Origin of the sequence: Castellaniella defragrans (genome assembly GCF_014203015.1) — a bacterium.
GTDB lineage: Bacteria > Pseudomonadota > Gammaproteobacteria > Burkholderiales > Burkholderiaceae_B > Castellaniella > Castellaniella defragrans.
This window is the reverse complement of record NZ_JACHIB010000019.1, coordinates 1-109,845: the sequence shown is the minus strand read 5'-3', so window position 1 is coordinate 109,845 and position 109,845 is coordinate 1. Positions and strand designations below refer to the sequence as shown.

Genomic DNA, 109,845 nt, shown 5'->3' with positions numbered 1-109,845 from the left:
TATCGGCACATCTTTCCCCAAAATCTTGTTCGCACCTTGATTTTATGCGGGTTTCAGGGATGTGCCGATTCCTTTTGGTGAAAAATCCAGGCTAGTCATCGGATCCTGGAAGATCATCGAGACCTCGGAGCCGATCAGCGAGCGGCGCTGCTTTTCCGGCATGCGCAGCAGGTCGCGGCCGTCGAAGCGCAGGGCGTCGGCGTGCACCCGGCCGGGGAAGTCGATCAGCCCCATCAGGGCCAGCGAGCTGACGGATTTCCCCGAGCCGGATTCCCCCACCAGGCCGACCACCTCGCCCGCCTCGACGCGGTAGCTGATGCGGTCCACGGCCTTGAAGGGCGCGGCTTCGTCGCCGAAATGGACGGACAGGTTCTGGATTTCGAGCATGGTCCGTCTTCCTACACTTTCAGGCGCGGGTCGAGGGCGTCGCGCAGGCCGTCGCCCATCAGGTTGAAGGCCAGCACGGCCAGCAGGATGGCCAGGCCCGGGAAGGTCACGACCCACCAGGCGCTCTGCGCGAACTGCAGCACGTTGGCCAGCATGGTGCCCCATTCGGGGGTGGGCGGCTGCGCGCCCATGCCCAGGAAGCCCAGCGCGGCCATGTCCAGGATGGCGTTGGAAAAGCCCAGCGACGCCTGCACGATGAGCGGCGCCAGGCAGTTGGGCAGGATGTTGACGAACATCTGCCGCCAGGGGCCCGCCCCCACCACGCGCGAGGCGGTCACGTAGTCGCAGGTCATCTCGCGCAGCACCGCCGCGCGCGTCAGGCGCACGTAGTGCGGCAGCGCCACGAAGCTGAGCGCGAGCGAGGCGTTGACGATGGACGGCCCGAAGATGGCCACCAGCACCAGCGCCATCAGCAGGCTGGGCAGGGCCAGCATGATGTCCACCACGCGCATGATGGCGATGTCCACGATCCCGCCCGCGTAGCCGGCGATGACGCCGAAGAAGATCCCCAGCACCAGCGACACGCTGACCACCAGGAAGCCGACCAGCAGCGACAGGCGCGCGCCGTGCATCAGGCGCGAGAGGATGTCGCGGCCCACGTCGTCGGTGCCCAGCACGAAGCGCCAGGAGCCGCCGTCGAGCCAGGCGGGCGGCTGCAGCAGGGCGTCGCGGTATTGCATGGACGGGTCGTGCGGCGCGATCAGCCCCGCGAAGACCGCGATGAGCAGCATGGCGACGATGTAGTACAGGCCGGTCAGCGCTCCGCGGTTGCGGCTGAAGTCCTGCCAGAATGACTTGAACGGCCCCGGCGGCGCCGGGACGGCCGTGGCGGCGGCCGAGGTTGCCGCCGGATTTGGCGCCGGCGTCGCGTTGGAGCTTGCGGTCGCGGACATGTCAGTTCCTCCCCCGGCGATGGCGGATGCGCGGATCGGCCAGCCCGTACAGGATGTCCACGCACATGTTGACGATGATGATGAGGGTGGCGACCATCAGTACGCCGCCCTGGACGATCGGATAGTCGCGCTGCTCCAGGCCGTGGATCAGCCAGCGCCCGACGCCCGGCCAGGAAAAGATGGTTTCGGTCAGGATCGCCCCGACCATCAGCACGCCGACCTGCAGCCCGATCACCGTCAGCACCGGCAGCAGCGCGTTGCGCAGGGCGTGCACCACGACCACCCGCAGGCGCGACAGGCCCTTGGCCCGCGCGGTGCGGATGTAGTCCTCGTTCAGCACCTCCAGCATCGAGGAGCGCGTCATGCGCACGATCACCGCCAGCGGAATCGTCGCCAGCACGAAGGCCGGCAGCAGGATGTGGTGCAGGGCGTCGAGGAAATTGCCCTCTTCGCCGAACAGCAGCGTGTCGATCAGCATGAAACCGGTCAGCGGCTGGTCGGGGTCCAGGAACACCGCGGCGCCGATGCGGCCGGACACCGGCATCAGGTCCAGCTGCACGGACACCAGCATGATCAGCATCAGGCCCCACCAGAACACCGGCATGGAATAGCCGGTCAGGGCGGCGGTGATGGCGGCGTGGTCGAAGAAGGAGCCGCGCTTGACGGCGGCCAGCACGCCCACCGGGATGCCGATCAGCAGCGCGATCACCATGGCGACGGCGCTCAGTTCCAGCGTCGCCTGGAAGCGCGGCACGAACTCGGACCAGATCGGCTCGCGGGTGGTCAGCGAGGTGCCCAGGTCGCCGTGCAGCACGTTCCAGACGTAATGGCCGTACTGCACCCACAGCGGCTGGTCCAGGCCCAGCTGGGCCATCATGGCCGCATGGCGTTCGGGAGACAGGCCGCGTTCGCCCGCCATGATCATCACCGGGTCGCCGGGGATCAGATGGATGAACGCAAAGGTCAGCAGCGTGATACCGATGAACGTCGGGATGGCCAGGCCGACGCGTTTGAGGATGAAGGAAAGCATGGCGCGCAAGTGTCCCCGCGGGAGGGACCCGGTTGAGGAATGGCGATCCGCGCCCCTGCGGGACCTGTCAGGCAGGCGCAGGGGCGCGGATCGCGGGTCGGCGAAGAGGCTTACTTGCCGAGGCTGACGTGGTCGAAGATGTGGCGGCCCACCGGCGACACGGTATAGCCCTGGACGTCCTTGCGCAGCGGCTCGAACACCGTGGAGTGCGCGATCATGACGGCCGGGGCCTGCTCATGCATCATGACCTGGGCCTGCTTGTAGAGCTCGACGCGCTTGGCGTGGTCGGACGTGGTGCGGGCCGGCTGGATCAGCTCCTCGAAGGGCTGGTAGCACCAGCGGGAGTAGTTGGAGCCGTCCTTGGCCGCCGCGCAGCTGAACAGCGTCGCCAGGAAGTTGTCCGGGTCGCCGTTGTCGCCCGTCCAGCCGATCAGCATGGTCTGGTGCTCGCCGGCCTTGGTGCGCTTCAGGTATTCGCCCCATTCGTAGGTGACGATCTTGGCCTTGACGCCGATCTTGGCCCAGTCGGACTGGATCATCTCGGCCATGCGGCGCGCATTGGGGTTGTAGGGACGCTGCACCGGCATGGCCCACAGGTCGGTCTCGAAGCCGTCCGGATAGCCGGCCTCGGCCAGCAGGGCCTTGGCCTTGGCCACGTCGTGCGGCCAGTCCTGGACCGCGTCGTTGTAGCCCCACATCGTCGGCGGCAGCAGGTTCTTGGCCGGCTGGCCGGCGCCCTGGAAGACGGCAGCGATGATGGCGGGCTTGTCGATGGCCATGGACAGGGCCTGGCGCACGCGCACGTCGGTGTAGGGCTTCTTTTCGGTGTTGAAGGACAGGTAGCCGACGTTCAGGCCGGCCTGCTCCAGCAGCTGGATGTCCTTGTTCTTGCGCATCGCGTCCAGGTCGGCCGGGTTGGGGTACGGCATGGACTGGCATTCGTTCTTCTGCAGCTTGGCGTAGCGCACGGAAGCGTCGGGCGTGATGGCGAACACCAGGCGGCCGATCTTGGGCTGGTCGCCCCAGTAGGACTTGAACGCCTTATACAGGATGCGCGCGTCCTTCTGGTAGGTGACGAATTCAAAGGGGCCGGTGCCGATGGGATCGGTATCGACCTTCGAGGGCGTGCCGGCCTTCATCATGGCGTCGGCGTATTCGGCCGACTGGATGGAGGCGAAGTCCATGCCGAGGTTGGCGATGAACGGGGCTTCGGGACGGTTCAGGACGAAGCGGACGGTGTGGTCGTCCACCTTTTCGATGCGGTCGATGAGCTTGCCCATGCCCATGCCGTCGAAGTACTGGTAGGAGCCGTTCGAGACCTTGTGGAAGGGATGGTCGGCGTCCTTCTGGCGCAGGAACGAGAACAGCACGTCGTCGGCGTTGAAATCGCGGCTGGGCTTGAAGAGCTTGCTGGAATGGAACTTCACGCCCTTGCGCAGGTGGAAGGTGTAGACCTTGCCGTCTTCGCTGACGTCCCAGGATTCGGCCAGGCCCGGCACGATCTCGGTGGTGCCGGCCTTGAATTCGACCAGGCGGTCGAAGATGGGGTGGGTCGCGTCGTTGGTCGTGCCCGAGGTGAAGAACGCGGCGTTGAAGCCTTCGGGGGAGCCTTCGGAACAGTAGACGTAGCTCGTGTCGGCGGCCTGCGCGGTCGCCATGGCCATGGACACGAGGGCCAGGCCCAGGGTCCGCTTGAAGATCTTGTTCATCGTTACCTCTTTGAGTGTGACCACGAGTGGCGGAAAGACTCGACGGCGGGGTCGGATTGCGTCCCTGCTGTAAATTTTTTGAAACATAGCACAGAACGCCACGCACACTCCAGCACTCGGGCATCAAGGATTACCCGAGTGTCGATTCGCGCAATTTTGTGAAATGTCTTCCGCGCCGCGCGGCCCGCGGCCGTCCGCCATCCGCCGCACGGCCCGCAAGCCGCCCGGAGGAGCCCCGTCCGTCCCGGGGCGGGCCGGGCGGGCTTACTGGCCCAGACCCGCCAGGTCGCCGAACTGCGCGGCGAACTCGGCCGGCGACATCGCGCGGCCGTTGGCCGTGACCTGGCCGTCGGCATAGCGGTAGTCGGCCTCGATGGCGTCGCCCTGGCGCTGCACCAGGCCCTGGCGCTCCAGCCGGCCGACGTACTGGTCGAACAGCATGCTCGTCAGCGCCACGGCCATGTCGGCGCCCTCGCCGTGCTGCGTCTGGCGCACCACCTGCAGCAGCATGGGCTTGGACAGGCTCAGGTGCGCGGAGAGCTGGCGGATGGCGCTTTCGATCAGCCCGCCCAGGTCCGGCGGGGCGTCCTCCGGCGCCGGGCGGAATTCGGCCTGGGCCTTGAGCTCGCTCGTTCCCTGGGGGGTTTCCCAGCGCAGCGCGTCGAGCGTCAGGCGCGGGCCGGCGGCGAGCACGGGCACTGCCAGCGCGCGCAGGCGCTGGCGGTCCTGCTCCGACAGTTCCGCGTCCGGATCCTCGCGGCGATTGAGCTGCCCCAGCGCGTCGGCCAGGGCCTGCAGTCCGGCCACGTCCAGGTGCTCGGCGGACAGCGCCAGCGTGATCCGGCCCAGGTCCCGGCGATCGAGCTGCAGCTGGCCCAGGTCGTAGGCCAGGCGGCTGTCCAGCAGGCCGCCGGTGCGGACGGTGTCCGAGCTCAGCGACGGCCCGATGAACGCCAGGGCAGGCGCATCGGGGACGTCGACGTGGACCTCTCCGAACCGGGCGTGCTGCCGCGACTGCAGGTCGGCCTCGCCGCTGCGCGTCGTGCGGCCGTCGAGATCCAGGCCCTCGAACCGCACCCGGACGCCGGAATCCGCGTCCACCGCGGCCAGCCGGTCGATGCGCCCGGACACGGCCGCCTCGCGCGTGCCCGGATCGTAGTCGATGCGCACCAGGCCGCCGCTGAAGTCCAGCCGGTTGTCGGCCAGCCGGGTGGGCTCCAGGCGCCATTGCGAGGCCACCCGGCCGTCGAATCCGATCCGGGACCGCAGCGTCCAGGGCGCCGTGCCGGCCGGCTGTGCGTCGAACCAGGGCTGCCACAGGCCGCCCGGCAGAGGCTCGATCAGGCTCAGGGCCGCCGCGGGCCGCCATTCGCCCTGGCGCACGGCCGCCCAGGGCCAGGGGCCGTGCGCCAGGGCGTCATGCAGGCCCAGGGTCTGGTCGCGGCCCTCGTCGTCGCGGAACTGGAAGCCGTAGCGCACGTCCGAGGAAAACACGCCGCGCCGGTATGCCTGGATCGTCAGGACGGGGCGCGGATCGGCGGACGCCCACTGCGCGGCGATTTCCTGGTTGGCCTGATCGACCCAGGCCTCCACGCGCTCCTGGGCCAGGCGGCCGGCATACCAGGAGGCGCCCGTGTAGGCGAGGGCCAGGGCGGCCGCGACGGCGGCGGCGGTCTTCAGGGAGCGGTGGCTCATCGGGGATCTTCTCCATCGGGGCGCCCGGGGGCGCGGTCGTACAGCCGGATCAGTTGCGAGGCGTCCTGCGCCCCCAGGCCCTGGCGGCTGGCCAGGCGGTAGCTTTGCCCGGCGGCCGCGGCCACCGGCATGGCGGAGCCCTGGGCGCGCGCCAGCGCCGCCACGGTGTCCAGGTCCTTCAGCATGGTGTCCAGGGTAGCCTGGGCGGGCCCGGGCGCCTGGGTCATGCGCGGCACGAAAATGCGCAGCAGGGTGGAATCGGCCCAGCCGCCCGCCAGGGCCTCGTCCAGGCGCGCCGCATCCACCCCGGCGTCCCGCGCCAGGGCGACGGATTCGGCGATGGCGGCGATCGTGGCGGTCACGATGGTCTGGTTGCAGAGCTTGGCCACCTGGCCGCTGCCCACCGGGCCCATGTGGGTCACCCGGCTGGCGTAGGCCATCAGCAGCGGGGTCGCGCGGGCGCAGGCGTCGACCGGGCCGCCCGCCATGATGGCCAGGGTGCCGGCCGCCGCGCCGCCCGTGCCGCCGGACACGGGCGCGTCCAGCCAGACGGCGCCGTTGGCCTGCGCCAGCCGTCCGGCGAATTCGCGCGTCTCGGCCGGCGGAATGGAGGAATGGTCGATCAGCAGTTCCAGCGCGCCGGCCCGCGCCAGCCCGTCCGCGCCGAACACCACGTCGCGCACCGCCTCCGCATCGAACAGGCACAGGGCGACCCAGGCGCATCGTTCGCCCAGCTCGCGCAGGCTCGCGCAGGCGCGGGCGCCGGCCGCCTGGACGCCGCGCAGCGGGCCGGGGGAGCGGTTCCAGACGTGGACCTCGTGCCCGGCCTGCAGCAGGCGATGCACCATGGGCACGCCCATGCGGCCCAGTCCGCAGAATCCGATCTTCATGGCCGTCGGGTCCGTTTTGGGGTCTGTCGAGAGTCCGTTCGAGGGTCCGTTTGAGGGTCCGATCCGGGGATCCGTTCAGGGGTCCGGCCGGGAATCATTCGGGCCGCTTGCGGGACAGTTCGCGCGGCAGGGGGAAGGCGACCTGCTCGCGCACGCCGTCCAGGGGGCGCACGGAGCGCGCGCCCAGTTCCTTCAGCCGGCCGATCACCTGCTGCACCAGGACTTCGGGCGCGGAGGCCCCGGCGGTCACGCCGACCCGCCGGGCATTGCGCAGCCACTCGGGATCGATCATGTCGGGATGGTCGAGCAGGTAGGCGGTCACGCCCTTGCGCTCGGCGACTTCGCGCAGGCGGTTGGAGTTGGAGCTGTTGGGGCTGCCGACCACCAGCACCAGGTCGCATTGCGGCGCCATGACGCGCACCGCGTCCTGGCGGTTCTGCGTGGCGTAGCAGATGTCGCTTTTCTTGGGCTCGGCGATGCCGGGGAAGCGCCGGCGCAGGGCGTCGGCCACCTGGGCGGCGTCGTCGATGGACAGCGTGGTCTGGGTGACGAAGGCGAGACGGTCCGGATGGCGCACCTGGAGGGCCTGGACGTCTTCCACCGATTCGACCAGGTACATGCCATCGTCGGCCTGGCCCAGGGTGCCCTCGACTTCGGGGTGGCCGCGGTGGCCGATCATGATGACCTCGCGGCCTTCCTTGCGCATGCGGGCGACTTCGACGTGGACCTTGGTCACCAGCGGGCAGGTGGCGTCGAAGATGCGCTGGCCGCGCCGGGCGGCCTCGTCGCGCACGGCGCGCGAGACGCCGTGCGCCGAGAAGATGACGATCGCGCCCGAGGGCGCGTCCTCGAGCTCGTCGATGAAGACGGCGCCCTTGGCGCGCAGGTCCTCGACCACGTAGCGGTTGTGCACGATCTCGTGGCGCACGTAGATCGGCGCCCCGTGGATTTCGAGGGCGCGCTCGACGATCTCGATGGCCCGGTCCACCCCCGCACAGAAGCCGCGCGGCTGGGCCAGGACGATCTCGGCGCCGGGGGCGGCGGCCTCGCCGGCCGCGGCCGCGCCCATCGCGTCCGTGCTCAGGGGGGCCGCGCCGCTCACAGCACCCCCAGGATCTTGATCTCGACCTGCAGGTCGATGCCGGCCAGGGGATGGTTGAAGTCGAACAGGGCGGCGTCGTCCCGCAGGGTCTTGAGCACGCCGGAATAGCGGCCGCCGTTGGGCGCCACGAACTCGACCATGTCGCCCGCCTCGAATTCGGTGTCCGGCGGGGCGTTGCGCGTCATTTCGTCACGCGCGACCCAGCGCAGCAATTCGGGGTTGCGTTCGCCGTAGGCCTGGGCGGCCGGCACGTCCGCGGTGAAGTGCTCGCCCTCCGGGCGGTCGAGCAGCAGGGATTCGATGCCCGGCGCCCACTGGCCGATGCCCATCTGCAGCGTGGCGGGCCGATCCAGGAAGGTATCGACGAAGACGGTGCCGGCGCCGGGGCCCGTCAGCAGTTCGATGCGGTAGTGCAGCGTGACATAAGAGTCCGGTCGGACGTGCTGCGCGGCTTGGGTTGAAGTCAAAATGCCACCGTAAAGGGATTCAATGCAAACCTGATCATTTTAGGGCCTATCATGCCACAAGACACCCGATCTCCCTGTTCCGAACGTCCCCGGGAGCGCCTGCTGCGCCACGGCGCCCAGGCGCTGACGTCCGCCGAGCTGCTGGCGGTGCTGCTGCGCACCGGCACGCGCGGCAGCGACGCCGTGGACATGGGGCGCCGGATGATCGAGCATTTCGGCGGGCTGCGCCGCCTGCTGGCGGCGGAATCGTCGGCACTGCTGGCCTTCCCCGGCATGGGCGCGGCCAAGACCTGCGAACTGCTCGCGGTCCAGGAACTCAGCCGGCGCGCGGTCGAGGAGCCGCTGCGCAACGGCCGTGCCCTGAGCCAGCCCGAGCAGGTGAAGCGGTTCTGCGCGCTGCGCCTGGCGCACCTGCGGGTGGAGCACTGCATCGCCCTGTTCCTGGACAGCCAGCTGCAGCTCATCGAATGCGCGGAGGTCGCGCGCGGCACGCTGTCGCACGCCTCGATCTACCCCCGCGAGGTCGTGAAGGCCGCCCTGGGGCACCACGCCGCCGCCCTGATCCTGGCCCACAACCACCCTTCCGGCCTGGCCGAGCCCAGCCCGGCCGACGTCGCCCTGACGCGCCAGCTGAAGCAGGCCCTGGCCCTGGTGGACGTGCGGCTGCTGGACCACCTGATCGTCGGCGCCACCGAGGTCACGTCGCTGGCGGAGCGAGGGCAGGTGTGAACGGATTCTCCGTCGCGCTACGCCTTGACCGAAAAGCCGCTTGTACGGCGGGACCGTCTCGTGATGCGCGGCCAGCCGGGGCCGCCGGCAGACCCGCGTCTCTGGACCTTCCCTCGCCCGCGTAGTAGAATGGTGGGCTTATCTTGGATACGTTGCCAGGGTTCTGATGCGGATCGCATCCCTTTTGCAGGGAGTCCCCGCGTCCATCCGGCTGGCGGTCCCCCATCATCCACCCACGGATTTCATCATGAAAGAAGGCATTCATCCCGAATACCGCGAGGTCGTGTTCCTCGACCTGCAGACCGGCAACAAGTTCATCTCGCGCTCCTCGCTGAATACGCGCGAAACGACCGAGATCGACGGCAAGACCTACCCGCTCTTCAAGTGCGACGTGACCTCGGAATCGCATCCCTTCTACACCGGCGCCCAGACCCGCATCGTCGAGACCGGCCGCGTGGAAAAGTTCCGCGCCCGTTTTGCCCGCACCGCCGGCACCGTCAAGAAGTAAGTGCCCCCACGCTGCGCAAGTTCCAGCAGCAAGCAAGGGTTCCAGAAGGCAGCCGTCAGGCTGCCTTTTTCATTTAACATGGGCGCCATCCGCCCCCTTTTCCCTGGTGCTTCCCCGGTGCTGTCCCAAGACCTGCGATCGACGCCCGCCCGGCTGACGGCCACGGCCGCCGCCAAACTGCCCCGGCTGTTCCTGCTGGGCTTCGGGCTGGTCTACATCCTGGCCGGCCTGTTCTACCGCGACCCCTGGAAGACCGACGACGTCACCGGCCTGGCGACCATGCTCACGGCCCTGTCGGGCCGGGACCACGCCTGGCTGCTGCCCCAGGTGGGCCACCTGGCCCAGGCGCAGGACGGGCCGCTCGTCACCTGGGTGGGCGCCTTCTCCATCTGGGCGCTGCGCCCCCTGCTGGAACTGTTCGCCAGCCCCCTGGACGCGGCCATCATCGCTTCGCGCGTGCCCAATCTGCTGTGGTTCGCGCTGCTCACGGGCTCGATCTGGTACGGCACCTACCTGCTGGGCCGGCGCCCGGAGGCCCAGCCGCTGGCCCTGCCCTTCGGCGGCGAGCCCAATCCGCGCGACTACGGCCGCATGCTGGCCGACGCCGCCCTGCTGCTGATCGTGGCCACGGTCGGCATCGTCTGGCGCATGCACGAGACCGCCGAGATCCCGGCGCTGATCGCCTGCCAGGCGCTGGCCTTCTACGCCGTGGCCCGCATGCTGGACCATCCGGTGTCGGGCGCCGTCACCCTGGGACTCGCCGTGGGCCTGTCCTTCCTGGCGCGCGGCTGGCTGGGCTGCCTGCCGCTGATCCTGGCCGTGCCCGTCGCCTTCCTGCCGGGCGGCGCCCTGGCGGCCGAACGCAAATGGCTGGCGGCCAGCGCCCTGATCGCCGCCGCGCTGATCCTGCTGTGGTGGATACCCGCCCGGACGTTCGGTCCCTACTGGACCGACAGCTGGCTGCGCTGGACGCGCAACGCCTTCGACTGGCCCGACGCGCGATCCTGGGGCAGCATCCTGCGCGACCTGCCCTGGTTCCTCTGGCCGACCTGGCCGCTGGCCCTGCTGGCGCTGTGGCGCTGGCGCGGCTGGTTCGGCGCGCCGCACATCGGCATCCCGCTGGGCTTCGCCGCGGGGGCGCTGCTGACGCTGCTGGCCAGCGCCGACCCCTTCGAGCCCGAATACAGCACGCTCGCCGTGCCCTGCGCCGTCCTCGCCGCCTTCGCCCTGCCGACCCTGCGGCGCGGCGTGGTCAACACCCTGGACTGGTTCGCGGTGATGTGCTTTTCGCTGACGGCCGCCACGGTGTGGCTGGGCTGGGTGGCGCTGCAGGCCGGCTGGCCGGCCCAGATCGCCGCCAACATCACCCGCCAGACGCGCGGCTTCGAGCCCCACGTCGCCTGGCCCGCCGCGGCCTTCGCCGCGCTGGGCACCCTCGCCTGGATCGCCCTGGTGCGCTGGCGCCTGCGCAGCCACCCGGCCGGCCTGTGGCGCGGCACGGCGCTGTCGGCCGGCGGCCTGATCACCACCTGGCTGCTGCTGGCCACGCTCTGGATGCCGGCGCTCGACTACGTGCGCAGCTACCGCGCCGTCTCGGCCTCGCTGGCCGCGGCCCTGGCGCAGCACCGCCAGCCCGGCGAATGCGTCCGCACCCAGGGGCTGGGCAGCGGCCAGCGGGCGTCGTTCCTGGTCTTCGACGGCATCGAATTCAGCTTCGACGACGACTGCCCGCTGCTGCTGCAGCAGCTCAGCCCCCGCAGCCTGGAGACGGGAGAAGCCTGGCTGGCCGACCATCCCGCGCTCTGGGAAGGCCGCCGCGAGCCCGACCGCCACGAGATGTTCCGCCTGCTGCGCCTGAAACCCTAGGATCCCCGGGGCGCCCGTGCTCCGCGCCCCTTCCCCTTCCTTTCATTGCGATCCAATGAATTGCCGTCCGATGAATCCGTGCCTTCCATGACCGACGCCTCCCTCGCCGGCCGGCCCGCCGCCCCCTGGCGCACCATCCTGCGGCAGGCCTGGCCGATCCTGGTCAGCTCCTGGGCCGGGATCGTCTTCGCCGTCCTCGACACCGCCATGGTGGGCCACGCCAGCGCCGCCGACCTCCAGGCGATGTCGCTGGGCGCCTCGGTCTACATCACGGTCTTCGTCGGGCTGATGGGGGTGGTGCACGCCCTGATCCCGATCATCGCCCAGCACTTCGGCGCCGGCCGGCTGCGCGAGGCCGGCCGGGCCTGGGGCCAGGGCGTCTGGCTGGCCCTGCTCCTGTCGGCCCTGGGCGGCGCCAGCATGCTGTTTCCCGACGTCTGGCTCAGCCTGTCCGGCGACGTCGAGCCCGAAGTGCGCCGGCGGGTGGCGGGCTACCTGATCGCCCTCGCCCTGGCCCTGCCCCCGGCCCTGCTGTTCCGCACGATCTACGCCACCTCGACGGCCATCTCCCAGACCCGCGAGGTCATGGCGATCAATCTCGGCAGCATCGTCTTCAAGCTGCTGTTCAACGTCTGGTTCATCTTCGGCGGCCTGGGCCTGCCCGCGCTGGGCGTCGTCGGCGCGGGCATCGCCACCCTGGCGGTGAACTGGATGATGCTGGCCGCCGGCCTGTGGATGATCCGCCACCGGCGCGCCTTCCGCGCCCTGGCCCCGCGGCTGGAACGCCCGCGCTGGGCCGACCAGAAGGAACTGCTGCGCCTGGGGCTGCCCATGGGCGGGTCCTACCTGATCGAAGTCTGCGCCTTCAGCTTCATGGCGCTGCTGATCGCCCGCGACGGCCTGTACGTCAGCGGCGCGCAGCAGATCCTGGCCAACCTGATCGCCCTGGCCTACATGCTGCCGATGTCGCTCAGCCTGGCCACCGCCTCGCTCACGGCCCAGGCCGTGGGCGCGCTCGACCCGGCGCTGGCGCGGCGCACGGGGCTGAGCGGGATCGGCCTGGTGGCCCTGGGCGCCCTGCTCACCGGCGTGGTCCTGATCGTGGGCCAGGACGCCATCGTGCGCGCCTACACGGACGAGGTCCGGGTGGCCGCGATCGCCCTGACGCTGCTGCAGATCGCGCCGTGGTTCCATTTCTGGGACGCCATGCACTGCATCAGCGCCTACATCCTGCGCGCCTACAAGATCGCGCTGGTGCCGCTGATCCTGCAGGTCACCGCGCTGACCGGGCTGGGCCTGGTGGGCGGCTGGTGGCTGGGCTACGGGCCGGCGGCGGGGGCCCTCGCCCCGCTGGCGCGCCGGCTGATGTCGGGCGCGCCCGTGGGCGCCGCCACCATGTGGATCATGGCGATGCTCGGGCTGCTGCTGTCGGCCCTGCTGCTGTTCACCTGGTACGGCCACGTGCTGCGCCGGCAGGCGCGCGGCGCCTGAGCCGGGGCCGGCCCGGGGGCGCCGGCGGCCCCGGAGCGCGCGGCTCCGCGGGCGATCAGGCGGCCTGCCCGGATCCGGCGGCCTGCTCGGCCGGTTCCGGGTCCGGCCCCGCTTCGCCCGAACCGTTGGTGGTGGCGGCGGTCACCAGTTCCACCACCTTGCTGCGCGACAGCACGCCGATGAACTCGCCCTGCTCGCCCGTCACCGCCAGCGGCTCGGGCGTGCGCAGCAGCCGCGCCAGGACTTCGTCCAGCCCGGCCGAAGCCGGCACGGACGCCATGTCGCTCAGATGCCGGGAAATGTCGCGCGCGCCCGCCTGCGCGGCGCGCTGCGCATCGGCGCGCATCAGCACGCCCGCCAGGCGCTTGCCGTCCAGCACGGCGGCGTAGTCGTAGTCCCGGGCGGCCAGGCGCTCCAGCGCATGCGCCGGGTGCGTGCGCATGGTCAGCGTCAGGGGGCGCTCGTTGCAGGCGTGGGACGCGTTCAGGACCTTGCCCCGGTTCACGTCCTGCAGGAAGGACTCGATGTAGTCGTTGGCCGGCGACAGCAGGATGTCCTCGGGCGTGCCTTCCTGGATCAGTTCGCCGTCCTTCAGGATGGCGATCCGGTTGCCCAGGCGCAGGGCCTCGTCCAGGTCGTGGGTGATGAAGACGATGGTCTTGTTCAGCCTCGCCTGCAGGGCCAGCAGCTGGTCCTGCATCTCATGGCGGATGAGCGGATCCAGGGCGGAGAACGCCTCGTCCATCAGCAGGATCTCGGCATCCGTGGCCAGCGCCCGGGCCAGGCCCACGCGCTGCTGCATGCCGCCGGAGAGCTGGTGGGGATACTGGGCCTCGAAGCCGGACAGACCGACCTGCTCCAGCCAGTGGCGCGCACGCTCGTTGCGCGCGTCCCGGCGCACGCCCTGCACCGCCAACCCGTAGGCGGCGTTGTCCAGCACCGTGCGGTGCGGCAGCAGGCCGAAGCGCTGGAACACCATGCTCATCTTGCTCTGGCGGAAGCGTTCCAGTTCGCGCGGCTTGAGGCTGACCACGTCCACCCCGTCGACCAGGATCTGCCCGGCACTGGGCTCGATCAGGCGGTTGAAGTGCCGGATCAGCGTGGACTTGCCCGAGCCCGACAGCCCCATGATGACGTGGATGTGGCCTTCCTCGATGGACAGGCTGATGTCGCGCAGGCCCAGGGTGTGGCCGCTGCGCTCCAGCAGGGCCTCCTTGGACAGGCCCTCGCGGGCGGCGGGCAGCCAGCGCTCCGGGTGCGGGCCGAAGATCTTGTAGATGTTGCGGACTTCAATCTTGCTCATGTCAGTTCCCCCGCACCTGCCAGCGCCGGCCGAACCGCTGGGTGATGCGGTCGAAGATGATGGCCAGGATCACGATCCCCAGTCCGGCCAGCAGGCCGCGCCCGACCTGCAGGCGGTTGATGCCCTGCAGGACCTCGTAGCCCAGGCCGCGCACGCCGATCATGGAGGCGATCACCACCATGGCCAGCGCCATCATGGTGGTCTGGTTGATGCCCGCCATGATGTTGGGCAGCGCCAGCGGCAGCTGCACGCCGAAGAGCTGGCGGCTGCGGCTGGCGCCGAAGGCGCGCGAGGCCTCCAGCACCTCCGCGTCCACCAGGCGGATGCCCAGGTCGGTGAGGCGGATGACGGGCGGCACGGCGTAGATCACCGTGGCGAACAGCGCCGCCAGCTTGCCCAGGTTGAACAGCATGACCACCGGGATCAGGTAGACGAAGCTGGGCATGGTCTGCATGACGTCCAGGACCGGCAGCATCACGGCGCGCACCCAGCGGAAGCTGGCCATGGCGATCCCCAGGGGGATGCCGATGATCACCGAGAACGCCACCGCCACGATCATCAGCGACAGCGTCTGCATGGCGGCCTCCCACAGGCCGATGGCCCCCACCAGGCACAGCAGCGCCCCCATGGCCAGGCTGAAGCGCCAGGCGCGGCTGCCCAGCCAGGCCAGGCCCATGATGACGGCCACGACCGCCCACCACGGCGAATGCCGCAACAGGCCGTCGGACCAGACCAGCAGATCGAGCAGGGGCTGGGTCAGGGCGCGCAGCACGTCGGAATACTGCGTCACCAGCCCATTGACGAACTCGTCGATGGGCCGCTGCAGATCCCGCGCCGCAATCAGTTCGGGAAACATGCGGGCCTCCTTACAGGGCGGCCTTGACACGCTCCGTCACGTCGGCGGGCAGCCATGCGGACCAGACGGCCTGCTGGTTCTTCAGGAACCACATCGCCGTGGGCTGGGGCTCGGCCTCGTTCTTTTCCATGTAGGCCATGGTCTGGTTCATCACGTCCAGGGGCACCTTGACCTTGGACAGGAACCCGGTCAGCTTGGGCGCGTCCTGGGTGAATTTGGCGGTGACCGCCGTGAACACCGGGTTTTCCGGATAGTCCGAGGCCTGGGGATTCTCGCAGTTCGGATCGGTCAGGCATTTCTGCCTGGCGGCGTCGTAGGGCGGCAGCTCCAGCTTGACCAGGTCCATGGAGCCCACCAGCGGGGTCGGGAACCAGTAGTAGAAGACGACGTTTTCCTTGCGCTGGTAGGCCGCCGTCAGGGCCGCCTTCTGGGTCGCGCCGGTGCCCGGCGAAAACAGCGTGAAGGTGTCGCCCAGGCCCAGGGCCTTGAACAGGTTGGTGCTGACGACCTCGCAGCCCCAGCCGGCCGGGCAGCCGTAGAAGCGGCCCTTGGAAGGTTCCTCCGGGTCCTTGAAGGCGTCCTTGAACTTCGGCAGGTCGGCGGCCTTTTTCAGCCCGGGCAGGCGTTCGGCCGTGTACTTGGGGATGAACCAGGCTTCGCCGCCCATGTAGATGTCGCCGATGCGCTTGACGCGGCCGGTGGCCTCGGCCTTGGTCCAGGGCTCCAGGGTGCTGTTCAGCCAGATCTCGCTGTTGATGTCCAGGTCGCCGCGTTCGAGCGCCGCCAGGGCCGGCAGGGTTTCCGTCGGCAGGACCTCGGAGTCGCAGCCGTAGCCGTGCTTGGCGATGAAGCGTTCGACTTCCACCAGGACCAGGTTGGATTCCCAGTTCATGCCGCCGAAGCGCACGGCGCGGTCGAGCTCGCATTGCGGCGCGTCGGCCGCCCGGGACACGGACGGGGCCAGCGACAGGCCCGCGAGCGCGGCCGACAGGGCGAAGCCCAGCGCGGCACGGGACAGGCGGGGGGAACGGATCGCACGGGGCGACGAAAAAGCGGAGATGGACATGAATGCCTCCTTTGGGTTACGGAGACGCCGGATACGCGATGCGGGGCCGACGCCATAGCTTAGGGGAGGGTGTGCGGAAGACGGCCGCGGGCCGCCAATACATACCAGCACTGCAGGCGCGCGAGCGCCCTGGACAGACAGGGCCGGGTCGGGCGGACACGGACGCTGTCAGGATTGAAAAAAAGAACTACAGAAGAAGCGCTATTTTACACACCGGATGACGGAAAATAAACCCGGTTGACGAAAACCGGCCGGAACCGGGCGCGGAACGGGGGATGGAAACGCCGGGAACGCGGGCGGGTTTCCTTCACCGCGCGGCCCGCATGCCGCCCGGATCCGCCGGGCACGGAACGGTCCGCAGGGACTGTTCCGTGTCCGGCCTCGTTCACTGCGCGTGCCCCCCGGCGCCGGCCGGGGGATGGAGCGGATGGATTCAGCGGTCGCGGTAGATGTAGTCGCGCCGCCAGGGATAGGCCTGCCCCGGCGGGTAGTCCAGCTCGTCGGAGCGGCCCGTCGGCTGGGGCTGGGCGAGGATCTGGTGCAGGGCGATCCAGCCGTGCTCGAAGCCCATGGCGCAGCCCGCCAGGTACATCCGGTAGGCCCGCAGCGAACGCTCGCCCTGGGGGGTGTTCAGGATGGCGCGGGCCTCGTCCAGGCGGGCTTCCAGGGCGTCGCTCCAGGCCCACAGCGTGCGCGCGTAGTGCGGCCGCAGGTTCTCGACGTCGAGGTCCTCCAGGCCGGCCTCGGCCAGGGTCTGCTGCACGTAATGGATGTGGGACAGCTCGCCGCCGGGGAAGATGAACTTCTCGATGAATCCCCCCATGCCCGCGCCCAGTTCGGTGTTGTCCAGCCCGCCCGCCGTGATGCCGTGGTTCAGGATCAGGCCGCCGGAGCGCACCAGCCGGCGCAGCTTGGAAAAATAGCCGGTCAGCTGGGCCCGCCCCACGTGCTCGAACATGCCCACCGAGGCGATCTTGTCGTAGGGCCGGGATTCGTCGAGCTTGCGGTAGTCCAGCAGTTCCATGCGCACGCGCCCGGCCAGGCCTTTTTCCTGGATCAGGCGGTTGACGTAGGCATGCTGGTTGTTCGACAGGGTGATGCCGGTGACATCGACGTCGTAGTTTTCCGCCGCCCACAGCATCAGGCCGCCCCAGCCGCCGCCCACGTCCAGGAAGCGCTCGCCCGGCTTGAGGGCGAGCTTGCGGCAGATGTGGTCGAGCTTGGCTTCCTGGGCCTGGGCGACGGTGAAGCCGGGCTCGCGGTAGTAGGCGCAGGAATACACCCGGCGCGGGTCCAGCCACAGGGCGTAAAAGTCGTCCGACAGGTCGTAGTGGAATTCGATCTGCCGCGCGTCGCGCTCGATCGAATGGCGCCAGACCGACACCAGCCGCTTCACCAGGCTGGTGAGCCAGCCCGAGCGGGCCAGATCGACGGGCGACCCGGGCAGGATGCTGGCCGCCATGCGCATCAGGTCCCGCATGGAGCCGTCGAACTCGAACTTGCCCTCGACGTAGTCCTCGCCCAGGACGCCGACCTCGCCCGCCGCGAAATGCGCCAGCACGGCCGCGTCGCGCACGCGCAGGCGGACCGCGGCGTCGGCGGGGCCGATCTTCTGTCCGTCCGGCAGTTCCATGGAAACCGGCATGGGCAATGACCCAAGTTTGTTCTCGATGATCGATGCGGTTGCACTCAACGGGGCCTCCCTCAGTCATATGAAAGACCTTGTTATAGTAGCGCCAATCCCCACCGCTTCAAGCATCCGCCTCCGGCGCGTTTCCGGCCCCTCCCCGCTCCCATGGTTTTCCCTTCGGCTTCCCCCTCGTCCCCGCCGCTGCTGCCTCCCTGGCTGATCCTGATGGGCGCGCTGGCCGCTCTCGGCCCCCTGGCCATCGACATGTACCTGCCCGCCTTCGGCGCCATGGCGGCCGACCTGGGCGTCCATCCGGGGCAGGTCGAGCGCACCCTGGCCAGCTATCTGCTGGGCCTGGCCCTGGCCCAGCTGGTCTACGGCCCGCTGGCCGACCGCTACGGCCGCAAGCCGCCGCTGCTGCTGGGCCTGACGCTGTTCGCTGTGGCATCCGTCGCCTGCGCGCTGAGCCGGGACATCGACCACCTGATCCTGTGGCGCGTGGTGCAGGCCTTCGGCGGCGCCGCCGGCATGGTCGTCCCCCGCGCCGTGATCCGCGACCACCTGGACACGCGCGAGGCCGCCCAGGCCCTGTCCCTGCTGATGCTGGTGATGGGCGTGATGCCCATCCTGGCGCCGTTGCTGGGCGGCCAGGCCGTGACGCTGGGTTCCTGGCGCACCGTGTTCTACCTGATGGGCCTGGCCGGCGTCGGCCTGTGGCTGGCCGTGGCGCTGTACATGCGCGAGTCCCTGGACCCGGCGCGGCGCGCGCCGCTGGCCGTCGGCGCCATCGCCGCCAGCTTCCGCCTGCTGCTGACCCACCGCCGCTTCATGGGCTACACCCTGGCGGGCGGCTTCGGCTCGGGCGGCCTGTTCGCCTACATCTCCGGCTCGCCCCAGGTCTTCATCACGATCTACGGCATCGATCCGCGCTGGTTCGGCCTGCTGTTCGGCCTGAACGCCGCCGCGCTGATCGTGGCCTCGCAGGCCAGCGCCCGCCTGCTGAACCGCCATCCGCCGATCCGCCTGCTGGCGCGCGCCCAGGGCACGCTGGTGCTGATGACGCTGTGCGGCCTGGCGCTGACCCTGCTGGACTGGATCTCCCTGCCCCTGCTGATGCTGTGCCTGATGGGCTTCATGGCCAGCCAGGGCTTCGTCGGCCCCAACGCCGCCGCCCTGGCCCTGGCCAACCAGGGCCCGCGCCTGGGCGTGGCCTCGGCGCTGATGGGCTCGCTGCAGATGCTCTGCGGCGCCCTGGCGGGCTTCGCCGTCAGCGCCTGGCACACCGGCACTCCCCTGCCGCTGACCGCCGTGCTGGCGGCCTGCGCGGTCCTGTCGTGGCTTTCCGGCCGCATCGCCATGCGATCGCCCCGGCAACCCGCTTGATCTGCATGGCAATTTGAGTATAGAATGCAAGGCTTTCCCGATATACATATACAGAGGTGAGACCATGGCACGCGTATGCCAAGTAACCGGCAAAGGCCCGATGGTGGGCAACAACGTCTCGCACGCGAACAACAAAACCAAGCGTCGTTTCCTGCCCAACCTGCAATCGCGCCGGTTCTGGGTCGAATCCGAAAACCGCTGGGTGCGCCTGCGCGTATCCACCAAGGCCCTGCGCACCATCGACAAGAACGGCATCGACGCCGTCCTGGCCGACCTGCGTGCCCGTGGCGAACTGGCCTGATCGGCCGCCCCTAGGAGCACATCATGGCTAAAGGCATCCGCGAGAAAATCAAGCTCGAATCGACCGCCGGCACGGGTCACTTCTACACGACCACGAAAAACAAGCGCAACATGCCGGAAAAGATGCTGATCAAGAAGTTCGATCCGGTCGCGCGCAAGCACGTCGACTACAAGGAAACCAAGCTGAAATAATCCGGGGCCGCCTCTCCCGGACCGTCTCACCGGTTTTCCTCGAATCCCCGCCCGCGAGCGGGGATTTTTCTTTGTCGCGCCAAGACACTTCCAGGGGCAGGCTGGGCGGGCCTGTCCCGACCAGACACACAGACCCTCTATAATGTCGGGCTGGCCCTTTTCATTCCCCTTTCCCAGACAGATCCATGCAGGAACGCTACCTTCCGAACCAGGTCGAAACCGAAGCCCAGGCCCACTGGCGCGCAGGCGACGTCTACCGCGTCACCGAGCACGCCACCCTTGCGGACGGCTCGCCCAAGCCCAAGTTCTACGCCTGCTCGATGCTGCCCTACCCCAGCGGCAAGCTCCACATGGGTCACGTGCGCAACTACACCATCAACGACATGATGACCCGCCAGCTGCGCATGCGCGGATACAACGTCCTCATGCCCATGGGCTGGGACGCCTTCGGCATGCCGGCGGAAAACGCCGCCATGAAGTCCGGCGTCCCCCCGGCCCAGTGGACCTACGACAACATCGCCTACATGAAGAAGCAGATGCAGGCGATGGGGCTGGCGATCGACTGGTCGCGCGAGATGTGCGCCTGCGATCCGGCCTACTACAAATGGAACCAGTGGCTGTTCCTGAAGATGCTGGAAAAGGGCATCGCCTACCGCAAGACCCAGGTCGTCAACTGGGATCCGGTCGACCAGACCGTGCTCGCCAACGAACAGGTCATCGACGGCCGCGGCTGGCGCTCCGGCGCCCTGGTGGAAAAGCGCGAAATCCCCGGCTACTACCTGCGCATCACCGACTACGCCGACGAACTGCTCGACACCCTGAAGGACGGCCTGCCCGGCTGGCCGGAACGCGTGCGCCTGATGCAGGAAAACTGGATCGGCAAGAGCGAGGGCGTGCGCTTCGCCTTCCGCCACGACATCCGCGACGAGCAGGGCCGGCTGATCCAGGACGGCCTGATGCACGTCTTCACGACGCGCGCCGACACCATCATGGGCGTCACCTTCTGCGCCGTGGCGCCGGAACATCCCCTGGCCGCCCACGCCGCGCGCGGCAACGCCGGGCTGGCCGCCTTCATCGAGGCCTGCCGCCAGGGCGGCACCACCGAGGCCGAACTCGCCACGCGCGAAAAGGAAGGCCTGCCCACCGGCCTGTCCGTCATCCATCCCCTCACGGGCGAGCCCGTGCCGGTGTGGGTCGGCAACTACGTCCTCATGAGCTACGGCGACGGCGCGGTCATGGGCGTGCCCGCCCACGACGAACGCGACTTCGCCTTCGCGCGCAAGTACGGCCTGCCCATCCGCCAGGTCATCGCCGCCGAAGGCAAGACCTATTCCACCGAAGCCTGGCAGGACTGGTACGCCGACAAGCAGATCGGCCGCACCGTCCAGTCCGGCAAGTACGACGGCCTGAGCACCGCCGAAGCCATCCAGGCCGTGGCCGCCGACCTGAAGGCCCAGGGCCTGGGCGAACTGCGCATCACCTGGCGCCTGCGCGACTGGGGCATTTCGCGCCAGCGCTACTGGGGCACCCCGATCCCCATCATCCACTGTCCCGACTGCGGCCCGGTCCCGGTCCCTGAAAAGGACCTGCCCGTGGTGCTGCCCGAGCACCTCGTCCCCGACGGCACCGGCAACCCCCTGGCCAAGGACGAGGCCTTCCTGTCCTGCCACTGCCCGTCCTGCGGCAAGCCGGCGCGGCGCGAAACCGACACCATGGACACCTTCATCGATTCGTCCTGGTATTTCATGCGCTACACCTCGCCGGGCAACGACCAGGCCATGGTGGATGCCCGCAACGACTACTGGATGCCGATGGACCAGTACATCGGCGGCATCGAGCACGCCGTGCTGCACCTGCTGTACGCGCGCTTCTGGACGCGGGTGATGCGCGACCTGGGCATGGTGAAGTTCTCCGAGCCCTTCACGCGGCTGCTATGCCAGGGCATGGTGCTCAACCACATCTATTCGCGCAAGAACGCGCGCGGCGGCATCGAATACTTCTGGCCCGACCAGGTGGAGAACATCACCGACGACAAGGGCGGCATCGTCGGCGCGCGCCTGAAGTCCGACGGCTCGCCGGTGGACTACGGCGGCATCGGCACCATGTCCAAGTCCAAGAACAACGGCGTCGATCCGCAGTCCCTGATCGACGGCCTGGGCGCAGACACCGCCCGCCTGTTCGTGATGTTCGCCAGTCCCCCCGAGCAGACCCTGGAATGGTCGGACTCCGGCGTCGAGGGCGCGCACCGCTTCCTGCGCCGCCTGTGGGCCTTCTGCCATGGCCACCACGACGACATCCGCCGGCACGCGGCCGCGCCCCTCGACGGGGCCGCGCTGGACGAGGCCGCCGCCGGCCTGCGCCGCCAGATCCACGGCCTGCTGCGCCAGGCGGACTACGACTACCAGCGCATCCAGTACAACACCGTGGTCTCCACGGCCATGAAGATGCTCAACACGCTGGAATCGGCCGCCCAGGCGGGCGTGTCCGGCCCGGCCCTGGCCGAATCCGCCTCCATCCTGCTGCGCGTCCTGTACCCCGTGGTGCCGCACGTCACCTGGCAGCTGTGGCGCGAACTGGGCCTGGCCGACGCGCTGGGCGACCTGCTCGACGCCCCCTGGCCCCAGGTGGACGAAGCCGCCCTGCGCGCCGACACGGTCGAGCTGGTGCTGCAGGTCAACGGCAAGGTCCGCGGCCAGCTCGACGTGCCCCAGGAAGCCGACAGGCCCGCCATCGAGGCCCTGGCCCGGGCGCACGAAGCCGTCGCCCGCTTCCTCGAAGGCCGCGAGCCCAAGCGCGTGGTGGTCGTGCCGGGCCGGCTGGTCAACGTCGTCGGCTGAGGCCACAACATGCCCATGGTTCCCTTCGCCTTCCTGCCGCGCCTCCTGCGCCTCGCCCTGGCCGGCCTCGCCCTGCTGGTGCTGGGCGCCTGCGGCTTCCACCTGAAGGGCGCCACGCCGCTGCCCTTCCAGACGATCTACACCAACATCAACCTGGATTCCGAATTCGGCGCCCGGCTGCGCCGCGCCATCACGGCCAACTCGCCCGGCACCCGCTTCACCGACCGCCGCCAGGACGCCGACGTCTACCTGCACCAGACCTCCGAATCGCAGAACCTGCGCCAGCTGTCCCTGGACGCCGACGGCCGGGTCGAGGAATACGAGCTGAACCTGGCCTTCCAGTTCGAGCTGCTGGACCGCGGCGGCCACGTGCTGCTGCCGCCCACCACCCTGCTCAGCGTGCGCGAGCTGCCCTACAACGACCGCATCGTCCAGGCCAAGGAAGGCGAAATCGAGCGCACCTTCAGGGACATGCGCAACAGCCTGATCGACCAGATCCTGCGCCGCATGAGTTCGCCCGAGGTCCGCGCCGCCTACGCCAACGCCGCCGAGCGCCCCGTCGTGCCCATGCCCGACGACGCCGTCCTCGACGCCGCGCCGCCGGCCGGGCCGGCCCCGATCCGGCCCTAGGCCATGGCGCGCGCCTCGGCTGCGGACCGCCTGACCGAGCACTATGCCGGCGCCGGCGAGCTGCCGGCCTGCACGGTCCTGAGCGGCGACGAGATCCTGCTGCTCACCGAGGCGGCCGACGCCTACCGCGCCGCCGCCCTCCGGCTGGGCTGCGCCGAGCGCACCCACCTGGTGATGGACGCCCGCAGCGACTGGAGCACGGCGCTGGCGGCCTCGCAGAACACCTCCCTGTTCGGCGACCTGCGCCTGCTGGAAATCAGCGTGCCCACCGGCAAGCCCGGCAAGACCGGGGCCGACACCCTGCAGAAACTGGCCGCGATGGCCGGCGACGGACACCTGCCCGACGTGCGGATCCTGATCCGCCTGCCGCAGCTGGACCGGGCCACGCAGCAGGCCAAGTGGGTCCAGGTCCTGAAGGCCGGCGCCGCCTGGACCGACATCCCCTCGATCCCGCGCACGGCGCTGCCCGACTGGATCGCCGCCCGCCTGGAACGCCAGGGCCACACGGCCGACGCCGAAACGCTGGCCTGGCTGGCCGACAAGGTCGAAGGCAACCTGCTGGCCGCCCATCAGGAAATCCAGAAGCTCGCCCTGCTGCATCCCGCCGGGCCGCTCGGCCTGGAACAGGTCCAGGCCGCCGTGCTGAACGTGGCCCGCTACAATCTCTACGATCTGCGCGACGCCATGCTGCTGGGACAGGCGGACCGGGCGCTGACCGTGCTGCGCGGGCTGCAGGCCGAAGGCGAGGCCCTGCTGCTGGTGCTCTGGGCCGTCGGCGAGGAAATCCGCATCCTGGCGCGCCTGGCGCCCCACGCCCGCAGCGGCCTGGACGCCGCGCTGCGCGCCCAGCGCCTGTTCGGCGCGCGCGAAAAGCTGGCGCGCCAGGCGCTGGCCCGGGTGCCCGCGGCGGCCTGGGCCCCGGCCCTGCGCCACGCCCACGAAATCGACCGTATCATCAAGGGAATCCCGGTCGCCGGACGCCTGCAGGATCCCTGGGACGAACTGGAGCGGCTGGTGATGCGCATCGCCACCGCGGGATCGCCGCGACGATGACTTTCCGCCGCCGGGCCGCCCCCGGGCGGAAGGCGCCCCGCCCGGGACGCGCTCCGCGGGCGCGGCGCGGGGGCTTTTTGACGGACACGACATGAACGACACCACCACCGGCTTTTCCATGCAGACCCTGGGCCGCCAGGCCCGCCAGGCGGCGCGCATCCTGCGCTCGGCCTCCGGCGCCGCCAAGGCCGCCGCTCTGCGCGCCATGGCCGACGGCCTGCGCGCCCGCCGCGCCTGGCTGCAGGCCGAAAACGGACACGACCTGCGCGCCGCCGCCGAACGCGGGCTGGACGCCCCCATGATGGACCGCCTGCGCCTGTCCGACCGGGCGCTGGACCTGATGATCGAGGGCCTGCTCCAGATCGCCGCCATGCCCGACCCCGTCGGCAGCCTCAGCGAAACCACCACCCGGCCCAACGGCATGCGCGTGGCGCGCATGCGCGTGCCGCTGGGCGTGATCGGCATCATCTACGAATCCCGCCCCAACGTGACCATCGACGCCGCCGCCCTGTGCCTCAAATCGGGCAACGCCACCATCCTGCGCGGCGGCAGCGAGGCCTTCCATTCCAACCGCGCCCTGGGCGCGATCATCCAGGCGGGCCTGGAAGCCGCCGGCCTGCCGCCGCACGCGGTGCAGGTCGTGGACACCACCGACCGCGCCGCCGTGGGCGAGATGATCACCCACCCGGAATGGATCGACGTCATCATCCCGCGCGGCGGCAAGGGCCTGATCGCCCGCCTGGCCGACGAATCGCGCGTGCCCCTGATCAAGCACCTGGAAGGCAACTGCCACGTCTACGTGGACAAGGCCGCCGACCTGGACCGCGCCCTGGACATCGCCATCAACGCCAAGACCTACCGGACCGGCATCTGCGGCGCCATGGAAACCCTGCTGGTGCACGCGGACGTGGCCGACGCCTGGCTGCCGCGCGCCGGCGCCCGCTTCGCCGAACTGGGAGTCGAACTGCGCGCCTGTCCGCGCGCCGCCGCCCTGCTGCCCGGCTCGATCCCGGCCACGGAGGCCGACTGGGCCACGGAATTCCACGCCCCCATCCTGGCCGTGCGGGTGGTGGACTCCCTGGACGAGGCCATGGACCACATCGCGCGCTACAGCTCCGAGCACACCGAGTCCATCGTCACCGAGGACCTCTCCGCCGCCCAGCGATTCCAGCGCGAGGTCGATTCCAGCTCGGTCTACGTCAACCTGCCCACCTGCTTCGCCGACGGCTACGAATACGGCCTGGGCGCGGAGATCGGCATTTCCACCAACCGCCTGCACGCCCGCGGCCCGGTCGGGCTCGAAGGCCTGACCATCCAGAAATGGGTGCTGACCGGAGAAGGCCAGCTGCGGGAATGAGCATCCCATCGTCATAGCAAGGATTCTCATGCTCTGGGTCAAGGCCTTCCACATCCTGTTCGTCACGTCCTGGTTCGCCGGGCTGTTCTACCTGCCGCGCATCTACGTCAACCTGGCCCAGGCGGGCGACCCGGCCGTGCGCGCCACGCTGCTGGGCATGGCGCGGCGCCTGTACCGCTTCATGACGCCGCTGGCCGCGCTGGCGCTGGCGCTGGGCCTGTGGCTGTGGCTGGGCTACGGCATCGGCCGGGGCCAGGGCTGGATGCACGCCAAGCTGCTGGCCGTGGCCGGCCTGCTGGTCTTCCACCTGGCCTGCCGCCACCACCTGCGCGCCCTCACCGCCGGCACCAGCCGGCATTCCCACCGCTACTTCCGCTGGTTCAACGAAATTCCGGTCCTGCTGCTGCTGCTGGTCCTGATCCTGGTGGTCGTCAAACCCTTCTGATCGCCGATGAACGATTCCACGACACGCAAGACCCTCAACCTGAAGAAAAAGGCGCCCGGCGCCCCCACCGCCCGCGCCGGAGCGGACGAGGAGCCCCGCAAGCGCTCGGGTGCCCGCGCGCGCCAGGCGGCCCTGCGCGAACACGCCCAGCAGGCCCGGCCGCAGGCCGAAGCGGAAGCCGGCGCCGGGGCGCAGGCTCCGGCCGGGACGACACGCCCAACCAGGACCGAGGCCCCCGCCGGTACCGGATCCGCCCCCCGGCGGCCGGCCCGGGAAGCGGCGGCCGACCGCCCCGCCCGCTCCGGTACGGCCGGCCGTTCCGCCCCGCGCCCGAAATCCGGCGCGCCGGCACGGGACCGGGCGGACAGGCCCGCCGCCGGCCGCCCGCGTCCGGACGGCCCGCGCAAACCGCGCGCCGACCAGCCCGACGCCCGGCCGCCCCGGCGACCCGTGCCCGATGCGCCGCCTTCCACGTCCCACGGCGCGGACGGCGCCCCCGGGCCGGACGCCTCCAGCGCGGACGGGCCGCGCATCCAGCGCCTGCCGCGCACGCCGCGCCAGCCGCGCCGCGCCGAGACCTTCGAGATCTTCGCGCCCTGCCCGCACGGCCTGGAAGAAGCCCTCGCGCTGGAACTCCAGGCGCTGGGCTACGAAGCCGTGCGCGCCGGGCGCGCCGGCTGCCACTTCCAGGCGGACTGGTCCGGCGTGCTGCGCGCCAACCTGTATTCGCGCCTGGCCACCCGGATCCTGGTCCAGGTGGCGCACGCCGAAGTCCGCGACGAGGACGACATCCTGGCCCTGGCGCGCGATACCGAATGGGAGCGCTGGTTCGGTCCGGATCAGTCCCTGCGCGTGGACACCTCGGCCGTCCGCAGCCCCATGCGCAGCCTGCAATACTGCAACCTGCGCGCCAAGGACGGCATCTGCGACCGCCTGCGCGAGCGCGAGGGCGCGCGGCCCGACATCGACACGGTCCGCCCGGACGCCCGCGTCCACCTGTTCCTCGACGAGCGCCACGCCACCCTGTACCTGGACGTCTCGGGAGAATCCCTGTTCAAGCGCGGCTGGCGGCTCGACAAGGGCGAGGCGCCCTTGCGCGAGAACCTGGCGGCGGGGCTGCTGGCCCTGTCCGACTGGCCGCCCGACGCGCCCCTGCTCGACCCCTTCTGCGGCAGCGGCACCCTGCTGATCGAGGCCGCCTGGATCGCCCTGGGCGTGCCGCCGGGCATCTGGCGGCCCTTCGGCTTCGAGCGGCTGCGCGCCCACGACGCCCGCCTGTGGCGCGACCTGAAGGAAGACGCCCGCGCGCGGATCGCGCCGCGCCTGGAGCAGCCCCTGGCGGGCTGCGACATCCACCCGGGCGCCATCGAGGCGGCGCGCGCCAACGCCGAGCGCGCCCACCTGAGCCCGGACACCATCCGCTTCGAGGTCTGCGATGCGCGCCGGATGCCGCCCCCGGCGCCGGCCGGCTGGATCGTCACCAACCCGCCCTACGGCGAACGGCTGGCGGACGAGGACGGCGACCTGTGGCCCGAATGGGCGAGCTGGCTGAAGCGCCACTACGGCGGCTGGCAGCTCAACGTCATCACCAGCGACCTCGACCTGCCGTCGCGGATGCGGCTCAAGGCCCGGCGGCGCCACCCGCTGCACAACGGCGCCCTGGACTGCCGCCTGTTCCAGTTCGAGCTGGTGGCGGCGGGCTACCGGGACAAGGCGTAGGTTTTTCGCCACGGGGATCGCGGGGCCCGCCGGCGATCCTGACCAGGGACCGGACCAGGGACTTGCATAGTACCTAGGGTTTTCCCTATAATAGGGTTAACCCGAGCGAAACGCTCTTTCTCAAGCAAAGAGGCTTGCTATGAAGACCCTGCAGAACACCGACATCCGCCTGACCGACGCCCTGGAGCGCCAGCTGTTGGAAGAAGCCATCAACGCCCAACAGGAATACGCCCTGGACCACGCCATCAAGCAGATGTTCCACAAGGTCGCGAGCTTCTTCAAGGCCCCCGAAGGCCGCGTGCACCACTCGGTCCGCACCGCCCACTGATCCCCTCCGGCCGGATCCCAGGGCCGCCCCATCGGGCGGCCCTCGTCTTTTGTCCGGTACGGCTTTGCCCGGTGCGGTTTTGCCCGGCCAGGTTTCAGCCGGCGTAGGTTCGCCGGCGGGGTTGGGCTGAACGGGTCTTCCTCCGGTCATTTTCGCCCGGTGTCATTTCCGCCCGGCCATGCCCCGCGGCGAATTCAGCGATAATGAGCGGTTTTCAAGCCCATCCGCCGCACATGTCCGATCCCGCACCGGCCGTCCCCGCCGCTCCCCCGCGCCTGCGCCGCTTCGCCTGCATGATGTACGAAGGCGTGCTGCTCTTTGGCGTGGTGTTTCTCGCGGGCTACCTGTTCGACACCCTGACCCAGAGCCGCAGCGGCCTGGCGCTGCGCCATGGCCGCCAGGCGTTCCTCTTCCTGGCCATCGGCGTCTATTTCCTCGCCTGCTGGCGGCGCGGCGGCCAGACCCTGCCGATGAAGACCTGGAACATCCGCCTCACGGACCGGGGCGGCCTGCCCCTGCGGGGCTCGCGCATGCTGCTGCGCTACCTGCTGCTGTGGCCGCTGCCGCTGCTCGCCGCCCTGGCGATCGCCGGGCTGTCGCGCGTCACCGGCTGGGCCTCCTTCGACCTGCTGATCGTCTGCGCGCCGTTCTCGATCTTCCTCTGGACCTGGATCGACCCCCAGGGCCAGTTCCTGCACGACCGGCTGCTGGGCACCGAACTGCGCGACCTGCGCCCCGCCGCCTCCGCCGCCTGAATCCCGCCCGGCCGCGCGCCTCCGGAATCCCCGCATGAGCGACATCCTGAAAAAATACCTGACCGCCGACCGCGGCACCCGCATCCAGGCCCTGCGCCTGACCCAGGCCTGGCGCACCGGGCTGGCCCACCAGGACCTGCCCCCGGTCCTCGTCGGCCTGCTGGGCGAACTGGCCGCCGCCAGCGCCCTGCTGGCGGGCAACATCAAGTTCGACGGCTCGGTGGTGCTGCAGCTGCAGGGCAACGGCCCGGTGCGTCTCATCATGGTCGAATGCACCTCGACCCTGGACCTGCGTGCCACGGCGCACCTGCGCGACGACGCCGCGCCGCCCGCCGACGCCACCCTGCAGGACCTGCTCAACGCCGACGGCCAGGGCCGCTTCATGGTGATGCTCGATCCCGCGAACCGCCAGGCGGGCGCCGCCGCCTACCAGGGCATCGTGCCGCTGGAAGGCGACACGGTCGCCGCCGTCCTGGAGCACTACATGAAGCATTCGGAGCAACTGGACACCCGGCTCTGGCTCGCCGCCGACGCCCAGGTCTGCGCCGGACTGCTGCTGCAGCGCATGCCGGGCGAGGCCGGCCCCGCCGGCGCGCAGGAACGGTCCGACGCCGCCGAAGCGTCCTGGGAACACTGCGCCACCGTGGCCGATACGCTGGGCCGCGAGGAACTGCGCACGACCGACACCGACACGCTCATCCGCCGCCTCTTCTGGGAGGACGACCTGCTGGTCTTTCCGGAGCGGTCGGTACGCTGGCACTGCCCCTGCAGCCGCGAGCGCGTCGCCGCCATGCTGCGCACCCTGGGACGCGGGGAAGTCGAGGACATCCTGGCCGAGCAGGGCCACGTGCACATCGCCTGCAACTTCTGCGGCCGGCCCTACGATTTCGACGCGGTGGATTGCGCCGCCCTGTTCACCGACGCCGGCGGCTCCCTGCAGGCGCCTGGCTCGGACACGCTGCAGTAAGGCCAGGCCCGGCCCGGATTGCACCGGCAAGGCCCGGGCCGGACGGCGCCGGCAGAACCTGGAGCGGGCGGCGCCGGCAGGAGCTGGACCGGACGGCACCGGCAGGAGCGCAACCGGACGGCGCCGCGCGTGACATCCCGGTCACGGCGTAATTGTCCCACTGGCGGGGCCACCGGACGGGCCGCATACTGTCCCGCATGCCGAATCCATGCCATGCCGCTTCCGCGCCGCTCCGCCTCCCGCCCGTCCGCACGCGGCGCGCGCCGGCGCCCGTGCCCGTGCCCGTGCCCGTCTCCCGCGCCGCCGGCCACCGCCAGCGCGGCGCGGGCGCGGCCGGTTTCCTGCTGGCGTCCATCCCGATCCTGACGCTGGGGCTGGGCGGCGTCGAGGCCGCCCACTGGTCGGGCCTGCGCCAGACGCTCAGCCTGGCCCTGATGGAGGCCGCCCGGGCGGGCGCCACGCGCCAGGCGCGGCCGCAGGCCATCGCCCAGGCCTTCGAGCACGGCCTGCGCATGGCCTACCCCGATCCGCGCGCCGCCGCCCGCGCCCTGCGCGAACGCCGGGCCGCCCTGGGCGCGCCCTGGCGCATCCGCATCGCGCGGCCAAGCCCCGAGGCCTTCCTGGACCACGCCGATCCCGCCCTGCGGGGGCCACGCGACCATCCCGGCCAGCCGCTCATCCGCAACGACTACCAGGCGCTGCAGCAGGCCCGCCGGCTGGCCCAGGGCTGGCCGGAAGGACGCGGCCCCCGCTCCGGCCTCACCATCCACGAAGCCAATACGCTGGTGCTGGAACTGTGGTGGCCGCACCGCCCCCTCGTGCCGGGCACGGCGGCCATCGTACGCGCCCTGGCGCCCCTGGCCGGCGACCCCGATCAGGCCCGCCTGATGGCGGCGGGCTACCTGCCCTTCCGCCGCCGGGTGAGCGTCGCCATGCAGTCGCACCCGGCCGCCTGGACGGACCTGGCCGACGGACGGGTGACACGGGGTGCGGCCCCCGCCCCGGCCTCGGCCCCCGGCAGTGCGGTGCCGGGCGGGGATGCGGAAGACGTGGGAAACCCGCCCGCGGCGGAGACGGCTCCGGCCGACGAGGCGGCGGCGGATGGGGACGTGAACGGGGATGGGCCCGGACCCGAGGCCTGCGCGCCCGCGCCCTGAAACCCGCGCCCTGAAACCTGCGCGCCGGAAGGGGCGGCCTGGCCCGCCGGCGGCGCGGCCTGCGCACCCCGGCCGCGGCCCGCCCCCTCACTGCCGGGGCAGGATCTGGACGAAGTACTCGCCCTCGCGGATCATGTTCAATTCGCTGCGGGCGCGCTCCTCGATCGCCGAGATCCCGGTCTTGAGATCCTGGACCTCGGCCTGCAGAGCATTGTTGCGCGCGGTCAGGGCCTCGTTTTCCTCGGTCTCCGCCTGCACCTGCGCCTGCAGGTCGCGCAGGCTGAGCCAGCCGCCCTTGCCCCACCACAGCGGATACTGTGTCGCCAGGGTCAGGGCCAGCAGGACGAGGCTCAGCAGGCGCATGGGCGCGAGGCGCGGGTCAGCGCAGGTTGTAGAAGGCCGACACGCCGGGATAGGAGGCGACCTCGGCCAGCTCTTCCTCGATGCGCAGCAGCTGGTTGTACTTCGCCATGCGGTCGGAACGCGACAGGGAGCCGGTCTTGATCTGCATGGCGTTGGTGGCCACGGCGATGTCGGCGATGGTGGAGTCTTCCGTTTCGCCGGACCGGTGCGAGATCACCGCGGTGTAGCCGGCGCGCTTGGCCATTTCGATGGCGGCGAAGGTTTCCGTCAGGGTGCCGATCTGGTTGATCTTGATGAGGATCGAATTGGCGATGCCCTGCTGGATGCCCTTCTGCAGGATCTTCGTGTTGGTGACGAACAGGTCGTCGCCCACCAGCTGCACCTTGCGGCCCAGTTGTTCGGTCAGCAGCTTCCAGCCTTCCCAGTCGTCCTCGGCCATGCCGTCCTCGATGGTGACGATGGGGTACTTGTCGCACCAGGACGCCAGCAGGTTGGCGAAGTCCTGCGAGCCCAGGGCGATGCCGCCTTCGCCGGCCAGGTGGTACTTGCCGTCGCGGTAGAACTCGGAACTGGCGCAGTCCAGGCCCAGCACCACCTGGGAGCCGGCCTCGTAGCCGGCCTCGCCGATGGCCTTCAGGATCAGCTCGATCGCGGCCTCGTGGTTGGCCACGTTGGGGGCGAAGCCGCCCTCGTCGCCGACCGCCGTGGACATGCCGCTGGCGCCGATGATCTTCTTCAGGGCGTGGAAGACTTCCGCCCCCATGCGCAGGGCCTCGCGGAAGCTGGAGGCGCCCACCGGCAGGATCATGAATTCCTGCAGGTCCAGGGTGTTGTTGGCGTGCGCGCCGCCGTTGATGACGTTCATCATCGGCACCGGCATCTGCATGGGGCCGCTGCCGCCGAAATAGCGGTACAGCGACAGGCCGGCGTCGTCGGCGGCCGCGCGGGCCACCGCCATGCTGGCGGCCAGGATCGCGTTGGCGCCCAGGCGGCTCTTGTCTTCCGTGCCGTCCAGGTCGATCAGGGTGCGGTCGATGAAGGTCTGTTCCTGCGCGTCCAGGCCCATCAGGGCCTCGGAGATCTCGGTGTTGACGTGCTCGACGGCGCGCAGCACGCCCTTGCCCAGATAGCGGGACTTGTCGCCGTCGCGCAGTTCGATGGCCTCGCGCGAACCGGTGGACGCGCCGGAGGGCACCGCCGCCCGCCCCATGGCGCCCGATTCGAGCAGCACGTCGCATTCCACGGTGGGGTTGCCGCGCGAATCGAGGATTTCGCGTCCGATGATGTCTACGATTGCACTCATGGTCTGACAGTCCTGCCTGTGTAGGGGGTGGGTGAAAATGGGAATCCCGCCATTTTAACGGGATGCTCGCGCAGCCAGTCTACCCCGGGGCGCCGGCCGGCCGCACACGACGGCGTTTATAACGACTATTTCGCCCTGCCGGCGGCTTCACAGGCCGCCGTCGCGCAGCGCGCCGGACTGCTTGACGCAGCGGTCCAGCTCGGCCAGGCAGGCCAGCAGGCCGCGCATCCGGTCCAGCGGCACGGCGTTGGGGCCGTCGGACAGGGCCTGGTCGGGGTTCGGGTGGGTTTCCATGAACACCCCCGCCACGCCGGCCGCCACGGCCGCCCGCGCCAGTACCGGCACGAATTCGCGCTGGCCGCCGGAATGCGTGCCCTGTCCGCCCGGCAGCTGGACCGAGTGCGTGGCGTCGAACACCACCGGGCAGCCGGTGCCGCGCATGATGGCCAGCGAGCGCATGTCCGACACCAGATTGTGGTAGCCGAAGGACGCGCCGCGCTCGCAGACCAGGATGTTGCCGCCGTCGCCGCCCGCCTCCAGGGCCGCGGCGCGCGCCTTGGACACGACCTGGACCATGTCTTCCGGCGCCAGGAACTGGCCTTTCTTGATGTTGACGGGTTTCAGCGTCGCCGCGCAGGCCTGGATGAAGTCGGTCTGGCGGCACAGGAAGGCCGGCGTCTGCAGCACGTCGACCACGGCCGCGACCTCGCGCACCTGGCCGGTCTCGTGCACGTCGGTCAGCACCGGCACGCCGAGCTGGCGGCGCACGTCGTCCAGGATCTTCAGGCCTTCGTCCATGCCCGGGCCGCGGAACGAGGCGCCGGAGCTGCGGTTGGCCTTGTCGAAGGAGCTCTTGTAGATGAAGGGAATCCCCAGCGCCCGGGTCATTTCCTGCAGGATGCCGGCCGTCTCGAAGGCCAGCTCGCGCGACTCGATGACGCAGGGCCCGGCGATCAGGAACAGGGGATGGTCGATGCCGGCCTGGAAGTGACACAGCTGCATGGGAGGCTCCTTGAACGGTGCGGCCGGGCTCAGGCCTTCTGCGCCTGGGGCTGTTCCGAGCCGGACTTTTCCGAGCCGGACTTTTCCGCCTGGCGCCGCTGGTGGGCCAGCGCGGCCTGGATGTAGCTGGTGAACAGCGGATGCCCGTCGCGCGGGGTGGAGGTGAATTCCGGGTGGAACTGCACGCCCATGAACCACGGATGCGAGGGAATCTCCATGATTTCCGGCAGGTTTTCGGTGGGCGTGCGGGCGCTGATCACCAGGCCGGACTCTTCCAGGCGATGGACGTAGACGTTGTTGACCTCGTAGCGGTGGCGGTGGCGCTCGTTGACCTCCGGACCGTAGATCTCAAAGGCGCGGGTGCCCGGCTTGACGGGGCAGCGCTGGGCGCCCTTGCGCATCGTGCCGCCCAGGTCGGAAGAGGCGTCGCGCCGCTCGACCCGGCCCTCGCGGTCCTGCCATTCGGTGATCAGGGCCACCACCGGGTGGGCCGCCGAGGGATCGAATTCGGTGCTGTTGGCCCCGCCCAGGCCGGCGACGTGGCGGGCGAATTCCACCACGGCCAATTGCATGCCCAGGCAGATGCCCAGGTAGGGGATGCCGTGCTCGCGGGCGTAGCGGATGGCCTTGATCTTGCCTTCGGTGCCGCGCTTGCCGAAGCCGCCCGGCACCAGGATGGCGTCCAGTCCGACCAGGCAGCCGGTGCCCTGGGTCTCGATTTCCTCGGAATCCAGGTATTCGATGTTGACGCGGGCGTGCGTGTGGATGCCCGCGTGGACCAGGGCCTCGGACAGGGACTTGTAGGATTCGGTCAGGTCGACGTACTTGCCCACCATGCCGATGGTGACGGATTCGCGGGGGTTTTCCAGGTCGTGCACCAGGCGGTCCCAGACCGTCAGGTCGGCCGGCGGCGGGGTCAGGGCCAGCGCGTCGCAGACCAGGCTGTCCAGACCCTGCTGGTGCAGCATGGCGGGAATCTTGTAGATCGAGTCCGCGTCCCAGACCGAGATCACCGCGTCCAGGGGCACGTTCGAGAACAGCGAGATCTTGGCGCGCTCGTCGTCGGGCACGGGCCGGTCGGCGCGGCACAGCAGGGCGTTGGGGTAGATGCCGATTTCCCGCAGCTTCTGCACCGAGTGCTGGGTCGGCTTGGTCTTGAGTTCGCCCGCCGAGGCGATGAAGGGCACCAGCGTCAGGTGCACGAAGGCGCACTGGTTGCGGCCCAGGCGCAGGCTCATCTGGCGCGCGGCTTCCAGGAAGGGCAGCGATTCGATGTCGCCCACCGTGCCGCCGATCTCCACGATGGCCACGTCGGCCTGGCCGTCGAAGGCCGCCTTGGCGCCGCGGGCGATGAAGTCCTGGATCTCGTTGGTGATGTGGGGGATGACCTGCACGGTCTTGCCCAGATAGTCGCCCCGCCGTTCCTTGCGCAGCACCGATTCGTAGATCTGGCCGGTGGTGAAGTTGTTGACCTTGTGCATCCGGGCGGACACGAAGCGCTCGTAGTGGCCCAGGTCCAGGTCGGTTTCCGCGCCGTCCTCGGTGACGAAGACCTCGCCGTGCTGGAAGGGGCTCATGGTGCCCGGATCCACGTTGATGTAGGGATCCAGCTTCAGCATCGTGACCCGCAGCCCGCGGGATTCGAGGATCGCGGCAAGCGACGCCGCGGCAATGCCCTTGCCCAGGGAGGAGACCACTCCCCCCGTGACGAATACGTATTTGGTCATTTCATAGGTGCCCGGTGTGGACGGGCGCAGCGGGAAATTTGGATTATAACCGCTCGGTCCCGGGCGACAGCCAGTCCTTCGGGGCCGACTCGGCGCCCGATTCCGGCTTGCCAGCCCGGCTGATGCGTCGGGCTTGCGAGTCCGGCTTCCGTGGGCGGCGTCCGGGTCCGGCACCGGACGCAGGGACTGTATCCAGTCGACACTTTACCGCCACGCCGCCTCTCGCCTACCATGATTCCGTCCCCATCATGCACGCCCCGGGAGGACGCCATGTCCAGACTCACCGCCAAGGACTTCGCGCCGGAACTGCTGGAACTCTACGATTTCTACGCGCACGGCCTGATCGACCGGCGCGAATTCCTCAACCGCGCGTCCCGCTACGCCGTCGGCACCGTGGGCGCGGCCTCCATCCTGGCCGCGCTGTCGCCCGATTACGCGCTGGCCGAGCAGGTGTCCTTCACCGATCCGGACATCCACGCCGAATACCTGGCCTATTCCTCGCCCAGGGGCAACGGCACGGTGCGCGCCTACCTGGTGCGGCCGGCCAAGGCGGCGGGCGACGTGCCCGGCGTCGTGGTGGTCCACGAGAACCGCGGCCTGAACCCCTACATCGAGGACGTCGCCCGGCGCCTGGCGAAGGCCGGCTTCATGGCGCTGGCGCCCGACGGCCTCACGTCCAAGGGCGGCTATCCCGGCAACGACGACCAGGGCCGCGAGCTGCAGCAGCAGGTCGATCCGGAAAAGCTGATGAACGATTTCTTCGCCGCGATCGAATTCCTGCCCACCGTGGCCGGCTCGACCGGCAAGGTCGGCATCGTCGGCTTCTGCTATGGCGGGGGCGTGGCCAACGCGGCCGCCGTCGCCTATCCCGAGCTGGCGGCGGCCGTGCCGTTCTACGGCATGCAGCCGCGCCCCGGGGACGTGCCCCGGATCCGGGCGCCCCTGCTGCTGCACTACGCCGGCCTGGACAGCCGGGTGAACGCCGGCTGGCCGGCCTACGAGGCCGCGCTGAAGGCCAACGGCAAGACCTACGAGGCCCACATCTACCCGGACGTGAACCACGGCTTCCACAACGACTCGACCCCGCGCTACGACAAGGACGCGGCCGAACTGGCCTGGAGCCGCACCCTCGCCTGGTTCGGGCGCTGGCTGGCGTAGGGCGGACCCGCGCGCCGCGGCGCCGCCGGCCTCGGATCCCGGAGCGGTCTTCCGCGACGGCGGCGCCGCCACGGCCCGGCCGGACTACAGCGCTTCGGTGCGCGCCAGCAGCCAGTCGCGCGCCGCGCCGTCCACCAGGGGCAGCAGGCGCTCGCGCACGCGGGCGTGGTAGGCGTCCAGCCACGCGATCTCGTCGGCGGACAGCCGTTCGCGCATCACGCAGCGCGTGTCGATGGGGCACAGGGTGACGGTCTCGAATTCCAGGAAGGCGCCGAATTCGCTCCGCCCGGCCGGGACGGCCAGCACCAGGTTCTCGATGCGGATGCCCCACCGGCCGTCGCGGTACAGGCCGGGTTCGTTGGACGTCAGCATGCCGGCCTTCATGCCCTGGTGGGGGCGCGCGTGGCCGCGCACGGAAATCGTCTGCGGGCCTTCGTGAACGTTGAGGAAATAGCCCACGCCGTGGCCGGTGCCGTGGCCGTAGTCCAGGCCCCGGCGCCACAGCGGCATGCGCGCCAGGGTGTCGAGCACGGAGGACGGCGTGTCTTCCGGGAAGCGCGCCCGCGCCAGGGCGATGTGGGCCTGCAGCACGGTGGTGGTGTCGGCGCGCTGCTCGTCCGAGGGCGTGCCGATGGGCACGACCCGGGTGATGTCGGTGGTGCCGCCCAGGTACTGCCCGCCGGAATCGATCAGCAGCAGGCCGTCGCCCTGGATGACGGCGTGGGACGATTCGGTGGCGCGGTAGTGCGGCATGGCGCCGTTGGCGTTGAAGCCGGCGATGGTGGCGAAGCTGAGGCTGACGAAGCCCGGGCGCCGGGCGCGCGCCGCCGACAGATGAACATCGACGTCGATCTCGGTAATGCGCTCGCCCGCCGCCAGGGCGGCCTCGAACCAGGCGAAGAATTCGCACAGGGCGGCGCCGTCCTGGGCCATGGCGGCCCGGATGTGGTCGGCCTCGGCGGCGTTCTTGACGGATTTCAGCAGCTGGGACGGATTGATGGCCTCGATGCGCCGCGCCTGGGGCGCGTGCGACAGCGTGCCCGCCGTGACCCGCGCCGGATCCACCAGCAGCGCGGCGCCGGCTGGCAGGGCCGCCAGGTCGGCGGCCAGCGCGGCGTAGTCGCGCAGTTCCACCCCGTCGGCCGCCAGGCGGGCGGCCAGCGCGGCGTCGATCTTGCCGGGCGCCACATACAGGCGCGCCCGATCCGCGTCCAGCAGCGCGTGCGCGAGGAAGACCGGGTTGTAGTCCACGTCGGCGCCGCGCAGGTTCAGCAGCCAGGCGATGTCGTCCAGCGAGGACAGCAGGTGCCAGGCCGCGCCGTGTTCGCGCATGGCGGCCCGCACGGCGGCGAGATTGCCGGCCCGCGCGCGGCAGGCGTACGGCGGCAGGTGCTCGAAGACCGGGGCCTCGGGCAGGGCCGGGCGCTGCGCCCAGATCGCGCCGACCGGGTCCTGGTCCAGCACCAGCGCCAGGCCGGCCTCGTCCAGGGCCGCGCGCCAGCGGCTTTCCGCCGCCAGGTCCAGCACCCGGCCGTCGGCCGCCACCCGGCCGCCGCGCGCCAGATGCGCCAGGACCCAGTCCAGCGGATCCGGCACGTCGGGCGCGCCGGCCCGCATCAGGACGATGCCGGAACCCCGCAGCTGGGCTTCGGCCTGGACCCAGTAGCGGCTGTCGGTCCACAGGCCGGCGAAGTCCGCCGTGACCAGCAGGCTGCCCGCCGAACCGTCGAAGCCCGACAGCCAGGCGCGCGCGGCCCAATGGTCCGGCAGGTATTCCGACAGGTGCGGATCGGCGGTCGGCACCAGGCAGGCGCTCAGGCCCGACTGCGCCAGCCGGCCGCGCAGGGCGGCGATGCGATCGGCGGGCGTCTCCAGGGGGTGCGGCAGGGTCACGGCGATTTCCTCGGGGAAGGTCTGAATGCGTCGAGCGGAAACGTGTTCAGAACCTCCCTAGGCGACGGCGGACACGTCCAGCTTGGCGGACGTCTTGGCGCGGATCTCGTCCACCGTCACGCCCGGGGCCAGTTCGGTCAGGCGCAGGCCGTCGTCGGTGACTTCCATCACGCCCAGGTCGGTGATGATGAGATTCACCACGCCCACCCCGGTCAGCGGCAGCGTGCACGCGGGCAGCAGCTTCTGGGATTCGGTGCCGTCCTTGGCGCGGGCGACGTGCTCCATCAGCACCACGACCTTGCCCACGCCGGCCACCAGGTCCATGGCGCCGCCCATGCCCTTGATCATCTTGCCGGGAATCATCCAGTTGGCCAGGTCGCCCTTTTCGGACACCTGCATGGCCCCCAGGATGGCCAGGTTGATCTTGCCGCCGCGGATCATGGCGAACGAATCCGCCGAGGCGAAGATCGAGGAACCCGGCAGCGTCGTCACGGTCTGCTTGCCGGCGTTGATCAGGTCGGCGTCGACCTCGTCTTCCGTGGGGAAGGGGCCGATGCCCAGCAGGCCGTTTTCCGACTGCAGCCAGACTTCCATGCCCTCCGGCACGTAGTTGGCGACCTTGGTGGGCAGGCCGATGCCCAGGTTGACGTAGTAGCCGTCCCGCAGTTCCTGCGCGGCGCGCGCCGCCATCTGTTCACGATCCCAAGCCATGATCTGCCTCCTTATTGACGAATGGTGCGTTGTTCGATGCGCTTTTCGGGATGCGCGTTCAGGACGATGCGGTGCACGTAGATCCCCGGCAGATGGACTTCGTCCGGATCGAAGGTGCCGGTGGGCACGATTTCCTCGACCTCGACGATGGTGATGCGGCCGGCCATGGCGACGTTGGGGTTGAAGTTGCGCGCCGTGCGGCGGAATTTCAGGTTGCCGCTGCGGTCGGCCTTCCAGGCCTTGACCAGGGACACGTCCGGCACCAGGGAGCGTTCCATGATGTAGGTGCGGCCGTCGAATTCGCGGGTCTCCTTGCCCTCGGCCACCACGGTGCCCACGCCGGTGGCGGTGAAGAACGCCGGGATGCCGGCGCCGCCGGCGCGCAGCTTTTCGGCCAGCGTGCCCTGCGGCGTGAATTCCAGTTCCAGTTCGCCCGCCAGGTACTGGCGCTCGAATTCCTTGTTCTCGCCCACGTAGGACGCGATCATCTTGGTGATCTGGCGCGTGGACAGGAGCTGCCCCAGACCGAAGCCGTCGACCCCGGCGTTGTTGCTGATGCAGGTGAGATTGCGCACGCCCGAGTCCCGCAGGGCCGCGATCAGGGCCTCGGGGATGCCGCACAGCCCGAAGCCGCCGACGGCGATCATCTGATTGTCGGCCACGACGCCGCGCAAGGCGGCATCGGCACTCTCGTAGACTTTATCCATACAACGGTTCCTTCGTAGATGAACAGAAATCGGACAGAAATCGAATAGAAATCAAACAGAAATCAAACAGAAATCAAACAGAAATCAAACAGAAATCAAATAGAAATCAAATAGAAATCGAACGGGAATCGAAATCGAAAGCGGCAACGGTATCAGGCGGCGAAGCAGCGGTCCAGCGCCCGCCGGTCGGCGTCGGTCCAGGGCACCGGCCGGCCGGTGGCGCCATCGGTGCACACCAGCACGTTGCGGCCGCGGGCGTAGAGCGTCGCGGCATCCCCGGCATCGGCGACCCAGCAGTCCAGTTCCAGGCTGGTCCGCCCGACGCGCAGGAGCTTCATGCCGACGACGACACGGGCAGGATACAACAGCGGTCTGAGAAAATCACACGAGGCATGGGCCAGCACGCCGTAGCGGCCCGAGGCGGCGCCCAGGCCCATCGCGGCGAACAGATGCACCCGGCCCTCCTCGAAATAGGAGAAGTAGACCGCGTTGTTGACGTGGCGCAGGGCGTCCATGTCGCCCCAGCGGACGTCGATCGGGGGGGTTGTGAAGGTGCCGGAAGCGGGCGGCGTGGCGGTGGAATCCGAAGGCATGGGCGGGCTGCGCGAGTGGTGGGACCGTGAGGGGTGGGACCGGAAGACCGCGGACCCTCCAGGGCCCGCAGCCGGAATATGGTACCACCGTACCGCCACACGCCGCCCGCACCGCCGCCCGCACCGCCGCCCGCACCGCCGCCCGCGCCGCCCCTGCCGCCCCTGCCGCCCGCGCTGTCTCTGCCGCCCCTGCCGGACGCGCCGCCCGCCGCCCGCGCCAGGGCGCTCAGCCGTAGAAGGCGTGCAGGGCCCCGGGATCGAAATTGGCCCAGACGCGATCGCCCGAGGCCAGTTCCGAGACGATCCGGTTGCCGAAGGGAATCCGGATCTTGACGGGCTCCTCCCGGTCCGTGACGGAACTCACCTCGACCATGTTGCCCAGGAAGGTCAGGTCGCGGATCGTCACGGGCACGCCGCACTCCTGCGGGTCGAGCGAGATGGAGATGCGCTCGGGCCGCAGCAGCAGCGTCGGGCGGTCCGAGTCCGTCGGCCGTCCCTGGACCGGCACGCCGTCGACGACGACGCCGTCGCAGATGGACAGCTTCGCCTTGTTTTCCGCCACGGAAAGGATGTCGGCCGCGAGGAAATTGCTGTCGCCGATGAAGCCGGCCACGAAGCGGGTCGCAGGCTGCGCATAGAGTTCCTGGCCGGTGCCGATCTGCTCGATGCGGCCCTGGCTGAAGACGGAAATGCGGTCCGACAGGCGCAGGGCTTCCTCCTGGTCGTGGGTGACGTAGAGGATGGTGACGCCGGTTTCCTGGTGGATGCGCCGGATCTCGAACTGCAGGTCCTCGCGCAGCTTCTTGTCCAGCGCCGACAGCGGCTCGTCCATCAGCAGCAGCGGCGGATCGTAGACCAGGGCCCGCGCCAGGGCCACGCGCTGCTGCTGGCCGCCCGACATCAGCGCGGGCTTGCGGTCGGCGAAATCCTCCAGGTGGACGAGCTTGAGCGCCGCCCGCACCCGGTCCTCGATCTCGGATTTGGCGCAGCGCCGCACCCGCAGGGGAAAGGCCACGTTTTCCCCGACGCTCAGGTGCGGGAACAGCGTGTACCGCTGGAACACCATGCCGATGTTGCGCTTGTGGGAAGGCACCGAAAGCAGGCTCTCGCCGTCGAGCAGGATGTCGCCTTCGGTGGGATCCTGGAAACCGGCCAGGATGTACAGGGTGGTGGACTTGCCGGAGCCCGAGGGCCCCAGGAAGGTCATGAACTCGCCCCGGGCGATGTCGAGCGTCACGTCCCGGATGGCGGTGAAATCCCCGTAATCCTTGCGGATCCCCTGGATGCTCAGGAAAGGTCTAGTCATCTTTTTGCCTCTTGCGAAATACCAGCGGAGCGAAAATCAGCACGGCGGTGAGCGCCACCAGGATGGTCGATACGGCGGCGACCACGGGGGTCAGGTCCTGCCTCAGGGTGGTCCAGATCTTGACGGGCAGCGTCTGCAGGGTCGGGCTGGACATGAAGATCGCCAGGACCACCTCGTCCCAGGAGGCCAGGAAGGAGAAGACGGCGGCCGTGAACAGGCCGTGCCGGATGGACGGGATGGTGATCTTGAGCCGCGCCTCCCAGGGCGAGGCGCCGCACAGGATGGCGGCGTCCTCGATCGACTTGTCGAACCCTTCCAGCGCGCCGCTGATCGAGATGATGGAGAACGGCAGCGCGACGAGCAGGTGCGCGATGACGAAGCCGACGGTGGTCCCGGCCAGGCCCAGCTTCAGGAACAGGGCGTAGAGCGCCACGGCCAGCACGATCACGGGCAGGATCATGGGGGTCAGGAACAGCGCGCGGATGCGCTCCTTGCCGCGGAACTCGCCCCGGTCCAGGCCCAGCGAGGCGAGGAAGCCCAGCGCGACGGACAGCACCGTGACGATGACCGCGATCTTCAGGCTCGTCAGGGCGGTGTACAGCCAGCGCGGATCCGCGAACAGCTCGTAGTACCACTTCAGGGTCCACGAGGGCGGCGGAAAGATCAGCCACTGCGATGAGCCGAACGAGAGCGCGGCGATGAAGACGATGGGCAGGATCAGGAACAGCAGCACCAGTCCCGTGACGAGGATCAGGAAGTAGCGCAGGCCCCCGAGGCGATTGAAATCCAGCAGCATGGCTAACTCCTCTTGTCGACCTTCAGGTAACGCAGCTGCAGGAAATACAGCCCCAGGGTCACCACCAGCAGGACGAACGCGGCCGCGCCCCCCAGCCCCCACTTGACCAGCGACTGGACCAGCTGGGCGATGAGCTCGGCGAGCATCATGCTCGATGCGCCGCCCAGCAGCGCCGGGGTGACGAAGTAGCCCAGGGACATCACGAAGACCATCAGCGCCCCGGCGGCCACGCCCGGCAGCGACAGCGGCAGCAGCACGCGCGTGAAGCTCTGCCACTTGCCGGCCCCGCACAGCGCGGCGGCGCGCAGGATCGAGGCGTCGATCGACGAGATCACCCCCATGAGCGGCAGGATGATGAACGGCAGCATGATGTAGACCATGCCGATCGTCACGCCGGTGATGTTGTTCACCAGCGCCAGCGGGCTGTCGATGATGCCCAGATTCATGAGGGTCTTGTTGATGATGCCGGTGCGCTGCAGCAGCACCATCCAGGCGTAGGTCCGCGCCAGCAGGTTCGTCCACATCGAGAGGACGATGACCGCGAGCAGGAAGACCGCCCAGCGCCGGGGCAGGATGGCCAGCGCCCAGGCGACCGGGAAGCCGATGACGACGGAAACGATCGTCACGAGCGAGGCCACCAGGAAGGTGTTGGAGAACACCTTGAGGTAGGTGGTCGAGCCGAAGAGCGTCGCGTAGTTCTCCAGCCCCGGGACCGGTTCGAGGACGCTGCGCAGCAGCAGCATCAGGACCGGAACGATGAAGAACAGCGCGATCAGCACGAGGGCCGGCGCAATGTAGGCGATGGGGCCGGAAGGAAGCGGTCTTTTCCCCGCTCCCCGCCCGCCGGCCCCGCCCGTCGAAATCGAAGAAACCATATGGCGTATCCCTGCCCCCGGATCCGGGCCGCCGCGGCGGCCCGGATCCGCATGTCATGCCGTTGTCATGCCGTTGTCATGGCGCGTCCGTCACTGCGCCTGCCAGGCGTACCAGCGCGTGCCGATGTCGTCGCGGTGCATGGCCCAGTACCCCAGGTTGGCGTTGACCTGGGTGGCGGCCTGCTTGTCCGGCAGGGTGTCGCGGACCTCCTTGGGCATCAGCGTGGGCGAGACCAGGTTGATCGGCGCGTAGCCGGTGAGCTCGGCGAATTTCGCCTGCGACGCGGCGCTGGTGGCGAAGGCGATGTATTTCATCGCCGCCGCCTTGTTCTTGGCGCCCTTGGGCACCACCAGCATGTCGGCGGCCGTGATGTTCTGGTCCCAGGACGTCTCGACGTTGACACCGGTTTTCGTCAGCGCGGTCAGGCGGCCGTTCCAGAAAAAGCCGTAGGGCGTCTCCGCCGAGGCGAGCAGCTGCTGGGATTGCGCCCCGCTGCTCCACCAGACGATGCTGGACTTGATGGTGTCCAGCTTCTTGAAGGCCCGGTCCAGATCCAGCGGATAGAGTTTTTCGGCGGGAACGCCGTCGGCCAGCAGCGCGGCCTCGATGACGCCCGGGGCCGACCACTTGTAGAACGTCCGCTTGCCGGGGAATTTCGCCAGGTCGAACAGGTCGGCCCAGGTCTTGGGGCAGGCCTTGACGGCGTCCTTGTTGCAGCCGATGACGAAGGAATAGTAGAAGCTGCCGACCGAGTAGTCGGTGACGAAGCGCGGATCCAGGCGGCTCTTGTCGATCACGGAGAAGTCGAGCTTTTCCAGCATGCCCTCCATGCCGGCCCGGACCGCGTAGTCGCCTTCGACGTCCACCACGTCCCAGGACACGTTGCCGGATTCGACCATGGCCTTGATCTTGCCGTAGTCGGTGGGGCCGTCCTGCAGGACGGCGATGTTCTGCGCCTTGGAAAAGCCGTCGGCCCAGATGCTCTTCTGGGCGTCCTGCGTGGTGCCGCCCCAGGACGTGAACACGAGGGAAGGGTCCGCGGCGAAGCTGCTCGCGGAAAACGTCATTGCAAGGGCAAGGAATAGCGGCCTGGTTTTCATGATCTGTCTCCTGTCTATTGATAATGGAATCATGGTTCGCGCGCCGGGGCGCCGGGTCGGCGCAAGTCTTCTACACGTCTGCTACATCTGCTGCATGTCGTCCATCCGTCTTCTGCGTCACGCAGCCTGCACGTCGTCCGGCACGACGACGATCTTGCCGAAGCATGTGCGTCCCTCCAGTTCGCGCATGGCATCCTGTATCCTGCTCAGCGGGAACACGGCATGGATCACCGGATCGAATTCATGGCCGGCCATGATCCCCAGCAGCTCCCGCAGGTCCTCGGTCTTCCATCCGTCCGACCCCCGGATGTCCATCTCGCGCGTCCACAGATAGCGCAGGTCGGTGTGCGCCTCGAAGCCGGTGGTCGCGCCGCAGCACAGCAGGCGGCCGCCGTGCTTCACGGAGCGCAGGGACTGGGTCCAGGTGGCGCTGCCGGTGAAGTCGACCACCACGTCGGCCCCCTGCTTGCCGGTCAGGTTCCAGACCTGCTTGCCGAACTGCCCGTCCGGGGCGACCACGCATTCGTCGGCGCCGATCGTCCTCAGCCGCGCGGCCTTGTCCTCGCTGCTGGTGCAGGCGATGACGTGCGCGCCGGCCCGCGCGCCCAGCTGGACGCAGGCGACGCCCACGCCGCCACTGGCGCCCACCACCACCAGGGATTCGCCGGCCCGCAGCCGGCCCCGGGTGTGGAGCATGCGGTAGGCCGTGCCGTAGGCCGTGGGCAGGCAGGAATATTCGACGAAGCGCGCGGCCTGCGGCAGCGGCAGCAGGCCCTGGGCCGACACCGCGACGTATTCGGAAAACCCGCCCCAGTAGGCCTCGCCCAGCATCTCGCCGTTCCAGAACGGGTCGATCAGGACCGGCGCGCCGATTTCCACGCCGGACACCTCCGGCCCGATCTCCTCGATCCAGCCCGCCACGTCGCAGCCGCCGACGTGCGGCATCGGGATGACGCGCCCCGGCATGCCGTCGCGGATGAAGATGTCCAGCCGGCTGAGCGAGCACGCCGCCACCTTGACCAGGACCTCGCCCGCGCCGGGAACCGGCCGGGCCACCTCTTCCACCGTCAGCGCCTCGGGGCCGCCGTGCTGGCGCATGACCGCCGCCTTCATGTTCCGTGCCATCTGCTTCTCTCCATCCTCGTTCGGGGAACCGCTCGATGCCGTGCCGCGAGGCGGCTCACCGGCGCGTTTCCGGTTTGTCGATAAAACGTGCATGCGCCTGCCGGATGGCGGCCCCCCGCTGCTCGGAATCCAGCAGCTCGGCGCGCCGCCGCTGCCACTGCGCCCGGTCGGCCGTGCCCGCCTCCAGCTCGGCCAGCAGCCGCTTGGTCGCCCGCACGGCGTCCGCCTGCCGCGCATCGAGCCGCGCCAGATCCCGCAGCGCCGCGCCGAGGGCCTCGCCCCGCGGCACGACGCGGGAAAACAGGCCGGCGCGGCGGGCCTCGTGATCGTCGAACCGCTCGCCCGCCAGCAGCAGGCGCCGCACGGTGTCGCGCGGATAGGACCGCCCGATGCGCTCGAGCGCCGCCGGGTTGTACAGGATCCCCAGGCGCACGGCGGGAATCTGCACGTAGCTGCCGGCGCCCGCGATGCGGTAGTCGCAGGCCAGGGCGAGGTCGGCCGCCGCGCCCATGCACGGTCCTTCGATCGCCGCGGCGACGATCCGGTCCGATGCCAGGATCGTGGCGACGGCGGCGGACACCGCATCGTCGTAGGCCAGGTCCTCGCTCGTGCCCTTCAGTTCGCGGAAATCCCCCCCCGCGCTGAAACACTCCGCGCCGCCCGTGATCACGATGCCGAGCACGTCCTCGCCGGCCTGCCCGACAGCCTCGGACAGGGCCGACAGCAGGCCCAGGGACAGGGCGTTGCGGGCGGCGGGATCGTGCATCTCCAGCACCAGGACGGAGCCTTCGAGGGTTTGCTTGACGAGGTCTGCGCGCATGGGTTCGTTCCGGGGGTGTCAGGGCCGCATCCGCGGGGTCAGGTCCACATCGAATCCAGCGGGCCGCGATCGAACCCGACCGCTTCCTCGAAATCCTGCGCGGCATCGAGCAGCAGCCGCTCCGCTCCCGCCCGGACCACGAGCTGCGCGCTCACCGGCAGGCCGCCGGCCAGGCCGCAGGGCACCGCCGCCGCGGCGACGCCGCCCACGTTGAACGGCGCGGTGAACGGAAACGCGCCCCACAGCCGGTCCACGGCGACGCCGCGGATGAACTTGGGCCGCTGCCCCAGGGGAAAGGGCGGCACGGCCGTCGCGGGCGCCAGCACGACGTCGTAGCGGTCGAAGAAGGCGTCCAGGCGGCCGCGGAAATCGGGCAGCAGCGCGCGGGCGCGCAGGACGTCGTCGGGATCCAGCGCGACGGCGGCCTCGAGGGTGGATCGCTCGTAGCGGGTGAGCCTGTCCGGACAGAGCTTCAAGAGGTGCCCCCGTTCGCGGTGTTCCTCTTCGAGGACCAGGGGTCCGAAAATATCACCCCAGCCCTGGATCGGAGGATGATCTTCCTCAAGGGAATGCCCCATCTCCTCGAAAACCCTGGCGGCGCGTTCCACCAGATCGGCCACGGCCGGATCGACCGGCCGGCCCTCGGGCGCCGGGCAGTAGCACACGCGCAGGGGCCGCGTGTCCGCGCCGCGCTCGAAGCGCGCGCCGGCCAGCACGCCCAGCAGGATCCGCGCATCGGCCACGGACCGGGCCATCGGCCCGGCGCCGACGAATTCCGACATGCCGCGAAAACCGTTTTCGTCGCCGCACAGGCCGGGCGACGGCTTGAGGCCGAAGATGCCCGAGAAGGCCGCGGGAATGCGGATCGAGCCGCCGCCGTCGGAGCCCACGGCGACCGTGGCGAGCCGGGCCGCAACCGCGGCCGCCGACCCGCCGCTCGACCCCCCGGCCGTGCGCGCGGTATCCCAGGGCGTCGCGGTGTCCGGCCCGAGCAGGTTCTCGGTCGTCGCGGACTGGCCGAATTCCGCCGTATTGGTCTTGCCCAGGAAGACGGCGCCGGCGGCGCGCAGGCGGCGCACCAGGCCGGAATCGCCCTTGGAGACCAGGCCGCGGTACACGTCCGAGCCCAGGGTGGTGGGGACGCCCGCGACGTGGAAGGCGTCCTTGATGGCGACCGGGATGCCGGCCAGCGCGGCGTCCGCCTTCCCCGACGCGTAGGCGCGCTCGGCCTCGCGCGCCTGCGCCAGCGCCAGGTCGCGGGTGGTCTCGACGTAGGCGTGCAATGCGCCGTCGTACCGTTCGATGCGCGCGAAGAACGCTTCGGCCACGTCCACCGGGCTGAGCGAGCGGTCCCGGTACGAACGCACCAGTTCCGCGATCGAGAGAAGGCTGACGTCCTTAGCCATGGGGATGGACTCCTCCGCTGATGCCGTAGACCTCGCCCGTGATGTAGCCGGCCTTGTCCGACAGCAGGAACGACACCAGCGCGGCCACGTCCTCGGGCCGTCCGATCCGGCCCACCAGGGAGCGGTTTTCCGCGTAGCCGTCGAAGAATTCGGCCGGATAGATCTTGCGCAGGAAATCGTTGTAGATCAGGCCCGGCGTGATGGCGTTGACGCGGATGCCGTGCCGGCCGTTCTCGGCCGCGGCGACGCGCGTCAGGGCCAGCACGCCCGCCTTGGCGGCGGAATAGGCGGCGCCGTGCTCGGTGGAGGTCTCGTAGGCCGCGATCGAGCTGATGTTGACGATCGCCCCGCTGCCGCGCGCGATCATGGCGGGCAGGATGTGGCGCATCGTCAGGAACGTCCCCGTCAGGTCGATGTCCAGGCAGCGCTGCCAGTCCGCCAGCGCCAGTTCCGCCACGGGCGCGATGGTGGACCAGCCGGCGTTGTTGACCAGCGCGTCGATCCGCCCTTTCTCGTCCAGCACCTGCGCGGCGCAGCGCTCGACCCCGGCGGCGTCGCTGACGTCGAGGGGGACGGCCAGGAACGGACGCCCGTATTGTTCGGACAGCTGCTGCGCGAACTCGCGGCAGCGGCGTTCGTGCGCATCCGTGATGACCACGTCGTAGCCGTCCTCGGCGAGCTGCCGGGCGATCGCGCTGCCGATGCCCGCGCCCGAGGCGGCGGTAATGAGTGCCACTTTGCCTTCAACCATTTCAACATCTCCTTGAGATCGAACCACTTCGAGATCGGACTGCCCGCATCGCGCGGCGGTCCGGGATCCCGGCCGCCATGCCCGCGGGGAAAGCGGGTAAAGGGGGGCGCCGCCGCCTCAGCCGGCCAGGGCCTGGCGCAGGGCCTGCGTCACCGCATCGGGGTTGTCCACGTTCATCAGGTGCCCGGCCTCGGGGATCGTCAGGAAGGCGGCGCCCGGCAGGGCGTCCAGCAGAATCGTCGCCGCCTTCTGGGGGCAGAACCGGTCGTGCTCGGCGCCGATCACCACCACGGGGGTCTCGATGCGCGCCAGGCGCGGCGTCAGCGGCTCGGCATTCAGGCCCATCATGGCCCGGGCGGCATTGACGTAGCCCCGGCCGTCGCCGACGGCCGCGAGGCGCGCGTCGACGATCCGCCCGAGGGACGCGTGCTGCCGGTGGAGTCCGGCCTCGGTGTCGGCCCGCAGGGCGTCCCGGAACGCGGCCGAGCCGGTGTCGGCGGCCTGGGCGATCCGGTCCTGGTAGAACTGGACGGCCGCGCGGCCGACGACCGACGAGGTCCCCAGCACCACCGACTTGCGCACCAGGTCGGGGCGTTCGGCGGCCGCCCAGAGGGCGATGGTGCCCCCCAGCGAGAACCCGACGACGCGGGCCGGCCCGGTGACCCGCTCCAGGAAGGCCAGCAGGTCGTGGCCCAGCTGCGCCAGGGTGCCGTCGGCCTGCCCCAGGGACGTCAGGCCATGCCCGCGCAGGTCGCAGGCGTAGCCGCGGTACCGGCCGCCCAGGGCCTGCTGCTGCCCGCTCCAGGTGTGGCGGTCCTCGGCCAGGCCATGGACGAACACGACCGGGTCACCCGATCCTTCCACGGTGTAGGCGACGTCGATGTCGTTGAGGGTCGCTCGATTCATTTTCATGGCCTCGCTTCAGCCGAACACGGCCTTGCCGCCGCTCAGGACCGCCATGCCGTTGGAGAGGGTGCGGAAATGGATGCCCTCGGCCGCGCGCCCGGATTCCACCGTCAGCGCCTCCCCGGGCAGCACCGGCGAGGTGAGCCGGGCCTCCAGGCTGCGCAGGTCGGCCGGGTGGGCGCCGTGCTGTCGGGCGACGACGCGCGCCGAGATCCCGAGGGTGCACAGCCCGTGCAGGATCGGGCGGGAAAATCCGTTGGTGCGGGCGACCTCGGGGTCGATGTGGACGGGATGCAGGTCGCCCGTGAGGCGGTACAGGGCCGCCAGCTCGGGGGTGGTCGCCACTTCGGTGGCCTGCGTGAAGGCGAGGTCCGCCGCGGGCGCGGCCGACGGCCCGCGGTCCCCGCCCCAGCCGCCCATGCCGGGCAGGAAGATGGTGTAGGCCGCGGTGAAGAATTCCGATTCGACCTCGATTTCGAGCAGGGCCGCCTTGCCCTTGTCGTAGACGTGGGCCACCCGGCCCCGCATCCCGATGCTGCCGGAGGCCGGCAGCGGCCGGTGGACGCGGATTTTCTGCGCCACGTGCAGGGACGACCTGGGATCGTAGGCGCCCAGCCGGCCCGCGGCCTCCACGGCCCACAGGCCCAGCGCGCAGCCGAAGGTCGGCAGCACACGCAGGTCGCGTTCGTAGACCAGGTCGAGTTCCGCGGCGGCCGCCCCCACGGCGAGCGCGTACAGGATCGCCTTGTTCGCGTCGTATGCGGCCGCATGGGCGCCGAGGTCCTTCCCGGCCAGTTGAGCAAGATCGTTGGACATGGCTGTTTCCGGTGTCGGTGCGCGGGATCGTCCGGGGCCGGACGCTACTTGACCCATTCCTGGACCTCGACGAGCACGCCATAGCAGCTCGCGGGATGGATGAACACGATGCGGACCTCGGAGAAGACTTCGCCGCGGTATTCGTAGTTCTTCAGGACGTAGGGCTCGTCGCGCGTGAGCCGCACGCCCTTGGCCTTGAAGTGCGCGATCGCTTCCTCCAGGTTGCGCGTCCTCACGCAGATCTCGTGGATGCCCTCGCCGCGCTTCTCGATCGCCTGGGCCAGCGGGCCGGTGCCGGTGGCGTCGGCGACGATGGCGATTCTTTCCTTGCCGATCCAGACGCCGCGCTGGATCAGCTCGATGCCTTCCAGGGGCTCGGAGGCCAGGCCGTCGGCGGGCGCGGCGAAGATTTCGCTCAGCCGGTCGGTCGCCTTGTCCAGGTCCTTCACGGCGATGACGATTTCCTGCATGCTGTAGAACAACGGTTCCATTGCTGTCTCCCTATTTCCTCGGGTTGAAATCCAGATAAGAAGCCGAGACCAGACCCGGTCACCGGCCGGCGCCGCGGGACTCGATGGCTTCCCAGAGCGCGATCAGTTCCTTTTTCACCACCTTGCCGAATCCGCTCCGCGGCAGCCGGTCGACGAAATACACCCGGCTGGGCGCCTTGTTGCGCGACAGCCGGTCCTGGCAGAACGCCCGGATGTCGGCTTCGGCCAGCATCTGCCCGCCCTCGGCCGCCACCACCATCGCCACCAGGTCCTGGCCCAGAATTGGATCGGGGATGGCCAGGATGGCCGCGTCGGCCAGGCCTTCGTGGCCCAGCAGCACTTCTTCGACCTCGGCGGGATAGAACTTGAAGCCGCCCCGGTTGATGCGGTCGCTCTTGCGCCCGGTGAGCCGCAGCAGGCCGTCTTCCGCGCCCACGAAGCCGATGTCCTCGGTGTGCACCCAGCCGTCCGCGTCGATGCGCTTGGCCGTCTCCGCCTCGTTCAGGTAGTAGCCCACCATCTGCCCCGGCGCCCGCAGGAGCACCTCGCCGGATTCCCCGGGCGCGCATCGCCGGCCGGCCTCGTCGACCACGGCGAGCTCGGTCGGCCAGACCGGCCGGCCGATGGCCGTGGGATCGAGCTCCATGTCCGGACCGAAATTGAGCGTCTGGCCGACCATCGTTTCGTTCAGGGCATACCAGTTGGCCACAGCGGCGCGCGGCCAGCGCTCCCGCATCGTGCGGTAGAGCGCCGCGGTCATGGGGGCGCCGCTCGCGGTCATGATCTGCACCCGGGCGCCGCGCGAGTCGTCGCTCGCCGGCCGCTGGCACATCATGGCGTAGTGGGCCGGCGCGCCCGCGTAGATGGTCGTGCCCGCCAGCGCCATTTCCCTTTCCTCGGCCTCGGGGTCGAAGCGGCGGCCCCGGTAGCTCAGGGGACATCCGGCCAGCACCGCGGCGTACAGCGTATTGACGATGCTGGTGGGCAGGTAGGCGGGCACGGGCGACTGGATCACGTCGTCCGGACCGACGGGCCGCCCCCCGCGGGGCGCGGGAAACACGCCGTTGACCATTCTTTCGGCCAGCTGCACGCAGCCGCCGTGGGTAATCATCGCGGCCTTCGGCCGCCCCGTCGTGCCCGAGGTGAAGGCGAGCAGCGCGCAATCGTCCGCCTGCGCGCGCACCCCTTCGGCCGGCGCCGCCCCGTCTCCGGGAGACGGCACGAGCCGGAAGGCCCCGTCCACGGCGGCGAAGAGCAGCAGGTCCAGCGGATCGCCTTCGGGCGGCAGGCCCTCGGGGATGAATTCCAGCAGGTCCTCGTCCTTGCGCGAGGACAGCAGCCCCCGGCTGGCGATCACGGCGCTCGCCGCGACGTCCTGGGCGAAGCGCCGGACTTCCGCCACGCTCAGGCGGTCGTCCAGCGGGGCGACGATGCAGCCGCCGTCGAGCACCCCGTGCTGCGCGATCACCACCTGGCGCGCGTCGGCCGTATCGACCCAGACCAGGACCGGGGTCCCGGGCCGGTAGGCGCCCGACGACCGCAGCCGCGCGGACACGGCGCGGGCGCCGTCCAGCCATTCGTCGAAGCGCAGGCTGCCCGCGGGCGAGCGGACGGCCACCGCCTCCGGCGTCGCCTGCACGCGCTTTTCCAGCAGATCCGGCAGGGTCAGCCGGCCCGCCCCCTCGAAATCGAGGGTCTTCAGGAATTCATGGATTTCCGTACGGTTCACGATGCGCTCCGGCACTCACTTGCGGTCCGTCAGAAGATCGACCAGAAGCGCCCATTCGGCGGGCCAGCTTTCCGGCGTCGTGTAGTCCGCTTCGCTGCGGATGCGATCGACGTGGCCCGCCACGTCCTCGACCGTCAGGGCGCCCTGGTCGATGGGATGCTTGAAGAAGCCCGGCGTGCGTCCGATGAAGATGCGCGCGACCGAGCCCGAGCCGGCGGACCAGGTCTCGCCGGTCCAGGGGCATTCGCGCGACGCGAAATAGCCCACCACGGGCGCCACCAGCTCGGGGACGACCATGTCCTCGCTGACCTGGTGGTACTGGGGCATCTCGACGTCCTCGGTGAGCTGCGTGGAGGCCATGGGAGCGACGGCGTTCACCCGGATGCCGTGGCGGGCGCCTTCGAGCTTGAGCACCTGCAGCAGCCCGAACACGCCGCCCTTGGCGGCCGCGTAGGGCGCGATGCCGCCGTTGCCGAAGAGCGCCACGCCGGACGTGGTGAAGACGATCCGGCCGTACTGCTGCCGCACCATCTGCTGGTAGCACGGCTGCGTCACGTTGAAGGCGCCCCACACGTGCACGTCGAAGATCGGCGCGGCGTCGGCGAGGTCGAGCTTGTTGAACGAAGTGAGCGAGATGTTGCCGGCGTTGTTCACCAGGATGTCGATGCGCCCGTAGGCCGACAGCGCCCGCTCGGCGATCGCCTGCCCGCCTTCGCGGGTGGCCACCGAGGAAGTGTCCGCCACGGCCTCGCCGCCCAGCGCGCGGATCTCGCGGACGGTGAGCTCCGCCGAACTGACGGGCGCGCCGTCGGGCCCCGGACGCATGCCGATGTCGTTGACCACCACGCGGGCGCCGCGGGCGGCCAGCAGCATGGCGTACGCCCGCCCCAGCCCGCTGCCCGCGCCGGTCACGATCGCGACCTGGCCCTCGTAACGGAAATCCCCAGCCGGCAAACCACTCGATTGATGTACCATGTCTCCATCCTCGCTAACCGAATTTTTTCTTGTATGCCCATACTCTAAGCGACGCTGCGCCAAAAAGCAATAGTGATGTCGCTTTTTTTAAAAAAACAGGAAATGCTGAAAAAAGCCCCGGAACCGAACCTTCCCCAGCCCACCACCCCGAAGGGGCGGGCGACCCTGGCCCGCATCCTGGCGAGCGGCAGAGAAATCTTCGGCGAAGCCGGCTACGTCTCGATGCGCATGAGCGATCTGGCGGAAAGGGCCCACCTCTCGATGGGCGCCCTGTACCGCTACTTCGACAACAAGGACGACGTCTTCCTGGCGATCATCCACGACATCCACAACGAGCTGTACGCCGCCAGCCGGCCGGGCGAGCGGCAGAGCTTCCGCGACCGCCCCGACGAGGCGATCCTCGAATCCAACCGCGGCTACCTGGGCCACTACCGCAACCACCGCAAGGTGATGCGGGCCTTCATCGAGGCGACCATGGTGGACCAGCGCTACGACGACATGTGGTGGTACATGCGCGAGCGCCACATCGTGCGGGTCGCCACGGCGCTGGAGCGCGACCACGGCATCACCGAGATCAACGGCATGCCGGCGCGGGTCTCCCTGGAAGCCCTGGCCTCGATGACGGAGCAGTCGGCCTACGTCTGGTACGCCCACCCCGACACCGCGGCGGAGATGCTGCCCGTGGACGACGCGGCGCGCATCGTCAGCGAAATCTGGTGCTGCACCCTCTTCTCCCCGCGCGGCGCGGGCCGCCAGGACCCGCCCGCGCGCAGCGAAGGGCGGCAAGGCCGCACGGACATGGAAAGAACGTGAAGAGAACATGGACAAGCCGCGGCATTTCGCCTGTCCCGATATGAACCGATCCTGGCCATGGCCGCGGCCGGGTTCTGCAATACAATGGCCCGCAACATGGCGGGGTCCGGCCTCGCCAGGATATTCTGAACAAGTCGAGCGGAAAGCGGGCGCCGCGGATCGGGATATGGGATGCAAGGCGCGAACCGCAGCCATGGCCGGCGCCATGGCAAGGACGAGCAACGCCGCAGACCGCCCGAGTCCGCAGATGCACGCGGCGCGGGGACTTGTCCAGAGTATCCTCAACGCTCATCAAGCAACGGGAATGCACCCATGACTGAACGTGAATCGATGGAATACGACGTCGTCGTCGTCGGAGGCGGGCCGGCCGGTCTTTCGGCGGCGATCCGCCTGAAACAGCTGGCCGCCGAGCGCGGCCAGGACGTCAGCGTCTGCGTCCTGGAAAAGGCCGCCGAGATCGGCGCCCACATCCTCTCGGGCGCCGTGATGGATCCCCAGGCCCTGACCGAGCTCATCCCCGACTGGAAGGAACGCGGCGCGCCGCTGGATGTGGCCGTCACCGACGACCGCTTCCTGTTCCTGACCGAATCGGGCGCGCGCGCCACGCCGGCCTGGCTGCTGCCGGACTGTTTCAAGAATCACGGCAACTACATCGTGCGCCTGGGTCACGTCACCCGCTGGCTGGGCGAGCAGGCCGAGGCCCTGGGCGTGGACGTGTTCCCCGGCTTCGCCGCCGCGCAGATCCTCTACACCGAGTCCGGCGCCGTGCGCGGCGTGCTGACCGGCGACATGGGCGTGGCGCGCGACGGCAGCCACACCGACGCCTACCAGCCCGGCATGGAACTGCTGGCGCGCTACACGATCTTCGCCGAAGGCTCGCGCGGCCACCTGGGCCGCCAGCTGATCGAGAAATACCGCCTGGACGCCGGCCGCGACCCGCAGAGCTACGCCATCGGCATCAAGGAACTCTGGGAAGTCGATCCCGCGCAGGCGCGCCCCGGCATGGTGATGCACACCGCCGGCTGGCCGCTGGATTCGGACACCTACGGCGGCTCCTTCCTCTACCACCTGAACGACAACCTGGTGGCCGTGGGCCTGGTCGTGGGTCTGGACTACGCCAATCCCTGGCTCTCGCCCTTCGAGGAATTCCAGCGCTACAAGACCCATCCGGCGATCCGCGCCACCTTCGAGGGCGGCAAGCGCATCGCCTACGGCGCGCGCTCGCTCACGGCCGGCGGGCTGCTGTCCCTGCCCAAGCTCTGCTTCCCCGGCGGCGTGCTGGTGGGCTGCGAGGCCGGCATGCTGAACGCCTCGCGCATCAAGGGCAGCCATTCGGCCATCAAGTCCGGCGCCCTGGCCGCCGAGGCCGCCTTCGACGCCCTGGCCGCGGGCCGCAGCCACGACGAACTGACCGCCTACCCGGCCGCCTTCGAGCGCTCCTGGCTGCACGCCGAGCTGAACAAGTCGCGCAACTTCAAGCAGTGGTTCAAGAAGGGCCGCACCGTCGGCACGCTGATGACCGGCATCGAGCAATGGCTGTTCAAGGGCCGGATGCCCTGGACCATCCACCGCACCAAGCCCGACCACGCCTGCCTGCAGCCGGCGGCCGAATGCGCGCGCATCGACTACCCCAAGCCCGACGGCAAGCTGACCTTCGACCGCCTCAGTTCGGTGTTCATCTCCAACACCAACCACGACGAGAACGAGCCCGTCCACCTGACGCTGAAGGACGACACGGTGCCGGTGAAGATCAACCTGGCGAAATTCGGCGGCCCGGAAGCGCGCTTCTGTCCGGCCGGAGTGTACGAGTTCGTCAAGACCGAGACCGGCGAGGACCGCCTGCAGATCAACGCCCAGAACTGCGTCCACTGCAAGACCTGCGACATCAAGGACCCGACGCAGAACATCGTCTGGGTGACGCCGCAGGGCGGCGAGGGGCCGGTCTACAACGGGATGTGATGGACATCACCTTCGCTACCAAGTTCCTGGGCGCGCTGTTCGCCATCATGAATCCGTTCATCATCCTGCCGCTGTTCCTGGCGGTCACGAGCAACAAGACCGTGGCCGAACAGCGCAGCCAGGCGGTGGCGATCCTGATCTACACCACGGCGATGTGCATCGTCATCTCGCTGGCGGGCAGCCACATCATCCGCTTCTTCGGCGTCAGCCTGGATTCCTTCCGCGTCGCCGGCGGGCTGGTGCTGAGCGGCATCGCGCTGTCCATGCTCAACGGCCAGCCGATCACCTCGCACGAGCGCGCCACCCAGGAAAAGAACGTCGGCGGCCTGGCGGCCCGCGCCGAGGTCGAGGACAACCCCGCCTTCTATCCCCTGACCTTCCCCATGATCGTGGGCCCCGGCACCATCGCCACGCTCATCATCTACGGCGCCCAGGCGCGCCATTCGGCGCAGTACCTGGGGTTCGGCATCGTGCTGGTGGCCGTGCTGGCCTCGGTCTTCGCGGTGCTGTATTTCGCCGCGTCCATCGGCAAGCTGCTCTCGACCAAGATGCGCGTCATCATGGCCCGCGTCATGGGCATGATCCTGGCGGCCATCGCCGTGGAAATGACCTTCGCGGGCACCAAGGCGCTGCTGCCGGGGCTGGCGCACTAGCAGGCCACCTGGGCAGGCGCCCGAGCCGGCCCCGGGCGCCCGGCCCGCCGCCCGCGCGGGGGCTCCGTGGACGGGAGCCCCGGAGCCAACGCGGCGTCCTCCAGGTCCAGGCCATTCGCCCTGATCTGCCGGCGCAGTTCCACGGCGTCGGTTTCGGCATGCGTCCTGTCGTCCGGGGAGATCCGGAACACCATGATGTTGCTCCCGGCCTGGTCCACCTTGGCGCTCATCCGCGTCGAGGCGCCCGTCAGCACCTCCACCATCGAGGTATTTTCCTGCGTGATGCGGTCCAGTTGCTGGAGCGCGGCGCTGATCTCGTTCACGCCGCGCGCCTGCTCGCCGGCCGCGCCACTGATTTCTTCCAGCATCTGCTTGACGCGCTCGACGCTGGCGACCACGTCGGCCATCCGCGCCTGCGCCTGCGCCACGCTCTGGTTGCCCTGGCTCGCCCGCTCCTGGGATTGCTGGATCAGGTTGCGGATGTCCTTGGCCGCCGTCGTGGTGCGCTGGGACAGCGCCCGCACTTCGGCCGCGACCACGGCGAAACCCCGGCCGTGCTCGCCGGCCCGCGCGGCCTCGACCGCGGCGTTGAGCGCCAGGATGTTGGTCTGAAACGCGACGTCCTCGATCACCTTGGCGAAGGCGCCGACATCCAGGGAGGACTGCGCGATTTCCTTCATCACGTCCGAGACGTCGCGCGTGGTTTCCTGGCTGGCTTCCACGGCCCGGACGGCTTCCTGCGCGGCTTCCAGGCCCGCCTTGCTCACGTCCGAGGTCTGCCCCACCGTGCTGCTGATCTCGTCCATCGCGGCGGCGGTCTGGACCAGGTTCGCGGCCTGTGTTTCCGTGCGCGAGGCGAGGTCCGAGCTCTGGGAGGCGACGGCTTTCGCCATGTCGGAGAGGGTCCGCAGATCGTTACGCACGTCCACCATGACGGTGCGGGTCGCCAGGGCCAGCTGGCCGATGGGCAGCAGCAGCCTGCGCGTGGCGCCTTGCTCGGCCATCCGGACGAAGGCCGACAGATCGCAGCTCGCCAGGCGCTCGGCCACCTGCGCGACCTCGGCCACCGGCCGGATCGCGACGGACCGGATGCCGGCCAGCGCCACCCCGGCGGCCAGCAGGCCCGCCAGCCCCTCGCCCCAGGCGGGCGCGCCGAGCAATGCGGCGACCGGCGCGCCCGCGGCGGCCAGGACGACGAACAGGCCCAGCGCCGCCATCCGGCCGGGATGCAGGACGGCGCCCGCCAGGCCCGCCAGGCCCCGGCGCCTGAGCATGCCGTTCCTGAAGACGTGCTTCAGGCGCCGGCCGTTTCCGGCCGCCTTCGCGGCTTCGCCGCGCATGAGGGCGAACAGGTTCTCGGCCGTCTCGATTTCCGCGGGAGTCGGCAAGGTGCGGACCGACAGGTAGCCGACCGTTTCATGCCCTTTGCGCATGGGCGTCGCATTGGCCCTCACCCAGTAGGCATCTCCGTTCTTGCGCCGGTTCTTGATGATGGAGCTCCAGATCCCGCTCGCCTGGATGGTTTCCCAGAAGTCGCGGAAGGCCTCTTCGGGCATGTCGGGGTGCCGCAGGATGTTGTGCGGCTGCCCCAGCAATTCCTCGCGCCGATAGCCGCTGACGCTGACGAAATCGTCGTTGCAATAGGTGATCCGCCCCTTGAGGTCGGTGATGGAGATGAGCGTCTGGTGTGCCGGATACGCATGGACGTTTTGCGTGACGGGCAGGTTCTTGCGCATGGTTCCGCCTGGGTTTCGAGATGGAACTGCTTGTTTGTTAAGCGTTTTCCATCTATTTCAAACGTAATGACGGCCACCCATGTCCTTATCGCTCATGCGGATTTTGCATCGTCACCTTGATGGGAACAGCAGTGTATGGGATATTCATAAAGTAATAAATAGCGGAAATATTGATTCACCTGTCAGCTTCCAATACCAATCCATGAGCCTGATCGACGAAATCCGGGTCTTTGTCAGCGTCACCCACAGCGGCAGCTTCACCACCGCCGCGGCGCTCCTGGGCATTCCCAGGCCCACGGCTTCGCTGGCCATCCAGAAACTCGAAAGGCGGCTCGGCTCGCGCCTGTTCAACCGGACGACGCGGCACGTCAAGCTGACGCCGGACGGCGAGGAGTTCTTCGAGCGCGCCCGTCTCTTCATCGAGGATGCGGAAAGCCTGGAGCATTTCTTCCATACGCAGGAGACCGAGATGACCGGGCGCCTGCGCGTGGACGTTCCCAGCCGCATCGCCCGGCGGCTGATCGCGCCGGCGCTGCTGGAATTCCACGCGCGCCACCCCAGGCTGGAGATCCTGCTCGGCTCCAGCGACCGGCTCACCGATCTGGCGCGGGAGGGATTCGACTGCGCCTTGCGGGTCGGCTCGGCGGGGCTCGACAGCCTGATCGTCAGGCCGCTGGGCCGGTTGCGCATGGTCAACTGCGCCAGCCCCGACTACCTGGCGCGGTTCGGCATGCCCGCATCCCCGGACGACCTGCCGCGCCACCAGGCGATCCATTACCTGCCGGCGACCATCGGCGAGCAGCCCGTGCCCTGGGAATGGATGGAAGGTCCGGCCCGCCACGCCCTGAGGATGCCGGGGCCGGTGGCGGTGAACAACGTCGAGAACTACATCGCCTGCTGCCTCGCGGGACTGGGCATGATCCAGGTCCCGGCGTTCGACGTCCAGGAGCACCTGGACCGCGGCGAACTGGTCGAAGTCCTGCCCGCCTGGCCGGCGCCCGCCATGCCGATCCAGCTGGTGCACCCCTACGCCCGCTACCGGCCCCGGCGCCTGCTGATCTTCAACGACTGGCTCGACGGCCTGCTGACGCCCCTGCTGGAATGCGAATGAGGAAATGAGGGGGGCGTAAACGGGGAGGGGGCCGCTTTTTGCCTTGGGGCGGCCCCTCCAGGAGTGCGCCCATGCTGGGCGCACATAAAAAAGGGGCGGAGGATTCCCCCGCCCCTTTGCTTGTGTCCGATGCGCTGGATCACAGCGCATCGTCCGACACGCGTTACCGCACCTGGGCCAGTTGGTCCAGGATGCCGGGATTTTCCAGGGTGGACACGTCCTGGGTGATGGGTTCGCCCTTGGCGACCACGCGCAGCAGGCGGCGCATGATCTTGCCCGAGCGGGTTTTCGGCAGGTTTTCGCCGAAGCGGATCTCGCGCGGCTTGGCGATGGGGCCGATTTCCTTGGCCACCCAGTCGCGCAGCTGCTTGGCCACGACGGCGGCCTGGTCGCCCTGGGGCAGCGGACCGTTGAGCACCACGAAGGCCACCACGGCCTCGCCGGTGGTGTCGTCCGGGCGGCCGACCACGGCGGCCTCGGCCACCATCTCGTGCGCCACCAGGGCCGACTCGACTTCCATCGTGCCCAGGCGGTGGCCCGAGACGTTCAGCACGTCGTCGATGCGGCCCATGATCCAGAAGTAGCCGTCCTTGTCGCGCTGGGCGCCGTCGCCGGCCAGGTAGTAGCCCTTCAGCTCGTCGGGGAAGTAGGTCTTCTTGAAGCGTTCCGGGTCGCCCCAGATCGTGCGGATCATCGAGGGCCACGGGCGGCGGATCACCAGGAAGCCGCCCTTGCCGCGCTCGACCTCTTCGCCGGTCTCGTCGACGATGGCGGCATCGATGCCCGGCAGCGGCAGCGTGCAGGAGCCCGGCTTGAGCGGGGTGACGCCCGGCAGCGGCGTGATCATGTGCGCGCCGGTTTCCGTCTGCCACCAGGTGTCGATCACCGGGCAGCGCTGGCCGCCGACGTTGTTGTAGTACCAGACCCAGGCTTCGGGGTTGATGGGCTCGCCCACCGAACCGATGATGCGCAGCGTGCTCAGGTCGAAGGACTTGGGATGGACCTTGGGATCGGCCTCGGACAGCTTGGTCAGCGAGCGGATGGCCGTGGGCGCGGTGTAGAAGATCGTGACCTTGTGCTCCTGGATCATCTTCCAGAAGCGCCCGGCGTCCGGATAGGTGGGCACGCCCTCGAAGACCACCTGGGTCACGCCGGCGGCCAGCGGGCCGTAGGTGACGTAGGAGTGGCCCGTCACCCAGCCCACGTCGGCCGTGCACCAGAACACGTCGGTCGGCTTGGCGTCGAAGGTCCATTTCATGGTCATCAGCGACCACAGCAGGAAGCCGGCGCTGGAATGCTGCACGCCCTTGGGCTTGCCGGTGGAGCCGGAGGTGTACAGGATGAACAGCGGATGGTCGGCGTCGACGGCCACGGGCGGGCAGTCGGCGGACTGGCCCTGGACGACGTCGTGCCACCACAGGTCGCGCCCGTCGTTCCATTGGACTTCGGTGCCGGCGCGCTTGTAGGTGATGACCTTGCGCACAGCCTCGCAGCCGCCCATGGCGATGGCCTCGTCCACGGCGTCCTTCAGCGCGATGGCCTTGCCGCCGCGGAACTGCGCGTCGGCCGTGATCACCAGCGAGGCGCCGACGTCCACGGTGCGCTCGTGGATGCTCTTGGACGAGAAGCCGCCGAACACCACGGAATGGATGATGCCCAGGCGGGCGCAGGCCTGCATGGCGACCACGGCCTCGATCGACATGGGCAGGTAGATGATGGCGCGCTCGCCGGCCTGGTAGCCCAGGGACTTCAGGGCGTTGGCGAACTGCGCGACCCGCGCGTGCAGTTCCTTGTAGGTGACCTTGGTGACCTTGCCGTCGTCCGCCTCGAAGATGATGGCGGTGCGGTTCTCGGCCGGGGTGCCCAGGTGCTTGTCCAGGCAGTTGGCCGAGACGTTCATCTGGCCGTCGGCGTAGAACTTGTAGAACGGCTTGTTCGACTCGTCGATCACCTGGGTGAAGGGCTTGGACCAGACCAGGTTTTCATTGGCCAGGCGGGCCCAGAAGGCGTCGGGGTCGCGCTTGGCTTCGTCGCACAGGGCCTGGTAGCCCTCCATCCCCGACACATTGGCCTGCGCGACGAGGTCGGCAGGCGGCGGAAACACCCGGTTTTCCACCAATATGGATTCGATCTCCGTGGTCATGGCTCGCTCCTGAGTTTAGTGATGCGTTCACTTTATGTTTGAATGTTGCAACCGTACCGCACGTTGCTTACTCGATACTGACAAATGCTACCCGCCTCCGGGCGGGAAGGCGCTGCGGCGCAGGGTCGGGCGGTCTACCGCGTGACTTGCCCACGTCGCGGCTTGCAGGGACTCCCCAGCCGTGGCAGCTCTCCACGTCGCGGCTTGCAGGCCGCTCCGATTCGCCCGGCACAGGTCAGTCCGCAGGGACTCTCCAGCCGTGGCAGCTCTCCACGTCGCGGCTTGCAGGCCGCTCCGATTCGCCCGGCACAGGTCAGTCCGCAGGGACTCTCCAGCCGTGGCAGCTCTCCACGTCGCGGCTTGCAGGCCGCTCCGATTCGCCCGGCACAGGTCAGTCCGCAGGGACTGACCTGTGTCCGGGCTCATCCCGGGCGCGGATGCCGCGCGCGAAATCCAGCCGCCCCAGCAGCGCGAGGCCCGCGAGGAAGAACAGCCCGGTCGCCAGCAGCGCGGCGCGATGATTGCCCGCCGTGGCCCAGACCAGCACGCCGTAGGACAGCGGCCCGACCACGGCCGCCAGCTGCACGGCGAAGGTCCACAGGGCGAAGAATTCCGCCGGGCGGCTGGCCGGCGCCAGCACCCCCACCATGGCCCGGCCCGCGCTCTGGCTGGTCCCCATGCACAGCCCCGCCAGGGCGGCGGCCGTCCAGAACACCGGCAGCGAGCGGGCCGAGACCGCCAGCAGCACCATGGCGATCCAGCCCAGCAGGGTCAGGGCGAGGGCCTTGCGGTGGCCGATGCGGTCCTGCAGGTAGCCGAAACAGAAGGCCCCGACGGCGGCGCCGATGTTCACCAGGAACACCAGCAGCATGGTCTCGCGCATGCCGAAGCCCATGACCTCGGTGGCGTAGACGGCCGACAGCGTGATCACCACCGCGATCCCCGCCTGGTAGCAGGCAATGCACTGCAGCAGGCGGCGGAAGTCGGGAAAGTCGCGGCGGGTCTCGCGCCACGCCGCCCGCAACTGGGCCAGCATCGCCACCGGCGGGCGGCCGGCGCCGGTGCCGGGCTCGCGCAGCCACAGGAACGCCGGCAGCGCCGCCGCCGCGAACAGGACGGCCGTCAGCCCCATGATCCAGGGGACGTAGGCCTGGGCCGGCAGGCCGCCGGATTCCGCCGCGGCCGCCACCCACAGCGCCAGGCCCAGGGCCAGCATGCCGCCGAAATAGCCGAAGCTCCAGCCCCAGCCGGACACCCGCCCCATGGCCTCGGGCCGCGCCAGCCCGGGCAGGAACGACGCCACCGCCGACTCGCCGATGCAATAGCAGACATTGGACAGCGCCAGCCAGAGCAGCCCCCAGACGACGTCGCCCGGCTCCACGCTGGCCAGCATCGCCGTGGCCAGCACGCAGCCTGCGGTGCTGGAGAACAGCAGCCGGCGGTGGCCGGCGCGCGCGTCGGCCCGCGCGCCCAGGCCCGGCATCCACAGCATCACCGCCAGGTAGGACAGCGACAGCGCCGCCGTCAGCGCCAGGGTGCCCCAGCTCTTCCCGGCCGCCACCACGCCGACGAAATAGGCGTTGAACACCGTCGTCAGCACCACGGTGGTATAGCCGGAATTGGCGAAGTCGTACATCGCCCAGGACCAGACCTCGCGCCGCCTCACGCCCGGCCGCAGCGGCGAGCCGGCGCGTGCGGCGGCCCCGTCCGCGTCCGGACGGCCCGCGCCGGGTCGGCCGGCGTCCGGCTGGCCGCCCGACCCGTCCGCACCCGGCCCGGATCCGGCTGCGTCCCGCCGCCCGCTCACAGTGCCGTACGGATCTGGTCGAGCGCGCCCGGATCCTCGATCGTCGTCAGATCGCCCGGATCGCGGCCTTCGCACAGCGCCACGATGGCCCGGCGCAGGACCTTGCCCGAGCGCGTCTTGGGCAGGGTGTTGACGAACAGGATGCGCGCCGGGCGGGCCACGGCGCCGTTGCGCTGCTCGATGACGCGCTTGATCTCGGCTTCCAGGCGCTCGCGGGCGCCGGATTCTTCCAGCAGCGCGGGATTGCGCAGCACGGCGAAGGCCATGGCCTCCTGGCCCTTGAGCTGGTCCGCCACCCCCACCACCGCCGATTCGGCCACGGCCGGGTGGGTGTTGACCGATTCCTCGATCTCGCGCGTGCCCAGGCGGTGCCCGGCGACGTTGATCACGTCGTCGGTGCGGCCCAGGATGTACCAGTAGCCGTCGTCGTCCACCAGCCCCCAGTCGGAGGTCGAATAGCACAGGCGGCCGGGGAAGGACTGGAAGTAGGTGCGCACGAAGCGTTCGTCGTTGCCCCAGATCGTGCTCATCGCCCCCGGCGGCAGCGGCGGCTCGATCGCCACCACGCCCTTCTGGTTCGGGCCGCAGTCCCGCCCGGTGGTCTCGTCGACCACCCGCGCGTCGTAGCCGTAGACCGGGAAGGACGGGCTGCCGAAGCGGGTGGGGACTTCCTCGATCCCGGGCTGGGCCGAGAGGATCGGCCAGCCGGTCTCCGTCTGCCAGTAGTTGTCGATCACGGGCTTGCCCAGCGCCTCGGACAGCCACTGGCCGGTGAGCTCGTCGAGCGGCTCGCCCGCCAGGTAGATGCGCTCCAGGCTGGACAGGTCGTGGCGGCTCAGCAGGGCGGGATCGTGCTTCTTCAGCACGCGGATCGCCGTCGGCGCGGAAAACAGCACGTTGACGCGGTAGATCTCGACGATGCGCCAGAGGATGGCGGCGTCGGGGCGCACCGGCGTGCCCTCGTACATGACGGTCGCCTGGCCGTTGAGCAGCGGCCCGTAGACCACGTAGGAGTGCCCCACCACCCAGCCCACGTCGCTGCTGGAGAAATAGACGTCGCCCGGCTTGCCGCCGTAGATGTATTCCATGGACGCGCACAGCGCCACCGCGTAGCCGCCGACGTCGCGCTGGACGCCCTTGGGATTGCCGGTCGTGCCCGAGGTGTACAGGATGTAGCTGGGTTCGTTGGATTCCAGCCAGACCACCGGCACCTGGGCATCCAGGTGGCGCGCCCGCAAGGGCGCGTATTCCAGGTCGCGGCCCGGCGTCAGGTCCATGGGCGCCAGGCCCCGGTTCACCAGCACGACGCGCTCGGGCGCATGGGAGGACTGCTCGATCGCCTGGTCCAGCAGCGGCTTGTAGGCGATCGGCCGCCCGCCGCGCGAACCCGCGTCGGTGGACACGATCACCCGGGGCTGGGCGTCGTCGATGCGCTGGGCCAGATTGTGCGCGGCGAAGCCGCCGAACACCACCGAATGGATGGCGCCCAGCCGGGCGCAGGCCAGCATGAAGAAGGCCGCCTGGGGAATCATGGGCAGGTAGATCAGCACGCGGTCGCCCTGGACGACCCCGAGTTCCTGCAGCGTGGCGGCGGCGGCGTTGACCTCGCGCGCGAGATCGGCGCGGGTGTAGACGATTTCCTGGTCGACCTCGGTGGACACCCAGATCAGGGCGGGCTGGTCGCCCTGGGTGTCGAGCCAGCGGTCGACGGCGTTGTAGCAGAGGTTGGTGCGCCCGCCGACGAACCAGCGCGCGAACGGCGGCCGGGAATAATCCAGCACGCGGGTGAAGGGGGTTTCCCAGTGGATGCGCTGGGCCTCGCGCGCCCAGAAGGCCTCCCGGTCCTGGATCGACTGGCGATGGAATTCGCGGACTTTCTGCATGGGTTCGTCTCCGGTGCCGCCCTGCGGCCCGTGCGGACCGCGGGAGTTTCTATATAGAGTGGATGGAAAGGATGGCATGCTGAATGGGTGACATGCTACACCCTGGCGCCGAACATACAACGCCCGCCTGACGCGAGACTGACGCGGGCCTGATGGGAGCCTGATGGGAGCCCGATGGAAGACGCGCGGGCAGCGCAGGGAAAGGAAGGCCAAACCCCGGCCAAATCCCGGCTTTACTCGACCGGCTCGATCCACTACACTCGGAGAGTTGTCCGCAGGGCGGGCAACCCATCAGATCAACCCGGCGCCCGGTATCCGGCCAGCCCGCGACCCGTGCCGCGCTCGTTTAAGCGCCGCGGCCACGCGAGGCGGCTGCGGGCGACGACATCCGTTAGCCATCCGCCCATGCCACCGCCCCATTCCGCCTCAGATCAGCCGAATCCACCCCGCCCCCTGGCGGTCCGTTCCCTGAAACTGCTGCTGTGCGCGGGCCTCGTGGCGCTGGCCGGATGCGCGCACCAGCCCCGCAAGACGGCCGACGCCAGCCTCACCTCCAATCACCTGCTGCGCGACAGCTACCTGCTCAGCACCCAGTCCGATCCGCTGGGCGCCTGGCTCGACAACAAGCGCAGCCTCGCCATCGACACCCCCGAAGCGGAACTCTACGGCACCAGCCAGGCGCCCAAGACCCTGGCGGCCACCGCCATGAAGTTCCTGGGGGTCAAATACCGCTACGGCGGCGACGCCCCCGGCGAAGGCTTCGACTGCAGCGGCCTGGTCGCCTACGCGGCCGAAAAATCCCTCGGCCTGAAACTCCCCCGCCGGGCGCGCGAGCAGGCCCAGCAGGGCATCTCCGTGGACCGCGAGGAACTGCGGCGCGGCGACCTGGTGTTCTTCAACACCCTGGGCCAGCGCTATTCGCACGTCGGCATCTACCTGGGCGACCACAAATTCCTGCACGCGCCGCGCACCGGCGCCAGCATCCGCGTCGACAGCATGGACATGGCCTACTGGCGCAAGCGCTACAACGGCGCCCGGCGCCTGCAGGCGCAGTCCGACGCCAGCTCGCTCGCGGCCGTCGAAGCCGCCGAACCCGCGGCCGCCACGCCCGCGTCCGGCGGCAAGCACGCGAACACCCGGCATGCCAGCGCCAAGCACGCCGCCGCCAAGCCCGCGACGGCCAGGCGCACGGCCGCCAGGCCCGCAGCGGCCAAGTCCGCGGCCGCAAAGCACACGAGCACCAGGCGCGTGGCCGCCAAGCGCTGAGGCGGCCCCTTCCCTGAGACGGCTCCGTCCAAAAAAGAGAAGCCCCGGCGCCTTGCCGGGGCTTTCCACACCGGGCCCGCGCGTCTACGCCTGCAGAGCCAGCCCGCCGTGCCCGCCCCGCCGCTTGCACGAGACGCGCGCCCCCGAGCCGGCCGTGTTCTCTTCCCGCAGCGGGCATGCTTTACAGTAGCCGCACTGGTCCAGCGCCTGCTGCATGCTGCACACCGACCGCCGGCATGCCAGCACGCGGATGCCGGCGCGCTGCGCCGCCAGGCGGAAGGTCTTCATCACGTTGTGCCCCAGGAAATCCGTCAGCAGGATGACCAGGTCGGTGCCGGAAGGCAGCGCGGGCGCCTTTTTCTGATGCGCGGGATCGCGGCCGCTGATGTGATGGCGGATGGCGATGTTGTGGTCGCGCAGCAGGTCCGGGATGTTGCCCAGCCGGTCCGCGCCGACGATCAGTGCACTGACTTGGGACTGCGATTGCGGTTGCAGTTGCGATTGCGCCATGAAATCGACTCCGGGTGGTGAGCCGGTGCGGTGGATGACCGGCCTGTGATCGTGGTTTTGATAGTTAATGATAATCATTCCTATTAACAAACGCAATTCTGTTTGATGTAACAAGGCTTCGCATCGTCTCGGGATTTACCCTGACGCACTTCCCCTCTTTCCCCGGAGAATTCAGTTTCCCGTCAATTTCCGTTCAGAAAACTGTTACCGGGCGCGGCGCACAATTTCCGAAAGAAGAACCCTTCCAACGGAGACACACCATGCACACCCTGTTGCGCGACGGGCTGCCCTGCGCGGCCCTGGCCCTGGCCCTGAGCCTGGGCAGCCCCGCCAGCCAGGCGGCCGGCAACGAGATCGTCCTGGGCGCCTCGGTCCAGCTGACCGGGCCCGTGGCCAACACCGGGCGCTACTACAAGGACGCCTACCAGCTCGCGGTGGACCAGATCAACCGCAAGGGCGGCGTCCAGGTCGGCGGCAAGCAATACACCCTGGCGCTGAAGATCTACGACAACCAGTCGGACGTGAACCTGAGCGTGCGCCAGTACACGCAGCTGGTCTCCAAGGACAAGGTGAACTTCCTGCTCGGACCCTTCGCCAGCAACTTCGCCCTGGCCGACTCCGCCGTCTCGGAAAAATACCAGGTCCCCATGGTGCAGGGCGGCGGCGCCTCGGACCAGATCTTCTCGCGCGGCTTCAAGTACGTCTTCGGCACCCTGGCGCCGGCCAGCAACTACTTCGGCAGCACCATCGCCATGCTCAAGCAGCTCAAGCCGGCGCCCGCCCAGATCGCCCTGCTCTACGCGGACGACGCCTTCGACGTGTCGGTGGCCAAGGGCACCCGCCCGCTGCTGGAGCAGGCCGGCCTGAAGACCGTGATCGACGAGCGCTACAGCAGCAACGCCAGCGACTTCAACACCCTGCTGTCGCAGATCAAGTCCAAGCAGGCCGACGCCGTGCTGGTCGCGGGGCACGAGACCGAGATCCTGAACTTCATCCGCCAGGCCAAGAGCCTGGACGTCTCGCCCAAGCTCTATTCCTTCACCGTGGGCGTGCCCAGCGAGGACTTCCGCAAGGCCCTGGGCGCGGACGCCGAATATGCCTTCGGCATGTCCGCCTGGCTGCCCAGCGAGACGCTGAAGGACGACTGGTTCGGCGACGCCGCCCAGTTCGCCAAGGCCTGGGGCGCCCAGTACCGCTACGAGCCCGACTACCACGCCGCCTCGGGCGTGGCCGACGTCGAGGCCATCGTCAAGGCCATCGAGAAGGCCGGGTCGCTCGATCCCAAGGCCGTGCGCGACGCCCTGGCCGGCAGCGACTTCCAGAGCCTCTACGGGCACATCGCCTTCGCCGGCAACGGCCAGATCGACCTCGACCAGGTGGTGATCCAGGTGCAGGACGGCAAGCCCGCGGCCGTGTTCGACGGCAGCAAGTTCCTGCGCGACGCGAAATACCCGATGCCCGACTGGTCCAAGCGCTGATCCCCCTTCACGATCCCGGGAGAGCCCGCCTTGGACCTTCTGCTGCAAGTCCTCGTCAACGGCATCCTGCAGGGCGGGCTGTACGCCATCATGGCGCTCGGCCTGGCCCTGGTCTGGGGGGTGCTCAACATCGTCAACCTGGCCCACGGCGCCTTCATCATGCTGGGCGCCTACATCTCCTGGTACAGCTACACCTGGCTGGGCCTGGATCCCTTCCTCGGGCTGCCCCTCACCGCGGTCCTGATGTTCGGCATCGGCTACGCGATCCAGCGCGGCATCCTGAACCTCATCGCCCGGGCGCCCATGTTCAACACGCTGCTGATCACCTTCGGCCTGGAGGTCGTCCTGACCTACCTGGCGCAGCTGGTGTTCTCGGCCGACTTCCGCACCATCAACCCGTCCTATTCCGGGCGCAACATCGACGTCCTGGGCGTGACCGTCCCGCTGGTGCGCCTGGCGGCGTCGGGCCTGGCCATCCTGCTGACGCTGGCCATGTGGCGCTTCCTGCTGCACACGCGGCTGGGCCGGGCGATCCGCGCGACCGCCCAGAACCTGGCGGCGGCGCGCCTGCACGGCGTCGAGCCGCGCCACCTGTACGCCGTGACCTTCGGCCTGGGCCTGGCGCTGGCCGGCGCGGCCGGCGGCCTGTACGGCACCGTGTCGCAGATCAACCCCTACATTGGCGCGACCCTGACCGCCAAGTCCTTCGCGATTTCCATCATCGGCGGGCTGGACACGCCGCTGGGCGTCATCGCCGGCGGCCTGGTGCTGGGCCTGATCGAGGCGCTGACCACCCTGTACGTCGGCCCGACCTTCGCCGACGTGGCCAGCTTCGGCGTGCTGGTGCTGGTGCTGATCCTGCGCCCCAGCGGCCTGCTCGGGAGGACCGCATGACGGCCGCGCGCATCTTCCTCGCCCTGGCCGTGCTGGTCGCGCTCGCACTGCTGCCGCTGTACGGCTCGGACACGCTCGTGCAGTTCGGCATCAGCACCCTGCTGCTGGCCGTGCTGGCCCAGGGCTGGAACATCATCGGCGGCTACGCCGGCTACCCGTCCTTCGGCAATTCCGCCTTCTACGGCCTGGGCGCCTACGGCGTGGGCATCGCCATGGTGCAGTGGCAGCTGCCCTTCGCCGCGGGACTGGCCTTCGGCGTGCTGCTGGCGGTGGTCTTCGCCATCTGCCTGGGCATCCCGGTGCTGCGCCTGAAGGGCCACTATTTCGCCATCGCCACCCTGGCCCTGGCCCAGGTCATGGCGGCCATCGTCTCCAACGTCGAGCTGGCCGGCCAGAACATCGGCCTGGTGCTGCCGCCGCTGAACGACGATCCCCTGTTCTACGAACTGTCGCTGGGCCTGCTCGTCGCGGCCACCCTGACGGTCTGGTGGCTGACGCGCAGCCGCTTCGGTTTCGGCCTGATCGCCATCCGCGAGAACGAGGAAGGCGCGGTCGTGATGGGCGTGGACACCACGCGCTACAAGGTCCTGGCCTTCGCCCTGGCCGGCGTGTTCAGCGCCCTGGCCGGCGGCATCCACGCCTACTGGATCACCTTCCTCGACCCGGAAAGCGCCTTCGACATCACGCTGAACGTGAAGATGATCATCATGGCGGTCTTCGGCGGCCCGGGCACGGTCCTCGGCCCCATCGTCGGCTCGCTCATCCTGTCGGCCCTCTCCGAGTTCCTGTCCAGCGAGGTCACCAGCATCGCCGGCCTGTTCTTCGGCGCCGTCATCGTCGTCGCCGTGGTGCTGATGCCGCGCGGCCTGGCCGACGTCGCCCGGCGCTACCGCCGCACGGGCTGGCGCTACTTCATCGAAAACATCCGGATGCATCGGCTATGAGCACGCAGGACCGCTCCAGAGGCGAATTCCCTTCCGCCGGGACGGCGCGCGGCGCCGGGGAGGCCGCATGAAGCCCATCCTCGAAGCCCGCGGCCTGACGCGCCGCTTTGCCGGGCTGGTGGCCGTGCACGACGTCAGCTTCTCGCTGCTGCCCGGCGAGATCCTGGGCTTCATCGGCCCCAACGGCGCGGGCAAGACCACGCTGATCAGCCTGCTGAGCGGCACCCTGGACCCCACCGAGGGCGAGGTCTGGTTCGACGGCCGGCGCATCGACCGCCTGGCCGCCTTCCGCCGCGCGCGCCTGGGCATCGGCCGCACCTTCCAGATCATGCAGCCCTTCCCCGGCCTGTCGGTGCTGGACAACGTGGCGGTCGGCGCCCTGTTCGGCCGCGGGCGGGGCCAGGCCAAACTCGCGCTGGCGCGCGAAAGCGCCCGCGAATGCCTGGACTTCGTCGGGCTGGGCCGGCACGCCGGCCACCGCGCCGAGGACCTGGGCGGCCCCGACCGCAAGCGCCTGGAGCTGGCCAAGGCCCTGGCCATGCAGCCGCGCGTGCTGCTGTGCGACGAGGTCATGGCCGGCCTGAACCTGGTGGAGATCGACGAAGTCATCGACATCATCCGCAAGGTGCGCGGCACCGGCATCAGCATCATCGTCATCGAGCACGTCATCAAGGCGATCCGCACCCTGTCGGACCGCATCATGGTGCTGCACCACGGCGAGAAGATCGCCGACGGCGCGCCCGACAGCGTGCTCACCGACAGCCGCGTCGTCGAAGCCTATCTCGGGAAGAAGCGCTCATGAACGCCACCACGCCCGCACCCGCCCCGCGGGACGCGCTGCTGCGGATCCGCGGCCTGTCGGCCGGCTACGGCCTGGTCGGGGTGCTGCAGTCGGTCTCCCTGGACGTCCGGCCGGCCGAGTTCCTGGCGCTGGTGGGCAGCAACGGCGCGGGCAAGACCACCCTGCTGCGCACGCTCTCGGGCCTGCTGCCGGTCCAGTCGGGCACCATCGAATGGGAAGGCCGCTCCATCGGCGGACTCACGCCCGACGCGATCTTCCGCCTGGGCATCGTGCAGGTGCCCGAGGGCCGCCAGCTCTTTCCGCGCATGTCGGTGCAGGACAACCTGCTGATGGGCGCCTACCGGCGCGACGACAAGGCGGAGGTGCGCGCCGACCTGGACAAGGTCTACGGCCTGTTTCCCCGCATGGCCGAGCGGCGGCGCCAGCTGGCCGGCAGCATGTCCGGCGGCGAGCAGCAGATGTGCGCCATGGCGCGCGCCCTGATGGCGCGCCCGCGCCTGCTGATGGTCGACGAGATGAGCCTGGGGCTGGCCCCGATCATCGTGGACCAGCTGATGGACAACCTGACGGCCATCCGCGACCAGGGCGTGACCATCCTGCTGGTCGAGCAGGACATCCACCTGGCGCTGGCGGCGGCCGACCGCGCCTACGTGCTGGAGACCGGCCGGATCGTGCGCGAAGGCCCGGCCCGCGACCTGATCGAGGATCCGGAATTGAAGCGGGCCTATCTGGGGGTCTAAGCCGCGTCGCGGACCGGCGGGGCGGGCTGCGCGACGGCCTCGGACACCACGTCGCGCGTCAGTTCCGGCGCCAGCATCTCCATCAGCACGTAGACGAAATCGCGCAGGAACACGCCGCGCTTGATCGCCACGCTGGTGGTGTGCCGGCCGAACAGGTGGCCGGCGGGCAGGCCGACCAGGCCCTTGTCGCGGCGCGGGTCGAAGGCCATGCCGGCGATGATGCCGATGCCCAGGCCGATGTCGGCGTAGGTCTTGATGACGTCGGCGTCGATGGCTTCGAGCACGATGTCGGGCTCGATCCCGGCCCGCTCGAAGGCCGCGTCGATGGCGCGCCGGCCCGAGAACGCCCGGTCGTAGGTGACGATGGGGTATTTGGCCAGGTGATCCAGCGACAGGTTGCGCGCGGCGCTGGAGGTCAGTTCGGTCAGGGGATGGTCGGGCGGCACCACCAGGGTGTGCTCCCAGGCGTACACCGGCAGGGCCACCAGGCCCGGGGTCTGGGCCAGGGTCTCGGTGGCGATGGCCAGGTCCGCCTGTTCGTGCAGGACCAGCCTGGCCAGGTGCTCGGGGTTGCCTTCGGCCAGGGACACGTGGACCTTGGGGAAGCGCGCGCGGAACGCCGGGATCACGCGCGGCAGCAGGTAGCGGGCCTGGGTATGGGTGCAGGCGATGACCAGGGAGCCTTCGTCGCGCTGGGCGAATTCGTCGCTCACCTTCTTCAGGTTGTCCACCTCGCGCATGATGCGGTCGATGACCGCCGACACGGCCTGACCCGGCTTGGTCAGGCCCTTGAGGCGCTTGCCGTGCCGCTCGAAGATCCGCACACCGAGCTCGTCCTCGAATTCGATGATGGCCTTGGACACCCCCGGCTGGGACGTGTACAGCGAACGGGCGGCTTCGGTCAGGTTGAAGTTGCGCCGGATCGTTTCGCGGACAAAACGGAATTGCTGCAGGTTCATGACGATGGCCCTATAGGAAGAGCCATTATATGTAATATAGAACCTGGTTCATATGATTTTTTGTTATTAGTTTAGGTTCCGGGGGCGGGAGGGCCCCGGACGGTGTCCTGGCGGCCTGCCGGACGGCATCCCGGGCCGGGCGCCGGGGGACGCCGGGCGCCTCCGGGCCGGCGCGCGCCGAGCGCACCAAAGAAAACTCCGGCGCGAAGGCCGGAGTGCTGGCCCGCGGCGCGAGCCTACTTCATCGAGATCGTGGTGTTGACCTCGCGCGGATGGGCCTGCCAGCGGGCGGTCACAGTCTTGGTCTGGGTCCAGAAGTAGACCGACTGGCGGCCGTTGGGGCCCAGGTCGCCCAGCTTCGAGGCGCGCGAGCCGGTGAAGCTGAACCAGGCCACCGGCACCGGGATGGGGATGTTGATCCCGACCTGGCCGACGTCGATGTTGTTCTGGAAGTAGCGGGCATGGCCGCCGTCCTGCGTGAAGATCGAGGTGCCGTTGCCGTTGGGATTGGCGTTGATGAACTCCACCGCCTCTTCCAGCGTGTCCACCAGCACCACCGACAGCACCGGCCCGAAGATTTCCTCGCGGTAGATGCTCATGTCGGGCTTCACGCCGCTGAACACCGTCGGCCCGACGAAGTTGCCCTTTTCATACCCGGCCACCTGGATGCCGCGGCCGTCGAGCAGCAGCTCGGCGCCTTCGTCCACGCCCTTCTGGATCAGGCCCTCGACGCGCTGCTTGGCGGCGGGCGAGATCAGCGGGCCCAGGTCCGCCTGGCGGTCGAGGCCGATGTTGACCTTCAGCTTGCGCGCGCGCTCGACGAAGTCGGGCAGCCACTTCTGCGCCTCGCCCACCAGCACCAGCACGGAGATCGCCATGCAGCGCTCGCCGGCCGCGCCGAAGGCGGCGCCCAGCATCGAGTTCAGGGCGGCCTCGCGGTCGGCGTCGGGCATGATGACGCTGTGGTTCTTGGCGCCCATCATGGCCTGGCAGCGCTTGCCGGCGTGCGAGGAACGGCGGTAGATCTCCGTGCCGACGCGGGTCGAGCCGATGAAGGACACGGCCTTGATGTCGGGATGGTCGCACAGGGCGTTGGCCACGTCCGCGCCGCCGTGCACCACGTTCAGCACCCCGGGCGGCAGGCCAGCTTCCAGGGCCAGCTGGGCCACCATCAGCGAAGCCGTGGGATCCTGCTCGGAAGGCTTGTAGACGAAGGTGTTGCCGCAGGTGACGGCGATGGGGAACATCCAGCACGGCAGCATCACGGGGAAGTTGAAGGCCGTGATCCCAGCGCACACGCCCAGGGGCTGGATGACCGAATAGACGTCGATGCCGGTGGCGGCATTTTCGGCATAGTCGCCCAGCTGCAGGGTGTGGGCCGACGCGGCGTGGTCCACGCCTTCCAGGCCGCGCGCGACCTCGCCCTCGGCATCCGGCAGGGTCTTGCCGTGCTCGCGGGAAATGGCCTCGGCGATCTTCGGGGTGTGTTCCCGCAGCAGCTGGGCGAAATCCACCATGATCTGGCGGCGCTTGGCCTGGCTGGTGTTGCGCCAGGTCTTGAAGGCCTCCTTGGAATCGGCCACCGCCCGCTCGACTTCGGCCGGCGTGGCGAAAGGCACCCGCGCGACCACTTCCTGGGTCGCCGGATCGATGACGTCGCGCCATTCCGTGGTTTCGGACTGGACGAGTTTCCCGCCGATCAGCAGCGGGACGCGTGGGATGTCGCTCATTAAAACCTCCTGGGTAGATTCGGTGAACGTCCGGTGACGTTCGTCAAAGTGGAACAAAGCGGAACAAAGCGGAAATCGGTATCGGGCCCGGGTCCGGTCCGGTATCGGCCCCGGGGCCCGGTTCAATGCTTGACCAGCGGGCAGGTCGAGGCCGACAGGGGCTGGAAGGCGTCCTGGGCCGGGATCGTGGCCACCAGCTTGGACAGGTCCCATTCGCCCTTGGATTCGGCGGGGGTCTTGACCTCGTACAGGTACATGTCGTGGATCACCCGGCCATCGGGACGGATCGAGGCATTGTGCATGATCGGATCCTGGATCGGGATCTCGCGCATCTTCGCCGCCACCGTGTCGCCCTGGGTGGAGCCGGTGGCCGCCACGGCCTTCAGGTAATGCCGCACGCTGGAATACACGCCGGCCTGCGTCATGGTGGGCTTCTTGCCCTGGTAGGCCTGGGCGAAGCGGTCGGACCAGGCGCGCGAGGCGTCGTCGAAATCCCAGTAGAAGCCGTCCACGTAGCTCAGGCCCTGGGCGTTTTCCAGGCCCAGCGCGCGCAGATCGGACAGGAACACCAGCAGGGACGCCAGGCGCTGGCCGCCCTTGACGATGCCGAATTCGCGCGCCTGCTTGATCGCGTTGACGGTGTCCTGGCCGCCGTTGGCCAGGGCCACGACCTGGGCGCCGGAGCTCTGCGCCTGCAGCAGGTAGGAGGCGAAGTCGGGCGCGTTCAGCGGATGCGGGACGGAGCCCTTGACCGTGCCGCCCAGGGCCTTGACCATGTCGGAGGCGCCCTTTTCCAGGGAGTGGCCGAAGGCGTAGTCCACCGTGATGAAGAACCAGGACTTGCCGCCCTTGTCGAACATGGCCTTGACGCCGCCGATCGACTGCGAATACACGTCGAACATCCAGTGGAAGCCCACCGGCGAGCAGTTCTTGTTGGTCAGGTCCGTGGTGGCCGGGCCGGAGAACATCACCACCTTGTTCTTTTCGCGTGCGATGTTCTGCACCGCCAGGGCCACCGCGGAATTGGTCAGGTCGGCGATCGCCGTCACCCCGTCGCGGTCGAACCACTCGCGGGCGCGCGCCGCCCCCACGTCCGCCTTGTTCTGGTTGTCGGCCGAGACCAGCTCGATCTTCATGTCCTTGCACTCGGCCTTCAGGCAGTCGTCGATGGCCAGCTGCGCGGCCGCCACCGAGCCCATGCCGCCCATGGACGCGTAGGTGCCGGACATGTCGGTCAGCACCCCGATCTTGACGGGCGGGGTCGCCGCCTGCGAAACGGACAGGGACATCGCGGTGGCGCACAGGGCCGCCGCCAGGGTGGGGGTGAATCTCTGCATGGTCTTGTCTCCGTTGTCGTTGGGGGTCCCGTGGACACGTCCGCGCGCCGCGCGCATGCCGGGCGCGTCCGGCGGGTCCGCAGGTCCGCCGTCTGCGCGGCGGGATGAGGAATAGGAAACCTCCGGACGGGTCTCGCGCCGCGTGCCTCGGCGCATCCGGGCAAAGGTTCCCTTGCTCCCTGGCCCAGTTTAGTTGTGTAAAAAACTTATTACCATCAAAATATTTGCACATTCGTTGACGATAATTGCACAAGGAAACGTGCAGGGGGAACACCATGGCCGACTGGGACGCGATCCGCTATTTCCTGGAAGTCGCCCGCACGCAGCGGGCCAGCGCCGCCGCGCAGCGCCTGGGCGTGCGGCACAGCACCGTCACGCGGCGCATCCGCGCGCTGGAGCAGGACCTGGGCGTGACGCTGTTCGAGAAATCCCGCGCCAGCGGCTACACCCCCACCGAGGAAGGCCTGCGCTTCTTCGCCCACGCCGAGCAGGTGGAAAGCACCCTGCTGGCGGCCCGCGAATCCCTGTCCGGCGCCGCCCAGATGCCTTCCGGCCACCTGCGCATCGGCTCCACGGAAGGCTTCGGCAGCACGGTCCTGACTCCCCTGATGGTGGATTTCCAGCGCCGCCACCCGGCGATGACGCTGGACATCATGCCGGTGCCGCGCTTCATCAGCCTGTCCAAGCGCGAGGCCGATATCGCCATCGCGCTCGAACGCCCCCAGCGCGGCCCCTACCTGTGCACCAAGCTGGCCGACTACAGCCTGCGGCTGTACGGCACCCGCGACTACCTGGCGCGCCACGCGCCGATCCGGCGCCAGGCGGACCTGGGCCGGCATACCTTCATCGGCTACGTGGACGAGCTGCTGTTCAGCGACCGGCTGCGCTACCTGGACGACCTGGTGCAGCCTTCGCGCGTGGTGTTCCGCAGCACCAGCGTGCTGGCCCAGTACCACGCCGCCCTGGGCGGCCAGGCGCTGGCGATCCTGCCCTGCTTCCTGGCGGCGCAGGACGAGCGCCTGGAGCCCGTGCTGGCCGACTCGATCCTGGTCACGCGCAGTTTCTGGATGTACTGCCACGAGGACCTGCGCCGCACGCGCCGCGTGATGGCCCTGTGGGACTACCTGAAGCAGGCCGTGGCGCTGAACCGCGACCTGCTGCAGGGCCGCGCCCGCGAACTGCGCACTCCCGCCGGCGACTGGACGCCGTCCTACGCCCCGGGGCGCCGCGCCGCGCCGGCGGCCGCCTGAGCCGCCCCGCGGGCGAACCTGCGCGCGAAGCGCACGTCCCGGGGGTCGCCGCGCGCGGCCGGCGGCCCGCGTCGGGCGGAATCCGGGTCGTCAGGCCGCCCGGATCCTGCGCCGCCTGGGCCGAGGCATGCGCAGGCGCCGCCACATCAGCCCCAGGCCCAGGGCCAGGAAGGCGACGTGCACCAGCCACAGGCCGACCCCGAACGACAGCACGCCGTTGGCGATCCAGCCGCGCGACAGATTGATGAGATTCATGTACAGCAGCGCCAGCAGGCCGGCGATCAGCAGGTCGCCCGAACGCCCCAGGCGCGGATTCACCGCCCCCAGCGGCAGGGCGATGAGGGCGAGGTTCAGCACCGCCAGCGGCAGCGACAGCCGCCACATCAGCTGCGACATGGATTCGGGGTCGCCCAGGGCGACCAGGTCCAGGGTCGGGCGCGCCTTGATCTGCTGCAGGGCCTCCTGGCGCCTGGCTTCCAGGGCTCCGGGGTCGGTGCGGCTCTCGATGCGCACGCCGTAGCGGTCGAAGTTCAGCAGCCGGATCTCGGGCGAGCCCGGCTTGAGATCGTAGCGGTGGCCCGGCCCCAGCACCAGGAAGCGGTCGCCGTTGGGCTCGGTGCGGATGGCGGCGCTTTCGGCCGTGACCACGCTGAGCCATTCGGGCTCGATGATGCGCGCCACCACCCGGCCCAGCTCGTCGTCCGGCCGGGTGGGCGATTCGGCGAAGAAGACCCGCCGCCCGTCGTCGGTCTCAATGAACTGGCCGGCCGAGACCTTGGACAGGTCGGAACGCTGCTCGAAGCGCTGGCGGTATTCGGCGATCTGGCCATAGGCCCAGGGCGAGGCGGACAGGGTCAGCACCGCCACCACGGCCGCCACCGGCAGGGCGAAGCGCATCACCGGACGCAGCCACTGGGCCAGCGACAGGCCGCTGGCGAACCAGACGGCCATCTCCGACTCGCGGTAGCTGCGCGTGACGGTGGTCAGCACCGCCACGAACAGGGACACCGACAGGATCACCGGCAGCGCGGTGATGCTGGAAAAGGCCGCCAGGCCCAGCACCACGTTGGCGCCGATGTCGCCGTTGGCGGCCTCGCCCAGCAGGCGCACGATCAGCACGCTCAGCCACACCACCAGCAGGGTGGAAAACACGATGCCCGCGTGGCTGGTGATCTCGGAAAAGACGGCGCGCTTGAACAATGTCATGGAAAAATGCGGAATAATGGACCGTCTGATCCCCGAATCCACCGGACCCAAGGAAAACGAATGGAATTTAGCACAACGACGTCGGCATCCCTGCACACGCTGAAGACCCAGGCCCTGGCCGTGGGCGTGTTCCAGGACGGCGTCCTGAGCCCCGCGGCCGAGGCCCTGGACCAGGCGTCCAAGGGCGCGATCCGGGCCATCGCCAAGGCGGAATTCGATGCCACCCCCGGCGCCATCCTGACGCTGCACGCCCCCGCCGGCATCGCCGCCGAACGCGTCATTTTACTCGGGCTGGGCGCCCAGGAACGCCTCCCGGCGGCCACCCTGGCGCGCGCCCACGAGGCCCTGGCCGCCTATTGCGTGCGCGCCGGCGTCGGTCACGCGGTCTCCACCCTGTGCGCCCTGCCCTGCGCCGACGCCGACGTCGCCGACTGCGCCCGCACGGCCGCGCAATCGGCCAGCGCCGCCACCTACCGCTACGACACCACCTTCAGCAAGCCCAAGCCCGCGGCCAAGCTGCGCGCCTTCGTCCTGCACCTGGGCCGCGGCCAGGCCGCCCGCGCGCGCGTCGGCCTGGACCAGGGCGCGGCCATCGGCGCGGGCATGAACCTCGCCCGCCTGCTGGGCGACCTGCCCCCCAACGTCTGCACCCCCACCTACCTGGGCAATACGGCGCGCAGCCTGGCCAAGCAGTTCAAGACCCTGAAGGCCGAAGTGCTGGACCAGAAAAAGATCGAGGCCCTCAAGATGGGCTCGTTCCTGTCGGTGGCGCGCGGCTCGGCCGAGCCCCCCGCCTTCATCGTCCTGCGCCACACCCCGGCCGGGGCCGCCGCCCGCAAGGCCGCCCCCATCGTGCTGGTGGGCAAGGGCATCACCTTCGACGCCGGCGGCATCTCGCTCAAGCCCGGCCCGGGCATGGACGAAATGAAATTCGACATGTGCGGCGCCGCCAGCGTGCTGGGCACGATGCGCGCCGTGGCCGAGCTGAACCTGCCGCGCGAGATCATCGGCATCGTCCCCAGCTGCGAGAACCTGCCCAGCGGCACGGCCAACAAGCCCGGCGACATCGTCACCAGCATGTCGGGCCGCACCATCGAGATCCTCAACACCGACGCCGAGGGCCGCCTGATCCTGTGCGACGCCCTGACCTACGCGGAACGCTTCAAGCCCGCCGCGGTGATCGACGTCGCCACCCTGACCGGCGCCTGCGTGATCGCCCTGGGCCACGTCAACAGCGGCCTGTTCACCCAGGACGAGACCCTGGCCACGGACCTGCTCGCCGCCGGCCGCCGGGCGCTGGACCCGGCCTGGCGCATGCCCCTGGACGATGCCTACCAGGATCTCCTGAAATCCAATTTCGCCGACATGGCCAACATCGGCGGCCGGCCCGCCGGCTCGGTGACCGCCGCCTGCTTCCTCTCGCGCTTCACCGGCAAGTACCCCTGGGCGCACCTGGACATCGCCGGCACCGCCTGGCACGAAGGCAAGCAGAAGGGCGCCACCGGCCGCCCCGTGCCCCTGCTGGTGAGCTACCTGCTGGGCCAGTGCCCGGCGCAGGCGCCCGCGGCCGCATGACCCGGGTGGATTTCGCCTACGGCGCGGCGCACCGGCTGCGCATGGCCTGCCGCACGGCGGCGCGCCACGTCGGCGCCGGCCGCCGGCTGCTGGTGTACTGCACCGACGCGCGCCGCCTGCAGCGCTTCGACGCCCTGCTCTGGGAATTCGAGCCGGCCAGCTTCATCCCGCATGCCCTGGCCGGCGATCCCCTGGCCGGCCAGGCCGATGTGGTCCTGGTGGCCGATGCCGAGACCCTGGCCGGCACGCCGCCCCTGGGCTGGCTGCTGAACCTGGACCTGGACTGCCCGCCGCGGGCCGAACGCTTCGAGCGCATCCTGGAAATCGTCTCCGGCCACGAGGCCGACATTCAGGCCGCCCGGCGCCGCTGGTCCCTGTACCAGCAGGCCGGCCACGAGGTGCGGGGCCACCGCCTGCCGGCCGACCACCCCGCCGTGGGGAACCATCCCGGCGGCTGAGTGTCCAAGTCCTTGAACCACCCCGTCCCGGCCTTCCGGGAGGGTGCCGGACGATGTCTTCCTCGCATGGACGATACCGTTCAGCTTGTTGTAAGATTGGAGTCATTCCAGCCGGCGTTTCGCGCCGGCCCCACGCACCACAGGAATCCGCCATCATGACCGACTTCCGCCACACGCTTCCCAACGCCGGCGCCTACGCCGCACCGGCCGCCGTCCGCAACCGCGTCCTGCGCAACACCTACTGGCTGCTCGCGCTGTCGCTGATCCCCACGGTCCTGGGGGCCGCCGTCGGCCTGTCCTTCGGCATGAACCAGGCCATGGCCACCAGCCCCGGCATCAGCACGCTGATCTTCCTGGTCGGCGCCATCGGCCTGATGTTCATGATCGAACGCAACAAGAACTCCTCGCTGGGGGTCGCCCTGCTGCTGGGCTTCACGTTCTTCATGGGCGTGATGCTGTCGCGCCTGCTGGGCCACGTCCTGGGCCTGGGCAACGGCGCCCAGCTGATCATGCTGGCCTTCGGCGGCACCGCGGCGGTGTTCGGCGTCATGGCCGCCGTCGCCACCACCACCAAGCGCGACTTCACCCATCTGCAGAAATTCCTGTTCGTGGGCGTGGTGCTGCTGCTGGTCGCCATGGTGGCCAACATCTTCCTGCAGCTCCCGGCCCTGATGCTGACCCTGTCGGTGCTGGCCATCGGCATCTTCTCGGCCTTCCTGCTGGTCGACCTGCAGCGCATCGTCCAGGGCGGCGAAACCAACTACGTCTCCGCCACCCTGGCGGTCTACCTGGACCTGTACAACATCTTCGCCAACCTGCTCATGCTGCTGGGCATCTTCGGCGGCAACCGCGAATAGCATCCAACCTCCCAAGCGGGCCCCGGCCCGCACGGCCGGTTCAGGCCGCGCCGCCTCCCGCAGGCGGCGAGGCCTTCAATTTTCTGATCCCCTCCGCGGCCACCAGGCCCACCGCGATCCAGATCGGCACGTAGGTCAGCCACTGCGCCGGGGCCACGGGCTCGCCCATCAGCAGGAACGCCACCCAGAACAGCAGCACGGGTTCCACGTAGCTCAGCAGGCCGAACAGGGACAGGGGCAGCATGCGGCTGGCCGCCAGGTACATCGACAGCGACACCGCGCTCAGCAGGCCCAGCACGGGCACCTGCAGGATCAGGCGCGGATGCGCGGCGAACAGGCGCACGGCCTCGGCCGCCTGGGCCTGCAGGATCACGACCGCCGCGGGCAGCAGGAAGAACATGTCGAACCACAGGCTGGTCAGCGCATCGACCCGCAGCCGGCGGCGCAGCATGAAGTACGGCGGATAGCCCAGGGCCACCAGCAGCGTGGTCCAGGACACCGTCCCCAGCCGCCACCATTCGTGCCCGACGCCCAGGGCGGCGAACGCCACCGCCCAGGCCTGCCAGGCGCTGAGCCGCTCGCGGTAGAACAGCCGCCCGACCAGCACCATCACCAGCGGCAGCAGGAAATAGCCCATGGACACGTTCAGCGCGTGACCGTGCAGCGGCGCCCACACGAACAGCCACAGCTGCACCCCCAGCAGCAGCGAGCACACGATCATGGCCGCCAGGAAGCGGCCGCGGGAGAAATCCCGGGCGGTCTGGCGCACCGCCCCCCAGCCGCGCGCCCGCTGCACCACCAGCGCCAGCATCGGCAGCCCCATCAGGATGCGCCAGGCGAACACGATGTCGCCGTCGAAGGGCTGCATCAGCGTGGCGTAGAAATACATGGTGGCGAACAGCGCCGAGGACGCCACCGACAGCAGAATGCCTTTTTTCATCGCGCGGCGGCCCGTTCAGTAGCGCTGCAGGTCCATCAGCACCTGGCGCGTGCGCAGGGGCGCTTCCAGCAGCTCGTCCAGGCGCTCGCGCAGCGCCTGGCGCAGCGCCGGCTCGGCGCCCGCCTGCTCGAAGTCCGGCATCGGGACGTCCAGCCCGTAGCCGGCCTGCTCCAGCAGCAGCCACTCGAAGCGGCGCAGCGCGGCGGCGTGGGGGCGGCCGCGCGCGCCGGCCAGGGCGTCCAGCGCGGCCTCGTAGGCGTCGAACACGCCCGGGTGCGGGTCCTCGCGCCCCAGCAGGCGCAGGATCAGTTCGTTCATGTACCAGCCCGACATCATCGCCCGGCCGTCGAGCAGCCGCACCGGGCCGGATTCGGCGCGCGTCAGCGTATGGACCTCGGCCGAGCCGGTCCAGGACAGCCACAGCGGCTGGAAGCCCACCAGCACCGCGCGCAGCGCCGAATAGGGGCGCTTGGCGCCCTTGGCCACCAGCGCGACGCAGCCGTGGTCGCGGGTGAAGGCCTGCACGACGAGAGAGGTTTCACGCCAGGGGCTGGCGTGCAGCACGTAGCCGCGCGCATCCAGGATGCGCTGGCCGCGTCTACTCATAGCCCAGTTCCCGCAGCGCCGCCTCGCGGTCGGACCAGCCCTTGCGGACCTTGATGTAGACGTCCAGGAAGACCGGCTTTTCGAGCAGCTTGACGATGTCCTGGCGGGCCTCGGTGGCGATGCGCTTCATGTGCTGGCCGCCCGCCCCCAGCAGGATGGGCCGGTGGCTGTCGCGCTCGATCACGATGCAGGCGGCGATGCGCGCGCCCTCGGCGTTTTCTTCCCACTGCTCGATGACCACGGTGCAGCCGTAGGGCAGCTCGTCGCCCACCAGGCGGAAGATCTTTTCCCGGATCAGCTCGGCGGCGAGGAAGCGCAGCGGCCGGTCGGTCAGGGTGTCGGGCTCGAACAGGTGCTCGCCCTCGGGCAGGTGGCGGGCGATCTCCCGCAGCAGGACTTCGAGCTGCACGTCGCGCAGCGCGCTGACCGGCACCACCGCCGCGTAGGGGAATTGCTCCATCAGGCGCGACACGTAGGCGAACAGGGCGTTCTTGTCCTTGAGGGCATCGACCTTGTTGACCGCCAGGATCACCGGACGGTTCTGCGGCAGCAGCGGCACCACGCCGGCGTCGCCCGCCGACCATTTGCCGGCCTCGACGACGTGCACCACCACGTCCACTTCCGCCAGGGCCTGGGTGACCACCCGGTTCATCATGCGGTTCATGGCGCCGCCGTGCCGCGTCTGGAAGCCGGGGGTGTCGACGAAGACGAACTGGTCGGGGCCGCGCGTGAGCACGCCGTGGATGCGGTGGCGCGTGGTCTGGGCCTTGCGCGAGACGATGGACAGCTTGGCCCCGACCAGGGCGTTGCCCAGGGTGGACTTGCCCACGTTGGGGCGGCCCACGATGGCGACGAAGCCGCAGCGGCTGGGGGGGGGAGCGTCGTGCGTGGCGGGAGCGTCGTTCATGTCTTCTGGTCCTGAGTCTGGCCCCGCGCCCGTGCCTGGGTCTGGACCTGTTCCTGGGCCTGGGTCTGAACCTGTTTCGGGGCCGGGGCCGGGTCCTGGCCCGGGAGCGGATCCCGGGCTCCGTCCTGCGCCACGGCCACGGGCAGGGACAGCTGGGCCGGCTTGCGGCGGCGCGCCGCCCGGCGCACCGGCCCCAGGGATTCGATGGCGGCGATCGCCTGGCCGGCGGCGGCCTGCTCGGCCGCCCGCCGGCTGCTGCCCGAGGCCTGCGCCCGGATGCCGAGCGGGGCGATCTCGCAGACCACGTCGAAGAGCTGGTCGTGCGCCGCCCCCCGGGTGGCGACGACCTCGTAGCGCGGCAGCGGATGGCCGCGCCCCTGGACGAGCTCCTGCAGCAGGGTCTTGGGATCCTTGCCGAAGGTGCGCAGGTCGATGTGCGCGAGGATCGGGCGGTACAGGCGCTCGATGACGCGGCTGATCTCGGGATAGCCGCCGTCCAGGTAGACGGCGCCGAAGAGGGCTTCGAGCGCATCGGCCAGGATCGAGGGCCGGCGAAAGCCCCCGCTCTTGAGCTCGCCCTCGCCCAGGCGCAGGTGGGCCGACAGGGACAGGTTCTGGGCGATGTCGGCCAGGGCGGACTGCTTGACCAGATTGGAGCGCACCCGCGACAGGTCGCCCTCGTCCATTTCGGCGTGCTCGGCGAACAGCAGCGTGGAGACGACGAAATTCAGGACCGAATCCCCCAGGAATTCCAGGCGCTCGTTGTGCGGCATGCCGTGGCTGCGATGGGTCAGGGCGCGTTCCAGCAGGCGCGCGTCGCGGAAGCGGTAGTCCAGGGCGGACTGCAGGGATTCCAGGGAGGCCATCACTCGAACCCGCCGATCCGGCTGGGCGAACCGAAGTTCATCCAGATGAAGAAGGCGCGCCCGACGATGTTGCGGTCCGGCACGAAGCCCCAGTAGCGGCTGTCCAGGCTGTTGTCGCGGTTGTCGCCCATCATGAAGTAGTGGCCGGCCGGCACCGTGCAGCGCACGCCGTCGGGCAGGTAGGCGCAGGCCTGGAAATCCGGGAAGCGCGTGATCGGCATGAGTTCCTGCGGCGCCTGGACGTTGAGCAGGATGCGGTGCGACACCTCGCCCAGCTGCTCGCGGTACTGTCCCACGTAGACCGCGCGGTCGGGCTCGTAGTAGTCGCCGTCGCGCACGCGCTGCACCGGCGTGCCGTTGACCGACAGGACCTTGTTGCGGTATTCGATCACGTCGCCCGGCACCCCGATCACCCGCTTGATGTAGTCCACCGAGGGATCGACCGGATAGCGGAACACGACCACGTCGCCGCGCCGCGGCGAGCCCACGTCGAGGATCTTGCGGTCGATCACCGGCAGGCGGATGCCGTACTCGTACTTGTTCACCAGGATCAGGTCGCCGTTTTCCAGGGTCGGCAGCATGGAGCCCGACGGGATCCGGAAGGGCTCGACCACGAAGGAGCGCAGCACGAACACGAACAGGATCACCGGGAAGAAGCTGACGCAGTATTCCACCCACCAGGACGGGCGGTTGGCCCGCTCGTAGATCCGGTCGCACTCGACCTGCAGGGCGGCGGGATCGAGCCCGGCGGCGTTGTTGCGGCAGGCCTGCGCGGCCGCCTCGGCGCGGGCGCGGCGCCGGCCGCGCAGGACCCCGACGTCCAGCAGCCAGACCAGGCCCGTCACGACCAGCGCGACGAACAGCAACAGGGCGAAATCCCAGCTCATGCGGCGTCCTTTCTCACTTTCCTACTTGTCCTCGACCTGCAGGACGGCCAGGAAGGCCTCCTGCGGGATTTCCACGTTGCCGACCTGCTTCATGCGCTTCTTGCCGGCCTTCTGCTTTTCGAGCAGCTTCTTCTTGCGCGAGATGTCGCCGCCATAGCACTTGGCCAGCACGTTCTTGCGCAGCGCCTTGACGTTCTCGCGGGCGACGACTTCCGCCCCGATGGCGGCCTGGATGGCGATGTCGAACATCTGGCGCGGGATCAGGCCGCGCATGCGCGTGACCACCTCGCGCCCGCGCGGACGGGCGTTGGCGCGGTGCACGATCATGGACAGGGCATCGACCCGGTCGCCGTTGATCAGCAGGTCCACGCGCACCACGTCGGCCACGCGGTATTCCTTGAACTCGTAGTCCATGGACGCGTAGCCGCGCGACACGGACTTCAGGCGGTCGAAGAAGTCCAGCACGATTTCCGCCAGCGGGATCTCGTAGCGCAGGTGCACCTGGCGGCCGTGGTAGCTCATGTCCAGCTGCACGCCGCGCTTGGCCGTGCACAGCGACATCACCGGCCCGACGTATTCCTGCGGCATGAACAGCGTCACCGTCATGATGGGCTCGCGGATTTCCTGGATGTGGCCGACCTCGGGCATGCGCGAGGGGCTGTCCACCCGCAGCAGCGTGCCGTCGCGGTGCAGGACCTCGTAGACCACCGACGGCGCGGTGGTGATGATGTCCATGTCGAACTCGCGCTCCAGGCGCTCCTGGACGATGTCCATGTGCAGCAGGCCGAGGAATCCGCAGCGGAAGCCGAAACCCAGCGCCTGGGAGACTTCCGGCTCGAACATCAGCGAGGAATCGTTGAGCTTGAGCTTTTCCAGGGAATCGCGCAGCTGGTCGTATTCGCTGGATTCGACCGGGTAGACCCCGGCGAATACCTGGGGCTTGACTTCCTTGAAGCCCGGCAGCGCCGCGGCGGCCGGTTTGCCGGCCAGCGTCAGGGTGTCGCCGACCTTGGCGTGCTGCAGTTCCTTGATGCCGGCGATGATGAAACCGACCTCGCCGGCCGAGAGGCGCTCGCGCGGCTGGGACTTGGGCGTGAACACGCCCAGCTGCTCGCACAGGTGGGTGGCGCCGGTGGCCATCAGCAGGATCTTGTCCTTGGGCCGCAGGGTGCCGTTGACGATGCGCACCAGCATCACCACGCCGACGTAGTTGTCGAACCAGGAATCGATGATGAGGGCCTGCAGCGGCGCGTCGGGATCGCCCTGGGGCGGCGGGATCCGCGCCACGACGGCTTCGAGGATCTCGTCGATGCCCAGGCCGGTCTTGGCGCTGGCCAGGATGGCGTCGGTGGCGTCGATGCCGATCACGTCCTCGATCTCGGCGGCGGCGGCGTCCGGGTCGGCCGAGGGCAGGTCCATCTTGTTCAGGACCGGCACGACCTCGACGCCCAGCTCGATCGCGGTGTAGCAGTTGGCCACGGTCTGGGCCTCCACCCCCTGGGTGGAGTCCACCACCAGCAGCGCGCCCTCGCAGGCCGACAGCGAGCGGCTGACTTCGTAGGAAAAGTCCACGTGGCCCGGGGTGTCGATCAGGTTCAGGTCGTAGACGCGGCCGTCGGCCGCCGTGTAGCGCAGCGCCGCCGTCTGGGCCTTGATGGTGATGCCGCGCTCGCGCTCGATGTCCATCGAATCCAGGACCTGGGCTTCCATTTCGCGGTCCTGCAGGCCGCCGCAGCGCTGGATCAGACGGTCGGCCAGGGTCGATTTGCCATGATCGATGTGCGCAATGATGGAAAAGTTGCGGATGTGGTCCATAGGATAGAAAGGAAGAAAAAATGGAAAAGGGAACGCCGCGGGGCGTCCCCTTCTCGTTCAGGCCGTATTTTAGCTTTTTCCCGCAGGGGGCATCATTGCGGCTTGATGATCACCCACTGGGACTGCTGATCGCGGCTGACCAGCAGCACGGCCGGGCGGGATTTGTCCAGGTCCTTGACGATCTGGGCGTACTGCTTCGGGCTGGTGATGTCGGCGTCGTTGATCCGCAGGATCACGTCGCCCGGCTCGATCCCGGCCTCCGCGGCCGCGCCTTCGGCCTGGTCCACCACCACGCCCTGCTCGCCGGTGTCGGGCGGCAGCGCCTTGACCGTCAGGCCCAGGCGGTCCGCCCCGGTGCCGGAGGACGGCGCCTCGCCGTTCTGGGCCGCGGCGGTCTTGTCGTCGAGCTCGGCGACGGTGGCCTTCAGCTCCAGCGACTTGCCCTTGCGCCAGACCTGGACCGTGGCGGTGGTGCCCGGACGGGTCGCCCCCACCAGGCGCGGCAGGTCGGTCATGTGCTTGATGGCCTGGCCGTTGAAGGCCGTGATCACGTCGCCCGGATGCACGCCCGCCTTGGCGGCCGGGCCGCCGGCCTCGACGCTGCTGACCAGGGCGCCCTGGCCCTTGTCCAGCCCCAGGGCCTTGGCGACCTCGTCCTGGACCTCGGTGATCTGCACGCCGATGCGCCCGCGCGTGACCTTGCCGTGGGCCTTGAGCTGCTCGACCACGCGCATGACCTCGTCAATGGGGATGGCCAGGGAAATGCCCATGAAGCCGCCGCTGCGCGAGACGATCTGGGAATTGATGCCGACCACCTGGCCCTGCAGATTGATCAGCGGGCCGCCGGAATTGCCCGGATTGACGGCCACGTCGGTCTGGATGAACGGCAGGTAGTCGCCCGTGTCGCGGTTGATCGCGCTGACGATGCCGGCGGTGACGGTCGAATCCAGTCCGAAGGGCGAGCCGATCGCCAGCACCCACTGGCCCTTGCGCAGCTTGTCCGAGTCGCCGATGGGCAGCGGCTTGAGGCCGGACGCCTCGATCTTGATCAGGGCGATGTCGGTGCGCGCGTCGGTGCCGATGACCTTGGCCTTGTATTCCTTGCCGTCGGTCATGGTGACGAAGATGCCGTTGGAATTGTCCACGACGTGGTTGTTCGTGAGGATGTAGCCGTCGGCCGAGATCACGAAGCCCGAGCCGATGCCGCGCGGCACCGTGCGCTCGCCCTCGGAGGGCGCGGGCTGCTGCCGCTGCCGGCCGCGCGGACCCTGCGGGTTCGGCTGGCCGAAGCCGGGCGGCATGAAGTCCGGGCCGAAGAACCAGCGGAACAGTTCCGAGGGATCGCCGTCTCCGGGCATCATGGGCGAGCGGCGCACCGGCACGGCCTCGGTGGTGCGGATGTTGACCACCGAGGCTTCGGTGGCCTCGACCACCTGGGTGAAATCGGGCAGCGCCGCGCTGGGCGCGGCCACCGGCTGCGCCTGGGCGGCGCCGATGGGCAGGGCGGCCGCCAGCGCCAGGCTGAGGGCGGCGCCCGCCGCCGCGCGCGCCACGGCGGAATACGGCAGATGAAAAGCCATGGAATTCTCCTTCGAGGATGAGGGGATCAGTGGGCGGCCTGGGGCAGGTACTGCACGGCGTGCGCCAGGTCATGCACGGTCTGTGCGGGCACCTCGCCGACCGCGGTCAGCCAGTAGGAGGCCAGCCGCATGCGGTAGATGCTGATCGCGCCCTGTCGCAGGCCGCCCTGTCTGATGCTTTGATCGCGTTTCGGATCAAAGGTTTCAATGAAGATCGAAATCGCCGCCAGTCCGTCGGACAGCACGAGCTGGTCCACCGCGTGACCGGCCCCCATCTGACGCGTCAGTTCGGCGATGGGCTGGAATCCGGCGGGCGGCGCGAAGCGCCAGCCCTGGGCGGCGAGATTGGCCGGCCGGCTGGTTTCGGTGCGCAGGCGCCAGTCGCGCGTGTTCCAGCGCGAGGCGAGCGCGCCGGGTGGGATGTCGGCGCCGAAATGGATGCTGCTGAAGGCCACCTGGTCCACCAGGCGGCCCTCGGCGTCCAGCGTCTGGCTCTTGAGCAGCAGGTGATTCTGCAGGTCGGTGCAGATGCGGTAGCTGTAGCGCAGGGCGTCGCGCGCGCGCAGTTCGGACACGGCGCATTCGCGCCCGGCCACGCGGTAGGTGCGCCCCAGCGGCGTCCATTCGTAGTGCCGCGGGACGGCCTCGCCCTCGCCCAGCAGCAGCGCCGGGAAATGGTCGCTGTGCGCGGGCCGCATGACGATCAGCCGGTGCTCCGGCAGGAGGCATTGTTCCATGCCGTTCTGCCGCAGGCATTCCTGCGGCGAGCCGTCCAGGACTTCCTGGCGCTCCCGTTCGCCGGTGCCGTCCACCTGGTGCACCAGGTGCGTGGCCTGCAGCATGCGGCCCTGCTGGTAGACGGTGACGCCGGCGTAGTCCAGGGTGCGGGCGGCGGCCTGGACCTGGCGCAGGAAGGCCAGCGGATCGGCCTCGGCCGCGCCGACGGCGGCGGCCCACGACAGGGCCAGCCCCAGGCACAGCCCCGCCCGGCGTCCGGCCCGCGCCCAGCCCGGCATCAGCGCGCCCCCATCCCGTCGTAGGACACCTGGCGCACCGCGCCGGCGCCCGCCATCGACTGGTGCGCGGCCATGTAGTCGGCCAGCCCCGGATCGGCGGCCTCGGGCTCGTCGGCCTGCGCCACGACCGGCGCGGCGGCGGGCGGCGCGTCCGACGCGAAGAAGAAGGGACGGGCCATCCAGACGACGGAGGCCACGGCCGCGGCCACCGCCAGCCCCGACAGGCCGTTGCGCACCAGGTGGCGCCGCGCCAGCGGCGAGGGTGCGACGATCGGCGGTTCGGCCTCGATGGCGGCCGACACGCGCACGTAGAAGCGCTCGGACGGGCGGATCGCCAGGTCCGGGCTGCGCATGACGTCGCCGATCAGGTGGTAGGTGTCCCAGAGCTGGCGCCCGTAGGGCGTGTCCAGCTCCTCGGCACGGAGGTCGGCCTCGCCGTCCACCCAGGAGGACACGGAGGCCTCCCAGGCGCGTTCGGTCGCGGCGGAATCGGGTTTGGCGTTCATGACGGCTCCTTACCAGCGGCGCTCGGAATCGCGTTCCATGACCGGCCGCAGGCGGGCCGCGATGGCTTCGCGGGCGCGGTAGATGCGCGAACGGACGGTGCCGATGGGGCATTGCATGGTGCTGGCGATCTCTTCATAACTCATCCCTTCGATTTCCCGCAGCACGATCGCAAGACGCAGATCGTCCGGCAGTTCGTCGATGGCCTCGTTGACGGCCTGGGCGACCTGCCGGCTGGCCATCAGCGATTCTGGGGTACTGTGATCGCTTAGGCCATCGATCTGGTCAAAAGTTTCACCGTCCTCGTTTTCCAGGGGCGTCACGGTGGCGGGCCGGCGGAAGCTGGCCGCCTGCCAGTTGCGGGCGGTGTTCAGGGCGATGCGGTAGAGCCAGGTGTAGAAGGCGCTGTCGCCGCGGAACTGCGGCAGCGCGCGGTAGGCCTTGATGAAGGCCTCCTGGGCGACGTCCTCGATTTCGGCCGGGTCGTGGATCATGCGCGACAGCAGCCGCATGATCTTGCGCTGGTACTTGATGACCAGCAGATCGAAGGCGTGGCGCTCGCCGCGCCTGACGCGCTCGACCAGCGCGAGATCGGCCTCGCGCTCGGTCATGCGATCCCCCGGGTGCCGCGCGGGCGCGCGATCAGAGGCGCCCCACCAGCATCGAGCCGTTGGTGCCGCCAAAACCGAAGGAATTGGACAGCGCCACGTCGATCTTCATGTCGCGCGCCTCGTTGGCGCAATAGTCCAGGTCGCATTCGGGATCCTGGTTGAACAGATTGATGGTCGGGGGCGAGATCTGGTGGTGCACCGCCAGGGTCGTGAAGACGGCCTCGATGCCGCCCGCCGCGCCCAGCAGGTGCCCGGTCATGGACTTGGTGGAATTCACCACCAGCTTGTACGCATGGTCGCCGAACGCGAGCTTGAGCGCCGCCGTTTCGTTCTTGTCGCCCAGCGGGGTGGAGGTGCCGTGGGCGTTCACGTAGCTGATCTGCTCGGGGCTGACGCCGCTGTTGCGCAGCGCGTGCAGGATGCCCCGGCGCGGACCGTCCTGGTCCGGGCTGGTGATGTGGTGCGCGTCGGAACTCATGCCGAAGCCGAGGAATTCGGCGTAGATGCGGGCGCCGCGGCGGCGCGCGTGCTCGTATTCTTCCAGCACCAGCGCGCCGGCGCCTTCGCCCAGGACGAAGCCGTCGCGGTCGCGGTCCCAGGGCCGCGAGGCCGTCTCGGGATCGTCGTTGCGGGTGGACAGCGCGCGCATGGCGGCGAAGCCGCCCATGCCCAGGGGCGAGACCGAGCTTTCGGCGCCGCCCGCCACCATGACGTCGGCGTCGCCGTATTCGATCAGGCGCGCGGCGTCGCCGATGCAATGCAGGCCGGTGGTGCAGGCCGAGACCACGGCGTAGCTGGGGCCCTTCAGGCCCAGCATGATGGAGAGCTGCCCCGAGATCAGGTTGATCAGCGAGGCCGGCACGAAGAACGGCGAGATGCGCCGCGCGCCGCGCTGCAGGTATTCGATCTGGGTTTCCTCGATGCGCGGCAGCCCGCCGATGCCCGAGCCGATGATGGTGCCGGCGCGGTCGGCGTCTTCCGTGGCGATGTCCATCCCCGAATCGCGCCAGGCCTGGATGCCGGCCGCCACGCCGTAATGGATGAAGGTATCCATCTGCTTGGCTTCCTTGGCGCCCATGTAGTCGGTGACGTTGAAGCCCTTGACCTCGCCCGCGATCTGGCTGTTGAGCACCGAGGCGTCGAAACGCGTCACCCGGCCGATGCCCGAACGCCCGTGGATGAGGTTGTCCCATGCGGTCTGGACATCGTTGCCCACGGGCGAGACGATGCCCAATCCGGTTATGACGACACGTCGTTTCACTGACTCGGCTCCTGATGCTAGAACGAAGAATGAAAATGAAAAAGGACTCCGCGGACCGGATCGGCCCGCCGCCCCGCCGGGGGGCGTTTTCGTCCCGGCATGGCCGCGGGACGAAAAAGGCGGTCCGCGGCGGGCCGGATGGGACGGGCTGTTTCAGCCCGCCGATGGCGCCCGCCGCGAACCGCCCCGGCAGCCTGTCCGGCTCGGTGCGTCAGGCCGTCGAGCCCTGGCGCGGCAAGCCGCAGCAGGGTGGTGATGATTATTGCTTGCTGTGCGAGGTGATGTAGTCGACCGCCTGCTGGACCGTCGTGATCTTCTCGGCTTCCTCGTCGGGAATCTCGGTTTCAAATTCGTCTTCGAGGGCCATCACGAGCTCGACCATATCGAGCGAATCGGCACCGAGGTCGTCAAGGAAGGAAGATTCGTTCTTGATCTCGGCTTCGTTGACGCCGAGTTGCTCAGCGACGATCTTCTTGACGCGCTGTTCGATGCTTTCCATGCATATCTCCAGTTGAGAAAAATCCCGCGAATTATAGCCAAATGAGACCGACGGGGCTGCGGGTTTGTGTCAAAAAAACAGCCCCCGCCGCCGGACGGCTTCCATTCCGGAAGCGCGGTCGCGCCGGGGCCTGCCTGCTGAGGTTGAACGGATTTTACCTTAGACGGGCCGGCTCCGTTCCGAATGCCTACATGTACATACCACCATTGACGTGGAGCGTCGTCCCTGTTACGTAGCCCGCCTGGGGGCTGGCCAGGTAGGCGACCGCATGGGCGACTTCCGCCGCCGAACCGAGCCGGCCCAGGGGGATCTGGCCCAGGATCGCGGCGGTCTGGGTTTCGTTCAGCGCGCGCGTCATGTCGGTGTCGATGAAGCCCGGGGCCACGCAGTTGACCGTGATGCCGCGGCTGCCGAGCTCCATCGCCAGGGAACGCGACAGGCCCGCCACGCCGGCCTTGGCGGCGGCGTAGTTGACCTGGCCCGGGTTGCCGCTGTAGCCCACCACCGAGGTGATGTTGACGATGCGGCCCCAGCGGGCCTTCATCATGGTCTTGGCCACGCCGCGCGACAGGCGGAACACGGCCGACAGGTTGGTGTTCAGCACGGCGGCCCAGTCCTCGTCCTTCATGCGCAGGATGAGGCCGTCGCGGGTGATCCCGGCGTTGTTGACCAGAATGTGCGGCCCGCCTTCGGCGGCCAGTTCGGCCAGCAGCGCGTCGCAGGCCGCCGCGTCGTTGACTTCGAGCACCGCGCCGCGCCCGCCCTGGGGCGCCAGGGCTTCGGTGATGGCCTGGGCGCCGGCCTCGGACGTCGCCGTCCCCACGACCGTGGCGCCCGCGGCCGCCAGTTCCAGGGCGATGGCGCGGCCGATGCCGCGCGATGCGCCCGTCACGAGGGCGATCTTGCCCGTCAGTACAGGTTCCGACATGTCAGCCTCCCAGAGCTTCCAGCGTCTGTTGCAGGGACGCCGGATCGGTGATGTTGAACGTGTTGATTTCGCGGTCGATGCGCTTGACCAGGCCCGCCAGGACCTTGCCCGGCCCGCATTCGACGACGTGGGTGACGCCGTCGCGCTTCATGGCCTGGATGGTCTCGACCCAGCGGACCGGGTGCCAGGCCTGGCGCACCAGCGCGTCGCGGATGGCGTCCGGCTCGGCCGGGCGGGCGACATCGACGTTGTTGATCAGGGGGATGGCCGGAGACGCCACGGCCACGCCGGCCAGCGCCCGGGCGAGCACGGCGGCGGCCGGCTCCAGCAGGCGCGAATGGAAGGGCGCCGACACCGGCAGGGCCACGGCGCGCTTGGCGCCGGCGGCGCGCGCGCTCTCGCAGGCGCGCTCGACCGCCGCCGTGTGGCCGGCGATCACGACCTGGGCCGGGGCGTTGTAGTTGACGGCCTCGACGACCTGGCCTTCGGCGGCCTGGGCGCAGGCCTGGCGCACGGCCTCGTCGTCCAGCCCCAGGATGGCGGCCATGGCGCCCTCGCCCACCGGCACGGCGGACTGCATGGCCTCGGCGCGTACGCGCACGGTGCGCACCGCGTCGGCCAGGTCCAGCGCGCCGGCCGCCACCAGGGCGGAATACTCGCCCAGGCTGTGGCCGGCCACCAGGGCGGGGGCGGCGCCGCCCGCCTGGCGCCAGGCGCGGTACATCGCGACGGAGCACAGCAGCATGGCGGGCTGGGTGTGGACGGTGAGGTTCAGGGTCTCGGCGGGACCGTGGGCGATCAGGCCGGAGAGGTCCTCGCCCAGCGCTTCGTCGCCGGCCCGCAGCGTGGCCTGGACGCCGGCGTCCCCGGCCCAGGCGTCCATCATGCCGACGGCCTGCGAGCCCTGGCCGGGAAATACGAATGCGATCTTCATCATGCGGTCTTCAGGATGTGGTCTTCAGATTTTCACGAGGACGGAGCCCCAGGTGAAGCCGCCGCCCACCCCTTGCAGCAGCACGGTCTGGCCGGGACGGATGCGGCCGTCGCGCCAGGCGACGTCCAGCGCCAGCGGCACGCTGGCCGCCGAGGTGTTGGCATGGCGGTCCAGGGTGACGATGAGCTTTTCTTCGGGCAGGCCGAGCTTGCGGCCGATGAAATTCAGGATGCGGATGTTGGCCTGGTGCGGCACCATCCAGTCGAGTTCGGAGACGTCGATGCCGGCGTCGTCGCAGACCTCGCGCGCCGAGCGCGTCAGGGAATTGACGGCCAGCTTGAACACCGCCTGGCCGTCCATGCGCAGGAAGGGATCGCCCGTGACCTGCCCGCCCGCGACGCTGCCGGCGGCGCACAGGATGTGCTGCTGGCGCCCGTCGGCGTTCAGCCGCGCGGCCAGGATGCCGGGCTCGTCGGCGGCGCTGAGCACCACGGCCCCGGCCCCGTCGCCGAACAGCACGCAGGTGCGGCGGTCGTTCCAGTCGAGGATGCCGGAGAAGACCTCGGCGCCGATCACCAGGGCGTGGCGCGCGCGGCCGGCCCGCACGAAGGCGTCCGCGGTGGCCAGGGCGTAGACGAAGCCGCTGCACACGGCCTGGACGTCGAAGGCGGCGGCGCCGCCCACGCCCAGATTGGCCTGCACCAGGCAGGCGGTGCTGGGAAAGATGAAGTCCGGCGTGGAGGTGGCGACGATGATCAGGTCGAGCTGCTCGGCCGTCAGGCCGGCGTTGTCCAGCGCCGCGCGCGCGGCCGCCGTGGCCAGGGTGCTGGTCTTGGTGCCCGGATCGGCGATGTGGCGCTGGCGGATGCCGGTGCGCTCGGTGATCCAGGCATCGGAAGTCTCGATGCCGCGCGTGGCCAGGTCGGCGGCCAGATCATCGTTGCTGACGACGCGTGGGGGCAGATAGCCGCCCGTTCCTGTGATCCTGGCGTAAGGCATATCGATTCCGGAAAAAGAGGACTAGGCCGTCGGGGCCGATTCGCCGGCCGCGGAGGGCGGCGTGCGGCCGCGCAGGGCGTCGAGGCGCTGGATGGTGCCTTCGAGGAGGCCGTTGAGCACGGCCTCGCGGGCGCGCTGCAGCGCCTGGCCGTAGGCATAGGCGTCGGCCGAGCCGTGACTCTTGATGACGATGCCGCGCAGGCCCAGCAGGGCCGCCCCATTGTAGCGGCGATTGTCCACGCGGGCGCGGAAGCGCTGCAGGACGGGGGTGGCGACCAGGCCCGCCGCCATGGTGAAGGGGTTGCGGCGGAATTCCTCGCGCATCATGGCGCCGATCATGCGCGCCAGGCCCTCGATGGACTTCAGGACCACGTTGCCGACGAAGCCGTCGCAGACGACCACGTCCACCGTGCCCTTGAAGATGTCGTCGCCCTCGACGTTGCCGTAGAAGTTCAGGCCGCTGCCGCGCAGCAGGTCGGCCGCCTGCTTGACGACCTCGTTGCCCTTGATGAGTTCTTCGCCGATGTTCAGCAGGCCGACGGAGGGCTGCGCGCGGCGGTCCACGGCGGACACCAGCGCGGCCCCCATGAGGCCGAACTGCAGCAGGTGCTCGGCCGTGCAGTCCACGTTGGCCCCCAGGTCCAGCACCGTGGTGGAGCCGCCCTGCTGGTTGGGCAGCGCGGTGGCGATGGCCGGGCGGTCGATGCCGTCCAGCGTCTTGAGCACGTAGCGGGAGATCGCCATCCAGGCGCCGGTGTTGCCGGCCGACACGGCGGCGTCGGCGCGGCCGTCCTTCACGGCCTGGGCCGCCACCCGCATCGAGGAATCCTTCTTGCGGCGCAGGGCGACTTCCACCGAATCGTGCATGGTGACGACTTCGGAGGCGTGCAGGATCTCGAACTGGCCGGCGGACGCCGCGTTCTGCTGCAGGACCTGACGGATCAGGGCCTCGTCGCCGACCAGCAGGCACCGCGTATCGGGATGCGACTGGGCGAAGGCCATCGCCGCCGGCACGGTGACCGGCAGGCCATGGTCACCGCCCATGCAATCGATGGCGATGATCGGATGGGAATGGGACATCGGCGCGGGGAAAGACCGGTGCGCGGATGACTTATTCGTCGTTCTTGGTCTTCAGGACCTTGCGGCCGCGATAGATGCCGTTCGGGCTGATGTGGTGGCGCAGGTGCAGTTCGCCGGTGGTCGGCTCGATGGCCGTGGCGGGAGCCGTGAGAAAATCGTGCGAGCGGTGCATGCCGCGCTTGGACGGGCTCTTTTTGTTTTGCTGGACAGCCATGATGACTCCTGTGATCGGGGCCGCTCATTTTAAGGTAAGCACGAGCCCGTGTGTTGAACGAAAATTCAGTCTTTCCCGAGCCGTTCCAGGACCGCGAACGGCGAAGGCCGGCGGGGCGGCTCCGCCGCGTCCCCGTCCCCCGGGCACACGTCGTGGCGGGGGGCGTAGGGCAGCGCCAGGATCAGTTCGTCTTCGACCAGGCCCGGGACATCCAGGCGCTGCCCGGCGACGAGATATTCGATCTCGGGGCCCTGGCCTTCGGCTTCGAGCGCATCCATGGCATCCAGCTGCGCCTGGGTTTCCACCAGGCCCAGCGTGCTGGACACCCGCAGCGTCAGGCTGAAGGCTTCCAGGCAGCGCTGGCAGACGACCCGCACCGGCCCTTCGGCCTCGACATCCAGCCAGGACCGTCCGGTCGGCGCATCGAACCGCCCGCGCACGCGCCAGCGGATGTCGCCGTCCTGCTGCCCGGGCAGGTCCTGGCACAGGCGCGCGAACTGGCTCGTTCGCGTCACACCCTCCAGGCTCCGTCCGGCCCGCGCAAAACCGGCCATATCACCGGTCGCATCGATGACCATGGAAATTGGTACTCGGGAAAACTCTAGATGATACTTGATCATGGGGGGCAGGGTCAATGTTCCTGTGCGTTCCTGCGTGCTGCTCCCGTACGCGCTCAATCCTGTGCACGCTAAACTGACGGACTTCACCAGGATTTCCCCATGCCGCTCATACTGGCTTCCAGCTCGCCCTACCGCCGCGCCCTGCTGCGGCGGCTGAACCTGCCTTTTTCCGTCCAGTCGCCGGACATCGACGAAAGCCCGCGCCCGGGCGAATCGCCGCTCGACCTGTCGCTGCGCCTGGCGCGCGAAAAGGCCGCCGCAATCGCCGCGCGCCACCCCGGCGCCCTGGTGATCGGCTCGGACCAGGTCGCCGTGTTCCAGGGCGAACCCATCGGCAAGCCGGGCTCCTTCGAGGCCGCCCGCGACCAGCTGCGCCGCTTCGGCGGCCGCGACGTCCTGTTCCACACCGCCCTGTGCGTCACCGACGGACGCCGGCAGCTGCTGGAGCAGGTGCCGACCGAATGCCGCTTCCTGGCCCTGGACGACGCCCGGATCGAACACTACCTGCGCGTCGAGCAGCCCTTCGACACGGCCGGCAGCGCCAAGGCCGAGCAGCTGGGCGTCGCGCTGATGGAGCGGATGCGCAGCGACGACCCCACCGCCCTGATCGGCCTGCCCCTGATCGCGCTGTGCCGCATGCTGCGGGCCTTCGGCCTGGAACCCCTGGCCCCCCATCCCGAGACTTAGGCTTATTCACCCCGATCATGACCACCCTGCACCTGATCCCCGTCGGCCTGGGCCAGGCGGACCCGGAACGCTGGCTGCCCCGCGCCGCCCGCGAGATCGCCGCCACGCTGCGCTGCTTCATCGCCGAAAACGCGAAATCGGCGCGCGCCTTCCTGAAGCAGATCGAGACCGCCGTCCCGCTGCAGGACATCACCATCCACACCCTGAAGCCGGACACGCGGGCGGAGGAAATCCGCGCCTGGCTGGCCGCCGTGCCCGCCGGCCAGGACCTCGGCCTGGTCTCGGAGGCCGGCTGCCCGGCCGTCGCGGACCCCGGCGCGCTGGTGGTCGCCCAGGCGCATGCCGCCGGCATCCGCGTCGTGCCCTGGACCGGACCCTCGTCCATCATGCTGGGCCTGATGGCCAGCGGCCTGCAGGGCCAGCGCTTCGCCTTCCACGGCTACGCGCCGGTCAAGGCGCACGAGCGCGACGCCCAGCTGCGCGCCTGGGAATCGGCGTCCCACAAGCAGCGGCAGACCCAGATCCTGATCGAGACCCCCTACCGCAACGCCGCGCTGTTCGAGGCGCTGCTGCGCACCCTGCGCGACACGACGCGGCTGTGCGTCGCCAGCGCGCTGACCTGCGACGACGAGGCCATCGCCACGCGCACCATCGCCCAGTGGCGCAAGGCCGGGCCGCCGGACTTCGAGCGCAAGCCGACGCTGTTCCTGTACCTGGCGGACTGAGCCGACGCTGTTTGTTTCTGTACGGGGCGGACCAAGGCCGGACACAGGACAGCCATCCCCGCGGACCGTCCCGCGCCTGCCGGGTCCGGGCCGCTTGCGAGCGGCAAGGCGGGCCAGCCCCGCAGATCGGTTCAGCCTGACGCCCTGGGGCTGCCGCGCCGCGCCGCGCGCCGGCCGCGCCACCACCCCGGCAGGCGCGCGGCCAGCAGCAGCGCCAGGACCGCCGCGTACAGGCGCGGTTCCAGGAAATCGTTCTTGCCCGCCCGCATCCAGTCGAAATGCAGCGCCGAGAGGATCGCGGCCGGGTAGACCAGCATGTGCAGGCGCTTCCAGCCGCGCCCCAGGCGCCGCATCCAGCCCTGCGTGGAGGTCGCCGCCAGCGGGATCAGGCACAGCACGGCCAGCGCGCCCACGCCGATGAAGTCGCGCGCCCAGAGGTCCGTCCACATCGAGGCCGGCGCTCCGCCCCGGTCCCAGACCGCCCAGGCGAGGACGTGCAGCGCGGTATAGAAGAAGGCGTACAGGCCCAGCTTGCGCCGGTGGCGCAGCAGGCCGGACCAGCCCAGGCGGCGCGCCGGCGTCACGGCCAGGGTGGCCCACAGCAGCGCCAGCGCCCAGAGGCCGGAGGAACGGGTGAGGAATTCCTGCGGATTGGCGCCCAGGCCCCCGGCCAGACCCAGCGCGATCCAGCGCAGCAGGGGAAACAGGCCGCAGGCATGGACGCAGGCGCCCAGCACCCGGCCGCCGCCCGGCCGCGGCCGGCGCGCGGCGGCAGCCGGGGCCGAGGCCGAAGCCGCGGGACGGGCCCCATCCGCGCGCGCGCCCATCAGAAGTTGCGCGCCAGGTCCATGCCCGCGTACAGCCCGGCCACCGCCTCGGCATAGCCGTTGAAGGGCTGGGTGGGCAGGCGCGGCGCGAAGAAGCCGGCGCCGATGCGGCGTTCGGTCGCCTGGCTCCAGCGGGGATGCGGCACCGCCGGGTTCACGTTGGCGTAGAAGCCGTATTCCCGGGGCGCAGCGCGCATCCAGCTGGTGACCGGCGGCTGCGCCTGCAGGCGGATGCCGACCAGCGACTTGGCCGACTTGAAGCCGTATTTCCAGGGCACGACCAGCCGCAGGGGCGCGCCGTTCTGCGGCGGCAGGGCGCGGCCGTAGACGCCGAAGGCGAGCAGCGCCAGCGGATGCATGGCCTCGTCCATGCGCAGGCCTTCGACGTAGGGCCAGTCCAGGATGCCGGCCGACACGCCCGGCATGGCCTCGGGCTGCAGGGCCGTGGTGAACACCACGTAGCGGGCGTCGGCCGTCGGCTCCACGTGGCGCAGCAGATGGAACAGCGAATAGCCGGTCCAGGGGATCACCATGGACCAGGCCTCGACGCAGCGCAGCCGGTAGACGCGCTCTTCCAGGGGCGCCAGCCGGCGCAGCGCGTCCAGGTCCAGGGTCAGGGGCTTGCGCACGGCGCCGTCGATCCGCACCGTCCAGGGCTCCAGCCGCATCCGCCCCGCGTATTCGGCCGGATCGCCCTTGCCGGTGCCGAATTCGTAGAAATTGTTGTAGGTGGTGATGTCGCGCCAGGCGTTGGGCGGCTCGTCGGTGGACCAGCGGGCCGCGCGCGGGGCCGGCAGCGCGGGGCCCTCCGCCCCGTCGGCGGGGCCGGCCGCCCGGGCCAGGCCACCGCCCGCGCCCAGCGCCAGCGTGCCCAGGGCCGCCTGCCGCAGCCATCGCCGCCGCGACCGCCAGACGGGTTCGGACGTGATTTCGGAGGGCCGGATGCCGATTTCCCAGGGTGCGCGCATGATGATCCACCGGTCGGAAGACAATCCAGTTTAGGCCTCAATCGTGCGGAAAGGTTCCCCGCCCGCCGGCGGATTGCCTTCCAGCCTGAACGCCCCGTTTCGGATGCATGGGCTTGCCATGCGCCGGAAATCAGCCCGCGCGCGCCCGGATCCAGGCCTGCATGTCGGGCACCGTGGCGGCCAGCGCCGTCGGCCGGGCGGACTCCAGCAGGGACGGCGCATGCGCGCCGTAGGCGACCGCCAGGCTGTCCACCCCGGCCGCCTGCGCCATCAGCACGTCGTGGGTGGTGTCGCCCACCATCAGCACCGTCTCCGGCGCCAGGTCCAGCTCGGCCAGCAGCTGCAGCAGCATGTCCGGATCCGGCTTGCCGCGCGCCTCGTCGACGGTGCGCGTGGCGTGGAACAGATCGTGCAGCCCCAGGCGCTCGATCGACTCGTCCAGGCCGCGGCGGCTCTTGCCCGTGGCCACGCCCAGCACCGCCCCGCCCGCGCTCAGTTCGCGCAGCAGCTGCGCCTGGCCCTCGAACAGCCGCATTTCGTGCTGCAGCGCCATGAAGTGCGCGCGGTAGCGGCCGACGAAGGCGTCCACGCGGTCGGCGCCCAGTTCCGGCACCAGGCGGTACAGGGCCGCCTGCAGCGACAGCCCGATGACCCAGCCGGCTTCCTCGCGGGACGGCTCGCGCAGCCCCAGGTCGCGGCAGGCGCCCAGCAGCGCGCCGACGATGTGATGGGTGGAGTCCAGCAGCGTGCCGTCCCAGTCGAAGATCACGGCGCGATACTGCTTGACCGGCGCGTCGAGGCCCGGAACCGGTGCCGGGGGAATCGCCGTCGGGTCGGGGGCGTTCATGGGCGGGCATGCTCCAGTTGGTCCAGCAGCGCCCGGCAGGCGGGCGGCAGCGGGGATTCAAAGACGAGGGGTTCGCCGGATACCGGATGGGGGATCTCCAGCCGGTGCGCATGCAGGAACATGCGCCGGAAGCCCTGGGCGGCCAGGGCGGCGCGCACGGCGTCCGGCCCGTATTTCTCGTCGCCGGCGATCGGGTGCCCCTGCGCGGCCAGGTGCACCCGGATCTGGTGGGTGCGCCCGGTGCGCAGTTCGGCCCCCACCAGGGAATAGCGCCCGCCATAGCGGCGCTGCAGGGTGACGATGGTGTGGGCGGGCTTGCCCAGGGCGTCGACGCGCACCCGGCGCTCGCCGTCCGGCGTCAGGTATTTGAGCAGCGGCAGGCGGATGTGCTGGCGGTCGTTGACCCAGTCGCCCACGACCAGCGCCAGGTAGTGCTTGCGCCCCCGGCTCTCGCGCATCATGTCGTGCAGGGCCACCAGGGCCTTGCGGCTGCGCGCCACCATCAGCACGCCGGAGGTTTCCCGGTCCAGGCGGTGCGCCAGTTCCAGCAGGCGCTCGGCGGGGCGCGCGGCGCGCAGCTGCTCGATCACCCCGAAGGACACGCCGCTGCCGCCGTGCACGGCCACCCCGGCGGGCTTGTCGATCACCAGCAGGTGAGCGTCCTCGTACAGCACCGGGAAGTCGGCCGGCGGCACCGGCGCGGCGGCGCCCGGCGCGGGCAGGCGCAGCGGCGGGATGCGCACCGAATCGCCGCTGGCCAGGCGGACGTCGGCCCGGCTGCGGCCCTTGTTGACCCGGACCTGGCCGTCGCGGATGGCCTTGTAGACGTGGCTCTTGGGCACGCCCTTGCAGACCCGCAGCAGGAAATTGTCCAGCCGCTGCCCCTCGTGCTCGGTTCCGACCACCACGAGGCGGACGGCCGGCGGCGGGGCGGGCGGATCAACTATTTTGCGCATAGGGAAAAGCGGCATATAATCGCAACAGCCCATAGAGGCTGGAAACCGCCGGGCGTAGAGACGCAATGGATGCATCTCCGTCGGGCAGCAGGGACCCCATTGTACTGCCTCACTTCCAGCCTCCAGGTCCTTGGTCGCCGGCTCCGTCCCGGTTCCCTCCCCCGCGCGCTGCCGCCGGGCGCTGGAATCGACGTCAGGCCGCGTGCGACGCCGCAGATTCTGCTCGCTCTTCCGCACCGGATGCGGCCCCATGGCCGGCGTCCGCCGTTCCCAGCAATCAATTTCGTCAACCACGTATCGTGCCCTTGACCTCCCTGCTGACAGAACCCCGCGCCCCCCGGCGCACCGTGCCCCCTCCCCAGGAGACCGGCGCGGCCTGACCTCGTCAGCGCACCGATCCCCTCGCAGACTGCCGCATCGCACACCGAGTGACCCGTGGCCGTGCGCCGAATCCGGCGCGCCCTGACTACGGAGAAACACACTCATGAAACGCATGCTGTTCAATGCGACGCACCAAGAAGAATTACGCGTCGCGATTGTCGATGGCCAGAAACTGATCGACCTGGACATCGAGACCGCCGGGCGCGAGCAGCGCAAGGGCAACATCTACAAGGGCGTCATCACCCGCATCGAGCCGGGACTGGAAGCCTGCTTCGTCAACTACGGGGAAGACCGCCACGGCTTCCTGCCCTTCAAGGAAGTCGCGCGCAGCTACTTCAAGGAAGGCGTGGACGTGCGCAGCGCCCGCATCCAGGACGCCCTGGCCGAGGGCCAGGAACTCATCATCCAGGTCGAAAAGGAAGAACGCGGCAACAAGGGCGCGGCCCTCACCACCTTCATCTCCCTGGCCGGCCGCTACCTGGTGCTGATGCCCAACAATCCGCGCGGCGGCGGCGTGTCGCGCCGGGTCGAGGGCGAAGACCGCCAGGAACTGCGCGACACCATGGACCAGCTGGAAATCCCGGCCGGCATGAGCATGATCGCCCGCACCGCCGGCATCGGCCGCGGCGTCGAGGAACTGCAGTGGGACCTGAACTACCTGCTGCAGCTCTGGACCGCCATCGACGCCGCCGCCCGCGAAAACAAGGCGCCGATCCTGATCTACCTGGAATCCAGCCTGGTCATCCGCGCCATCCGCGACTACTTCTCGCCTGAAATCGGCGAAATCCTGATCGATACGGACGACATTCACGATCAGGCGACCGCCTTCATGAGCGTGGTCATGCCCGACAACGTCAACCGCGTGAAACGCTACCGCGACGACGTGCCCCTGTTCTCCCGCTTCCAGATCGAACACCAGATCGAGACCGCCTACTCGCGCACGGTCACCCTGCCCTCGGGCGGCGCCATCGTGATCGACCACACCGAGGCCCTGGTGGCGGTGGACGTCAACTCCGCGCGCTCCACGCGCGGCGCCGACATCGAGGAAACCGCCCTGCGCACCAACCTGGAGGCCGCCGACGAAGTCGCCCGCCAGCTGCGCCTGCGCGACCTGGGCGGCCTGATCGTGATCGACTTCATCGACATGGAGGACAGCAAGAACCAGCGCTCCGTCGAACAGCGCCTGCGCGATGCCCTGCATTTCGACCGCGCCCGCGTGCAGATGGGCAAGATCTCGCGCTTCGGCCTGATGGAACTGTCCCGCCAGCGCCTGCGCCCGGCCCTGAACGAAGGCTCGCACGTCACCTGCCCGCGATGTACCGGCACCGGCGTGATCCGCGACGCCGAATCCAGCGCCCTGCACGTGCTGCGCCTGCTCCAGGAAGAAGCCATGAAGGAAGGCACGGCCGCCCTGCACGCCCAGGTGCCGGTCGACGTCGCCACCTTCCTGCTCAACGAAAAGCGCCGCGACATCAGCCAGATCGAGTCCCGCCTGAAGGTCAATCTGGTCCTGATCCCGAACAAGTCCCTGGAAACCCCGCACCACCACATCGAGCGCCTGCGCCACGACGATCCGCGCCTGGACGAGAACAAGACCAGCTTCGAGCTCGCCCAGGAACCCGAGGACAAGCTCGTCTGGCAGCCGAACAAGGCTCAGGAAGCCAAGGCCCGGCCCGAGGCCCTGGTCAAGGGCATCCAGCCCGCCGAGCCGGCGCCGGCCCACGTGGAACGCGCGCCGCGCGCCGCCGAAACCCCTGCTCCGGCACCCGTCGCCGCGGCGCCCGCCGCGCCGCAGGGCGGCCTGCTCAAGCGCCTGTTCGGCTGGTTTACCGGCCCGGCCGCCGAAGCCGAAGCCCCCGCCGCCGAGCCGGCCGCGCCCGCTCCGTCGCGTGAATCCGGCGACGGCCGCCGGCGCGGCGCCACCGGCCGCAATGGCGGCCGCCGCGGCGAACGCCGCACCGACGCGCCCCGCGGCGAACGCACCGGCCGCGGCGAGCGTGCCGAACGCGGTGAACGCACGGAACGCGGTGAACGCACGGAACGCGGTGAACGGCCGGAACGCGCCGAACGGCCGGAACGCGCCGAGCGCGCGGAACGTCCGGAAGGCCGGCCGGCCTCCCGCCGCGAACGCCCGGCCGCGGACGCCGCCGTGCCGGCCCAGGCCGACACCGCCGTCGTCGCCGAAGTCCAGGACGAGACCGCCGAACCGCGCCGCAGCCGCAGCCGGCGTGGCCGGGGCCGCGGCCGCACGGACGAAATGGCCGTGCAGGCGGGCGAAACGGCCGACCTCCAGGCCGACGAGCTGACCGCCCCGGCGGCCGACGCGCCGGCCGCCGTCCAGGCCCCCTCTGAAAACGCCTACGGCCTGCCGGATGCGCCGCGCAGCCTGCCTGAAGCCGAGGACGAGGATGCGCCGGTCGCCGGCCCGGCCGTGGACGCCGATGCCGACGGCGACCTGGACAGCCCGGACCCGGAACGCAAGCGCCGCCGCCGCCGCGGCCGCCGCGGCCGCCGCAACGGCGATGCCGCCGACCTGGCCGCCACCGAGGACGCCTCGGCCGATGGCGATGCGCCGACCATCGAAACACACGAGACGCCGCGCTTCGACCCCGAAGCGCTGACAGCCGAAGCCTCCGCCGCGCCGGCGTCGGCCGAAACCACGGCCGATGCCCCGCTTGCCCGGCCCGCGCCCACCGAGCCCGCCCGCACGCCGGTCGAGCCGGCCCAGGCCCAGGCCGAAGCCGCCGGCGAAGCACCCGCCCGGACCCCCGTGGCGCCCGTCCAGTCTCCCGTGGAAACTGCACCGGCGCCCGCGGCCGAGCCGGCTCCGGCCGCCGCCTCCGCACCGGCGGCGGAACCCGCCCGCGTGGCCGAGGCCGCGCCTGCCGCCAAGCCGGTCGCCCAGGCCGAGCCTGTCGCCGAAGCCGGGCCCGTCGCCCAGACCGAGCCCGCCACTAAGGCCGCGCCCGTTGTCGAAGCCGCTCCGGCGGTCGAGCCGGCCGCGCAAGACGCGGCCCAGGCCGAGGCGGACGAAGCCGCGGCCCAGGAAGCGCCCGCCGCCGTCCAGGCCGCGCCGGCAGCCGCGCCTGCGGCACCGGCACCGGCCCCGGCTTCGGTGGCCGCCGCGCCGGACGCGTCCCACCCGATCGCCCTGCCCTCGCTGGACGAGTCCCTGCAGGCCGCCGGCATGCAGATGGTCGAGACCCGCTCCACCGCGCCCTACGTGCCGCCCGCGCCGCCCAAGCCCCTGGGCCGCGCCCGCAAGCCGGCCGCGCGGACGCAGGACGAACCGCTGCAGCAGGTGGAAACCTCGCACTGAGGCCACCCCGGGAAGGCGCCCCTCCCCCGAAAGGAGGGCGCCGCCTGCCTTGGAGCGGCCCGGCGGCACACCATGCCCGAAGCCCCGGCTTCGGGCATTTTTCATTTCACCATGACTCCAGCACCGAACTTCGCTGGACAACGCCGAAGCCCGATACAGCAGGTTTATCAATAACTTAGGCGAGCTCAACATATGCCGGTGCTTTCCGAGACCTGACCCGGCTTCCCCTCTGCTGGCCCCTACATGGCTCTTGGGAATCGGGTCTTTCCGAGGAGTCATCGTGGCAAAACTCAAGCTCACCAAGTCCGCAGTCGATGCTGCGCAACCCCAGGCGCAGGCCGTCGAACTCCGGGACACGCTGGTGCCCGGCTTCCTGTGCAAGGTTACACCAGCGGGCCGCAAGGTCTTCATGCTCCAGTACCGCACGAACGCCGGCGAGCGGCGCAAGCCCGCTCTGGGCCTGTACGGGGAACTGACCGTCGAGCAGGCCCGCTCGCTGGCCCAGGAATGGCTGGCCGAGGTGCGCCGGGGCGGCGACCCCAGCGCGGCCAAGGCCGCTGCCCGCGCAGCCCCCACGGTCAAGGAGCTCTGCACCAAGTTCATGGAGGACTACTCCAAGCAGCGCAACAAGCCCAGCACCCAGCGGGGGTATCAGGCCGTCATAGACCGCTGCATCGTTCCGATGCTGGGCCGCATGAAGGTGCAGGATGTGAAGCGGCCGGACGTGGCCACGGCGATGAAGAAGATGGCCCACAAGCCGGCCGAGGCGAACCGCGCTTTCAGCGTGATGCGCAAGATGTTCAACCTGGCCGAGGTGGGGGCCACCGGCCGGACGGCACCAACCCCTGCCGCCACGTCCCGATGTACCCCAACGGCAAGGCCACCCACCTCATCAGCGACGAGGACATGGGCAAGCTGTTTCGGCGACTGGAGCACATCGAGGCCGAGGGCCTGGAGAACTACGTCATCCCGCTGGCGATCCGCCTGCAGTTCGAGTTCGCCGGTCGCCGCTCCGAAGTCGTCACGCTCGAATGGGCTTGGGTGGATCTGGAAAACCGGCGTGTGGTCTGGCCCGACAGCAAGACCGGCGGCATGTCCAAGCCCATGAGCGAGGAAGCCTACCGGCTGCTCTCGACGGCCCCACGGCAGGAGGGCAGCCCTTACGTGCTGCCTTCTCCGCGCCACCCCGGCAAGCATCTGACCACGGGCGAGTACTACGGCGGCTGGAGCCGCGCCCTCAAGGCGGCTGGCGCGACCCATGTGGGCACGCACGGCATCCGCCATCGCTCGGCCACGGACATTGCCAACTCGGGCATCCCTGTCAAGGTCGGCATGGCGCTGACGGCGCACAAGACCGTGGCGATGTTCATGCGCTACGTCCACACCGAGGACGACCCGGTGCGCAAGGCCGCCGAGTTGGTGGCGAACCGGCGCAAGACGATCACCGAGGCGCAGCGGCCTGCGCAGGTGGTCGCATGACCAGGAAGACCCCTGCGGCGGTGGGAGCCGCACCCGCCGCCGTACCTGCCGGCTACGCGGGCATCCACGGCGGCATCGTGGAACTGCTCAATGCCGCGCGCCAGGCAGCAGCGCGCAGCGTCAATGCGCTGATGACGGCCAGCTACTGGGAGATTGGCCGCCGCATCGTGGAGGCCGAACAACAGGGCAAGCGGCGCGCGGGGTACGGCGAACAGTTGATGGCCCGGTTGTCCGCTGACCTGACCGCGCGGTTTGGGCGGGGCTTTGGCGTCAACAACCTGGAGAACATGCGGCGGTTCTTCCTCGCATACCCTGTTTCCGAGATTTCCCAGACACTGTCTGGGAAATTGGGAAACGAGCCGCCCGGCCAGAAATCCCAGACGGTGCCTGGGAAATTGAGCCTCGCCGAGCTGGCGCAGGTGTTCACGCTGCCGTGGTCAGCTTATGTCCGGCTGCTGATGGTCAAGCACGACCATGCCCGCCGGTTCTACGAAATCGAGGCGCTGCGTGGCGGCTGGAGCGTGCGCCAGCTTGACCGGCAGATCGGCAGCCAGTTCTATGAGCGCACGGCGCTGTCGAAAAACAAAGCGGCGATGCTGGCCAAGGGCGCGGTGCCGAAGCCCGAGGATGCCGTCGCTCCGGGCGATGCCATCAAGGACCCGTATGTGCTGGAGTTCCTCGACCTCAAGGACGAGTATTCGGAGTCCGATCTGGAAGCCGCCTTGATCCGGCGGCTGGAAGATTTTCTTCTGGAGCTGGGTGAAGGGTTCACCTTCATTGGGCGGCAGCGGCGCTTGCGCATCGACCAGACCTGGTATCGGGTGGACTTGCTGCTGTTCCATCGCAAGTTGCGCTGCCTAGTCATCATCGACTTGAAGCTAGGGAGCCTGACCCATGCGGACGTGGGCCAGATGCACATGTATTGCAACTATGCCAAGGAACATTGGGCCTACCCCGAGGAAAACCCGCCCGTGGGCTTGATTCTGTGCGCAGACAAGGGCCATGCGCTGGCGCGGTATGCGCTGGAAGGCTTGCCTTCGAAGGTGATGGCGGCGAACTACCGTACCGTGCTGCCGGATGCCGAACTGTTGCAGAAAGAGCTGGAAACCGCGCGGCACCTGTTGGAGTTGCGTACGTCGAAGTAGTCCCGGAAACTCCAGCAATAGCCGGGCGTCCTGGCGTGCCGCCGTCGGGTTCACGGGCTGCACCCCGCGCCTCTTATCGCTCTACGCTTCCGAGGCCGCGTCTGGCCCCGTCTTGTGGACGGCAAGTTCGTAGCCAACTTGAACCGGAACGACCTCTCCTTTGACTACCTCACGCCCGGTTAGATCCAGCACCCGAACCTTGGATGGCCCATACCGTGCCGGGTCTGGTGAACCCGGTGTCGGAAAGGGAAGAATTGAAACTGGCTGACCGTTCAGGGCGAGGTCGTGTTTTTCCGACGGTAACTGCACTTGGAATACCTCGTTCCCGTAGGCCAGTACCAAGAACATGTAGGGATAGTTCGCGACGTGAGCTTTTCGCCGCAGGACAAATAATCGTTCGGCATTGGCCCTGGCTGAAATGTACGAATGATCGGGCACTGATCCGCAAATCGACGACTGTGGTCGGTTGACCTCACCCAACTCATCAAGTGTGGGAAGTTTCCGACTTCTTCGTCGGGGAGCAATGTCAGGCCAATCTTCATGAACGCCTTGAGCACTGCGACCGGCGTATAGGAATCGCGCTTGAGCTGAAAGGTGATCCGCTGGTTCGCTTCGTCTATCTGGTAAAGCGGGTCATCCTCATACGAGGTGATATTGAAGCCCGCAGCGCCGTACTCGATGTCAGGCGACATGACAAACTGACCCCCTGGCGACATGGAGAACTGACCCCTTCATGATCACATCAGGAGGGATCATCCATGCAAGAAGCCGAGT

General features: G+C 69.5%; 100 protein-coding genes and 2 pseudogenes. 37 read left to right on the top strand and 65 right to left on the bottom strand.

The genetic code is table 11. The features are described 5' to 3' along the window. Nucleotides 1–42 precede the first annotated feature (42 nt). The 8 genes from HNR28_RS15510 to HNR28_RS15475 all read right to left on the bottom strand — a co-directional run bounded on the left by HNR28_RS15510 (nt 43) and on the right by HNR28_RS15475 (nt 8,233). Nucleotides 43–387 carry an ATP-binding cassette domain-containing protein gene (locus tag HNR28_RS15510; protein WP_184143036.1) on the bottom strand — a complete coding sequence of 115 codons (345 nt, stop codon included), beginning with the start codon at nt 385–387 and terminating at the stop codon, nt 43–45. A gap of 11 nt (nt 388–398) precedes the next feature. Continuing rightward, nucleotides 399–1,340 (bottom strand): dipeptide ABC transporter permease DppC, encoded by a 942-nt coding sequence (gene dppC / locus HNR28_RS15505; RefSeq protein WP_151024771.1) that lies wholly within the window; start codon nt 1,338–1,340, stop codon nt 399–401. A gap of 1 nt (nt 1,341) precedes the next feature. After that, nucleotides 1,342–2,370: a dipeptide ABC transporter permease DppB gene (dppB, locus tag HNR28_RS15500; protein WP_151024770.1), complete on the bottom strand. Its 1,029-nt coding sequence runs from the start codon at nt 2,368–2,370 to the stop codon at nt 1,342–1,344. Between the two features lie 110 nt (nt 2,371–2,480). Further along, entirely contained in the window at nt 2,481–4,079 is a 1,599-nt protein-coding gene (locus HNR28_RS15495) for an ABC transporter substrate-binding protein (RefSeq protein ID WP_151024769.1), read from the bottom strand. Between the two features lie 264 nt (nt 4,080–4,343). Then, entirely contained in the window at nt 4,344–5,774 is a 1,431-nt protein-coding gene (locus HNR28_RS15490; protein ID WP_043681046.1) for a YdgA family protein, read from the bottom strand. Then, the gene (locus HNR28_RS15485; RefSeq protein WP_151024768.1) at nt 5,771–6,664 is read right to left on the bottom strand and encodes an NAD(P)-dependent oxidoreductase; all 894 of its coding nucleotides are present in this window, start codon (nt 6,662–6,664) and stop codon (nt 5,771–5,773) included. Before HNR28_RS15485 ends, HNR28_RS15490 begins: the two co-directional genes overlap by 4 nt. 94 nt (nt 6,665–6,758) lie before the next feature. Further along, entirely contained in the window at nt 6,759–7,733 is a 975-nt protein-coding gene (gene ispH, locus HNR28_RS15480) for a 4-hydroxy-3-methylbut-2-enyl diphosphate reductase (RefSeq protein WP_151024775.1), read from the bottom strand. Nucleotides 7,734–7,762: 29 nt separating this feature from the next. Continuing rightward, nucleotides 7,763–8,233: an FKBP-type peptidyl-prolyl cis-trans isomerase gene (locus HNR28_RS15475; protein WP_151024767.1), complete on the bottom strand. Its 471-nt coding sequence runs from the start codon at nt 8,231–8,233 to the stop codon at nt 7,763–7,765. 51 nt (nt 8,234–8,284) lie between these two features. Here HNR28_RS15475 and radC point away from each other — a divergent pair, with 51 nt between their 5' ends. The 4 genes from radC to HNR28_RS15455 all read left to right on the top strand — a co-directional run bounded on the left by radC (nt 8,285) and on the right by HNR28_RS15455 (nt 12,827). Then, entirely contained in the window at nt 8,285–8,962 is a 678-nt protein-coding gene (gene radC, locus HNR28_RS15470; protein ID WP_043681037.1) for a RadC family protein, read from the top strand. Between the two features lie 247 nt (nt 8,963–9,209). After that, complete coding sequence (locus tag HNR28_RS15465; protein ID WP_043681035.1) at nt 9,210–9,470, top strand: type B 50S ribosomal protein L31; 261 nt, start codon at nt 9,210–9,212, stop codon at nt 9,468–9,470. 120 nt (nt 9,471–9,590) lie between these two features. Continuing rightward, complete coding sequence (locus tag HNR28_RS15460; RefSeq protein WP_151024774.1) at nt 9,591–11,336, top strand: ArnT family glycosyltransferase; 1,746 nt, start codon at nt 9,591–9,593, stop codon at nt 11,334–11,336. 87 nt (nt 11,337–11,423) lie between these two features. Further along, a complete protein-coding gene (locus HNR28_RS15455; protein WP_151024766.1) occupies nt 11,424–12,827 on the top strand; it encodes an MATE family efflux transporter in 1,404 nt (467 codons plus the stop codon). A gap of 55 nt (nt 12,828–12,882) precedes the next feature. On the opposite strand, the gene HNR28_RS15450 is transcribed toward HNR28_RS15455, so the two are convergent. From HNR28_RS15450 to HNR28_RS15435, 4 genes are all read right to left on the bottom strand, one after another. After that, complete coding sequence (locus HNR28_RS15450; protein ID WP_043681029.1) at nt 12,883–14,130, bottom strand: quaternary amine ABC transporter ATP-binding protein; 1,248 nt, start codon at nt 14,128–14,130, stop codon at nt 12,883–12,885. A gap of 1 nt (nt 14,131) precedes the next feature. Then, nucleotides 14,132–14,986, bottom strand: coding sequence for an ABC transporter permease (locus tag HNR28_RS15445; RefSeq protein WP_151025171.1), 855 nt, complete (start codon nt 14,984–14,986; stop codon nt 14,132–14,134). Between the two features lie 10 nt (nt 14,987–14,996). Further along, entirely contained in the window at nt 14,997–16,052 is a 1,056-nt protein-coding gene (locus HNR28_RS15440) for an ABC transporter substrate-binding protein (RefSeq protein WP_151025169.1), read from the bottom strand. A gap of 433 nt (nt 16,053–16,485) precedes the next feature. Further along, on the bottom strand, nt 16,486–17,697 hold the full coding sequence (locus HNR28_RS15435) for a class I SAM-dependent methyltransferase (protein WP_409360360.1): 1,212 nt from the start codon (nt 17,695–17,697) through the stop codon (nt 16,486–16,488). Nucleotides 17,698–17,847: 150 nt separating this feature from the next. Here HNR28_RS15435 and HNR28_RS15430 point away from each other — a divergent pair, with 150 nt between their 5' ends. The 13 genes from HNR28_RS15430 to HNR28_RS15370 all read left to right on the top strand — a co-directional run bounded on the left by HNR28_RS15430 (nt 17,848) and on the right by HNR28_RS15370 (nt 30,805). Continuing rightward, a complete protein-coding gene (locus HNR28_RS15430; RefSeq protein ID WP_244978327.1) occupies nt 17,848–19,065 on the top strand; it encodes a Bcr/CflA family multidrug efflux MFS transporter in 1,218 nt (405 codons plus the stop codon). 64 nt (nt 19,066–19,129) lie between these two features. Next, nucleotides 19,130–19,366, top strand: coding sequence for a 50S ribosomal protein L28 (rpmB, locus tag HNR28_RS15425; RefSeq protein WP_043681023.1), 237 nt, complete (start codon nt 19,130–19,132; stop codon nt 19,364–19,366). 23 nt (nt 19,367–19,389) lie between these two features. Then, nucleotides 19,390–19,557 carry a 50S ribosomal protein L33 gene (gene rpmG, locus HNR28_RS15420; RefSeq protein ID WP_003810296.1) on the top strand — a complete coding sequence of 56 codons (168 nt, stop codon included), beginning with the start codon at nt 19,390–19,392 and terminating at the stop codon, nt 19,555–19,557. Nucleotides 19,558–19,742: 185 nt separating this feature from the next. Further along, nucleotides 19,743–22,394 carry a leucine--tRNA ligase gene (gene leuS / locus HNR28_RS15415; protein WP_151025167.1) on the top strand — a complete coding sequence of 884 codons (2,652 nt, stop codon included), beginning with the start codon at nt 19,743–19,745 and terminating at the stop codon, nt 22,392–22,394. A gap of 9 nt (nt 22,395–22,403) precedes the next feature. Further along, nucleotides 22,404–23,024: an LPS-assembly lipoprotein LptE gene (locus HNR28_RS15410; protein ID WP_242404274.1), complete on the top strand. Its 621-nt coding sequence runs from the start codon at nt 22,404–22,406 to the stop codon at nt 23,022–23,024. Between the two features lie 3 nt (nt 23,025–23,027). Continuing rightward, the gene (holA, locus tag HNR28_RS15405; protein WP_043681015.1) at nt 23,028–24,077 is read left to right on the top strand and encodes a DNA polymerase III subunit delta; all 1,050 of its coding nucleotides are present in this window, start codon (nt 23,028–23,030) and stop codon (nt 24,075–24,077) included. A 91-nt stretch (nt 24,078–24,168) separates the two neighbouring features. After that, complete coding sequence (locus tag HNR28_RS15400; RefSeq protein ID WP_151025165.1) at nt 24,169–25,434, top strand: glutamate-5-semialdehyde dehydrogenase; 1,266 nt, start codon at nt 24,169–24,171, stop codon at nt 25,432–25,434. A gap of 28 nt (nt 25,435–25,462) precedes the next feature. After that, nucleotides 25,463–25,879, top strand: coding sequence for a CopD family protein (locus HNR28_RS15395; RefSeq protein WP_151025163.1), 417 nt, complete (start codon nt 25,463–25,465; stop codon nt 25,877–25,879). 6 nt (nt 25,880–25,885) lie between these two features. Further along, nucleotides 25,886–27,598 (top strand): THUMP domain-containing protein, encoded by a 1,713-nt coding sequence (locus tag HNR28_RS15390; RefSeq protein WP_244978326.1) that lies wholly within the window; start codon nt 25,886–25,888, stop codon nt 27,596–27,598. A gap of 139 nt (nt 27,599–27,737) precedes the next feature. After that, nucleotides 27,738–27,926: a hypothetical protein gene (locus HNR28_RS15385; RefSeq protein ID WP_043681006.1), complete on the top strand. Its 189-nt coding sequence runs from the start codon at nt 27,738–27,740 to the stop codon at nt 27,924–27,926. A gap of 233 nt (nt 27,927–28,159) precedes the next feature. After that, nucleotides 28,160–28,681: an RDD family protein gene (locus HNR28_RS15380; RefSeq protein ID WP_151025587.1), complete on the top strand. Its 522-nt coding sequence runs from the start codon at nt 28,160–28,162 to the stop codon at nt 28,679–28,681. Nucleotides 28,682–28,715: 34 nt separating this feature from the next. After that, entirely contained in the window at nt 28,716–29,648 is a 933-nt protein-coding gene (gene hslO, locus HNR28_RS15375; protein ID WP_043681001.1) for an Hsp33 family molecular chaperone HslO, read from the top strand. Nucleotides 29,649–29,926: 278 nt separating this feature from the next. Next, complete coding sequence (locus tag HNR28_RS15370) at nt 29,927–30,805, top strand: TadE/TadG family type IV pilus assembly protein (protein ID WP_184143023.1); 879 nt, start codon at nt 29,927–29,929, stop codon at nt 30,803–30,805. A gap of 87 nt (nt 30,806–30,892) precedes the next feature. On the opposite strand, the gene ftsB is transcribed toward HNR28_RS15370, so the two are convergent. From ftsB to HNR28_RS15350, 4 genes are all read right to left on the bottom strand, one after another. After that, nucleotides 30,893–31,168 (bottom strand): cell division protein FtsB, encoded by a 276-nt coding sequence (ftsB, locus tag HNR28_RS15365; RefSeq protein WP_043680999.1) that lies wholly within the window; start codon nt 31,166–31,168, stop codon nt 30,893–30,895. Nucleotides 31,169–31,184: 16 nt separating this feature from the next. Then, a complete protein-coding gene (gene eno / locus HNR28_RS15360; protein ID WP_043680996.1) occupies nt 31,185–32,471 on the bottom strand; it encodes a phosphopyruvate hydratase in 1,287 nt (428 codons plus the stop codon). A 147-nt stretch (nt 32,472–32,618) separates the two neighbouring features. After that, nucleotides 32,619–33,473, bottom strand: a complete 855-nt coding sequence (gene kdsA, locus HNR28_RS15355; protein WP_043680994.1) for a 3-deoxy-8-phosphooctulonate synthase — start codon at nt 33,471–33,473, stop codon at nt 32,619–32,621. A gap of 29 nt (nt 33,474–33,502) precedes the next feature. Continuing rightward, nucleotides 33,503–35,200: a CTP synthase gene (locus HNR28_RS15350; RefSeq protein WP_052355632.1), complete on the bottom strand. Its 1,698-nt coding sequence runs from the start codon at nt 35,198–35,200 to the stop codon at nt 33,503–33,505. 270 nt (nt 35,201–35,470) lie between these two features. On the opposite strand from HNR28_RS15350, the gene yghX reads away from it, so the two are divergent. Continuing rightward, nucleotides 35,471–36,358, top strand: coding sequence for a YghX family hydrolase (gene yghX / locus HNR28_RS15345; RefSeq protein WP_043680991.1), 888 nt, complete (start codon nt 35,471–35,473; stop codon nt 36,356–36,358). An 84-nt stretch (nt 36,359–36,442) separates the two neighbouring features. Here yghX and HNR28_RS15340 read toward each other — a convergent pair whose 3' ends face one another. The 17 genes from HNR28_RS15340 to HNR28_RS15260 form a co-directional block, all read right to left on the bottom strand. Beyond that, nucleotides 36,443–38,257 (bottom strand): aminopeptidase P family protein, encoded by a 1,815-nt coding sequence (locus HNR28_RS15340; RefSeq protein ID WP_409360363.1) that lies wholly within the window; start codon nt 38,255–38,257, stop codon nt 36,443–36,445. Nucleotides 38,258–38,308: 51 nt separating this feature from the next. Next, entirely contained in the window at nt 38,309–38,962 is a 654-nt protein-coding gene (locus tag HNR28_RS15335) for a CoA transferase subunit B (protein WP_043680988.1), read from the bottom strand. An 11-nt stretch (nt 38,963–38,973) separates the two neighbouring features. Further along, on the bottom strand, nt 38,974–39,669 hold the full coding sequence (locus HNR28_RS15330) for a CoA transferase subunit A (RefSeq protein WP_043680987.1): 696 nt from the start codon (nt 39,667–39,669) through the stop codon (nt 38,974–38,976). Between the two features lie 152 nt (nt 39,670–39,821). Further along, nucleotides 39,822–40,262 (bottom strand): acyl-CoA thioesterase, encoded by a 441-nt coding sequence (locus tag HNR28_RS15325; RefSeq protein ID WP_151025318.1) that lies wholly within the window; start codon nt 40,260–40,262, stop codon nt 39,822–39,824. Between the two features lie 226 nt (nt 40,263–40,488). Then, nucleotides 40,489–41,568 carry an ABC transporter ATP-binding protein gene (locus tag HNR28_RS15320; protein ID WP_151024741.1) on the bottom strand — a complete coding sequence of 360 codons (1,080 nt, stop codon included), beginning with the start codon at nt 41,566–41,568 and terminating at the stop codon, nt 40,489–40,491. Beyond that, nucleotides 41,561–42,364: an ABC transporter permease gene (locus HNR28_RS15315; RefSeq protein WP_043680979.1), complete on the bottom strand. Its 804-nt coding sequence runs from the start codon at nt 42,362–42,364 to the stop codon at nt 41,561–41,563. The genes HNR28_RS15320 and HNR28_RS15315 overlap by 8 nt, the downstream gene beginning before the upstream one ends. Before the next feature lie 2 nt (nt 42,365–42,366). Continuing rightward, nucleotides 42,367–43,107, bottom strand: a complete 741-nt coding sequence (locus tag HNR28_RS15310; protein ID WP_242404298.1) for an ABC transporter permease — start codon at nt 43,105–43,107, stop codon at nt 42,367–42,369. A gap of 222 nt (nt 43,108–43,329) precedes the next feature. Next, the gene (locus HNR28_RS15305; RefSeq protein WP_409360349.1) at nt 43,330–44,358 is read right to left on the bottom strand and encodes an ABC transporter substrate-binding protein; all 1,029 of its coding nucleotides are present in this window, start codon (nt 44,356–44,358) and stop codon (nt 43,330–43,332) included. Between the two features lie 99 nt (nt 44,359–44,457). Continuing rightward, a complete protein-coding gene (locus tag HNR28_RS15300; protein ID WP_170288468.1) occupies nt 44,458–45,465 on the bottom strand; it encodes a zinc-binding dehydrogenase in 1,008 nt (335 codons plus the stop codon). A 55-nt stretch (nt 45,466–45,520) separates the two neighbouring features. Next, nucleotides 45,521–46,285 (bottom strand): enoyl-CoA hydratase/isomerase family protein, encoded by a 765-nt coding sequence (locus HNR28_RS15295; RefSeq protein ID WP_043680975.1) that lies wholly within the window; start codon nt 46,283–46,285, stop codon nt 45,521–45,523. A 38-nt stretch (nt 46,286–46,323) separates the two neighbouring features. Beyond that, nucleotides 46,324–47,691 carry an amidase gene (locus HNR28_RS15290; RefSeq protein WP_151024739.1) on the bottom strand — a complete coding sequence of 456 codons (1,368 nt, stop codon included), beginning with the start codon at nt 47,689–47,691 and terminating at the stop codon, nt 46,324–46,326. Then, nucleotides 47,684–48,442: an SDR family NAD(P)-dependent oxidoreductase gene (locus tag HNR28_RS15285; RefSeq protein ID WP_052355629.1), complete on the bottom strand. Its 759-nt coding sequence runs from the start codon at nt 48,440–48,442 to the stop codon at nt 47,684–47,686. Before HNR28_RS15285 ends, HNR28_RS15290 begins: the two co-directional genes overlap by 8 nt. A gap of 117 nt (nt 48,443–48,559) precedes the next feature. Further along, entirely contained in the window at nt 48,560–49,354 is a 795-nt protein-coding gene (locus HNR28_RS15280; protein ID WP_198408291.1) for an alpha/beta fold hydrolase, read from the bottom strand. Between the two features lie 9 nt (nt 49,355–49,363). Continuing rightward, nucleotides 49,364–50,164 carry a MaoC/PaaZ C-terminal domain-containing protein gene (locus HNR28_RS15275; protein WP_151024738.1) on the bottom strand — a complete coding sequence of 267 codons (801 nt, stop codon included), beginning with the start codon at nt 50,162–50,164 and terminating at the stop codon, nt 49,364–49,366. Nucleotides 50,165–50,208: 44 nt separating this feature from the next. Next, nucleotides 50,209–50,655: a VOC family protein gene (locus HNR28_RS15270; protein WP_052355628.1), complete on the bottom strand. Its 447-nt coding sequence runs from the start codon at nt 50,653–50,655 to the stop codon at nt 50,209–50,211. A gap of 58 nt (nt 50,656–50,713) precedes the next feature. Further along, nucleotides 50,714–52,384 (bottom strand): class I adenylate-forming enzyme family protein, encoded by a 1,671-nt coding sequence (locus tag HNR28_RS15265; protein ID WP_170288467.1) that lies wholly within the window; start codon nt 52,382–52,384, stop codon nt 50,714–50,716. 15 nt (nt 52,385–52,399) lie between these two features. Then, on the bottom strand, nt 52,400–53,359 hold the full coding sequence (locus tag HNR28_RS15260; protein WP_151024736.1) for an SDR family NAD(P)-dependent oxidoreductase: 960 nt from the start codon (nt 53,357–53,359) through the stop codon (nt 52,400–52,402). A gap of 102 nt (nt 53,360–53,461) precedes the next feature. On the opposite strand from HNR28_RS15260, the gene HNR28_RS15255 reads away from it, so the two are divergent. From HNR28_RS15255 to HNR28_RS15245, 3 genes are all read left to right on the top strand, one after another. Beyond that, a complete protein-coding gene (locus tag HNR28_RS15255) occupies nt 53,462–54,172 on the top strand; it encodes a TetR/AcrR family transcriptional regulator (RefSeq protein WP_084330527.1) in 711 nt (236 codons plus the stop codon). Between the two features lie 312 nt (nt 54,173–54,484). Next, the gene (locus tag HNR28_RS15250; protein ID WP_043680959.1) at nt 54,485–56,131 is read left to right on the top strand and encodes an electron transfer flavoprotein-ubiquinone oxidoreductase; all 1,647 of its coding nucleotides are present in this window, start codon (nt 54,485–54,487) and stop codon (nt 56,129–56,131) included. Further along, nucleotides 56,131–56,784, top strand: a complete 654-nt coding sequence (locus HNR28_RS15245; RefSeq protein WP_043680956.1) for a MarC family protein — start codon at nt 56,131–56,133, stop codon at nt 56,782–56,784. Before HNR28_RS15250 ends, HNR28_RS15245 begins: the two co-directional genes overlap by 1 nt. Here HNR28_RS15245 and HNR28_RS15240 read toward each other — a convergent pair. Further along, entirely contained in the window at nt 56,781–58,520 is a 1,740-nt protein-coding gene (locus HNR28_RS15240; RefSeq protein ID WP_151024735.1) for a methyl-accepting chemotaxis protein, read from the bottom strand. The two genes, HNR28_RS15245 and HNR28_RS15240, sit on opposite strands and share 4 nt — an antisense overlap. Before the next feature lie 202 nt (nt 58,521–58,722). Here HNR28_RS15240 and HNR28_RS15235 point away from each other — a divergent pair, with 202 nt between their 5' ends. Then, entirely contained in the window at nt 58,723–59,631 is a 909-nt protein-coding gene (locus tag HNR28_RS15235; RefSeq protein WP_151024734.1) for a LysR family transcriptional regulator, read from the top strand. A gap of 163 nt (nt 59,632–59,794) precedes the next feature. On the opposite strand, the gene acs is transcribed toward HNR28_RS15235, so the two are convergent. The 3 genes from acs to HNR28_RS15220 form a co-directional block, all read right to left on the bottom strand. Beyond that, nucleotides 59,795–61,774, bottom strand: a complete 1,980-nt coding sequence (gene acs, locus HNR28_RS15230) for an acetate--CoA ligase (RefSeq protein WP_151024733.1) — start codon at nt 61,772–61,774, stop codon at nt 59,795–59,797. A 391-nt stretch (nt 61,775–62,165) separates the two neighbouring features. Then, nucleotides 62,166–63,440: an MFS transporter gene (locus tag HNR28_RS15225; protein WP_409364709.1), complete on the bottom strand. Its 1,275-nt coding sequence runs from the start codon at nt 63,438–63,440 to the stop codon at nt 62,166–62,168. Between the two features lie 137 nt (nt 63,441–63,577). Continuing rightward, nucleotides 63,578–65,464: a propionate--CoA ligase gene (locus HNR28_RS15220; protein ID WP_151025098.1), complete on the bottom strand. Its 1,887-nt coding sequence runs from the start codon at nt 65,462–65,464 to the stop codon at nt 63,578–63,580. A 405-nt stretch (nt 65,465–65,869) separates the two neighbouring features. Here HNR28_RS15220 and HNR28_RS15215 point away from each other — a divergent pair, with 405 nt between their 5' ends. Further along, on the top strand, nt 65,870–66,730 hold the full coding sequence (locus HNR28_RS15215; protein ID WP_211369329.1) for an NlpC/P60 family protein: 861 nt from the start codon (nt 65,870–65,872) through the stop codon (nt 66,728–66,730). 84 nt (nt 66,731–66,814) lie between these two features. Here the strand turns inward: HNR28_RS15215 and HNR28_RS15210 are convergent, their stop codons facing one another. Beyond that, nucleotides 66,815–67,240, bottom strand: a complete 426-nt coding sequence (locus HNR28_RS15210) for a DUF2325 domain-containing protein (RefSeq protein ID WP_052355626.1) — start codon at nt 67,238–67,240, stop codon at nt 66,815–66,817. Between the two features lie 260 nt (nt 67,241–67,500). On the opposite strand from HNR28_RS15210, the gene HNR28_RS15205 reads away from it, so the two are divergent. From HNR28_RS15205 to HNR28_RS15185, 5 genes are all read left to right on the top strand, one after another. Further along, nucleotides 67,501–68,718 carry an amino acid ABC transporter substrate-binding protein gene (locus HNR28_RS15205; protein WP_151025099.1) on the top strand — a complete coding sequence of 406 codons (1,218 nt, stop codon included), beginning with the start codon at nt 67,501–67,503 and terminating at the stop codon, nt 68,716–68,718. A 30-nt stretch (nt 68,719–68,748) separates the two neighbouring features. Next, entirely contained in the window at nt 68,749–69,612 is an 864-nt protein-coding gene (locus HNR28_RS15200) for a branched-chain amino acid ABC transporter permease (protein ID WP_151025100.1), read from the top strand. Continuing rightward, nucleotides 69,609–70,556 (top strand): branched-chain amino acid ABC transporter permease, encoded by a 948-nt coding sequence (locus HNR28_RS15195; RefSeq protein ID WP_151025101.1) that lies wholly within the window; start codon nt 69,609–69,611, stop codon nt 70,554–70,556. The genes HNR28_RS15200 and HNR28_RS15195 overlap by 4 nt, the downstream gene beginning before the upstream one ends. A 67-nt stretch (nt 70,557–70,623) precedes the next feature. After that, a complete protein-coding gene (locus HNR28_RS15190; protein WP_043680934.1) occupies nt 70,624–71,358 on the top strand; it encodes an ABC transporter ATP-binding protein in 735 nt (244 codons plus the stop codon). Further along, on the top strand, nt 71,355–72,098 hold the full coding sequence (locus HNR28_RS15185; protein ID WP_151025102.1) for an ABC transporter ATP-binding protein: 744 nt from the start codon (nt 71,355–71,357) through the stop codon (nt 72,096–72,098). The genes HNR28_RS15190 and HNR28_RS15185 overlap by 4 nt, the downstream gene beginning before the upstream one ends. On the opposite strand, the gene HNR28_RS15180 is transcribed toward HNR28_RS15185, so the two are convergent. From HNR28_RS15180 to HNR28_RS15170, 3 genes are all read right to left on the bottom strand, one after another. Next, nucleotides 72,095–73,057 carry a CysB family HTH-type transcriptional regulator gene (locus tag HNR28_RS15180; protein WP_043680930.1) on the bottom strand — a complete coding sequence of 321 codons (963 nt, stop codon included), beginning with the start codon at nt 73,055–73,057 and terminating at the stop codon, nt 72,095–72,097. The two genes, HNR28_RS15185 and HNR28_RS15180, sit on opposite strands and share 4 nt — an antisense overlap. 236 nt (nt 73,058–73,293) lie before the next feature. Continuing rightward, on the bottom strand, nt 73,294–74,787 hold the full coding sequence (locus HNR28_RS15175; protein ID WP_043680927.1) for a CoA-acylating methylmalonate-semialdehyde dehydrogenase: 1,494 nt from the start codon (nt 74,785–74,787) through the stop codon (nt 73,294–73,296). A 122-nt stretch (nt 74,788–74,909) separates the two neighbouring features. Next, complete coding sequence (locus tag HNR28_RS15170) at nt 74,910–76,124, bottom strand: ABC transporter substrate-binding protein (protein WP_151025103.1); 1,215 nt, start codon at nt 76,122–76,124, stop codon at nt 74,910–74,912. Between the two features lie 275 nt (nt 76,125–76,399). Between HNR28_RS15170 and HNR28_RS15165 the strand changes: the two genes are divergently transcribed. Further along, a complete protein-coding gene (locus HNR28_RS15165; RefSeq protein ID WP_151025104.1) occupies nt 76,400–77,374 on the top strand; it encodes a LysR family transcriptional regulator in 975 nt (324 codons plus the stop codon). Between the two features lie 90 nt (nt 77,375–77,464). Here HNR28_RS15165 and lptF read toward each other — a convergent pair whose 3' ends face one another. Then, the gene (gene lptF / locus HNR28_RS15160) at nt 77,465–78,580 is read right to left on the bottom strand and encodes an LPS export ABC transporter permease LptF (RefSeq protein WP_151025252.1); all 1,116 of its coding nucleotides are present in this window, start codon (nt 78,578–78,580) and stop codon (nt 77,465–77,467) included. A 60-nt stretch (nt 78,581–78,640) separates the two neighbouring features. Between lptF and HNR28_RS15155 the strand changes: the two genes are divergently transcribed. The 3 genes from HNR28_RS15155 to HNR28_RS15145 all read left to right on the top strand — a co-directional run bounded on the left by HNR28_RS15155 (nt 78,641) and on the right by HNR28_RS15145 (nt 81,470). Continuing rightward, nucleotides 78,641–80,155, top strand: a complete 1,515-nt coding sequence (locus HNR28_RS15155; RefSeq protein ID WP_151025251.1) for a leucyl aminopeptidase — start codon at nt 78,641–78,643, stop codon at nt 80,153–80,155. Next, the gene (locus HNR28_RS15150) at nt 80,152–80,613 is read left to right on the top strand and encodes a DNA polymerase III subunit chi (RefSeq protein WP_151025250.1); all 462 of its coding nucleotides are present in this window, start codon (nt 80,152–80,154) and stop codon (nt 80,611–80,613) included. Before HNR28_RS15155 ends, HNR28_RS15150 begins: the two co-directional genes overlap by 4 nt. A gap of 155 nt (nt 80,614–80,768) precedes the next feature. Beyond that, entirely contained in the window at nt 80,769–81,470 is a 702-nt protein-coding gene (locus tag HNR28_RS15145) for a Bax inhibitor-1/YccA family protein (RefSeq protein WP_151025249.1), read from the top strand. A gap of 40 nt (nt 81,471–81,510) precedes the next feature. Here HNR28_RS15145 and rarD read toward each other — a convergent pair whose 3' ends face one another. The 18 genes and pseudogenes from rarD to HNR28_RS15055 all read right to left on the bottom strand — a co-directional run bounded on the left by rarD (nt 81,511) and on the right by HNR28_RS15055 (nt 97,632). Beyond that, entirely contained in the window at nt 81,511–82,410 is a 900-nt protein-coding gene (gene rarD / locus HNR28_RS15140) for an EamA family transporter RarD (protein ID WP_151025248.1), read from the bottom strand. A 15-nt stretch (nt 82,411–82,425) separates the two neighbouring features. Beyond that, nucleotides 82,426–83,016 (bottom strand): DNA repair protein RecO, encoded by a 591-nt coding sequence (gene recO / locus HNR28_RS15135; protein ID WP_151025247.1) that lies wholly within the window; start codon nt 83,014–83,016, stop codon nt 82,426–82,428. Next, nucleotides 83,009–83,923, bottom strand: a complete 915-nt coding sequence (gene era / locus HNR28_RS15130) for a GTPase Era (protein WP_151025246.1) — start codon at nt 83,921–83,923, stop codon at nt 83,009–83,011. Before era ends, recO begins: the two co-directional genes overlap by 8 nt. A 122-nt stretch (nt 83,924–84,045) precedes the next feature. After that, nucleotides 84,046–84,789: pseudogene (gene rnc / locus HNR28_RS15125) on the bottom strand (ribonuclease III); the annotation flags it as partial. Continuing rightward, entirely contained in the window at nt 84,789–85,676 is an 888-nt protein-coding gene (gene lepB, locus HNR28_RS15120; RefSeq protein WP_043680903.1) for a signal peptidase I, read from the bottom strand. The gene lepB and the pseudogene rnc, both read right to left, overlap by 1 nt. A gap of 21 nt (nt 85,677–85,697) precedes the next feature. After that, entirely contained in the window at nt 85,698–87,491 is a 1,794-nt protein-coding gene (gene lepA / locus HNR28_RS15115) for a translation elongation factor 4 (protein WP_043680900.1), read from the bottom strand. A gap of 92 nt (nt 87,492–87,583) precedes the next feature. Continuing rightward, nucleotides 87,584–89,071 (bottom strand): DegQ family serine endoprotease, encoded by a 1,488-nt coding sequence (locus HNR28_RS15110; RefSeq protein WP_184143020.1) that lies wholly within the window; start codon nt 89,069–89,071, stop codon nt 87,584–87,586. A 26-nt stretch (nt 89,072–89,097) separates the two neighbouring features. After that, nucleotides 89,098–90,087, bottom strand: a complete 990-nt coding sequence (locus HNR28_RS15105; RefSeq protein ID WP_151025299.1) for a MucB/RseB C-terminal domain-containing protein — start codon at nt 90,085–90,087, stop codon at nt 89,098–89,100. Continuing rightward, nucleotides 90,087–90,593, bottom strand: a complete 507-nt coding sequence (locus HNR28_RS15100; protein ID WP_043680896.1) for a sigma-E factor negative regulatory protein — start codon at nt 90,591–90,593, stop codon at nt 90,087–90,089. The genes HNR28_RS15105 and HNR28_RS15100 overlap by 1 nt, the downstream gene beginning before the upstream one ends. 9 nt (nt 90,594–90,602) lie before the next feature. Then, nucleotides 90,603–91,202, bottom strand: a complete 600-nt coding sequence (rpoE, locus tag HNR28_RS15095) for an RNA polymerase sigma factor RpoE (protein ID WP_151025300.1) — start codon at nt 91,200–91,202, stop codon at nt 90,603–90,605. 31 nt (nt 91,203–91,233) lie between these two features. Continuing rightward, nucleotides 91,234–92,463, bottom strand: a complete 1,230-nt coding sequence (gene fabF / locus HNR28_RS15090) for a beta-ketoacyl-ACP synthase II (protein WP_043680890.1) — start codon at nt 92,461–92,463, stop codon at nt 91,234–91,236. A gap of 259 nt (nt 92,464–92,722) precedes the next feature. Continuing rightward, a complete protein-coding gene (acpP, locus tag HNR28_RS15085) occupies nt 92,723–92,962 on the bottom strand; it encodes an acyl carrier protein (protein WP_043680887.1) in 240 nt (79 codons plus the stop codon). A 187-nt stretch (nt 92,963–93,149) separates the two neighbouring features. Then, the gene (gene fabG, locus HNR28_RS15080) at nt 93,150–93,890 is read right to left on the bottom strand and encodes a 3-oxoacyl-ACP reductase FabG (RefSeq protein ID WP_043680885.1); all 741 of its coding nucleotides are present in this window, start codon (nt 93,888–93,890) and stop codon (nt 93,150–93,152) included. A gap of 1 nt (nt 93,891) precedes the next feature. Continuing rightward, nucleotides 93,892–94,824 carry an ACP S-malonyltransferase gene (gene fabD / locus HNR28_RS15075; RefSeq protein WP_151025304.1) on the bottom strand — a complete coding sequence of 311 codons (933 nt, stop codon included), beginning with the start codon at nt 94,822–94,824 and terminating at the stop codon, nt 93,892–93,894. Between the two features lie 24 nt (nt 94,825–94,848). Then, nucleotides 94,849–95,823 (bottom strand): beta-ketoacyl-ACP synthase III, encoded by a 975-nt coding sequence (locus tag HNR28_RS15070; protein ID WP_043680882.1) that lies wholly within the window; start codon nt 95,821–95,823, stop codon nt 94,849–94,851. Nucleotides 95,824–95,844: 21 nt separating this feature from the next. Continuing rightward, nucleotides 95,845–96,903, bottom strand: a complete 1,059-nt coding sequence (gene plsX, locus HNR28_RS15065) for a phosphate acyltransferase PlsX (RefSeq protein ID WP_151025301.1) — start codon at nt 96,901–96,903, stop codon at nt 95,845–95,847. Between the two features lie 31 nt (nt 96,904–96,934). Then, on the bottom strand, nt 96,935–97,117 hold the full coding sequence (rpmF, locus tag HNR28_RS15060) for a 50S ribosomal protein L32 (protein WP_043680877.1): 183 nt from the start codon (nt 97,115–97,117) through the stop codon (nt 96,935–96,937). Between the two features lie 65 nt (nt 97,118–97,182). Continuing rightward, complete coding sequence (locus tag HNR28_RS15055) at nt 97,183–97,632, bottom strand: YceD family protein (RefSeq protein WP_170288515.1); 450 nt, start codon at nt 97,630–97,632, stop codon at nt 97,183–97,185. A gap of 204 nt (nt 97,633–97,836) precedes the next feature. On the opposite strand from HNR28_RS15055, the gene HNR28_RS15050 reads away from it, so the two are divergent. Both HNR28_RS15050 and HNR28_RS15045 read left to right on the top strand, forming a co-directional pair. Next, nucleotides 97,837–98,424, top strand: coding sequence for a Maf family nucleotide pyrophosphatase (locus tag HNR28_RS15050; protein WP_151025303.1), 588 nt, complete (start codon nt 97,837–97,839; stop codon nt 98,422–98,424). A gap of 17 nt (nt 98,425–98,441) precedes the next feature. Then, nucleotides 98,442–99,149, top strand: coding sequence for an SAM-dependent methyltransferase (locus tag HNR28_RS15045; protein WP_221291702.1), 708 nt, complete (start codon nt 98,442–98,444; stop codon nt 99,147–99,149). A 131-nt stretch (nt 99,150–99,280) separates the two neighbouring features. Here HNR28_RS15045 and HNR28_RS15040 read toward each other — a convergent pair whose 3' ends face one another. From HNR28_RS15040 to HNR28_RS15025, 4 genes are all read right to left on the bottom strand, one after another. After that, entirely contained in the window at nt 99,281–99,976 is a 696-nt protein-coding gene (locus HNR28_RS15040) for a protein-methionine-sulfoxide reductase heme-binding subunit MsrQ (protein WP_184143017.1), read from the bottom strand. Continuing rightward, the gene (gene msrP, locus HNR28_RS15035; RefSeq protein ID WP_184143039.1) at nt 99,976–100,950 is read right to left on the bottom strand and encodes a protein-methionine-sulfoxide reductase catalytic subunit MsrP; all 975 of its coding nucleotides are present in this window, start codon (nt 100,948–100,950) and stop codon (nt 99,976–99,978) included. Before msrP ends, HNR28_RS15040 begins: the two co-directional genes overlap by 1 nt. Nucleotides 100,951–101,074: 124 nt before the next feature. Beyond that, a complete protein-coding gene (locus HNR28_RS15030) occupies nt 101,075–101,791 on the bottom strand; it encodes an HAD-IA family hydrolase (RefSeq protein WP_151025569.1) in 717 nt (238 codons plus the stop codon). Continuing rightward, entirely contained in the window at nt 101,788–102,747 is a 960-nt protein-coding gene (locus tag HNR28_RS15025; protein WP_244978325.1) for an RluA family pseudouridine synthase, read from the bottom strand. Before HNR28_RS15025 ends, HNR28_RS15030 begins: the two co-directional genes overlap by 4 nt. Before the next feature lie 484 nt (nt 102,748–103,231). Between HNR28_RS15025 and HNR28_RS15020 the strand changes: the two genes are divergently transcribed. The 3 genes and pseudogenes from HNR28_RS15020 to HNR28_RS15010 all read left to right on the top strand — a co-directional run bounded on the left by HNR28_RS15020 (nt 103,232) and on the right by HNR28_RS15010 (nt 109,071). Continuing rightward, complete coding sequence (locus HNR28_RS15020; protein ID WP_184143014.1) at nt 103,232–106,447, top strand: Rne/Rng family ribonuclease; 3,216 nt, start codon at nt 103,232–103,234, stop codon at nt 106,445–106,447. A 280-nt stretch (nt 106,448–106,727) separates the two neighbouring features. Then, a pseudogene (locus tag HNR28_RS15015) lies at nt 106,728–107,926 on the top strand (tyrosine-type recombinase/integrase). Continuing rightward, complete coding sequence (locus tag HNR28_RS15010) at nt 107,923–109,071, top strand: PDDEXK nuclease domain-containing protein (protein WP_151025581.1); 1,149 nt, start codon at nt 107,923–107,925, stop codon at nt 109,069–109,071. The pseudogene HNR28_RS15015 and the gene HNR28_RS15010 overlap by 4 nt, the downstream one beginning before the upstream one ends. Nucleotides 109,072–109,343: 272 nt before the next feature. Here HNR28_RS15010 and HNR28_RS15005 read toward each other — a convergent pair whose 3' ends face one another. Then, nucleotides 109,344–109,763, bottom strand: coding sequence for a hypothetical protein (locus tag HNR28_RS15005; RefSeq protein WP_151025582.1), 420 nt, complete (start codon nt 109,761–109,763; stop codon nt 109,344–109,346). Between the last annotated feature and the right edge of the window lie 82 nt (nt 109,764–109,845).

Bases quoted from the DNA above. Each gene is read 5' to 3' on its own strand.
- lepB (WP_043680903.1), bottom strand. From the start codon at position 85,676: ATGAGCTGGGATTTCGCCCTGTTGCTGTTCGTCGCGCTGGTCGTGACG.
- HNR28_RS15190 (WP_043680934.1), top strand. From the start codon at position 70,624: ATGAAGCCCATCCTCGAAGCCCGCGGCCTGACGCGCCGCTTTGCCGGG.
- HNR28_RS15450 (WP_043681029.1), bottom strand. From the start codon at position 14,130: ATGAGCAAGATTGAAGTCCGCAACATCTACAAGATCTTCGGCCCGCAC.
- hslO (WP_043681001.1), top strand. From the start codon at position 28,716: ATGAGCGACATCCTGAAAAAATACCTGACCGCCGACCGCGGCACCCGC.
- HNR28_RS15050 (WP_151025303.1), top strand. From the start codon at position 97,837: ATGCCGCTCATACTGGCTTCCAGCTCGCCCTACCGCCGCGCCCTGCTG.
- recO (WP_151025247.1), bottom strand. From the start codon at position 83,016: ATGAGTAGACGCGGCCAGCGCATCCTGGATGCGCGCGGCTACGTGCTG.
- HNR28_RS15165 (WP_151025104.1), top strand. From the start codon at position 76,400: ATGGCCGACTGGGACGCGATCCGCTATTTCCTGGAAGTCGCCCGCACG.
- HNR28_RS15280 (WP_198408291.1), bottom strand. From the start codon at position 49,354: ATGAAAATGAATCGAGCGACCCTCAACGACATCGACGTCGCCTACACC.
- HNR28_RS15205 (WP_151025099.1), top strand. From the start codon at position 67,501: ATGCACACCCTGTTGCGCGACGGGCTGCCCTGCGCGGCCCTGGCCCTG.
- HNR28_RS15455 (WP_151024766.1), top strand. From the start codon at position 11,424: ATGACCGACGCCTCCCTCGCCGGCCGGCCCGCCGCCCCCTGGCGCACC.
- HNR28_RS15320 (WP_151024741.1), bottom strand. From the start codon at position 41,568: ATGACTAGACCTTTCCTGAGCATCCAGGGGATCCGCAAGGATTACGGG.
- HNR28_RS15185 (WP_151025102.1), top strand. From the start codon at position 71,355: ATGAACGCCACCACGCCCGCACCCGCCCCGCGGGACGCGCTGCTGCGG.
- HNR28_RS15495 (WP_151024769.1), bottom strand. From the start codon at position 4,079: ATGAACAAGATCTTCAAGCGGACCCTGGGCCTGGCCCTCGTGTCCATG.
- HNR28_RS15030 (WP_151025569.1), bottom strand. From the start codon at position 101,791: ATGAACGCCCCCGACCCGACGGCGATTCCCCCGGCACCGGTTCCGGGC.
- HNR28_RS15510 (WP_184143036.1), bottom strand. From the start codon at position 387: ATGCTCGAAATCCAGAACCTGTCCGTCCATTTCGGCGACGAAGCCGCG.
- HNR28_RS15180 (WP_043680930.1), bottom strand. From the start codon at position 73,057: ATGAACCTGCAGCAATTCCGTTTTGTCCGCGAAACGATCCGGCGCAAC.
- HNR28_RS15195 (WP_151025101.1), top strand. From the start codon at position 69,609: ATGACGGCCGCGCGCATCTTCCTCGCCCTGGCCGTGCTGGTCGCGCTC.
- HNR28_RS15105 (WP_151025299.1), bottom strand. From the start codon at position 90,087: ATGCCGGGCTGGGCGCGGGCCGGACGCCGGGCGGGGCTGTGCCTGGGG.
- HNR28_RS15255 (WP_084330527.1), top strand. From the start codon at position 53,462: ATGCTGAAAAAAGCCCCGGAACCGAACCTTCCCCAGCCCACCACCCCG.
- HNR28_RS15155 (WP_151025251.1), top strand. From the start codon at position 78,641: ATGGAATTTAGCACAACGACGTCGGCATCCCTGCACACGCTGAAGACC.
- HNR28_RS15390 (WP_244978326.1), top strand. From the start codon at position 25,886: ATGAACGATTCCACGACACGCAAGACCCTCAACCTGAAGAAAAAGGCG.
- HNR28_RS15350 (WP_052355632.1), bottom strand. From the start codon at position 35,200: ATGACCAAATACGTATTCGTCACGGGGGGAGTGGTCTCCTCCCTGGGC.
- HNR28_RS15330 (WP_043680987.1), bottom strand. From the start codon at position 39,669: ATGGATAAAGTCTACGAGAGTGCCGATGCCGCCTTGCGCGGCGTCGTG.
- HNR28_RS15020 (WP_184143014.1), top strand. From the start codon at position 103,232: ATGAAACGCATGCTGTTCAATGCGACGCACCAAGAAGAATTACGCGTC.
- plsX (WP_151025301.1), bottom strand. From the start codon at position 96,903: ATGTCCCATTCCCATCCGATCATCGCCATCGATTGCATGGGCGGTGAC.
- HNR28_RS15245 (WP_043680956.1), top strand. From the start codon at position 56,131: ATGGACATCACCTTCGCTACCAAGTTCCTGGGCGCGCTGTTCGCCATC.
- acs (WP_151024733.1), bottom strand. From the start codon at position 61,774: ATGACCACGGAGATCGAATCCATATTGGTGGAAAACCGGGTGTTTCCG.
- HNR28_RS15100 (WP_043680896.1), bottom strand. From the start codon at position 90,593: ATGAACGCCAAACCCGATTCCGCCGCGACCGAACGCGCCTGGGAGGCC.
- rarD (WP_151025248.1), bottom strand. From the start codon at position 82,410: ATGAAAAAAGGCATTCTGCTGTCGGTGGCGTCCTCGGCGCTGTTCGCC.
- HNR28_RS15235 (WP_151024734.1), top strand. From the start codon at position 58,723: ATGAGCCTGATCGACGAAATCCGGGTCTTTGTCAGCGTCACCCACAGC.
- dppC (WP_151024771.1), bottom strand. From the start codon at position 1,340: ATGTCCGCGACCGCAAGCTCCAACGCGACGCCGGCGCCAAATCCGGCG.
- yghX (WP_043680991.1), top strand. From the start codon at position 35,471: ATGTCCAGACTCACCGCCAAGGACTTCGCGCCGGAACTGCTGGAACTC.
- HNR28_RS15275 (WP_151024738.1), bottom strand. From the start codon at position 50,164: ATGTCCAACGATCTTGCTCAACTGGCCGGGAAGGACCTCGGCGCCCAT.
- HNR28_RS15260 (WP_151024736.1), bottom strand. From the start codon at position 53,359: ATGGTACATCAATCGAGTGGTTTGCCGGCTGGGGATTTCCGTTACGAG.
- HNR28_RS15435 (WP_409360360.1), bottom strand. From the start codon at position 17,697: ATGCCGGTTTCCATGGAACTGCCGGACGGACAGAAGATCGGCCCCGCC.
- HNR28_RS15175 (WP_043680927.1), bottom strand. From the start codon at position 74,787: ATGAGCGACATCCCACGCGTCCCGCTGCTGATCGGCGGGAAACTCGTC.
- HNR28_RS15040 (WP_184143017.1), bottom strand. From the start codon at position 99,976: ATGGGCGCGCGCGCGGATGGGGCCCGTCCCGCGGCTTCGGCCTCGGCC.
- holA (WP_043681015.1), top strand. From the start codon at position 23,028: ATGGCGCGCGCCTCGGCTGCGGACCGCCTGACCGAGCACTATGCCGGC.
- HNR28_RS15440 (WP_151025169.1), bottom strand. From the start codon at position 16,052: ATGTCCATCTCCGCTTTTTCGTCGCCCCGTGCGATCCGTTCCCCCCGC.
- HNR28_RS15315 (WP_043680979.1), bottom strand. From the start codon at position 42,364: ATGCTGCTGGATTTCAATCGCCTCGGGGGCCTGCGCTACTTCCTGATC.
- HNR28_RS15465 (WP_043681035.1), top strand. From the start codon at position 9,210: ATGAAAGAAGGCATTCATCCCGAATACCGCGAGGTCGTGTTCCTCGAC.
- fabG (WP_043680885.1), bottom strand. From the start codon at position 93,890: ATGTCGGAACCTGTACTGACGGGCAAGATCGCCCTCGTGACGGGCGCA.
- rpmG (WP_003810296.1), top strand. From the start codon at position 19,390: ATGGCTAAAGGCATCCGCGAGAAAATCAAGCTCGAATCGACCGCCGGC.
- HNR28_RS15145 (WP_151025249.1), top strand. From the start codon at position 80,769: ATGACCGACTTCCGCCACACGCTTCCCAACGCCGGCGCCTACGCCGCA.
- rpmF (WP_043680877.1), bottom strand. From the start codon at position 97,117: ATGGCTGTCCAGCAAAACAAAAAGAGCCCGTCCAAGCGCGGCATGCAC.
- eno (WP_043680996.1), bottom strand. From the start codon at position 32,471: ATGAGTGCAATCGTAGACATCATCGGACGCGAAATCCTCGATTCGCGC.
- HNR28_RS15215 (WP_211369329.1), top strand. From the start codon at position 65,870: ATGCCACCGCCCCATTCCGCCTCAGATCAGCCGAATCCACCCCGCCCC.
- HNR28_RS15070 (WP_043680882.1), bottom strand. From the start codon at position 95,823: ATGCCTTACGCCAGGATCACAGGAACGGGCGGCTATCTGCCCCCACGC.
- HNR28_RS15385 (WP_043681006.1), top strand. From the start codon at position 27,738: ATGAAGACCCTGCAGAACACCGACATCCGCCTGACCGACGCCCTGGAG.
- HNR28_RS15490 (WP_043681046.1), bottom strand. From the start codon at position 5,774: ATGAGCCACCGCTCCCTGAAGACCGCCGCCGCCGTCGCGGCCGCCCTG.
- HNR28_RS15325 (WP_151025318.1), bottom strand. From the start codon at position 40,262: ATGCCTTCGGATTCCACCGCCACGCCGCCCGCTTCCGGCACCTTCACA.
- HNR28_RS15300 (WP_170288468.1), bottom strand. From the start codon at position 45,465: ATGGCACGGAACATGAAGGCGGCGGTCATGCGCCAGCACGGCGGCCCC.
- HNR28_RS15335 (WP_043680988.1), bottom strand. From the start codon at position 38,962: ATGGCTTGGGATCGTGAACAGATGGCGGCGCGCGCCGCGCAGGAACTG.
- HNR28_RS15210 (WP_052355626.1), bottom strand. From the start codon at position 67,240: ATGGCGCAATCGCAACTGCAACCGCAATCGCAGTCCCAAGTCAGTGCA.
- HNR28_RS15395 (WP_151025163.1), top strand. From the start codon at position 25,463: ATGCTCTGGGTCAAGGCCTTCCACATCCTGTTCGTCACGTCCTGGTTC.
- HNR28_RS15380 (WP_151025587.1), top strand. From the start codon at position 28,160: ATGTCCGATCCCGCACCGGCCGTCCCCGCCGCTCCCCCGCGCCTGCGC.
- HNR28_RS15010 (WP_151025581.1), top strand. From the start codon at position 107,923: ATGACCAGGAAGACCCCTGCGGCGGTGGGAGCCGCACCCGCCGCCGTA.
- HNR28_RS15170 (WP_151025103.1), bottom strand. From the start codon at position 76,124: ATGCAGAGATTCACCCCCACCCTGGCGGCGGCCCTGTGCGCCACCGCG.
- HNR28_RS15045 (WP_221291702.1), top strand. From the start codon at position 98,442: ATGACCACCCTGCACCTGATCCCCGTCGGCCTGGGCCAGGCGGACCCG.
- leuS (WP_151025167.1), top strand. From the start codon at position 19,743: ATGCAGGAACGCTACCTTCCGAACCAGGTCGAAACCGAAGCCCAGGCC.
- dppB (WP_151024770.1), bottom strand. From the start codon at position 2,370: ATGCTTTCCTTCATCCTCAAACGCGTCGGCCTGGCCATCCCGACGTTC.
- HNR28_RS15485 (WP_151024768.1), bottom strand. From the start codon at position 6,664: ATGAAGATCGGATTCTGCGGACTGGGCCGCATGGGCGTGCCCATGGTG.
- HNR28_RS15250 (WP_043680959.1), top strand. From the start codon at position 54,485: ATGACTGAACGTGAATCGATGGAATACGACGTCGTCGTCGTCGGAGGC.
- HNR28_RS15025 (WP_244978325.1), bottom strand. From the start codon at position 102,747: ATGCGCAAAATAGTTGATCCGCCCGCCCCGCCGCCGGCCGTCCGCCTC.
- HNR28_RS15295 (WP_043680975.1), bottom strand. From the start codon at position 46,285: ATGCGCGCAGACCTCGTCAAGCAAACCCTCGAAGGCTCCGTCCTGGTG.
- era (WP_151025246.1), bottom strand. From the start codon at position 83,923: ATGAACGACGCTCCCGCCACGCACGACGCTCCCCCCCCCAGCCGCTGC.
- fabD (WP_151025304.1), bottom strand. From the start codon at position 94,824: ATGAAGATCGCATTCGTATTTCCCGGCCAGGGCTCGCAGGCCGTCGGC.
- HNR28_RS15220 (WP_151025098.1), bottom strand. From the start codon at position 65,464: ATGCAGAAAGTCCGCGAATTCCATCGCCAGTCGATCCAGGACCGGGAG.
- acpP (WP_043680887.1), bottom strand. From the start codon at position 92,962: ATGGAAAGCATCGAACAGCGCGTCAAGAAGATCGTCGCTGAGCAACTC.
- rpoE (WP_151025300.1), bottom strand. From the start codon at position 91,202: ATGACCGAGCGCGAGGCCGATCTCGCGCTGGTCGAGCGCGTCAGGCGC.
- HNR28_RS15410 (WP_242404274.1), top strand. From the start codon at position 22,404: ATGCCCATGGTTCCCTTCGCCTTCCTGCCGCGCCTCCTGCGCCTCGCC.
- HNR28_RS15290 (WP_151024739.1), bottom strand. From the start codon at position 47,691: ATGGCTAAGGACGTCAGCCTTCTCTCGATCGCGGAACTGGTGCGTTCG.
- HNR28_RS15005 (WP_151025582.1), bottom strand. From the start codon at position 109,763: ATGTCGCCTGACATCGAGTACGGCGCTGCGGGCTTCAATATCACCTCG.
- HNR28_RS15400 (WP_151025165.1), top strand. From the start codon at position 24,169: ATGAACGACACCACCACCGGCTTTTCCATGCAGACCCTGGGCCGCCAG.
- HNR28_RS15270 (WP_052355628.1), bottom strand. From the start codon at position 50,655: ATGGAACCGTTGTTCTACAGCATGCAGGAAATCGTCATCGCCGTGAAG.
- rpmB (WP_043681023.1), top strand. From the start codon at position 19,130: ATGGCACGCGTATGCCAAGTAACCGGCAAAGGCCCGATGGTGGGCAAC.
- ispH (WP_151024775.1), bottom strand. From the start codon at position 7,733: ATGGGCGCGGCCGCGGCCGGCGAGGCCGCCGCCCCCGGCGCCGAGATC.
- HNR28_RS15445 (WP_151025171.1), bottom strand. From the start codon at position 14,986: ATGTTTCCCGAACTGATTGCGGCGCGGGATCTGCAGCGGCCCATCGAC.
- HNR28_RS15430 (WP_244978327.1), top strand. From the start codon at position 17,848: ATGGTTTTCCCTTCGGCTTCCCCCTCGTCCCCGCCGCTGCTGCCTCCC.
- HNR28_RS15150 (WP_151025250.1), top strand. From the start codon at position 80,152: ATGACCCGGGTGGATTTCGCCTACGGCGCGGCGCACCGGCTGCGCATG.
- HNR28_RS15310 (WP_242404298.1), bottom strand. From the start codon at position 43,107: ATGCTGCTGCTGCGCAGCGTCCTCGAACCGGTCCCGGGGCTGGAGAAC.
- lepA (WP_043680900.1), bottom strand. From the start codon at position 87,491: ATGGACCACATCCGCAACTTTTCCATCATTGCGCACATCGATCATGGC.
- HNR28_RS15285 (WP_052355629.1), bottom strand. From the start codon at position 48,442: ATGGTTGAAGGCAAAGTGGCACTCATTACCGCCGCCTCGGGCGCGGGC.
- radC (WP_043681037.1), top strand. From the start codon at position 8,285: ATGCCACAAGACACCCGATCTCCCTGTTCCGAACGTCCCCGGGAGCGC.
- kdsA (WP_043680994.1), bottom strand. From the start codon at position 33,473: ATGCAGCTGTGTCACTTCCAGGCCGGCATCGACCATCCCCTGTTCCTG.
- ftsB (WP_043680999.1), bottom strand. From the start codon at position 31,168: ATGCGCCTGCTGAGCCTCGTCCTGCTGGCCCTGACCCTGGCGACACAG.
- lptF (WP_151025252.1), bottom strand. From the start codon at position 78,580: ATGACATTGTTCAAGCGCGCCGTCTTTTCCGAGATCACCAGCCACGCG.
- HNR28_RS15240 (WP_151024735.1), bottom strand. From the start codon at position 58,520: ATGCGCAAGAACCTGCCCGTCACGCAAAACGTCCATGCGTATCCGGCA.
- HNR28_RS15110 (WP_184143020.1), bottom strand. From the start codon at position 89,071: ATGGCTTTTCATCTGCCGTATTCCGCCGTGGCGCGCGCGGCGGCGGGC.